At 67.9% G+C, this 110,336-nt stretch carries 120 protein-coding genes, 1 tRNA gene and 1 pseudogene (2 of these 122 only partly in view); 56 read left to right on the top strand and 66 right to left on the bottom strand.

The window, feature by feature from the left end; all coding sequences use genetic code 11:
* Both EGH21_RS02675 and EGH21_RS02670 read right to left on the bottom strand, forming a co-directional pair.
* Positions 1–201: the 5' portion of a hypothetical protein gene (locus EGH21_RS02675; protein ID WP_220616926.1), read on the bottom strand. 450 nt of this gene lie to the left of the window's left edge; the window shows 201 of its 651 coding nt (coding positions 1–201); the start codon lies at positions 199–201; the stop codon falls past the left edge of the window.
* Between the two features lie 37 nt (positions 202–238).
* On the bottom strand, positions 239–475 hold the full coding sequence (locus EGH21_RS02670) for a DUF7576 family protein (protein WP_220616925.1): 237 nt from the start codon (positions 473–475) through the stop codon (positions 239–241).
* 89 nt (positions 476–564) lie between these two features.
* On the opposite strand from EGH21_RS02670, the gene EGH21_RS02665 reads away from it, so the two are divergent.
* Positions 565–843, top strand: a complete 279-nt coding sequence (locus tag EGH21_RS02665; protein ID WP_220616924.1) for a hypothetical protein — start codon at positions 565–567, stop codon at positions 841–843.
* Here the strand turns inward: EGH21_RS02665 and EGH21_RS02660 are convergent.
* Positions 840–1,535, bottom strand: a complete 696-nt coding sequence (locus tag EGH21_RS02660) for an SDR family NAD(P)-dependent oxidoreductase (protein WP_220616923.1) — start codon at positions 1,533–1,535, stop codon at positions 840–842. The two genes, EGH21_RS02665 and EGH21_RS02660, sit on opposite strands and share 4 nt — an antisense overlap.
* Before the next feature lie 78 nt (positions 1,536–1,613).
* On the opposite strand from EGH21_RS02660, the gene EGH21_RS02655 reads away from it, so the two are divergent.
* Positions 1,614–1,853, top strand: a complete 240-nt coding sequence (locus tag EGH21_RS02655; protein WP_220616922.1) for a hypothetical protein — start codon at positions 1,614–1,616, stop codon at positions 1,851–1,853.
* A gap of 57 nt (positions 1,854–1,910) precedes the next feature.
* Positions 1,911–2,039 (top strand): hypothetical protein, encoded by a 129-nt coding sequence (locus EGH21_RS24360; RefSeq protein ID WP_268899043.1) that lies wholly within the window; start codon positions 1,911–1,913, stop codon positions 2,037–2,039.
* Between the two features lie 30 nt (positions 2,040–2,069).
* Here EGH21_RS24360 and EGH21_RS02650 read toward each other — a convergent pair whose 3' ends face one another.
* Positions 2,070–2,765: a phosphoribosyltransferase gene (locus EGH21_RS02650; protein WP_220616921.1), complete on the bottom strand. Its 696-nt coding sequence runs from the start codon at positions 2,763–2,765 to the stop codon at positions 2,070–2,072.
* A 34-nt stretch (positions 2,766–2,799) separates the two neighbouring features.
* On the bottom strand, positions 2,800–3,531 hold the full coding sequence (locus EGH21_RS02645; RefSeq protein ID WP_220616920.1) for a GNAT family N-acetyltransferase: 732 nt from the start codon (positions 3,529–3,531) through the stop codon (positions 2,800–2,802).
* 118 nt (positions 3,532–3,649) lie between these two features.
* Here EGH21_RS02645 and EGH21_RS02640 point away from each other — a divergent pair, with 118 nt between their 5' ends.
* The 5 genes from EGH21_RS02640 (at position 3,650) to EGH21_RS02620 (ending at position 9,717) form a co-directional block, all read left to right on the top strand.
* A complete protein-coding gene (locus EGH21_RS02640; protein WP_220616919.1) occupies positions 3,650–4,555 on the top strand; it encodes a PhzF family phenazine biosynthesis protein in 906 nt (301 codons plus the stop codon).
* Positions 4,556–4,641: 86 nt separating this feature from the next.
* Positions 4,642–6,942, top strand: a complete 2,301-nt coding sequence (gene ppsA, locus EGH21_RS02635) for a phosphoenolpyruvate synthase (RefSeq protein ID WP_220616918.1) — start codon at positions 4,642–4,644, stop codon at positions 6,940–6,942.
* Positions 6,943–6,994: 52 nt separating this feature from the next.
* Positions 6,995–7,900 carry a chemotaxis protein CheY gene (locus EGH21_RS02630; RefSeq protein ID WP_220616917.1) on the top strand — a complete coding sequence of 302 codons (906 nt, stop codon included), beginning with the start codon at positions 6,995–6,997 and terminating at the stop codon, positions 7,898–7,900.
* 72 nt (positions 7,901–7,972) lie between these two features.
* On the top strand, positions 7,973–9,025 hold the full coding sequence (gene mfnA / locus EGH21_RS02625) for a tyrosine decarboxylase MfnA (RefSeq protein WP_220616916.1): 1,053 nt from the start codon (positions 7,973–7,975) through the stop codon (positions 9,023–9,025).
* 110 nt (positions 9,026–9,135) lie between these two features.
* Positions 9,136–9,717: a YqaA family protein gene (locus tag EGH21_RS02620; protein ID WP_220616915.1), complete on the top strand. Its 582-nt coding sequence runs from the start codon at positions 9,136–9,138 to the stop codon at positions 9,715–9,717.
* A gap of 50 nt (positions 9,718–9,767) precedes the next feature.
* Here EGH21_RS02620 and EGH21_RS02615 read toward each other — a convergent pair whose 3' ends face one another.
* A complete protein-coding gene (locus EGH21_RS02615; protein WP_220616914.1) occupies positions 9,768–10,364 on the bottom strand; it encodes an HVO_2922 family protein in 597 nt (198 codons plus the stop codon).
* Positions 10,365–10,503: 139 nt separating this feature from the next.
* Here EGH21_RS02615 and metG point away from each other — a divergent pair, with 139 nt between their 5' ends.
* From metG to EGH21_RS02590, 5 genes are all read left to right on the top strand, one after another.
* The gene (gene metG / locus EGH21_RS02610) at positions 10,504–12,633 is read left to right on the top strand and encodes a methionine--tRNA ligase (protein WP_220616913.1); all 2,130 of its coding nucleotides are present in this window, start codon (positions 10,504–10,506) and stop codon (positions 12,631–12,633) included.
* Positions 12,634–12,675: 42 nt separating this feature from the next.
* Positions 12,676–13,038 carry a DUF7312 domain-containing protein gene (locus tag EGH21_RS02605; RefSeq protein ID WP_220616912.1) on the top strand — a complete coding sequence of 121 codons (363 nt, stop codon included), beginning with the start codon at positions 12,676–12,678 and terminating at the stop codon, positions 13,036–13,038.
* 25 nt (positions 13,039–13,063) lie between these two features.
* Positions 13,064–13,657, top strand: coding sequence for an NfeD family protein (locus tag EGH21_RS02600; protein WP_220616911.1), 594 nt, complete (start codon positions 13,064–13,066; stop codon positions 13,655–13,657).
* A gap of 71 nt (positions 13,658–13,728) precedes the next feature.
* On the top strand, positions 13,729–14,895 hold the full coding sequence (locus EGH21_RS02595; protein ID WP_220616910.1) for an SPFH domain-containing protein: 1,167 nt from the start codon (positions 13,729–13,731) through the stop codon (positions 14,893–14,895).
* A 44-nt stretch (positions 14,896–14,939) separates the two neighbouring features.
* A complete protein-coding gene (locus tag EGH21_RS02590; RefSeq protein ID WP_220616909.1) occupies positions 14,940–15,545 on the top strand; it encodes a winged helix-turn-helix transcriptional regulator in 606 nt (201 codons plus the stop codon).
* A 138-nt stretch (positions 15,546–15,683) separates the two neighbouring features.
* On the opposite strand, the gene EGH21_RS02585 is transcribed toward EGH21_RS02590, so the two are convergent.
* Positions 15,684–15,926 (bottom strand): DUF7123 family protein, encoded by a 243-nt coding sequence (locus EGH21_RS02585; RefSeq protein ID WP_220616908.1) that lies wholly within the window; start codon positions 15,924–15,926, stop codon positions 15,684–15,686.
* A 237-nt stretch (positions 15,927–16,163) separates the two neighbouring features.
* On the opposite strand from EGH21_RS02585, the gene EGH21_RS02580 reads away from it, so the two are divergent.
* Complete coding sequence (locus EGH21_RS02580; RefSeq protein ID WP_220616907.1) at positions 16,164–16,568, top strand: TRAM domain-containing protein; 405 nt, start codon at positions 16,164–16,166, stop codon at positions 16,566–16,568.
* Between the two features lie 47 nt (positions 16,569–16,615).
* Here the strand turns inward: EGH21_RS02580 and EGH21_RS02575 are convergent, their stop codons facing one another.
* The 4 genes from EGH21_RS02575 to EGH21_RS02560 all read right to left on the bottom strand — a co-directional run bounded on the left by EGH21_RS02575 (position 16,616) and on the right by EGH21_RS02560 (position 18,987).
* Entirely contained in the window at positions 16,616–17,305 is a 690-nt protein-coding gene (locus EGH21_RS02575; protein WP_220616906.1) for a YkgJ family cysteine cluster protein, read from the bottom strand.
* Between the two features lie 64 nt (positions 17,306–17,369).
* Complete coding sequence (locus EGH21_RS02570; protein WP_220616905.1) at positions 17,370–17,645, bottom strand: hypothetical protein; 276 nt, start codon at positions 17,643–17,645, stop codon at positions 17,370–17,372.
* A gap of 246 nt (positions 17,646–17,891) precedes the next feature.
* Positions 17,892–18,668, bottom strand: a complete 777-nt coding sequence (locus EGH21_RS02565; RefSeq protein ID WP_220616904.1) for an MBL fold metallo-hydrolase — start codon at positions 18,666–18,668, stop codon at positions 17,892–17,894.
* Between the two features lie 46 nt (positions 18,669–18,714).
* Positions 18,715–18,987, bottom strand: a complete 273-nt coding sequence (locus tag EGH21_RS02560; RefSeq protein WP_220616903.1) for a MarR family transcriptional regulator — start codon at positions 18,985–18,987, stop codon at positions 18,715–18,717.
* A gap of 241 nt (positions 18,988–19,228) precedes the next feature.
* Here EGH21_RS02560 and EGH21_RS02555 point away from each other — a divergent pair, with 241 nt between their 5' ends.
* Both EGH21_RS02555 and EGH21_RS02550 read left to right on the top strand, forming a co-directional pair.
* Entirely contained in the window at positions 19,229–19,933 is a 705-nt protein-coding gene (locus tag EGH21_RS02555; protein ID WP_220616902.1) for a class I SAM-dependent methyltransferase, read from the top strand.
* Between the two features lie 154 nt (positions 19,934–20,087).
* Positions 20,088–20,990: a glycosyltransferase family 2 protein gene (locus EGH21_RS02550; RefSeq protein ID WP_220616901.1), complete on the top strand. Its 903-nt coding sequence runs from the start codon at positions 20,088–20,090 to the stop codon at positions 20,988–20,990.
* Between the two features lie 3 nt (positions 20,991–20,993).
* Here EGH21_RS02550 and EGH21_RS02545 read toward each other — a convergent pair whose 3' ends face one another.
* On the bottom strand, positions 20,994–21,803 hold the full coding sequence (locus EGH21_RS02545) for an amidohydrolase family protein (protein WP_220616900.1): 810 nt from the start codon (positions 21,801–21,803) through the stop codon (positions 20,994–20,996).
* Between the two features lie 198 nt (positions 21,804–22,001).
* Between EGH21_RS02545 and thsA the strand changes: the two genes are divergently transcribed.
* The 3 genes from thsA to EGH21_RS02530 all read left to right on the top strand — a co-directional run bounded on the left by thsA (position 22,002) and on the right by EGH21_RS02530 (position 25,559).
* A complete protein-coding gene (gene thsA, locus EGH21_RS02540; protein ID WP_220617293.1) occupies positions 22,002–23,561 on the top strand; it encodes a thermosome subunit alpha in 1,560 nt (519 codons plus the stop codon).
* Positions 23,562–23,743: 182 nt separating this feature from the next.
* Complete coding sequence (locus tag EGH21_RS02535) at positions 23,744–25,108, top strand: APC family permease (RefSeq protein WP_220617292.1); 1,365 nt, start codon at positions 23,744–23,746, stop codon at positions 25,106–25,108.
* Positions 25,109–25,142: 34 nt separating this feature from the next.
* The gene (locus tag EGH21_RS02530) at positions 25,143–25,559 is read left to right on the top strand and encodes a hypothetical protein (protein WP_220616899.1); all 417 of its coding nucleotides are present in this window, start codon (positions 25,143–25,145) and stop codon (positions 25,557–25,559) included.
* 342 nt (positions 25,560–25,901) lie between these two features.
* On the opposite strand, the pseudogene EGH21_RS24680 reads toward EGH21_RS02530, so the two are convergent.
* From EGH21_RS24680 to EGH21_RS02515, 3 genes and pseudogenes are all read right to left on the bottom strand, one after another.
* A pseudogene (locus tag EGH21_RS24680) lies at positions 25,902–25,964 on the bottom strand (plastocyanin/azurin family copper-binding protein); the annotation flags it as partial.
* A 42-nt stretch (positions 25,965–26,006) separates the two neighbouring features.
* Complete coding sequence (locus EGH21_RS02520) at positions 26,007–26,762, bottom strand: SAM hydrolase/SAM-dependent halogenase family protein (protein ID WP_220616898.1); 756 nt, start codon at positions 26,760–26,762, stop codon at positions 26,007–26,009.
* On the bottom strand, positions 26,759–27,325 hold the full coding sequence (locus EGH21_RS02515; protein WP_220616897.1) for a nicotinamide-nucleotide adenylyltransferase: 567 nt from the start codon (positions 27,323–27,325) through the stop codon (positions 26,759–26,761). The genes EGH21_RS02520 and EGH21_RS02515 overlap by 4 nt, the downstream gene beginning before the upstream one ends.
* Positions 27,326–27,496: 171 nt before the next feature.
* Here EGH21_RS02515 and lonB point away from each other — a divergent pair, with 171 nt between their 5' ends.
* Positions 27,497–29,602, top strand: coding sequence for an ATP-dependent protease LonB (gene lonB / locus EGH21_RS02510; protein WP_220616896.1), 2,106 nt, complete (start codon positions 27,497–27,499; stop codon positions 29,600–29,602).
* Complete coding sequence (locus EGH21_RS02505; RefSeq protein ID WP_220616895.1) at positions 29,603–30,445, top strand: CPBP family intramembrane glutamic endopeptidase; 843 nt, start codon at positions 29,603–29,605, stop codon at positions 30,443–30,445. It abuts the gene before it with no gap.
* 19 nt (positions 30,446–30,464) lie between these two features.
* Here EGH21_RS02505 and EGH21_RS02500 read toward each other — a convergent pair whose 3' ends face one another.
* Positions 30,465–30,935, bottom strand: a complete 471-nt coding sequence (locus EGH21_RS02500) for a methylated-DNA--[protein]-cysteine S-methyltransferase (RefSeq protein ID WP_220616894.1) — start codon at positions 30,933–30,935, stop codon at positions 30,465–30,467.
* A 90-nt stretch (positions 30,936–31,025) separates the two neighbouring features.
* On the opposite strand from EGH21_RS02500, the gene trpC reads away from it, so the two are divergent.
* From trpC to EGH21_RS02480, 4 genes are read left to right on the top strand one after another with little or no spacing between them, the layout of a single operon-like run.
* Positions 31,026–31,817 carry an indole-3-glycerol phosphate synthase gene (gene trpC, locus EGH21_RS02495; protein ID WP_220616893.1) on the top strand — a complete coding sequence of 264 codons (792 nt, stop codon included), beginning with the start codon at positions 31,026–31,028 and terminating at the stop codon, positions 31,815–31,817.
* On the top strand, positions 31,814–33,127 hold the full coding sequence (trpB, locus tag EGH21_RS02490; protein WP_220616892.1) for a tryptophan synthase subunit beta: 1,314 nt from the start codon (positions 31,814–31,816) through the stop codon (positions 33,125–33,127). The genes trpC and trpB overlap by 4 nt, the downstream gene beginning before the upstream one ends.
* On the top strand, positions 33,127–34,005 hold the full coding sequence (gene trpA / locus EGH21_RS02485) for a tryptophan synthase subunit alpha (protein ID WP_220616891.1): 879 nt from the start codon (positions 33,127–33,129) through the stop codon (positions 34,003–34,005). Before trpB ends, trpA begins: the two co-directional genes overlap by 1 nt.
* A 26-nt stretch (positions 34,006–34,031) precedes the next feature.
* Positions 34,032–34,835: a 2-amino-3,7-dideoxy-D-threo-hept-6-ulosonate synthase gene (locus EGH21_RS02480; protein WP_220616890.1), complete on the top strand. Its 804-nt coding sequence runs from the start codon at positions 34,032–34,034 to the stop codon at positions 34,833–34,835.
* On the opposite strand, the gene minD is transcribed toward EGH21_RS02480, so the two are convergent.
* On the bottom strand, positions 34,832–36,172 hold the full coding sequence (minD, locus tag EGH21_RS02475) for a cell division ATPase MinD (protein ID WP_220616889.1): 1,341 nt from the start codon (positions 36,170–36,172) through the stop codon (positions 34,832–34,834). The genes EGH21_RS02480 and minD overlap by 4 nt on opposite strands.
* Positions 36,173–36,371: 199 nt before the next feature.
* Here minD and EGH21_RS02470 point away from each other — a divergent pair, with 199 nt between their 5' ends.
* Positions 36,372–37,538, top strand: coding sequence for a 3-dehydroquinate synthase II (locus EGH21_RS02470; RefSeq protein ID WP_220616888.1), 1,167 nt, complete (start codon positions 36,372–36,374; stop codon positions 37,536–37,538).
* A 61-nt stretch (positions 37,539–37,599) separates the two neighbouring features.
* Here the strand turns inward: EGH21_RS02470 and EGH21_RS02465 are convergent, their stop codons facing one another.
* Complete coding sequence (locus EGH21_RS02465; RefSeq protein ID WP_220616887.1) at positions 37,600–38,829, bottom strand: MFS transporter; 1,230 nt, start codon at positions 38,827–38,829, stop codon at positions 37,600–37,602.
* A gap of 3 nt (positions 38,830–38,832) precedes the next feature.
* Positions 38,833–39,255, bottom strand: coding sequence for a zinc ribbon domain-containing protein (locus EGH21_RS02460; protein ID WP_220616886.1), 423 nt, complete (start codon positions 39,253–39,255; stop codon positions 38,833–38,835).
* Between the two features lie 154 nt (positions 39,256–39,409).
* Here EGH21_RS02460 and EGH21_RS02455 point away from each other — a divergent pair, with 154 nt between their 5' ends.
* Together EGH21_RS02455 and EGH21_RS02450 are read left to right on the top strand one after the other, a co-directional pair.
* Positions 39,410–39,631 carry a hypothetical protein gene (locus EGH21_RS02455; protein WP_220616885.1) on the top strand — a complete coding sequence of 74 codons (222 nt, stop codon included), beginning with the start codon at positions 39,410–39,412 and terminating at the stop codon, positions 39,629–39,631.
* Positions 39,632–39,714: 83 nt separating this feature from the next.
* Complete coding sequence (locus tag EGH21_RS02450; RefSeq protein WP_220616884.1) at positions 39,715–40,056, top strand: cupin domain-containing protein; 342 nt, start codon at positions 39,715–39,717, stop codon at positions 40,054–40,056.
* Here the strand turns inward: EGH21_RS02450 and EGH21_RS02445 are convergent, their stop codons facing one another.
* On the bottom strand, positions 40,057–40,236 hold the full coding sequence (locus EGH21_RS02445; protein WP_220616883.1) for a DUF8107 family protein: 180 nt from the start codon (positions 40,234–40,236) through the stop codon (positions 40,057–40,059).
* A 102-nt stretch (positions 40,237–40,338) separates the two neighbouring features.
* Between EGH21_RS02445 and EGH21_RS02440 the strand changes: the two genes are divergently transcribed.
* The 6 genes from EGH21_RS02440 (at position 40,339) to EGH21_RS02415 (ending at position 44,667) form a co-directional block, all read left to right on the top strand.
* Positions 40,339–40,656 carry a hypothetical protein gene (locus EGH21_RS02440; RefSeq protein ID WP_236035360.1) on the top strand — a complete coding sequence of 106 codons (318 nt, stop codon included), beginning with the start codon at positions 40,339–40,341 and terminating at the stop codon, positions 40,654–40,656.
* 38 nt (positions 40,657–40,694) lie between these two features.
* Complete coding sequence (locus tag EGH21_RS02435) at positions 40,695–41,105, top strand: SRPBCC family protein (protein WP_220616881.1); 411 nt, start codon at positions 40,695–40,697, stop codon at positions 41,103–41,105.
* 80 nt (positions 41,106–41,185) lie between these two features.
* Complete coding sequence (locus tag EGH21_RS02430) at positions 41,186–41,410, top strand: hypothetical protein (protein WP_220616880.1); 225 nt, start codon at positions 41,186–41,188, stop codon at positions 41,408–41,410.
* Between the two features lie 42 nt (positions 41,411–41,452).
* Entirely contained in the window at positions 41,453–41,749 is a 297-nt protein-coding gene (locus EGH21_RS02425; RefSeq protein ID WP_220616879.1) for a DUF7990 family protein, read from the top strand.
* A gap of 1 nt (position 41,750) precedes the next feature.
* On the top strand, positions 41,751–42,722 hold the full coding sequence (locus EGH21_RS02420; RefSeq protein WP_220616878.1) for an ArsA family ATPase: 972 nt from the start codon (positions 41,751–41,753) through the stop codon (positions 42,720–42,722).
* Between the two features lie 124 nt (positions 42,723–42,846).
* Entirely contained in the window at positions 42,847–44,667 is a 1,821-nt protein-coding gene (locus EGH21_RS02415; RefSeq protein WP_220616877.1) for a carbon starvation CstA family protein, read from the top strand.
* 55 nt (positions 44,668–44,722) lie between these two features.
* Here the strand turns inward: EGH21_RS02415 and EGH21_RS02410 are convergent, their stop codons facing one another.
* Genes EGH21_RS02410 through EGH21_RS02400 form a run of 3 tightly spaced genes read right to left on the bottom strand, consistent with a single transcriptional unit; the run spans position 44,723 to position 46,346 of the window.
* On the bottom strand, positions 44,723–45,355 hold the full coding sequence (locus tag EGH21_RS02410) for a DUF6517 family protein (protein ID WP_220616876.1): 633 nt from the start codon (positions 45,353–45,355) through the stop codon (positions 44,723–44,725).
* The gene (locus EGH21_RS02405) at positions 45,352–45,975 is read right to left on the bottom strand and encodes a DUF8052 family protein (RefSeq protein WP_220616875.1); all 624 of its coding nucleotides are present in this window, start codon (positions 45,973–45,975) and stop codon (positions 45,352–45,354) included. The genes EGH21_RS02410 and EGH21_RS02405 overlap by 4 nt, the downstream gene beginning before the upstream one ends.
* A complete protein-coding gene (locus EGH21_RS02400; protein ID WP_220616874.1) occupies positions 45,972–46,346 on the bottom strand; it encodes a cupin domain-containing protein in 375 nt (124 codons plus the stop codon). The genes EGH21_RS02405 and EGH21_RS02400 overlap by 4 nt, the downstream gene beginning before the upstream one ends.
* Before the next feature lie 223 nt (positions 46,347–46,569).
* Here EGH21_RS02400 and EGH21_RS02395 point away from each other — a divergent pair, with 223 nt between their 5' ends.
* Together EGH21_RS02395 and EGH21_RS02390 are read left to right on the top strand one after the other, a co-directional pair.
* Positions 46,570–47,688 (top strand): baeRF10 domain-containing protein, encoded by a 1,119-nt coding sequence (locus tag EGH21_RS02395; RefSeq protein ID WP_220616873.1) that lies wholly within the window; start codon positions 46,570–46,572, stop codon positions 47,686–47,688.
* 93 nt (positions 47,689–47,781) lie between these two features.
* Positions 47,782–47,985, top strand: coding sequence for a DUF8007 family protein (locus tag EGH21_RS02390; protein ID WP_220616872.1), 204 nt, complete (start codon positions 47,782–47,784; stop codon positions 47,983–47,985).
* Between the two features lie 72 nt (positions 47,986–48,057).
* Here the strand turns inward: EGH21_RS02390 and EGH21_RS02385 are convergent, their stop codons facing one another.
* The 5 genes from EGH21_RS02385 to EGH21_RS02365 form a co-directional block, all read right to left on the bottom strand.
* A complete protein-coding gene (locus EGH21_RS02385; protein ID WP_220616871.1) occupies positions 48,058–48,744 on the bottom strand; it encodes a type I 3-dehydroquinate dehydratase in 687 nt (228 codons plus the stop codon).
* A gap of 61 nt (positions 48,745–48,805) precedes the next feature.
* Positions 48,806–50,212: an FAD-dependent oxidoreductase gene (locus EGH21_RS02380; protein ID WP_220616870.1), complete on the bottom strand. Its 1,407-nt coding sequence runs from the start codon at positions 50,210–50,212 to the stop codon at positions 48,806–48,808.
* Positions 50,213–50,314: 102 nt separating this feature from the next.
* A complete protein-coding gene (locus EGH21_RS02375; RefSeq protein ID WP_220616869.1) occupies positions 50,315–51,343 on the bottom strand; it encodes a DNA-methyltransferase in 1,029 nt (342 codons plus the stop codon).
* 37 nt (positions 51,344–51,380) lie between these two features.
* Positions 51,381–52,262, bottom strand: coding sequence for a methyl-accepting chemotaxis protein (locus EGH21_RS02370; protein ID WP_220616868.1), 882 nt, complete (start codon positions 52,260–52,262; stop codon positions 51,381–51,383).
* Between the two features lie 84 nt (positions 52,263–52,346).
* Positions 52,347–53,309 carry a transcription initiation factor IIB gene (locus tag EGH21_RS02365; protein WP_220616867.1) on the bottom strand — a complete coding sequence of 321 codons (963 nt, stop codon included), beginning with the start codon at positions 53,307–53,309 and terminating at the stop codon, positions 52,347–52,349.
* Positions 53,310–53,515: 206 nt separating this feature from the next.
* Here EGH21_RS02365 and yjjX point away from each other — a divergent pair, with 206 nt between their 5' ends.
* Positions 53,516–54,031, top strand: coding sequence for an inosine/xanthosine triphosphatase (yjjX, locus tag EGH21_RS02360; RefSeq protein ID WP_220616866.1), 516 nt, complete (start codon positions 53,516–53,518; stop codon positions 54,029–54,031).
* Between the two features lie 6 nt (positions 54,032–54,037).
* On the opposite strand, the gene EGH21_RS02355 is transcribed toward yjjX, so the two are convergent.
* Together EGH21_RS02355 and EGH21_RS02350 are read right to left on the bottom strand one after the other, a co-directional pair.
* A complete protein-coding gene (locus tag EGH21_RS02355; protein ID WP_220616865.1) occupies positions 54,038–55,861 on the bottom strand; it encodes a flippase-like domain-containing protein in 1,824 nt (607 codons plus the stop codon).
* A gap of 116 nt (positions 55,862–55,977) precedes the next feature.
* Positions 55,978–57,696 carry a radical SAM protein gene (locus tag EGH21_RS02350; RefSeq protein WP_220616864.1) on the bottom strand — a complete coding sequence of 573 codons (1,719 nt, stop codon included), beginning with the start codon at positions 57,694–57,696 and terminating at the stop codon, positions 55,978–55,980.
* 134 nt (positions 57,697–57,830) lie between these two features.
* Between EGH21_RS02350 and EGH21_RS02345 the strand changes: the two genes are divergently transcribed.
* Entirely contained in the window at positions 57,831–59,063 is a 1,233-nt protein-coding gene (locus tag EGH21_RS02345; protein WP_220616863.1) for a glycosyl hydrolase family 18 protein, read from the top strand.
* Positions 59,064–59,095: 32 nt separating this feature from the next.
* Here EGH21_RS02345 and EGH21_RS02340 read toward each other — a convergent pair whose 3' ends face one another.
* The 3 genes from EGH21_RS02340 to EGH21_RS02330 form a co-directional block, all read right to left on the bottom strand.
* Positions 59,096–59,443 carry a DUF4112 domain-containing protein gene (locus tag EGH21_RS02340; protein WP_220616862.1) on the bottom strand — a complete coding sequence of 116 codons (348 nt, stop codon included), beginning with the start codon at positions 59,441–59,443 and terminating at the stop codon, positions 59,096–59,098.
* Between the two features lie 142 nt (positions 59,444–59,585).
* Positions 59,586–61,487, bottom strand: a complete 1,902-nt coding sequence (locus EGH21_RS02335; protein ID WP_220616861.1) for an ABC transporter ATP-binding protein — start codon at positions 61,485–61,487, stop codon at positions 59,586–59,588.
* A gap of 42 nt (positions 61,488–61,529) precedes the next feature.
* Positions 61,530–62,327, bottom strand: coding sequence for a DUF429 domain-containing protein (locus EGH21_RS02330; RefSeq protein WP_220616860.1), 798 nt, complete (start codon positions 62,325–62,327; stop codon positions 61,530–61,532).
* A gap of 99 nt (positions 62,328–62,426) precedes the next feature.
* Between EGH21_RS02330 and EGH21_RS02325 the strand changes: the two genes are divergently transcribed.
* The gene (locus EGH21_RS02325) at positions 62,427–62,585 is read left to right on the top strand and encodes a DUF7559 family protein (protein ID WP_220616859.1); all 159 of its coding nucleotides are present in this window, start codon (positions 62,427–62,429) and stop codon (positions 62,583–62,585) included.
* Complete coding sequence (locus EGH21_RS02320; protein WP_220616858.1) at positions 62,582–63,040, top strand: Hsp20/alpha crystallin family protein; 459 nt, start codon at positions 62,582–62,584, stop codon at positions 63,038–63,040. Before EGH21_RS02325 ends, EGH21_RS02320 begins: the two co-directional genes overlap by 4 nt.
* Before the next feature lie 37 nt (positions 63,041–63,077).
* On the opposite strand, the gene EGH21_RS02315 is transcribed toward EGH21_RS02320, so the two are convergent.
* Genes EGH21_RS02315 through EGH21_RS02295 form a run of 5 tightly spaced genes read right to left on the bottom strand, consistent with a single transcriptional unit; the run spans position 63,078 to position 66,776 of the window.
* The gene (locus tag EGH21_RS02315) at positions 63,078–64,175 is read right to left on the bottom strand and encodes an NAD(P)/FAD-dependent oxidoreductase (RefSeq protein WP_220616857.1); all 1,098 of its coding nucleotides are present in this window, start codon (positions 64,173–64,175) and stop codon (positions 63,078–63,080) included.
* Positions 64,176–64,415: a DUF7388 family protein gene (locus EGH21_RS02310; protein ID WP_220616856.1), complete on the bottom strand. Its 240-nt coding sequence runs from the start codon at positions 64,413–64,415 to the stop codon at positions 64,176–64,178.
* 41 nt (positions 64,416–64,456) lie between these two features.
* Positions 64,457–65,077 (bottom strand): NUDIX hydrolase, encoded by a 621-nt coding sequence (locus EGH21_RS02305; protein ID WP_220616855.1) that lies wholly within the window; start codon positions 65,075–65,077, stop codon positions 64,457–64,459.
* Positions 65,078–65,128: 51 nt separating this feature from the next.
* Entirely contained in the window at positions 65,129–65,599 is a 471-nt protein-coding gene (locus EGH21_RS02300; RefSeq protein ID WP_220616854.1) for a DUF7109 family protein, read from the bottom strand.
* A gap of 40 nt (positions 65,600–65,639) precedes the next feature.
* Positions 65,640–66,776, bottom strand: coding sequence for an MFS transporter (locus EGH21_RS02295; protein WP_220617290.1), 1,137 nt, complete (start codon positions 66,774–66,776; stop codon positions 65,640–65,642).
* A gap of 115 nt (positions 66,777–66,891) precedes the next feature.
* Between EGH21_RS02295 and EGH21_RS02290 the strand changes: the two genes are divergently transcribed.
* The gene (locus EGH21_RS02290; protein ID WP_220616853.1) at positions 66,892–67,062 is read left to right on the top strand and encodes an HVO_0758 family zinc finger protein; all 171 of its coding nucleotides are present in this window, start codon (positions 66,892–66,894) and stop codon (positions 67,060–67,062) included.
* A 39-nt stretch (positions 67,063–67,101) separates the two neighbouring features.
* On the opposite strand, the gene EGH21_RS02285 is transcribed toward EGH21_RS02290, so the two are convergent.
* Genes EGH21_RS02285 through EGH21_RS02230 form a run of 12 tightly spaced genes read right to left on the bottom strand, consistent with a single transcriptional unit; the run spans position 67,102 to position 80,117 of the window.
* Positions 67,102–68,187 carry an aldo/keto reductase gene (locus tag EGH21_RS02285; RefSeq protein ID WP_220616852.1) on the bottom strand — a complete coding sequence of 362 codons (1,086 nt, stop codon included), beginning with the start codon at positions 68,185–68,187 and terminating at the stop codon, positions 67,102–67,104.
* 38 nt (positions 68,188–68,225) lie between these two features.
* Complete coding sequence (locus tag EGH21_RS02280; RefSeq protein ID WP_220616851.1) at positions 68,226–69,425, bottom strand: DHH family phosphoesterase; 1,200 nt, start codon at positions 69,423–69,425, stop codon at positions 68,226–68,228.
* A 43-nt stretch (positions 69,426–69,468) separates the two neighbouring features.
* Positions 69,469–70,359, bottom strand: a complete 891-nt coding sequence (locus EGH21_RS02275; RefSeq protein ID WP_220616850.1) for an SDR family oxidoreductase — start codon at positions 70,357–70,359, stop codon at positions 69,469–69,471.
* On the bottom strand, positions 70,356–70,784 hold the full coding sequence (locus EGH21_RS02270) for a DUF5791 family protein (protein ID WP_220616849.1): 429 nt from the start codon (positions 70,782–70,784) through the stop codon (positions 70,356–70,358). Before EGH21_RS02270 ends, EGH21_RS02275 begins: the two co-directional genes overlap by 4 nt.
* A gap of 24 nt (positions 70,785–70,808) precedes the next feature.
* Complete coding sequence (locus EGH21_RS02265; RefSeq protein ID WP_328765107.1) at positions 70,809–73,838, bottom strand: DUF7286 family protein; 3,030 nt, start codon at positions 73,836–73,838, stop codon at positions 70,809–70,811.
* A complete protein-coding gene (locus EGH21_RS02260) occupies positions 73,835–74,710 on the bottom strand; it encodes a DUF7284 family protein (RefSeq protein ID WP_328765105.1) in 876 nt (291 codons plus the stop codon). Before EGH21_RS02260 ends, EGH21_RS02265 begins: the two co-directional genes overlap by 4 nt.
* On the bottom strand, positions 74,707–75,093 hold the full coding sequence (locus EGH21_RS02255; protein WP_220616847.1) for a DUF7285 family protein: 387 nt from the start codon (positions 75,091–75,093) through the stop codon (positions 74,707–74,709). Before EGH21_RS02255 ends, EGH21_RS02260 begins: the two co-directional genes overlap by 4 nt.
* Positions 75,074–75,535, bottom strand: a complete 462-nt coding sequence (locus tag EGH21_RS02250; protein WP_220616846.1) for a DUF7283 family protein — start codon at positions 75,533–75,535, stop codon at positions 75,074–75,076. Before EGH21_RS02250 ends, EGH21_RS02255 begins: the two co-directional genes overlap by 20 nt.
* Before the next feature lie 39 nt (positions 75,536–75,574).
* A complete protein-coding gene (locus tag EGH21_RS02245; RefSeq protein WP_220616845.1) occupies positions 75,575–77,272 on the bottom strand; it encodes a type II secretion system protein in 1,698 nt (565 codons plus the stop codon).
* Entirely contained in the window at positions 77,269–79,125 is a 1,857-nt protein-coding gene (locus tag EGH21_RS02240; protein WP_220616844.1) for an ATPase, T2SS/T4P/T4SS family, read from the bottom strand. Before EGH21_RS02240 ends, EGH21_RS02245 begins: the two co-directional genes overlap by 4 nt.
* Entirely contained in the window at positions 79,126–79,602 is a 477-nt protein-coding gene (locus tag EGH21_RS02235) for a DUF7311 family protein (protein ID WP_220616843.1), read from the bottom strand. It abuts the gene before it with no gap.
* The gene (locus EGH21_RS02230) at positions 79,599–80,117 is read right to left on the bottom strand and encodes a DUF7310 family coiled-coil domain-containing protein (protein WP_220616842.1); all 519 of its coding nucleotides are present in this window, start codon (positions 80,115–80,117) and stop codon (positions 79,599–79,601) included. The genes EGH21_RS02235 and EGH21_RS02230 overlap by 4 nt, the downstream gene beginning before the upstream one ends.
* A 90-nt stretch (positions 80,118–80,207) precedes the next feature.
* Between EGH21_RS02230 and EGH21_RS02225 the strand changes: the two genes are divergently transcribed.
* Positions 80,208–80,564 (top strand): DUF7966 family protein, encoded by a 357-nt coding sequence (locus tag EGH21_RS02225; protein ID WP_220616841.1) that lies wholly within the window; start codon positions 80,208–80,210, stop codon positions 80,562–80,564.
* 22 nt (positions 80,565–80,586) lie between these two features.
* On the opposite strand, the gene EGH21_RS02220 is transcribed toward EGH21_RS02225, so the two are convergent.
* Positions 80,587–81,774, bottom strand: coding sequence for a M24 family metallopeptidase (locus EGH21_RS02220; RefSeq protein ID WP_220616840.1), 1,188 nt, complete (start codon positions 81,772–81,774; stop codon positions 80,587–80,589).
* A gap of 122 nt (positions 81,775–81,896) precedes the next feature.
* Between EGH21_RS02220 and mre11 the strand changes: the two genes are divergently transcribed.
* Positions 81,897–83,198 (top strand): DNA double-strand break repair protein Mre11, encoded by a 1,302-nt coding sequence (mre11, locus tag EGH21_RS02215; RefSeq protein ID WP_220616839.1) that lies wholly within the window; start codon positions 81,897–81,899, stop codon positions 83,196–83,198.
* A 13-nt stretch (positions 83,199–83,211) separates the two neighbouring features.
* On the top strand, positions 83,212–85,890 hold the full coding sequence (gene rad50, locus EGH21_RS02210; RefSeq protein ID WP_220616838.1) for a DNA double-strand break repair ATPase Rad50: 2,679 nt from the start codon (positions 83,212–83,214) through the stop codon (positions 85,888–85,890).
* On the opposite strand, the gene EGH21_RS02205 is transcribed toward rad50, so the two are convergent.
* Genes EGH21_RS02205 through EGH21_RS02195 form a run of 3 tightly spaced genes read right to left on the bottom strand, consistent with a single transcriptional unit; the run spans position 85,887 to position 86,985 of the window.
* A complete protein-coding gene (locus EGH21_RS02205; RefSeq protein ID WP_220616837.1) occupies positions 85,887–86,312 on the bottom strand; it encodes a DUF7346 family protein in 426 nt (141 codons plus the stop codon). The two genes, rad50 and EGH21_RS02205, sit on opposite strands and share 4 nt — an antisense overlap.
* 24 nt (positions 86,313–86,336) lie before the next feature.
* Complete coding sequence (locus tag EGH21_RS02200; RefSeq protein WP_220616836.1) at positions 86,337–86,753, bottom strand: DUF7322 domain-containing protein; 417 nt, start codon at positions 86,751–86,753, stop codon at positions 86,337–86,339.
* A gap of 40 nt (positions 86,754–86,793) precedes the next feature.
* A complete protein-coding gene (locus EGH21_RS02195) occupies positions 86,794–86,985 on the bottom strand; it encodes a DUF7331 family protein (RefSeq protein ID WP_220616835.1) in 192 nt (63 codons plus the stop codon).
* A 107-nt stretch (positions 86,986–87,092) separates the two neighbouring features.
* Between EGH21_RS02195 and EGH21_RS02190 the strand changes: the two genes are divergently transcribed.
* From EGH21_RS02190 to EGH21_RS02160, 7 genes are all read left to right on the top strand, one after another.
* Positions 87,093–89,897, top strand: coding sequence for a DNA-directed DNA polymerase (locus EGH21_RS02190; RefSeq protein ID WP_220616834.1), 2,805 nt, complete (start codon positions 87,093–87,095; stop codon positions 89,895–89,897).
* Between the two features lie 124 nt (positions 89,898–90,021).
* Positions 90,022–90,951 carry an ABC transporter ATP-binding protein gene (locus EGH21_RS02185; protein ID WP_220616833.1) on the top strand — a complete coding sequence of 310 codons (930 nt, stop codon included), beginning with the start codon at positions 90,022–90,024 and terminating at the stop codon, positions 90,949–90,951.
* Between the two features lie 36 nt (positions 90,952–90,987).
* Positions 90,988–92,418, top strand: a complete 1,431-nt coding sequence (gene sufB, locus EGH21_RS02180; protein ID WP_220616832.1) for a Fe-S cluster assembly protein SufB — start codon at positions 90,988–90,990, stop codon at positions 92,416–92,418.
* A gap of 2 nt (positions 92,419–92,420) precedes the next feature.
* A complete protein-coding gene (gene sufD, locus EGH21_RS02175) occupies positions 92,421–93,632 on the top strand; it encodes a Fe-S cluster assembly protein SufD (protein ID WP_220616831.1) in 1,212 nt (403 codons plus the stop codon).
* 234 nt (positions 93,633–93,866) lie between these two features.
* Positions 93,867–94,349, top strand: coding sequence for a ferritin-like domain-containing protein (locus tag EGH21_RS02170; RefSeq protein ID WP_220616830.1), 483 nt, complete (start codon positions 93,867–93,869; stop codon positions 94,347–94,349).
* Complete coding sequence (locus EGH21_RS02165; RefSeq protein WP_220616829.1) at positions 94,346–94,780, top strand: metal-dependent transcriptional regulator; 435 nt, start codon at positions 94,346–94,348, stop codon at positions 94,778–94,780. Before EGH21_RS02170 ends, EGH21_RS02165 begins: the two co-directional genes overlap by 4 nt.
* Before the next feature lie 83 nt (positions 94,781–94,863).
* Positions 94,864–94,936: transfer RNA gene (locus EGH21_RS02160), tRNA-Gln, on the top strand.
* Between the two features lie 98 nt (positions 94,937–95,034).
* Here EGH21_RS02160 and EGH21_RS02155 read toward each other — a convergent pair.
* The gene (locus EGH21_RS02155; RefSeq protein ID WP_220616828.1) at positions 95,035–96,084 is read right to left on the bottom strand and encodes a TrmB family transcriptional regulator; all 1,050 of its coding nucleotides are present in this window, start codon (positions 96,082–96,084) and stop codon (positions 95,035–95,037) included.
* A 274-nt stretch (positions 96,085–96,358) separates the two neighbouring features.
* Between EGH21_RS02155 and EGH21_RS02150 the strand changes: the two genes are divergently transcribed.
* Positions 96,359–96,568, top strand: a complete 210-nt coding sequence (locus EGH21_RS02150) for a hypothetical protein (RefSeq protein ID WP_220616827.1) — start codon at positions 96,359–96,361, stop codon at positions 96,566–96,568.
* Here EGH21_RS02150 and EGH21_RS02145 read toward each other — a convergent pair.
* Entirely contained in the window at positions 96,565–97,293 is a 729-nt protein-coding gene (locus EGH21_RS02145; protein ID WP_220616826.1) for a GNAT family N-acetyltransferase, read from the bottom strand. The two genes, EGH21_RS02150 and EGH21_RS02145, sit on opposite strands and share 4 nt — an antisense overlap.
* Positions 97,294–97,757: 464 nt before the next feature.
* On the opposite strand from EGH21_RS02145, the gene EGH21_RS02140 reads away from it, so the two are divergent.
* A complete protein-coding gene (locus tag EGH21_RS02140; protein ID WP_220616825.1) occupies positions 97,758–98,474 on the top strand; it encodes an HD domain-containing protein in 717 nt (238 codons plus the stop codon).
* A gap of 3 nt (positions 98,475–98,477) precedes the next feature.
* On the opposite strand, the gene EGH21_RS02135 is transcribed toward EGH21_RS02140, so the two are convergent.
* The 3 genes from EGH21_RS02135 to EGH21_RS02125 form a co-directional block, all read right to left on the bottom strand.
* Positions 98,478–99,251, bottom strand: a complete 774-nt coding sequence (locus tag EGH21_RS02135; protein WP_220616824.1) for a LysE family translocator — start codon at positions 99,249–99,251, stop codon at positions 98,478–98,480.
* Between the two features lie 38 nt (positions 99,252–99,289).
* On the bottom strand, positions 99,290–100,180 hold the full coding sequence (locus tag EGH21_RS02130) for a coiled-coil protein (RefSeq protein WP_220616823.1): 891 nt from the start codon (positions 100,178–100,180) through the stop codon (positions 99,290–99,292).
* A gap of 246 nt (positions 100,181–100,426) precedes the next feature.
* Positions 100,427–102,268: a glycoside hydrolase family 2 protein gene (locus tag EGH21_RS02125; RefSeq protein WP_220616822.1), complete on the bottom strand. Its 1,842-nt coding sequence runs from the start codon at positions 102,266–102,268 to the stop codon at positions 100,427–100,429.
* A gap of 170 nt (positions 102,269–102,438) precedes the next feature.
* On the opposite strand from EGH21_RS02125, the gene EGH21_RS02120 reads away from it, so the two are divergent.
* Together EGH21_RS02120 and EGH21_RS02115 are read left to right on the top strand one after the other, a co-directional pair.
* Complete coding sequence (locus EGH21_RS02120) at positions 102,439–102,612, top strand: hypothetical protein (RefSeq protein WP_220616821.1); 174 nt, start codon at positions 102,439–102,441, stop codon at positions 102,610–102,612.
* A gap of 26 nt (positions 102,613–102,638) precedes the next feature.
* Positions 102,639–103,064 carry a DUF371 domain-containing protein gene (locus EGH21_RS02115; protein WP_220616820.1) on the top strand — a complete coding sequence of 142 codons (426 nt, stop codon included), beginning with the start codon at positions 102,639–102,641 and terminating at the stop codon, positions 103,062–103,064.
* Positions 103,065–103,073: 9 nt separating this feature from the next.
* On the opposite strand, the gene EGH21_RS02110 is transcribed toward EGH21_RS02115, so the two are convergent.
* Positions 103,074–103,919: an SDR family oxidoreductase gene (locus EGH21_RS02110; protein WP_220616819.1), complete on the bottom strand. Its 846-nt coding sequence runs from the start codon at positions 103,917–103,919 to the stop codon at positions 103,074–103,076.
* A 120-nt stretch (positions 103,920–104,039) separates the two neighbouring features.
* Here EGH21_RS02110 and EGH21_RS02105 point away from each other — a divergent pair, with 120 nt between their 5' ends.
* Entirely contained in the window at positions 104,040–104,906 is an 867-nt protein-coding gene (locus EGH21_RS02105) for an endonuclease III domain-containing protein (protein ID WP_220616818.1), read from the top strand.
* Positions 104,907–104,911: 5 nt separating this feature from the next.
* Here the strand turns inward: EGH21_RS02105 and EGH21_RS02100 are convergent, their stop codons facing one another.
* From EGH21_RS02100 to EGH21_RS02075, 6 genes are all read right to left on the bottom strand, one after another.
* Entirely contained in the window at positions 104,912–105,268 is a 357-nt protein-coding gene (locus tag EGH21_RS02100) for a HalOD1 output domain-containing protein (protein WP_220616817.1), read from the bottom strand.
* Positions 105,269–105,343: 75 nt separating this feature from the next.
* Complete coding sequence (locus EGH21_RS02095) at positions 105,344–105,988, bottom strand: helix-turn-helix domain-containing protein (RefSeq protein ID WP_220616816.1); 645 nt, start codon at positions 105,986–105,988, stop codon at positions 105,344–105,346.
* A 65-nt stretch (positions 105,989–106,053) separates the two neighbouring features.
* Positions 106,054–107,085 carry an aldo/keto reductase gene (locus tag EGH21_RS02090; protein ID WP_220616815.1) on the bottom strand — a complete coding sequence of 344 codons (1,032 nt, stop codon included), beginning with the start codon at positions 107,083–107,085 and terminating at the stop codon, positions 106,054–106,056.
* A gap of 57 nt (positions 107,086–107,142) precedes the next feature.
* Entirely contained in the window at positions 107,143–107,568 is a 426-nt protein-coding gene (locus EGH21_RS02085) for a disulfide bond formation protein B (RefSeq protein ID WP_220616814.1), read from the bottom strand.
* 245 nt (positions 107,569–107,813) lie between these two features.
* Positions 107,814–109,718 (bottom strand): beta-CASP ribonuclease aCPSF1, encoded by a 1,905-nt coding sequence (locus EGH21_RS02080; RefSeq protein ID WP_220616813.1) that lies wholly within the window; start codon positions 109,716–109,718, stop codon positions 107,814–107,816.
* Positions 109,719–109,921: 203 nt separating this feature from the next.
* On the bottom strand, positions 109,922–110,336 hold the end of the coding sequence (locus EGH21_RS02075) for a hypothetical protein (RefSeq protein ID WP_220616812.1). 878 nt of this gene lie beyond the right edge of the window; the window shows 415 of its 1,293 coding nt (coding positions 879–1,293); its start codon lies beyond the right edge, outside the window; it ends in the stop codon at positions 109,922–109,924.

Here is a 110,336-nt window from a genome sequence, read left to right as displayed (position 1 = left end):
TTCCTCGGGGTCGTCCGCGTCGCCGGCCAGCGTCGCCTCCACGAGGTCACCGGTCTGCAGCGAGTCGATGCGCGCCTGTCGCTCGCCGTAGCCCGACTGGTACACCGTGTACAGTCGCGTCGCGTCCGTATCGAAGAAGTTGATGTGCGGGACGGACTCGACGACCCGAAAGACCCGGAACCGACCCGTGCGCTGCTCCATGGGGACACTATCGGCCGGGCCGGTAAGACTCCGGGGGTTACGACGTGACCAGTCGGAGCCACGCGGTCAGGCAGTCGTCGCTGCAGTAGTGGTGGGTCTGGCGCCTGCCAGCGGCCGTGTCGCGGACGCGGGCGACGACGTGCCACCGGTCGTCGTAGACGTAGCCCCGACACCCCGCGCAGTCCCGCACCGTCTCGTCGTCGGGCAGACGGCCGACAGAGACGTCGTCGACGTAGTAGTGGCCGCCGATGTGGTACGGCGTCGGGAGTTCCATCTTGGCTCCCCGTCGGGGCTGGACGGGGATGTCCGTTGTGGGGCCCGGCCGGGGAAACACGAAATAGGCGTGGGTGCGAACACTGCCGCATGAGCGAGTCAGCAGGCGTCCCCGAACCGGACTTCGAGGAACTCCGTGCGGCGGTCGAGCGCCTCCTCGACGAGACGGTCGACCGGGAGGACGCGCTGGCGGTGTCAGTCGAGAATCTGGAGGTAGACGTGCCGATACGGTTCGGCGACGACGCGCCGCGCGCCCGGTGGCGGTTCGACGGCGACGTGACCATCACCGTCGACGGTATCCGACAGCCGCTCCGGGAGTGGATAGAACTCCACGAGGAACGCACCGTCGAACCGCCGAGCGACGACTAGAACGACTCGACGTGCGGGCGCAGGTCGAGTTCGAGCGTCCACGCCGAGCGGTCCTGCTCGACCAGATGCCAGTACGACGCCGCTATCTCGTCGGGGTCGAGGTACTCCTCGGCGTCGCGGTCGGCGGCGGGAGCGTCCGGGCCGAGAATCTGGCCGTCGACGACGACGTGTGCGACGTGGATACCCTCTCGTCCGAGTTCCCGGGCCATCGACTCGGCCATCCCGCGGACGGCGAACTTCGCGGCGCTGAAGCCGATAGCGCCCCCACGACCGCGGACCCCGGAGGTCGCGCCGGTGAAGACGACCGTCCCGCCGTCGTTCTCGAGCATGTCCGAGACGACCTCCCGCGAACAGTAGAGGCCGCCCATCGGCCCCACGTCGAGTGCGTGGGCGAACTCGTCGTCGGAGATCTCCCGGACGCCCTTCCACGCGCCGCCGCTGGCGTGGTTGACGAGGACGTCTACGGGGCCGAACGCGTCCCGCACTCGCTCGAACCCCTCGGCGACGGCCTCCGGGTCGGTGACGTCCGTCGGGACGGCGATAGCGTGCTCCCCGAGGTCGTCGGCGAGGTCGGTGACGTACTCCTCCGAACGTGCGAAGAGGCCGACGTTGCAGCCCTCGTCGACGAATCGACGGGCGAGCGATGCTCCGAGTCCGGGGCCGACACCGGCGACGACGGCAGTCCGTGGCATACGGTCCCGGACGCGCCCCGCGTCGAAGAACCTGTTGGACGCGAAACTGTTTCGGTCGTCCCGGCCGAACGGCCGTGTATGTCTCACGACTCCTGTGCGACTGACGACCCGGAGCGGGCGGCCGAACGGTCGGCGACGGTCGGCGGGTTCCTCGGCGCGGTGGTCGGGGCCGGCGCCGGACCGCTGGGGGCCGGTATCGGCGGCCTCGTCGGCGGGTCGACGGGGTACGCCGTCGGCTACGGACTGGCCGAGGCGGCCTGCGAGGCAGACCTCGACTCGGTGAACATCCCCGTCGAGGAGGACGCCGAAGGGGCCTGACGCCTCCCGCCGGCGAACTGTTGGCTCTGGAGAAAGAACTATGTCCGAGGGCGTCGTATGGTAACAGTGACCATGACTCCGACGAAGATACGCGAGCGCCTCGAAGAGTCGGAGGGCCGCGTCGACACCGAGAAACTCGTCTCCGCGCTGGAGTACGTGCGTGACGACGGCCGCCGCCGTCACTGAGAGTCGATTCGCGCCGCAGAACGGCCCGTTCTAGCCGTCGGTCAGTCGCCAGCCGTCGTCGGTAGCGACGGCTACGTCCCGGCGCACCATCTCGGCCATCACCTCGTCGAACCGGTCTGGCTGGGCTATCTCCATCGCCGTGTGACTCACGTCGTGGTACTCCCGGAGGAGCGCACGGACGTCGTCTTCGGTGTGGACCTGCTGGTCGCCCTTCTCCATGACGCCGGCGACGAGTTCTATCATGTCCTCGACGAAGTTCCACGGGTAGACGACCCACGCCCACTCGTCCAACCGCTCGCCGACGAACTCGGGTTCGTGGTCGCTGGTCTGGAGCAACTGGAGCGTGGCGGTGCGGACGCTGTTCGGCTCCCGGTCGCGCACGCACTCGGCGGCCGTCTCGATGGACTGGCCGGTGTCGGCGATGTCGTCGACGACGAGGACGTCTTTCCCCTCGACGGCGCCGTCGGCCAGCGGGTACCGCACCTCCGGTTCGTCGCCCTGCTGGGCGGTGCCGACGTAGTGTTCGACCTTCAGGCTCGCGAGGTCGTCGAGGCCGAGGAAGTCACACAGACAGCGGCCGGCGAACCAGCCGCCGCGCGCGAGCGCGACGACCACGTCGGGTTCGAAGTCGGCGGCCTTCACGTCGTCGGCCACGTCACGGCACAGCCCGTAGATGTACTCCCAGTTGGTGATGGTACACGGGAACTCCTCCGGTAACTCGCCCATACAGAGGTGGCGTGGACGGGCGGCCTTAACGGTTTCAGAACGTGTACGCGAGCATCACCTCGTCGACGCGCTTCTCGCCGAGCAGGTAGTGCTTCTCCCGGACCGCCTCGCGCTCCCAGCCGTGCCGTTCGAGGAACGTGATGGCGTTGCCGTTCGTGCGTGCGAGGCTGTTGTACACCTTCCAGTAGCCGTGGGTCTCCGCCCAGTCCAGCGCCCGGTCCAGCAGGCGCTCGCCGATGCCGTAGCCGCGGTAGTCCCGGCGCACGCCGAGCGTCAGTTCCGCGGTCCCCTGCAGTTTCTCCGTCTGTGGCAGTGTGAGGTGTGACCACCCGACGATGTAGCCGTCGACGGTGGCGACGAAGAACAGGCGCGACCAGACGGTGTTGTGTCGCGTCACGGTGTCCTCGTACTGTAACTCCTCGACGAGGTTCTCACCGATGACGTACGTCTGCCGGTCCGTGACGGTCCGAATCGTGTCGACGAGCGACTCGAAGTCCTCCTCGCGGGCCGGCCGGACGACGTACGTGAAGTCCGGTGTCTCGTACTCCGTCTCGGTCCCGGCGTCCAGTCCGAGTTCCACGGTCCCGTCCTGCCGTTCGACGTACCCGCGGGTCTGGAGATAGTCGAGACGCTCGTCGAACTCGTCGTCGGAGACGTCGACGGCGTCTCGCACCTCGTCTACCGAGGGGGCGCCGTGCCGGTCCACGAACTGGTAGATGCGCCTGTCCGACTCGGTTTCGAACGCGAGCGGTTCCAGTACCGTCATACGTGTTATACTTCGCAGAGGGGGCGCTTAATCGTTCGTCGTTTGTTACCACCTAGCGCGGCTGTAACCGCGCCGGGTAGCACGAACTGTTATCCGCGGGGTGCCACAACACGGTGCCATGGAGACGCGACAGGCCTTGCTCGTCGACGCGTTCGCCGCGGAACCGATGGCGGGCAACCCGGCCGGGGTGGTGCCGGACGCGGACGGACTGACCGACGACCAGATGCAGGCTATCGCCGGCGAACTGGGTGCCAGCGAGACGGCGTTCGTCCTCGACAGCGAGGACGCCGACCGCCGCCTCCGCTACTTCACGCCAGACCAGGAGGTAGACCTCTGTGGACACGCGACTATCGCGGCCCACGCCGCACTCTTCGAACGCGGCACTGTCGAGACGGGCCAGCACACGATGGCGACCGAACGGGGCGTCCTCGACGTGGAGACGAAAGCGGACGGGACGGTGTGGATGGAACAGGGAGAGGCCGACATCCGCGAGGTCGACTGTTCGCTCGACGACGTGGCCGACGCCGTCGGCGTCGACGTGGCGACGCTACAGGACGTGGGTGCCGACCTGCCGCTTGCCGTCGGCGACACCGGGTTCCCGTGGCTACTGGTCCCGGTCAACTACTTCCAGCATCTCAGCGGCGCCGACCCCGACCCGTCGGCCATCGAGTCGCTGTGCGAAGCGGTCGACGCGATGGGGGTGTACGCGTTCACCTTCGACACCATCGACGGCCAGTCGACGCTCCACGGGCGGGCGTTCGCGCCCCGGGCCGGCATCACGGAAGACCCGGTGACCGGCACCGCCGCCGGGGCGTGCGGGGCGTACATCCGTCGCTACGGGGCTCTCGACAGCACCGTCGAACAGATCGTCGTCGAACAGGGCCACTTCCTCGACCGGCCGGGCACGGTACAGGTCGACACCGACGGGACGGCGGTGTGGGTCGGCGGACGGGCCGTCACGACGCTCGACGGGTCGCTCACGGTCCCCGACGCCGACGAGGACGACGAGATTCTCGAAGTGTAGTTCGCTCAGTTCCGAGTGAACGACCCACCGTTGATGCCGCCACCGGAAGGACCATAATAGTCGTTAGTGAATCACTAGGCGAGTCAATGCCTACATTGTGGCTCGACGAGATCGGTGCCGACGACCTAGAGCGGGTCGGCGGCAAGGCGGCGTCTCTCGGAGAACTGACCGCGGCGGGACTGCCTGTCCCGTCGGCGTTCGTCGTCACTGCCGACACGTACCGGTCGTTCATCGAAGCAACCGGTATCGACGACGAACTGTTCTCGGTGGTCGACGTCGACAGTGACGATTCACACGCCCTCGCGGAGGCGGCAGAGCGGGCACAGGAACTCATCCTCGACACCGACGCGCCCGAGTCGGTTCGGGAGGACCTGCTCGCGGCCTACGACGAGATGGGTGACGAAGACGTGGCGGTGCGGTCCTCGGCGACGGCCGAGGACCTGCCCGACGCCTCCTTCGCCGGCCAGCAGGACACCTACCTCAACGTCTCGCGGGCGGACCTCCTCCGGCGAGTCAAGGAGTGCTGGGCGTCGCTGTTCACCCAGCGGGCCATCTACTACCGGAACGAGCAGGGGTTCGACCACGACATGGTGGACATCGCCGTCGTCGTCCAGCAGATGGTCGACGCCGAGAAGTCCGGCGTCATGTTCACCAGCCACCCCTCGACCGGCGCGAACACGGCCATCCTCGAAGCCGCGTGGGGCCTCGGCGAAGCGGTCGTCTCCGGTGCCGTCTCGCCCGACAACTACGTCGTCGACCGCGAGACCGAGGAGATAGAGGAAGTCACCGTCGCCGACAAGAAGGTGATGTGCGTCCGCGGCGAGGACGGCGAGACGGTCGAGCGGTCGGTGCCCGAGGAGAAGCGCACCGAACGCGTCCTCTCCGCCGAGGAGATTCACCGCCTCGTCGAAATCGGCGAACGCGTCGAGGACCACTACGGCACCCCACAGGACGTCGAGTGGGCCATCTACGAGGGCGAGGTGTACGTCCTCCAGTCCCGGCCGATAACGACCATCGACGAGGGCGTCGACGCCGGGGCGTCCGGCGAGAGCGCGGGGAGCGCCGGCGTCGCCGACGGCGGGTCGATGGAGGGCCAGAGCGAGGACGTGCGCCTCTCCGGCATCGGGTCCAGTCCCGGGCGCGTGACCGGCGAGGTCCGCATCGTGACGAAACTGGACAACCTCGACAAGGTCGAGGAGGGCGACGTCATCGTCACGGAGATGACCACGCCCGACATGGTGCCGGCGATGAAACGCGCCGCCGGCATCGTCACGGACCAGGGCGGGATGACGAGTCACGCGGCCATCGTCTCGCGCGAACTCGGCGTGCCCGCCGTCGTCGGGGCCGACGACGCCACCGAACGCCTCCGCGACGGGCAGATAGTCACCATCGACGGGGACATGGGCACCGTCGAACAGGGTACCGAGATAGACGAGGCCGACGACGAGGACCCAGAACCGGCCGCCCCGGACGTCGACCAGCAACACTCGCCGGTCAAGCCGATGACCGGCACCGAGGTGAAGGTCAACGTCTCGATTCCGGAGGCCGCGGAGCGGGCCGCCGCGACTGGCGCCGACGGCGTCGGGTTGCTCCGCATCGAGCACATGATTCTCTCGACGGACAAGACGCCGGCCCGCTACGTCGAGGACCACGGCGAACGGGCCTACATCGAGGAGATAGTCGAGGGCGTCCGGAGCGTCGCCGAGGCGTTCTACCCGCGGCCGGTACGCGTCCGCACCCTCGACGCCCCCTCCGACGAGTTCCGGCAGTTGCAGGGCGGCGAGGACGAACCCAGCGAGCACAACCCGATGCTGGGGTATCGGGGCATCCGGCGCTCGCTGGACCGCCCCGGCGAGTTCAAACTCGAACTCAGGGCGTTCGAGCGCCTCTACGAACTCGGCTACGACAACGTCGAACTGATGCTCCCGCTGGTGACCGACGCCGAGGACGTCCTCCGTGCGAAGTCGCTGATGCGGGAGGTCGGCCTCGACCCCGAGAAGCGCGACTGGGGCGTGATGGTCGAGACGCCGGCCAGCGCGCTGTGCATCGAGGACCTGTGTGAGACCGGACTGGACTTCGTCTCGTTCGGGACGAACGACCTCACCCAGTACACGCTGGCGGTCGACCGCAACAACGGCAACGTCGCCGACCGCTTCGACGAACTCCACCCCGCCGTGCTGGACCTGATGGGACAGGTCATCGGCACCTGCCGCGACTACGACGTGGCCACGAGTATCTGTGGACAGGCCGCCTCGAAACCGGAGATGGTCCAGTTCCTCGTCGACGAGGGCGTCACCTCTATCTCCGCGAACATCGACGCCGTGCGCGACGTCCAGCACGAGGTCAAGCGGGTCGAGCAGCGCCTCCTGCTCGAATCCGTCCGCTGACAGCGACGTCGACGGACGCCAGATTTTTTGCGGTTCCCGTCCTGCGACGGGTATGTCTCGGCCATCGACGGCGGAAGCCAAGAGCATCAGCGAGGGAGTCTCGTACATTCCCTTCGGTATCCCCGGCCTCGACGGGAACGTCCGCGGGATTCCGACGGGCAGTACGGTGTTGCTCGCCGGCGCGGCCGACGCCGGTGGCGACGCGTTCACGTACACGAGTCTGGCGACGCTGATGCTCGCGAAACACGACCCGGACCTCGTCCCGGGCGGTATCGCGCGGCGGCGGGACACGATTCCGGAGTCGGTCACCTACATCACGCTCTCGAACGACCGCGACCACGTCTACAGCGAACTCGACGCCGTCCTCGACGGCTACCAGTTCGACACGCTGACGGACAACCTCACCGTCGCCGACTTCTCTCAGCGGTTCATGGAACTGCTCCCGGTGCCGCCGGCGCTGTTCGACGCACGACGGAGCGACAGCGACGTCGAGGAACCAGCGGGGGACGCCCCTCGCTCCGGAACTGCCGACGACGAGACGTTCGCGGACCTGCTGAACGATATCAGCGAACGCATCACCGACGCCGACGACGACGTCGTCGTCGTCGACTCGCTCACCGACCTCGAACGCGCCCGGCAGTTCGGCCTCTCGCAGGGCCGCGTGACCGCGTTCCTCATCGGTCTGCGAGAGGCCGTGGTCAACTGGGGGAACGTCGCCTACGTCAAGCTCGACCGGCAAGCCAGCGCCGTGCGTGCGGACGAGCAGATACACGGCCTGCTCCACGGCGCGGTGTACTTCTACTCGAACGACAAGGGGTTCGAGACGTACCGGACGATGCGGGTCGGGTCGTTCGGCGGCGCCCTCGACACGGAGCGACAGACCGTCTTCGAGTCACAGGTGGGGCCGACGGGGTTCCGGACCAAAGCGACAAAGAAGATCGGCCCGTCGAACTGGTGAGCCGAGCGACGGCGACGTGACGCTCGGCCGAACAAAACGGCTAAACCGCTCGCACTCGTGCCTCCCGATAGAATGCTTCAGCGGGCCGAGCCACAGGAGTTCGACCGGGTGCTCTCCTCGATGTGTACCGTCCCCCACCCCGCGGCCCGCGACGCGGCCGAACGCTTCCTCGCGACCAACCCCGGCGACCCAGGAACCTACGAGACGGTCGCCGAACTCGAAGCCGAGGCCGTCGACTATCTCGGCGAGGTGACCGGCCTGTCGGACCCGGCGGGCTACGTCGCCTCCGGCGGCACCGAGGCCAACGTACAGGCCGTCCGCATCGCCCGTAACCGCGCCGACACCGACGACCCCAACGTCGTCGCACCGGTCCACGCGCACTTCTCGTTCACCAAAGCCGCGGACGTGCTGGGCGTCGAGTTGCGGACGGCACCGGCCGAGGACTACCGCGTGAACCTCGCGGCGATGGCCGAGCTGATAGACGACGACACCGTCTGCGTCGTCGGCGTCGCCGGGTCGACGGAGTACGGCTACGTCGACCCCATCCCCGACATCGCCGCGCTGGCCCACGAGGCCGACGCGCTCTGTCACGTCGACGCCGCGTGGGGCGGGTTCTACCTCCCCTTCACCGACCACGACTGGCACTTCGGCCACGCCGAGGTGGACACGATGACTATCGACCCGCACAAGGTCGGGCAGGCCGCGGTGCCTGCCGGCGGATTGCTCGCCCGCGATGAGACGCTACTGGACGAACTGGCCGTCGAGACGCCCTACCTCGAATCGACGAGTCAGTTGACGCTGACGGGCACGCGGTCGGGTGCCGGCGTCGCGTCGGCCGTCGCCGCGATGGAGGCGCTGTGGCCCGCCGGCTACCGCGAGCAGTACGAGCGCTCGATGGCGAACGCCGACTGGCTGGCCGACCAGTTGCGCGCCCGCGGGCACGACGTCGTCGACCCCGAACTCCCCCTCGTCGCCGCCGACCTCTCGGTGCCGATGACCGACGAATTGCGTGACCGCGGCTGGCGCGTCTCGAAGACGGGTGCCGGCGAGATGCGCGTCGTCTGTATGCCCCACGTCAACCGGTCGATGCTCCGGTCGTTCGTGGCGGACTTAGACTGGTACTGAGCGCGCGCCCTCCCGAGCCCCCGATTCTGTCAGCCCATCGACGGCTCGCTCCCCACGTCTCCGGAGCGCACATACCAAGCTTTAGGACCCCGTATGGGTAATCGGCGAGTGTGGATTCGGTAGCCCCGCTCCCGGTGTTGATTGCGCTAGTCGGCGAGTGTTCGACAGGGTCAGCCCTCTCACCGTTAGAGGAGGCCGTCTGCACCGCCACCGGACCGACGGGGCTCGCCATCATCGCCGTCTACTCGTTCCTCATCGCCTTCATCCTCCCCCTGCCGAGCGAAGTCGTCCTCGTCCCGGCCGAGACGCTTCGACTCGGCTTCTCGACGACGGGGAACCTCGCGGCCATCATCGTCGTCAGCGCGTTCGGCAAGGCTGTCGGGAGCCTCTTCGCATTCCACATCGGACAGGAGGCCAAGGAGTACGGCCCGCTCGTCCGGTGGATTCAGCGCTCCCGGTTCGACATCATCTCGTGGTCCGAGAAGAAGACCATCAAACTCGCCAAACGGTACGGCTACGTCGGCCTCGCGCTGGCGCTCTGTGTCCCGTTCTTCCCCGACACGCTCTCCATCTACGCGTTCACCGTCTTAGAGGAGGACTACCTCCGCTTCGGGGCGGCCACCTTCGCCGGGAGCGCCGGGCGACTGCTCTTCACGCTCGGACTGGCGAGTGGGACGCTGGCGTTGCTGTGAGACGGCTGGCTGCCGCCGGCGGGGACCCGTCCCGACCCGACGTACCGGCCTCAGTCAGGCCCGTCCGCGCGGACCTCGGCCCCCGGCGCGTTCTCGACGACGCTCCGCATGCCTTTCCGGGCGTTGTGCTTGCGGGTGTACCCCTCGCCGCTGGTAGCGATGACGTTCCCGTTCCGGTGGCGGAGCCGCCAGCGCCACTCGTCGGCCCGGTCCCGGAACAGTTCGAACCGTGCCAGCGACCCCGTCCCGCCGGCGGCACCGACCGCGACGCCGTCCCCGTCCGTGGCGTCCGGCGACTCCGCACGCTCGACCGTGGCTCCGTCAGTTCCCTCGTCGACCGACGCCGCTGACCGTCCGTCGGACGGGGACGCGGCCGTGTCGTCCTCCCCGTCAGCGTCGACGGCGTCACGCGCTCCCGCCGCCGGGTTCGGCCACTCAAGTTCTACCTCCAGGCTCACGCCGTCGTCGTCCATTTCGACCTCCAGTTCGACGGTCAGCTCCGCGGGCGTGTCGACGGTGACTGCCTCCGGTCCGTCGCCCAACCGGACGGTGCCCTCGCGGACTCCGTCGGCGACGCCGGTCAGGAGCGCTGCGGCCTCCGCTCGGGTGGTCGTCAGTTCGACTTCGTACTCGTCGCTCGGTGACATGGCCGGCAGTACAGCCGCGACTGTCGTAAAGGGAGGACCTCCCGGACGGCGCTCGCCGACCTGCTACGTCCGCCGTCGGCCGTCCGACCGCCGCCGGAAACCAACCCCCTTTTGACCCGCCGGCGGTTCACGAACAGGTATGAGCCACGACGAGTTCCCGACAGAGCAGCCAGCGGTGGTGACCTGCGGGTTGCCGTACGCGAACGGCGACCTGCACGTCGGCCACCTGCGGACCTACGTCGACGGGGACGCCCTCTCGCGGGCCCTGCGACGTCTCGGCCAGCAGACCGCCTTCGTCTGCGGGTCCGACATGCACGGCACGCCCGTCGCCGTCAACGCCGCCGAGGCGGGCGTCGAACCGCGCGAGTTCGCCATGCAGTACCACGAGACGTACGCCGAGACGTTCCCGCAGTTCAACGTCGAGTTCGACAACTACGGCCACACCGACGACGAGACCAACACCGAACTCACACAGGAGTTCGTCCGGTCGTGGGTCGACAACGACCACGTCCACGAGAAGGAGATTCAGGTCGCGTGGGACACCGAGGAAGACCAGCCACTCCCCGACCGCTTCGTCGAGGGCACCTGCCCGTACTGCGGCGAACAGGCCCGCGGCGACGAGTGTGACGAGGGCTGTCAGCGCCACCTCGAACCCGGCGAGATAGAGGACCCCGTCAGCACCATCACCGGCAACCCCGCCGAGTACCGGACCCGCGAACACAAGTTCCTCCGTCTGGCGGACTTCCAGGAATACTTACAGGGCTTCCTCGACCGCGTGGAAGGCACCGACAACGCCCAGAACCAGCCCCGCGAGTGGATAGAGGGCGAACTGCAGGACCTCTGTATCACGCGGGACATGGACTGGGGTATCGACTACCCCGGAGAGGAGGGTGAGGCGGAGGACCTCGTCCTGTACGTCTGGGTCGACGCCCCCATCGAGTACGTCGCCTCCACCAAGCAGTACTCCGAACGGGTCGGCACCGACGAGTACGACTGGGAGCAGGTCTGGAAGGTCGACGGCGAGGCCCAGCACGGCACCCAGTGGGACGACGAGTGGAGCGAGGACAGCGGCGAGATAATCCACGTCATCGGCCGCGACATCATCCAGCACCACGCCGTCTTCTGGCCCGCCATGCTCCGCGGCGCGGGCTACAACGAGCCACGGACCATCCTCGCCACCGGGTTCGTCGGTATCGACGGCAACGCCCTCTCGACCTCCCGGAACCGGGCGGTGTGGGCCGACGAGTACTTAGACGCCGGCTTCCACCCCGACCTGTTCCGGTACTACATCGCCACCGGCGCGGGCTTAGAGACGGACGTGGACTTCTCGTGGGACCGCTTCCAGGAGCGCGTCAACGGCGAACTCGTCGGCAACGTCGGCAACTTCATCTACCGCTCGCTGCTGTTCGCCGAGCGCAACTACGACGGCACGCCCGACGCCGACGTGAGCGAGGACGTGCGCGACCGCATCGACGACGCGCTGGACGACTTCGCGGCCGCCGTGCGCGACTACGACGTGCGGACGCTCGCCGACGTCGCCATCGACCTCTCGAACTACGGCAACGAGTACATCCAGCGCAACGAGCCGTGGAACCTCGTCGACGACGACCCCGAGCGAGCGGAGCAGGTCATCCGGGACTGCGTCCAGTTGACGAAGGCCGTCGCCGTCGTCATGCAACCGGTCCTGCCGGGCAAGGCCGAACGGCTCTGGGGGCAGTTGGGCGAGGAGGGCTCCGTCGCGGACGTCTCGCTCGACACCGCGCTGGAAGCACCGCCGAGCGAGTTCGACGACCCCGACGAACTGTTCGAACAGGTCGAAGACGACCACATCGAGGAGTTGAACGCGGAACTGCAGGCACGTATCGAGGAGGCGAACGAGGACGACGAGAGCGACGACGCGGACGAGGGCGACGACGGTGGGGCGGCTGCCGACCTCGAACCGCTCGTCTCCGAGCGCATCGGCTTCGAGGACTTCGAGGGCGTCGATATGCGGGTCGGCGAAATCGTCTCGGCCGACCCGGTCGACGGCGCGGACAAACTCCTCGAACTCCACGTGGACATCGGCCACGAGGTCCGACAGGTCGTCGCCGGCCTCGCCGAACTCCACGACGTCGACGACCTGCCGGGGACGCGGGTCATCCTGCTCGCCAACATGGAGACGGCCGAACTGTTCGGCATCGAGTCCAACGGGATGGTCCTCGCGGCGGGCGACGAGGCGGACCTGCTGACCACCCACGAGGACGCGCCACTCGGGACGCGCGTCCAGTAATCTCCGTCCCTTTTTGTAGCAGACACGCATACGTGGTGGCATATGGCTGCTGACGGGTCTGACGACGACCGGGTCGCCGAGTCGAGCGACGATTTCGTCGAGACGTACGAGTTCGCGACGGAGGCCGACGTCATCGACACGACGGCCGACGCCGACGAGGACACGCAGGAGGGCGCCGTCGCGGGGTCGTTCGCGCCGGACGTCGAAGTGACGCCGGGGACGCCGACGCTGGAGAACACCCTGTTCGTCGCTCTCGGCGTGTACCTCTCGACGCTGGTCCTCGGCCAGATGGTGGCCGGACCGGGCATCTACGCGCCGACGACGCTCGCCACGGTTACCGCCGCCGTCGTGGTGGGGACGGCCGTCTGTTACGCGCTCCTCACTCGGACCGACCCCGACACTTAATCCCGCGCCCGCCCTACACTCGGGTATGGTAGTCCCCCTGGTCTCCCTCTCTCTCGCGCCCGCCCAGGTCGACCCACTGTTCAGTCTGTCGCTCTCGCTGTTGTTGTTCCTCGCCGGGGCCGGCCTCGTCGTCGCGGAGGCCCTCGCACCGGGGACGCACTTCTTCGTCCTCGGCATCGCGCTATTGACCGCCGGCCTCGTCGGTCTGTTCATCCCGGCGAGTCTGGGCATCCTCGCGCCGATTATCCTCGCCGCCGTCGTCCTCGCCACGACGGCGGCGACCCTGTGGGGGTACCGGAAACTCGACTTCGCCGCCCCGGGACGGGGGCAGACGCTCTCGTCGAGTTCCCTGCAGGGGCAGTTCGGTACCGTCACCGAGCGCGTCACGAAGAACTCCGGCGAGGTGAAACTGGAGGACGGCGGCTTCAACCCCTACTATCAGGCCCGGAGCGTCGACGGCGTCATCGAGGAAGGCGCCGAGGTGATGGTCGTCGACCCCGGTGGCGGCAACGTCATCACCGTCGAGGCCGTCGGCGGGACCGACGACGACATCGACCGGGCGCTGGAGCGCGACCGGGAGAGCGAGCCGGAGCGCGACACCGAGTCCGAGCGGGCGTAACTGTGCGAACCGTCAGTATGTGACACAGGCACCGAAGGCTTTTCTTTCAGCGTCCCGGAGTCTCAACCGTTATGTTCCCCGCGCTAGTGCCGCTGCAAATCGGGGGAATCATCGGTTTCGTCACGGTGATTTTCCTCCTCTTGGCCATCGCGCTGGTGTACTCCAGCGTCGTCATCATCCGCCCGTACCAGAAAGGTGCCTACACCGTCCTCGGGACCTATCGTGGCATCCTCGACCAGGGGATTCACTTCATCTACCCCTTCGTCTCGGACGTCACACGGTTCGACATGCGGACCCAGACGCTCGACGTGCCACGGCAGGAGGCCATCACCCGCGACAACTCGCCGGTGACCGCCGACGCCGTCGTCTACATCAAGGTGATGGACCCGAAGAAAGCGTTCCTCGAAGTCGACAACTACGAGCGCGCCGTCTCGAACCTCGCCCAGACCACGCTCCGTGCGGTGCTGGGCGACATGGAACTGGACGACACGCTGAACAAGCGACAGGAGATAAACGCCCGTATCCGGAAGGAACTGGACGAACCCACCGACGAGTGGGGTGTCCGGGTCGAGTCCGTCGAGGTCCGTGAGGTCAACCCCTCGAAGGACGTCCAGCAGGCCATGGAGCAACAGACCTCCGCCGAGCGGAAACGCCGTGCCATGATTCTCGAAGCGCAGGGTGAGCGCCGCTCCGCCATCGAGACGGCGGAAGGTGACAAGCAGTCCAACATCATCCGCGCACAGGGTGAGAAGCAGAGCCAGATTCTGGAGGCACAGGGTGACGCCATCTCGACGGTCCTGCGCGCGAAGTCCGCCGAGTCGATGGGCGAACGCGCCGTCATCGACAAGGGAATGGAGACGCTCGCCGAAATCGGCGGGTCCGAGTCGACGACGTTCATCCTCCCGCAGGAACTCACGTCGCTCGTGGGCCGCTACGGCAAGCACCTGCAGGGGTCGGACGTCAAGGAGAACGGCCACGTCCTCGACGCACTGGACTTCGACGAGGAGACCCGCGAGATGCTCGGACTGGACGACATCGAGGAGATTCTCGGCCAGATAGACGAGGAGGCCGAAGTCGACGTCGAAGCCATGGAGCAGGAAGCCCAGAAGATAAAACACGGCGAGGACTCGGGCGTCGACAGCGCCGACGAAGTCATCGAGCAGATGGACGCCGAAATCGACGGCGAGAAGACCGACGTCGCCGGCGGCCCGGACGACACGACGGGCGAGGAACAATAGGCGTAGCCGAAGACGTTTTGTAGCAGAATCGCTTCTCCCCGTGTATGACACGGGACGGTGGCGTCGACGAGGACAAGCGCGCGACGTTGCGCCGCTTCGCCGCCCTCGGCGCTGCCAGCCCCTTCGTCCGGTTCACCGACGACGGGAGCGACAGCGACGCGCCGGACGCCATCGCCGGCTACGTCTCGGCCCATCCGGGCACTCACTTCTCGAAACTGCGCGACGACCTGCAACTGGGCACCGGCGAGGCCCAGCACCACCTCCACCGCCTCGAGAACGAGGGCGTCGTCGCCTCCCAGAAGGACGGTGACTACCGGCGGTACTTCCCGGCCGACCAGTTCACCGAGTTCGAGCAGACGACACTGGGCTACCTCCGACGGGCGACGCCGCGCGGGATGCTCGTCACCATGCTCCGGGACCCGACGGTGACCGCCTCGGAACTGGCAGCCACGCTCGACGTCTCCCGACCGACCATCAGCAACTACGCCGCCGACCTCGAATCGGCGGGGCTCCTCTCGCGCGAGGACGGCTACGCCGTCACCGAACCGGAGACGATTCTGACGCTGCTCGTTCGGTACGCGGACTCGTTCGGCGGCGACGCGGTCGAACTGGCGAGCGAGGCCGACTCGCTGTTCCGCTACGACCCGTAGCGGTCGCTCGCCGGGTCGAGTGCAGAGAGATGAGGCGAGACACGGTGGTGCAACCGTGACACAGCAGACGGACCGTCGGGGTCGTTCGTCGGCGTTCGGCGACCCCGTGGCGGACGTCCCGAACTACGCGAGGCCGTCTCAGGCCTCGACCATCCACGTCGTCGAGGAGGAGTATCCCCACTTCTCGACGTCGATGTCGTGGTCGCCGCTGGCGATGGCCGTCATGTTCGTCCCGACTTCCTTCGCCGAGAGTCCCAGTTCGTCGCCGATGAGACGGGACTTGAAGTACGTCTGTTCGTCGGCGTTCGACTGGAGGTACTCCAGAATGCGACGCTGTTTGTCCGAGAGTGGGCTGTCGGCCGCCTGTGCAGTCGCGCTCATTGCTATACCCGGTGGTTCGGTAGGTGTACCCTTAGTGGGTTTGGTACAGTCGATTAACGCACCGCTGTCTTGCGGTTTTCGCGCTGAGGTAGGCCCCGGGATGACGGCTAGCGTCCCGATACCGGACGGGTTGGTACGTCGGGGAAACACGCGGCAGCGCCGTCGAACGCTCCGGTCTGACCGTCCGGCAGTTCTTTAATAGTGGGCGGCAAGTATGCCGAACGGAGGTCTATTACATTGGAAATCTCCGACGAACTCCTGTGTCTGTTCAGTGCTGAGGTCAGCGACGACGGCGACCGCTACGTCGTGGAAGTGCCACGCCGAGAAGTCGAGACGGGGGCCGTCGACGCTGGGGGGACGTACCGAGTCGCACTCATCTCCGCGGACGCCGAGAGCGACGAGACTGCCGAGAGTACCGGGACGGAGACGCCGCCGGACCAGCCACAACCGCCGGTCGAACCGGGTGAGACTCGCTACGTCGAGATAGAGGACATCGGCAAGCAGGGCGACGGCATCGCTCGGGTCGAACGCGGCTACGTCATCATCGTCCCGGGGGCAGACATCGGCGAACGGGTGAAGATAGAGGTGACGGAGGTCAAGTCGAACTTCGCGGTCGGCGAGATTCTCGACGAGGACGTGTAGGCCTCGCCTCACGTCGTGGCCGCCACTCACAGCGACTGCGTCGACGCCTACGTCTCGTCGAGTGGCGTCCCGTCGGGTCGTTTCTGTCCCTCCGAGTCGTGGACGACGACGCCCGACACGTCGACGGGTCGGTAGTTCTCGCGGACCCCTACCGCCTCTTCGAGCTCCCTGACGGCACGCTCTTTCAGTGCGGCCGCCAATTCCTCCGCCTCGTCCCGTGCGATGTCCCGGCCGAGTCCCTCACACTCGTGAGCGCGGACCATCCCCTCCGCGTCGACGGCCTCGCCCATCGGTTGACTGGTGCCGCCGAGCGCCACGCTGAACGGGTAGGTCCGGCAGATGAGCGGCCGGTCGTCGTGGACCGTACACGCGCCGACGCCGTCGTCGTCCTCGGCGTAGAACGTACAGTCGCCGCAGTGGTCGGTCTGGAGGGCCCACTCGAACGTCTCGCCCTGTGGGCCGTCCGGCGTCGCCTCGACGCCGTAGGGCATCGGGCGGGCCACGTCACGGAAGTCGTAGTCGCCGGCCGACTGCAACCGACGAATCTCGTCGGGGAACACCGTCGCGGTGTGTGGTTCGGGGTCCGTCTCGTCGGCGTCGTCGCCACAGGCCGTCTCGCCGGCCTTACAGCAGGCCCCACAGCGCGTACACTCGAACCCGATGGTCTCGATGGCGTCGGCCAGCGCTCCCACGTCCAACTCGCGGGCGCGTTCGAGTTCGGCTTCGAGCGACTCCATGGCTACTCGTTGGCGTCGACGGGCAAAAAGGGCGCGTCACGTCGGGCGGTCGAGCGACCGCTGGCTATCGCGGTGAGATGCGGATGCTGACGGTGCCGACGCCCGGCAGTTCGAACCGGCCGATTCGGTCGCCGGCCCGTCGAACGACTGCCGCGAGGCCGAGTTGCGTGGCTTTCGTGAGCGTGCCGACGGCGAGGAGCACCGCCGTGGTCGACACCGGGTAGCTCGCCACGAGGACGAGCGTCACTAGCACGAGTGGGAACGCCAGTGTGGAGCCGAGTGTTCGGTTATCTGTCGTCGATGTACCGTATGCGAGCGACGTGGGTGAGAGTCGTGTCATGGGTGTCTGGGAGGGGGACCGGCCGCAGGGCCGGCGTGGATACACGACGTTACATCCCGGCGCTGAAAAAGTATATGATTTCGGACAAGTAACGGCGCGTGCTACCAGTGGACACGCGGACGAACCCGAGTTAGCGCTCCGAACGTGGGGTGTAACTGTTACCGTGGTACTCGTTACACACCTCTCAGAATGCTTATTCACATGCGAGCCGGAGGTGCCGACCGGGGGCCGCCGACGAGCGTCGCGTCATCGCGGTGGCGTCGCGACACGTCCGTCCCACCGTACCGCGCCCTCGACGGCCAGTTTCTCGAGGTGTGCGACGACGGTGGCCCGCGCGAGGTCACGGACGCCGGTGAGGTCCTTCTCGTAGGCACGGTCGAGCACCTCGTCGACGGTCGTCGCATCAGATTCGACGGCCTCCCGGACCCGTCGCTCGCGGTCCAGACGGTGGCGGAGGAGTCGTGAACAGGCCTCGCGCGGGTCCGTGATGGTGGGGCCGTGACCGGGGTGCAGGCGTGGCGGTGCTTGGGCGTGGAGGCGTCGGAGTGAGGTCAGATACGCCCGCACGTCACCTTCTGGTGCCCCGACGACGACGCTCCCCTCGGCGACGGCGACGTCCCCGCTGACGACGCCCGACTGCGTGGCGAAGCCGACGTGTTCCGGTGCGTGCCCGGGCAAATCGAGGACTGCCACGCCGTCACCCGCCGGTATCGTCGTGCCCTCGGCGAGGGTGTTGTCGGCAGTGACGCCGGTGGCGGACTCGAACGCGTCCGCACGCCCGCGACGCGCCCAGACGGTCGCGTCCGTCTGGCGGGCGTAGTGTGCGACGCCACCGACGTGGTCCGGGTGGTGATGCGTGACGGCGACGTGTCCGACGTCGGCGTCGCTGACGGCGTCGTCTAGCGCGTCGGTCCGGCCGGCGGGGTCGACGAGCAGTGCGTCGGGCCCGTCGCCGAGGTACGCGGCCGTCTGACCGGTCGGAGCGCGGGTCGCCACCGGGACGTCGAACCGTGTCCACGTCATCCAGTAGTGCGTCGCCCCGGGCGAGGAAAACTCCCGTGGGTCGGCGTTACGCGGTGAGGAAGTAGACTTGCTTGCGTGCGTCGGTGAAACTGTACCGGGACTCGACGAGTTCGGACTCCTCGAGTCGGTTCAGCGCGTACCGGACCGTCCGGTCGGGCAGGAGCGACGACTCCGCGAGCTGGCCCTGCGAGAGCGGTGCGTCGTCCTCGAGTACTTTCGCGACGAGTTTCGCACTGGGCGGGAGTTCGCGCAGGCGTTCGCGGAACTCGTCTTCGGTGAACGGGGAAGCAGTTACGTCCTCGGTGGTCGTGGTGCTCATACTGAACGCTGGTCCAACTACACTGGTAAAACTTGGCTATATGTGTGACCAAACAATACGAATTGTGAAATGTGTATAATGTATCCTTATACAGGTTCGCGGTCACTGGGTCTGGTCGGTCGCCGGACTGGCGACCACCCGTGTCGTTCGACGCCGGTCGCCCCCGTTCCACCGGTGATGACGGCCGTACCGAACTACGATTCCAGTATCGTTTTATCCCCCCGGCGGCGACGATTGTAGCGTGAAAGGGCAGGAGTGGTACCAGGCCGACACCGTGGCCGAAGAGTACGAGGCCAAGCGGTTCTCCCGAGGCGGCCGTCTCATCGACCGCCGGGAGAAGCAGGCGGTGCTCGACGCCATCGGCCCGGTCGACGACAAGAAGGTTCTCGAAGTCGCCTGTGGCACTGGTCGGTTCACCGTGATGCTCGCCGAACGCGGGGCGGACATCACCGGTCTCGACATCTCCGGCCCGATGCTCCAGCAGGGCCGTCAGAAAGCGCAGGCCGCCGACGTCGCCGACCACGTCGAGTTCATGCGCGGCGACGCCGCCCGCCTCCCGTTCCCGGACGACTACTTCGATACGGTGCTGGCGATGCGCTTCTTCCATCTGGCCGACACGCCCGCCGCGTTCCTCGCGGAGATGCGCCGGGTCGCCAAAGAACAGGTGTTCTTCGACACGTTCAACCGGTTCTCGACGCGGTCGCTGTACAACTGGGCGCTCCCGATGGGGTCGCGGCTCTACTCCCGGTGGGAGATAGACCGCTTGCTCGACGGCGCGGGACTGGAACTGACCGAGGAGTCCCACGACTGGGTGCTCCCCTACGGCTTCTACCGGAAGATTCCGAACGAACTGGCCGCCTCCTTCCGCTCTATCGACACCGCCATCGGCGGGACGCCCCTCGGGGACAAACTGGCCTCGGTGTCCTACTGGAACACGCACGTCTGACCTCGCTCGGCTTGCACTATCAGGGCCGGTGACGCGTCTTCCCGGTCGATTGCGACACAGTTGCCGACTTATAACCGCTCTGTCACCTGTTTTACGCCCGATGGGCCACCGTGGCCCGCGACTTTTAAGCGCCTCCGGAGAGGAACCGAGGAGTATGGAGCTATCGGTGGTGGTCCCGACGCTGAACGGCCGCGAGGAGCTGGCCGGGTGTCTGGACGCGCTCGCCGAGGAGGTGCCCGACGCCGAGACTATCGTCGTCAACGGCCCCTCGGCCGACGGGACGACGGGCATGGTCCGTGACCGGGACGACGTCGACGTGTTGGTCGAGATAGCGGACCGCTCGGTCAACGTCGCGCGCAACGCGGGGCTGGACCGGGCGACGGGCGACGCCGTCGCGATGGTGAGTCAGGGCCTCTCCGTCGAGTCGGGGTGGGGCGAGGCGGTTCGGTCGGGCGTCGAATCGGGCGTGGCGGTCACCGGGCCGACCCACGAGCAACTCGTCGCGGGGATGACCACCGAGTCGAAGGAGACGCGGACGATAGCCGGCAGAGAAGTGACGTACTTCAACCCCGGGAACGTCGCGTTCCGGCGGACGGCTATCGACGCGCTGGACGGGTTCGACGAGTATCTGGAGATAGGCGGGTCCCGCGACGTGGCCCACCGCCTGGCCGCACGCGGCTACACGGTCGACTGGGACGCCGGGATGTGCGTCAGCCGCGAGTTCGAGGCCGACGGTGGCATCCGCGAGACGGACTGGAACTGGAAGTACCGCTCGCTGGCCTACCGCCTGCTGAAGAACTACGGGGTCAGACCGACCGTCGCCCGCCGGGTTCTCAGTCACGCCGCCCGGGACGGCACCGAGGCGCTGAAAGACGTCGCCCGCGGCGAGACACCCCCGTCGAAGTGGCTCGGCACCGGCCGCGACGTACTCGGGGGACTCGGATTGGGGTGCAAAGACGGGCTGATAGCCCGGTACCGTGACCGGAGCGACGTCAGAAACCCCAACGGGCGCTCCGTCCGTGCCGACCGGGCGGTCGCGGTCTACGACCGCCGGTGACGCTCAGGGCGAGAGTTCGTCGACGACGCGGCCCGGGTTGTTCGAGAACACCTTCTTCATCGCGTCCTCCGGCACGTCGAGCGTGAGAATCTCCATCACCGCGACGTTCGGGTGTGCGCTCGGCGCACCGCTACCGAACAGGACACGGTCGGGGTGTTCCATGATGGCGCGCTCCAGTGGCGTCCGATAGCGCACGACGCTCGTATCCAGATAGAGGTCGTCGTACCGTCCCAGCAGGTCGATGGTCTCGTCCATCAGGTCCCGTCGGAGCGGGTGGGCACCGAAGTGCGAGAGGACGACCGGAAACTCGTAGTCTAGCAGTTCGCGTGCCACGGCGCTCGGCGGGAAGGACTCGCCCCCGTGGACGAGGACCGGGAGGGAGACGTCGGCGAGTTCGGCCAGCACCTCCTCGTCGGGGAGGCCGTCCTCCGGTGGGTGGAGTTTGAACCCGGCGAACCGGTCGTCGTAGGCGTACTTCTCGACGTCTCCCGGCGACGTGTGCTGCTCACCACGACTGCTGGTGAGGTTCCGAAGTGTCGACCCGGGACCGCTGCCGGCGTCGCGGGCGCCGTTCAGTCTGGCGAACGCGACGAGCGGCCGTTCGACGGTCATGCGGGCGACGGCGTTGTTCGCCTTCAGGTACCCGCCGTCGCGGGCGTCCGGGTGGACGACGCTGCGGACCACCCCCGCCTGATGCATCTCCCGTTCGAGCTGTTCGGGGTCGCCCAGTCCGGGCCGGGGCCGGCGCTGTTCGTCCGGTTCGACCCGCGCGTGGACGTCGACGACCCGGAACCCGTGTTCCAACTCCAGCATCTACCCCACTGTGTGCGGAACCCCGTATTAAATCATCGGGCCGGCCGCGGCCGGCAGGACCCGGTCGGAGCGCTGTATCGGTGTCACGTCTGCCGGTCGGGTACGCCGTCGTCGGGGCGCACCTCCAAAAACTTTATATAGAACCGCTTACGATGATTTAGGTGAGGTTACACAGCTATGTCATCTGGCCAGCGACGCATGGGCGGCCAGCCCCTCTTCATTCTCGACGAGGACGCCCAGCGCACACACGGAAAGGACGCACAGTCGTCGAACATCTCCGCCGGAAAGGCCGTCAGCGAATCGGTACGTACCACGCTCGGTCCCCGCGGCATGGACAAGATGCTCGTCTCCGACAGCGGCGACGTCGTCATCACGAACGACGGCGCCACCATCCTCTCGGAGATGGACATCGAGCACCCCGCCGCGCAGATGATCGTCGAGGTCGCCGAGACACAGGAGGACGAGGTCGGCGACGGCACCACCACGGCGTCCGTACTGGCCGGCGAACTGCTCGCGAAGGCCGAGGACCTGCTCGACGACGACGTCCACCCGACGACCATCGTCGAGGGGTACCACGAGGCCTCCCAGTTGGCGCAGGAAGCCATCGACGAGGAAGTGCTCGACGTCGACCTCGACGACGACACGCTCGTCGAAGTCGCCGAGTCCTCGATGACCGGGAAGGGCACCGGTGACGTCGACGCCCACCGCCTCGCCGAAGTCGTCGTCGAGGCCGTCCGCCACGCCAAGACCGACAACGGCGTCGTCCGCGACAACATCGAGATTCACACCCAGACCGGCGCGGCCACGTCCGCGACGGAACTCGTCGAGGGCGTCATCATCGACGACACGCCCGTCCACGACAACATGCCCCGCTCGGTCGAGGACGCCAGCGTGGCCGTCATCGACGCCGAACTCGACGTCCGCGAGAGCAACGTCGACGCGGAGTACAACGTCACCAACGTCGACCAGCTCAACGCCGCGCTCGACGCCGAGGAGGAGGAACTCCGCGGCTACGCGCAGGCCGTCGTCGACTCCGGTGCCGACGTCGTCTTCGTCACGGACGACATCGCGGACCGCGTCGCCTCCCAGCTCGCGAAGGCCGGCGTCCTCGCCGTCGAGAGCGTCAGCTCCTCGACCGCGAAAGACGTCGTCGAGACGACCGGTGCGAAGCGACTCGGCTCCGTGGACGCGCTCACCGAGGACGCACTGGGCCACGCCGACAGCATCAGCGTCCAGAAGCACGGTGACGAGGAAGTCACGTTCATCCAGGGCGGCGCGGCCGCCGAGTCCGTGACGGTCTTCGCCCGCGGCTCGACCGACCACGTCGTCGACGAGATCGAGCGCGCGCTCACCGACGCGCTCGACGTGGTCGTCGCCGCGCTCGACGCCGGCGGCGTCGTCCCCGGTGCCGGCGCGACCGAAATCGCCATCGCGGACCACATCCGTTCGACGGCGGCATCCATCGAGGGCCGCAAACAGCTGGCCGTCGAGGCGTTCGCCGACGCCGTCGACGTCCTGCCCCGCACGCTGGCCGAGAACACGGGCCTCGACGCCATCGACGCACTCGTCGACCTTCGTTCGGAACACGAGAGCGAGGGCATCGCGGGCGTCATCAGCGAGGGCCAGACGGGCGTCGTCGGCGACCCCGTCGAGTACGGCATCTTAGACCCCGCCGCGGTCAAGCGCGAGGCCATCGACTCCGCGACCGAGGCGTCGACGATGATCGTCCGCATCGACGACGTCATCTCGTCGAGCTAAGACGGCCTTCGCCGACCACCTGCCGCGAGCAGTAGCGCCGCAGGCTACCGGCCGTCGCGCGCGGTCGTCCGTGACGACTGCCCGGCCGATTTTCCGGATTCACGTCCGGTGTGACTCGTGCCCGTGACTTGCAGATGCAGGCGTGGAGTATTCCCGAACCGGGCGAGAACGGCCACGACGGAATGAGTGACTCCGACCTCGGCCTGACCGAGGGCGTCTCGATGGCTCTCGGGGGCATGATCGGGGGCGGGATATACGCCGTCCTCGGCGTCGTCGCACAGATTACGATGACGGCGACGTGGGCGGCGTTCGTCCTCGCCGGCGTCGTCGCGATGTGTGCAGGCTACTCCTACAACAGACTCAACGCCAAGAGCGACACCCACGGTGGGTCGGTGTCGTTCGTCCAGCAGTACCTCGGTAACTCGACGGTGGCCGGGATGGTGGGCTGGACGTTGCTCTTCGGCTACGTCGGATCGATGGCGATGTACGCCTTCGCGTTCGCCGAGTTCGCCATCACCTTGGGCCTCCCGCAGTCGGTGGCGGGCTTGCCGATTCGGCCGCTGGTGTCGGTGCTGGCCGTCGCGGGGTTCGTCGGGCTGAACCTGCTGGGCGCCCGCACGACCGGCGTCGCCGAGAACGTCCTCGTGGCGCTGAAAGTCGCCATCCTCGTCGGCTTCGGCGTCCTCGGACTCGTGTACGCCTTCGGGTACAGCGGCCAGCCACTCCGACTCGGTTTCGGCCGACTCACGACCGTGAGCCCCATCGTCGCGGCCGCCATCTCGTTCGTGGCGTTTCAGGGGTGGCAACTGCTGTTCTACGACCAAGAGCGCATCGCGGACCCCGTCGATACCATCCGGAAGGCGGTGTACATCTCCATCCCGGCGGCCGTCGTCGTCTACGTCCTCGTGGGCGTCGTGACCGTGAACCTCGCGCCGCAGGCGCTGACGAGTCACCCGCACGTCGCGCTGAAAGACGCCGCCTCGACGATGCTGTCGCCGTGGGGACTCGGCGCGGCCGGCGCGGTCCTCCTCTCGGTGTCGGCGCTGTTCTCCACCGGGAGCGCAATCAACGCGACGCTGTTCTCGGCGGCGCACTTCGCGAAGGGGATGCTCACCGACGACCTCCTGCCCGACGACCTCGGCGACGCCGACGCGGACGGCGCGCCCGAGCGCACGATGCTGTTCATCGGCGGCGTTACGGCCGCGTTCTCCGCCGTCGGGAGCCTCGGTGCCATCACCTCGTTCGCCTCGCTCTCGTTCATCCTCGTGTTCGGCGGGATGAGCTACATCGCCTTCCGCCAGCGCGAGGACACGGTGAGTACCGTCCTGCCGGCGGTCGGGACCCTCGGCGCGACGGCGTTCTTCCCGTTGATGCTGTACAACCTGTACAACCGGGAGCCCAACACGTTCTACACCGTGCTGGTGGTCGCCGTCGTCGTCTTCGCCGTCGAACTGCTGTACTTCGAGCGCTCGTATCTGGAGCGAGAAGTCGAACAGCTAGACGTGACCGACACCGGCCTCACCGAGACGCTCGGACTCGGAGACTGAACTTTTACTCCGCTCGCGCGTCTCGGTCGGCCCGATGGACGCACGGACTCGTCTGGAATCGAATCTGGCGGCCGAATCGGAGGCGTACGGCTACACACTCTCGATATGGGGCGGTGGGGCCCTGCTCGTCCACACGTTCGGCATCCCCGGCGTCACGTGGGCGATGGCGTACGTGGCCGGTGCGCTAGGCGGGTTCGGGACGCTCGCGGTCCTCGCGTTCCGGGGCGTCTCGGAGACGGCGGCACCACCCGAGTCGCAGTCCCCGCTGGTCGCCTCGACCATCCACGTCGTCGCGACCGGCGGGACGTTGGCGGCGGTGTACCTCCTCGTCACCGTCGCTGGGAACCGACGGCCGGTGGTCGTCTATCTCGTCGCCGGGTTTCTCGCCACCGCGGCGTACAACCTACTCCTGTTGCTCGAGGAACTGGCCGTCGAGGAAGTCGTGGAATGAGTCCCGGGCGTCGGTCGACGCCCGGCGTCGCTGGACCGCGAGTGAAAATGGGACAGACACGAGTCGGAACTCGTGGTGCGGCGACGCCGTCGGTCCGACCGGACCGACGAACCGTGCCCACGGTAGCCGTCGCCGCGGAGGCCGAAGTGTGGGGGAGTCGACGACTTCAGCGAACACCTCCCGTCGCTCGGTCTGGGACCACGTGCTGGCAGGTGGCGACCATCTCGTCGCTCGGGCGGCGGCCGTTCGTCTGCCACCGTGCCGGCAGGTTCACCATGTGTTCGTTTAGGTGGGCCTAAAACACTAAAACGTATCGGTCGTCCGGCGGACCGACACGGCCTCTCACTCCTCGACGACGATGGTCCCCTCCATCCCCGCGGCCGCGTGTGGGATGCAGACGTAGCCGCGTTCGCGGGCCTAAAGCGTGGCGGGCCGGACCGGTTCGCCTCACCAGCGGAGGGCGACGCTGTCGCCGACCGCCACGCCGAAGGCGTCGTCGCCCCGGCCACGGTTGACCGCGAGTTCGACGTTGCCGTGACTCCCGACGGTGACGAGACGGTCGCCGGCGTCGACGGCGGCGTAGGCTCGTCTTACCGGGACGGAGTCGTCGCCGACGGTGACTGTACCGCCGAAGCGGTCCGCGAGGACGTCTCCCGGAACGTTCGTGATAGCGTTCCCGAAGTCGTCGACGACCAGTACCTCACCCGTCGCACGGTCGTCCTCGACGGTCGGGTCCGGGAACCGCAGGTCCACGTACTCGTCGGTCGGCGTGGTCTCGCCGAGCGTTTCGAGCGCGTCGACGCCGGTCTCGTGCACGGCCGCCGCCGCGGGCGCGAACACGTCTCGGCCGTGGAACGTCGTGCTCGCCGGGTCGTCGTAGGCCCACGTGAACACCTCGAACTCGTCGGCCAGTTCGCGGGCCACCGGGAGGAGGACGCCGTTGTCCGGTCCCACGAGTGCGTGCCCGCCCGCGCGGACGACGATAGCGTCACGGTCCGTCCCGACGCCGGGGTCGACGACCACGCAGTGGACCGCCGGCGGGAAGTAGGGGAGCGTCTGGGTCAGCCAGAACGCCGCCGTCCGCACGTCCTGCCGGGGGAAGTCGTGGGCAACGTCCTCGATGCGAGCGTCGCTGTGCTGGCAGATGACGCCCTTCATCGCCGCGGGATAGGGCGACCCGAAGTCGGAACTGAGCGTTATCATCCCTCGTCGCCGATGGCCGGTTCGTCGACGGCCTCGTCCTCGGCGGTGTAGCGTTCGAGCGAGTCCGAATCGGAGACGTGCTGGAGCCGTTTGACGCCGTTTATCTCTTCGATGGTGTCGACGACGGGGTCGGGGACGCGGTCCCGCCACGACTCGTCGGCGACCATCCGCTCGCGTATCTCCGAGCCCTCCAGTCGGTCCCGGTCGAACATGGGCGACTGGCGCACCTCGATGCCGCTCTCCTCGAACAGGCGGACCACCAGCGGGTTGTTCGAGTACGCGACGTCGAAGTCCGGGCACATGCTCTCGACGTGGCTCACCCAGACGGCGTTGCGGTTGATGTCCTCTAACGGGACGACGTAGGTGGTCAGGTCGAAGTCTTTCACGGCCTTCGTTATCATCATGATGCGCTCGCCCGCGGTGAACGGGTCGTGGGTCGTGTGTGAGTCGTCCGCACTGCCGATACCCAGCACCAGTTCGTCCACCTCGTCGGCTATACGGCCGACCATCGCGTGGTGGCCGTCGTGATAGGGCTGGAACCGGCCGATGTAGAACCCTCGCATACTCGAGTGTGTGGTGGGTGGTTTGATAAACCCGACGACGGCACATCCGTCGGGTGTTCGGAACCGCTTAACCCCGCGCCCTCTGTCGGTTACGGGGGTGTGGCAAGGTCGGACGCGGGGAGAAAGTATATCAGTCGACAGTCCTTCCAATCGTGTGTTAGCAACGTTTGTATGAGCGACAACACCGACACTGACGCGGCTCCCGACCCCGACCGGGAGGTGGACGACGGCGGCGAGGACACGACGGCCGACGGTCACGAGACGACCGACGAGCAGCCGTCCGACCCTTCCGTCGACGAGTCATCGAACGGGGACGGAGCAACGTCGGATACGACTCTCGGCAGCGACGTCGAGGTGGAGGGAGAGTCCGGCCTCCAGGACGACGAGGAGAACCTTCTGGGTGGTCTCGATATCGATTCGACCGCCGAGATAGAGGTGCCCGAGCGCCTCGTAGATCAGGTCATCGGACAGGACCACGCACGTGACGTCATCAAGAAAGCGGCCAAACAGCGCCGCCACGTGATGATGATCGGCTCGCCCGGGACGGGCAAGTCGATGCTCGCGAAAGCGATGAGCCAGTTGCTCCCGCGAGAGGAACTGCAGGACGTGCTCGTCTATCACAACCCCGACGACGGCAACGAGCCGAAAGTTCGCACCGTGCCCGGCGGCAAGGGCGAACAGATAGTCGAGGCACACAAGGAAGAGGCCCGCAAGCGCAACCAGATGCGGACCTTCCTGATGTGGATCATCATCGCCATCGTGATGGGCTACTCGCTCATCATCGTCCAGCAGTTGCTGCTGGGCATCCTCGCGGCCGGTGTCATCTATCTCGCCTTCCGCTACGGCTCCCGTGGCAGCGACGCGATGATTCCGAACCTGCTGGTCAACAACGCCAGCCAGAAGACCGCACCCTTCGAGGACGCGACCGGCGCCCACGCCGGTGCGCTGCTGGGCGACGTCCGGCACGACCCGTTCCAGTCCGGTGGGATGGAGACGCCGAGCCACGACCGCGTGGAACCCGGTGCCATCCACAAGGCCAACAAGGGCGTGCTGTTCGTCGACGAGATAAACACGCTGGACATCCGCAGTCAGCAGAAGCTGATGACGGCCATCCAGGAGGGCGAGTTCGGCATCACCGGCCAGTCCGAGCGCTCCTCCGGTGCGATGGTCCAGACCGAACCGGTCCCGTGTGACTTCATCATGATCGCGGCCGGGAACCTCGACGCGATGGAGAACATGCACCCCGCGCTGCGCTCCCGTATCAAGGGGTACGGCTACGAGGTGTACATGGACGACACCATCGAGGACGACCCGGAGATGCGCCGGAAGTACACCCGGTTCGTCGCACAGGAGGTCGAGAACGACGGCCGTCTGCCCCACTTCACCGAGGAGGCTGTCGAAGAGGTCATCCTCGAAGCCCGCCGCCGCGCGGGCCGGAAGGGCCACCTCACCCTGAAGTTCCGTGACCTCGGTGGCCTCGTCCGCGTCGCCGGCGACATCGCCCGCGCCGAGGACAAGGACTTCACCACGCGCGAGGACGTCTTGCAGGCCAAGCGCCGCTCCCGGTCCATCGAGCAACAGCTCGCGGACAACTACATCGAGCGCCGCAAGGACTACGAACTCACGGTCAACGACGGCGACGTCGTCGGCCGCGTCAACGGCCTCGCGGTCATGGGCGAGGACAGCGGCATCGTCCTCCCCGTCATGGCCGAAGTCACGCCCTCGCAGGGCCCCGGTCAGGTCATCGCGACCGGCCAACTGCAGGAGATGGCCGAAGAAGCAGTGCAGAACGTCTCGGCCATCATCAAGAAGTTCAGCGACGAGGACATCTCCGAGAAGGACGTCCACATCCAGTTCGTGCAGGCCGGTGAGGGCGGCGTCGACGGCGACTCCGCCTCTATCACCGTCGCCACCGCGGTCATCAGCGCGCTGGAGAACGTCCCCGTCGAGCAGAACATCGCCATGACCGGGTCGCTGTCGGTGCGGGGCGACGTCCTGCCGGTCGGCGGCGTCACCCACAAGATAGAGGCCGCCGCGAAGGCCGGCCTCGACACGGTCATCATCCCCGAAGCGAACACGCAGGACGTGATGATAGAGGAGGAGTACGAGGACATGATAGAGATCATCCCCGTCTCCCACATCTCCGAAGTGCTGGAGGTCGCCCTCGCCGGCGAACCCGAGAAGGACTCGCTGGTCGACCGCCTCAAGTCCATCACGGGCAAGGCGCTCGAACACGAGGTCGGGCGACAGGGTAGCGGCAGTCCCAGCCCGCAGTAGATGCCCCAGTGGGCCGCCTTCGTCGGCCTGACGGGATTCCTTCTAACGGCGCTACTCGCGCTCGCGCGACTCTCTCAGCGTGCGCTCCCCGGTAGCGACGGCGACGCGGCCGCTCGCACCGACGGTTTCGGCGACGTCGGGGCCGACGGGCCACGGGACCCGACGATTCCTCGCTTCGAGACGGAAGCGGTCGCACGGCGACGCGCACGTCTGGAATCGAAACTCTCCCCCGGCGACGTCTCGCCCGGTGCGTTACTGGCCAACGTCGCGCTCACGCAGGGGCTGTTCGGCGCGCTCCTCGTCGGCGGCGGGTTCTACTTCCAGATTCCGCTCTCGGCGTTCGGCGTCACGGATGCCGCGCTCTCGACGGGCCTCCCCGCACTCGCCATCGGCGTCGCCGCCGGCGTGGGGTTCTGGGTCGGTAACGAACTCGCGGCGGTGGTCGCGGACGGGTTCGGTATCGCCTTCGACGAGTCGCTCCGGGAACTGCTCGCACCCGACTCGGCAGGCGGGTGGGTGGTCTTGCTCGGACTCGTCCTCCCGACCATCGCCGTCGTCGAGGAACTGCTCTTCCGGGCGGCGGCCATCGGCGTCCCCGTCGCCGGACTGGGCGCGCCCGCGTGGGCGATGGTCGTCCTCTCGTCGGCGGCGTTCGCGCTCGGCCACGGCGCACAGGGACGCGCGGGCATCGTCGTCACGGGCGTCCTCGGTGCGGCGCTGGCGGTGCTGTTCGTGGTGACCGACAGCCTCCTCGCCGTCGTCGTCGCCCACTACCTCGTGAACGCCCTGGAACTCGTCGTCCACGAGGGACTGGGCGTCGAACGGCTCACGGCGCTCACCTGAACAGTGCCGACCGCCGCCGTCAGAGTCCCTCGACGGCCCGCAACTTCTGTTCGACCGGGGGTGGCGCCGCGCTGGGACCGTCCCGAACCCGGTGGTCGGGAATCAGCAGTGGGACGGGATTGGCCGCCAGCGCCTCGCGGACCTGCGTCAGGTCGTCCTGTTCGCTCGGGTCGATGTCGGCGGTCATCCGGGCCACCTGTTCGACGGTCGCGTCCTCGCCGTAGGGAATCTCCCGGACGGCTTCGAGGACTTTTCGCTGCCCCGTCGGCACCGTCAGGCCGACGGTCACGTCGGCGAAGTCGTCCTCGGCGCCGTTGAGGTAGTCCTCGATGCGGTCCAGGAGCGCGTGGTCCGCCCGACTGTCAGCCTCGGGTGCCGTCGGGAACGAGAGGGAGATGACCCGGTCGCCCGCCTCGCCGAACTGGACGAACCGGTCGAGGTACGCCGACTCCCGGGCGTAGATGCCTGCATCACTCGTCGGAGTCTCCATAGCGGTGTCGAGGGCCGGTCGGGCCTTCAAGATTGGCACCGGGCGACGACGACAACACTTATGTACACTTCTGTACGTTAATGTTCAGTAATGGAATCCGATGCGGGACTGGCACAGGAAGTCGAGTCGATACTCGCGGCGGCACGCGAGCGAGGGGGTGGGGGCGACCGGGTCGCCGTTGAGGCGCGGTCGCTCACCGACGCCTTCGAAGCGGCGGCGGCCGACGGCTGCGTTCCCATCATCGCGGAGGTCAAGCCCACGAGTCCGACCGCCGACGGCGAGCGAACCGACGACCCCGTCGAACTGGCCGAACAGATGGTCGCTGGGGGCGCGGCGGCACTCTCGGTGTTGACCGAACCCGACCACTTCGGCGGGTCCGCCGAGACGCTGGCACGGGTGCGAGCGGCCGTCGACGTGCCCGTCCTCCGGAAGGACTTCGTGCTCCACGAGGCCCAACTGGACGTGGTCGAGGCGGACGTCGTCCTCCTCATCGTCCGGTTTCTGGACGAGGACGGGACCGACGACCTCGAGACCCTGCTCTCGGCGGCCCGGGAGCGCGGCTTTCAGGTGCTCGTCGAGGCCCACACCGCAGACGAGGTCCGGCGGGCGGTCGACGCGGGCGCCGACGTCGTCGGCGTGAACAACCGCGACCTAGCCAAACTCGAGGTCGACCTCGAGACGTTCCCGCGGGCGGCCGAGGCGGCCCCCGAGAGCGTCACCCTCATTGCGGAAAGCGGCATAGGAACAGCGGACGACGTCGCACGGATGCGCGCGGCCGGCGCCGACGCACTGCTCGTCGGGTCGGCCATCATGGACCACGGCGGCGACTCGGACGTGGCCGAGAACACGCGACGACTGACAGACGCGGAGACACAGACATGAGCACTGACGACGCACACGACCCCAAGTTCGGCGAGTACGGCGGACAGTACGTTCCCGAGGCACTGATGCCGGCTATCGAGGAGTTAGCCGACGCCTACGGACGGTACGTATTGGAGAACGAAGACGGCTTCATGGACGAGTTCCGGGAGCGTCTGGCGGACTTCGGGGGTCGGCCGACCCCGCTCCAGTACGCCGAGCAACTCTCGGCCCGGTACGACACGGACGTCTACCTCAAACGGGAGGACCTGCTCCACGGCGGCGCACACAAACTCAACAACGCGCTCGGGCAGGTCCTGCTGGCGAAGTACATGGGCAAAGAGCGCATCATCGCCGAGACCGGCGCCGGACAGCACGGCACCGCGACGGCGATGGCTGCCGCACATCTCGACATGCCCTGCGAGATTTACATGGGCGAGACGGACATCGCGCGCCAGCGACCCAACGTCTTCCGGATGCGCATCAACGGCGCGGAGGTCAACCCCGTCACGGTCGGGCGCGGGACGCTGAAGGAGGCCATCTCCGAGACGATGCGGGACTGGGCGACTACCGTCGAGAACACCCACTACGTCATCGGGAGCATCGTCGGCCCGCACCCGTTCCCGAAGATGGTCCGGGACTTCCAGGCGGTCATCTCCGAGGAGGCCCGCGAGCAGGCCATCGAGAAGACGGGCGGTCTCCCGGATTCGGTCGTCGCCTGCGCCGGCGGCGGGTCGAACACGATGGGCGCGTTCGCCGAGTTCGTCTCCGACGATGGCGCGGAACGTAGTTCCGCGAAGAACCCGAGCGGCGACGAGCCGCGAGGGCGAGTCGACCTCGTCGCCGTCGAGGCCGGTGGCTCCTCGCTCACCGTCGACGAGGAGAAGGGCGTCGCCCCCAACTCCGCGACCCTCTCGACGGGGGACGAGGGCGTCCTCCACGGCGCGCGGACGAAACTCCTGCAGGATTCGGACGGTCAGATTATGGAGTCTCACTCCGTCTCCGCGGGACTCGACTACGCCGGCGTCGGGCCCGAACTCGCCCACCTCGTCGACGAAGGCCGCGTGACGCCGGTCAACGTCGACGACGACGCGGCGCTCGAAGCTTTCCACCGCCTCTCGCAGGACGAGGGCGTCATCCCGGCGCTCGAGACAGCGCACGCCTTCGGCTACCTCGAAGAAAATCACGACGAACTGGGCGACACCGTCGTCGTGAACGTCTCCGGCCGCGGCGACAAGGACCTCGAAACCGTCATCGAGGAGACGAGCAAGCGTGACCTCGACATCGCGCCCGACATGTCTATCCTGAACCGCGTCGGCGGGGGTGGCATCTGATGGGGCTGGAACGCGCCTTCGCGGACGAACCGGCCTTCGTGCCGTATCTCGCCGCCGGCGACCCGAACTACGAGGACTCGCTCGCCTACGTCGAAGCGCTCGCAGAGGGCGGGGCCGACGTCATCGAACTCGGTCTGCCGTTCTCGGAACCAATCGCCGAGGGCAAGACGATTCAGGACGCCATCGTCCGGTCGCTGGAGTCGGGGATGACCCCCGACCGCTTCTTCGAGTTCGTCGAAGACCTCGACGTGGACGTCCCGCTCGTCTGCATGACCTACTACAACCTCATCTACCAGTACGGGGACAGCGAGTCGCGGAGCGACTCGGGAACGGCGAGCGGTGACACCGCGAGCCAGGAAGGCCCCCGCCCCTTCGTCGAGAAGGCCGCCGAGGTGGGCATCGAGGGGTTCGTCGTCCCGGACCTGCCCGCCGAGGAGGCCGGACCGCTCCGCGAGGCCTGCGACGAGTTCGGACTGGACCTCGTGTTCATCGTCGCGCCGACGACGCGGGGGGACCGCCTCGAACGCATGATGGAACAGGTATCCGGCTACGTCTACGTGCAGGCCCGTCTGGGCGTCACCGGCGCGCGAGACGACGTCGACGACGCCACGGAGGCGTCGCTGGCCCGCCTCTCGGACTGGGACGTGCCCAAGGCCGTCGGGTTCGGCATCAAGACCGGCGAGCACGCCGAGGAGATCGTGGCCGCCGGTGCCGACGGCGTCATCGTCGGGTCCGCGCTGGTCGACATCGTCGCCGAGGGCCACGAGGACGGCGATTCGACCGAGGCGGTCGCCGACCGTCTCGAATCACTCGCTCGCGAACTCAAGCAGGGCGCAGTTCGCGGGGCACAGGAACGGCCGCAACCGGAACGCACATAATCGTTCTTGCCACACTCTCGCATATCATGAACGCAGGGACACGCGCACGACTCGAACGCATCGGGACAGACGGGCAGTACGTCGTCGTCCCGATGGACCACGGTATCACCATGGGCGCCGTAACGGGGCTCAAAGACATCGAATCGACCATCGACGCTATCACGCGCGGCGGCGCCGACGCCGTCCTCACCCAGCGGGGCATCGCCGACCGCGTCCACCCGAACAAGAACGACGCGGGCTACATCGTCCACCTCAACGGGTCGACGACTATCGGCCCGGACGAGAACGACAAGCGCCAGACCGGGACCGTAGAGGACGCCATCCGCGCCGGCGCCGACGCCGTCTCCTTCCACATCAACGTCGGCAGTAAGTACGAGCGCGAGCAGATCGCCGCGCTCTCGGACCTGACCAGCGAGGCCGAACGCTACGGCCTGCCGGTGCTGGCGATGGCCTACGCTCGCGGCCCGGACATCGACCCCGAGGCCGACGACTACAACCAGTACGTCGGCCACGCCGTCCGACTCGCGGAGGAACTCGGGTCCGACGTCGTGAAGACGGGGTACACCGGCGACGCCGAGAGCTTCCAGCACGTCGTCGAGTCCACCTCGCTCCCGGTCGTCATCGCCGGCGGCGCGAAGGGCACCGACGAGGAGACACTCGACATGGTCCGCGGCGCGGTCGACGCCGGCGCCGCCGGCGTCTCGATGGGGCGCTCCATCTTCCAGCACGAGGACCCCGAGAAGATCACGCGGGCCGTCGCCAGCGTCGTCCACGACGACGCCGACGCCGTCGACGCCCTCCACGAGGCCGGCCTCGCCGTCGAGGCCTAGAACCCGAACAGCGACCGTATCTGGGCGCCGAGCGACTTGTCGTCGCTTTCGGTCGTCTCGCTCTCTGCCGCACGCTCTTTCTCGCCAGCCGCTGCCGTCTCTGCACTGGTCGACTGCTCGGCGTGGCTCGACTCGCTGGCAGTCGTCTCGTCGCCGGTCGTCCCGTCAGCAGGGGTGGACTGGCTGGTTTGGTCGCCGGTATCGTCGCTCTCTGACGTTTGCGCCGCCTCGTTCGACGGGGCGGTCGGTGCCCCGCCGTCGGCGGTCGCCTCGTCGCGGGCCGGTTCCTCGGTGTCCGTCGGGCGTGGTGGCTCGGGTTCGTCGGCCACGGCCTCCCCTGCGGACGGTTCGTCGCCCGAGGGTGTGACGCCGTCGTCTCGCTCCGCGTCGCTCGACTGAGAGTCGGGGCCCGCGGCCGCCGACTCGTCTACGGGCGACCGCTGCTGCCCCGATTGCTCGTCCGGGTCCGACTCCGTGGCACCGACCGTCACCGCTCGACCGTACTCCCCGGATACAGCGGCCTGCCCGTCCGGGGCTTCACCGTCGGTCTGGTCGACGTCCCGGGCTTCCTCCCGCTCCGCTGGGTCGGCAGTGCTCGCCGTCGCGTCCGGCGCCGGGGGGTGCTCGACCAGTTGCCTCGATATCTTCCGATAGGCGATAGCCGCGCCGCTCTTCGGCGCGTTCGAGATGACCGGCATCCCTTTGTCCTGCGAGTGGGGGACGGCGTCGTCCTCCGGGACGTGCCCGAGCAACTCGACGTCGAGGAACTCGGCGATTCGGTCGGCACCCGGCGAGGCGCCGGTCCCGGACTTCGTCAGGACGAGGCCACGCACCTCGGTGTCCACGCGGTCGGCCAGTTCCAGCGTGTTCCGGACGTTGCGTATCGACGCCACGCGCGGCGTCGAGACGAGGAGGACGTCGTCGGCCAACTGTATCGGTCGCATCGTCTCTTCGCTCAGGCCCGCCGGGGTGTCGAGGAGGACCACGTCGTGGTGCCACCGGAGCGTCTCGACGACTTCGGGCAGTCGGTCGAGGTCCGTCCCGGCGTAGCCCGCGAGGTCCGTTCCGCTGGGCACCACCGAGAGGCCGGTGTCGGTCTCGTAGATTGCGTCCTCTACGTCGGCGTCGCCGGCGAGGACGTCGTGGAGCGTGGTCGCCTCGGTCACGTCGATGTCTATCTCGAGGAAGTCGACGAGGTTCGCCATCGCGAGGTCCAGTTCGACGGTGACTGTCGAGTAGCCCGACTGAGCCAGTGCCGCCCCCAGATTGATACTGGTCGTCGTCTTCCCCACTCCGCCTTTCGCCCCCGCCACCGTGTAGACGTGATTCGTGACCATTGTTACCAGTTGTTCACTCTTCTGTTACGTTTACAGTCTATCAGTCTCACTGATAACTCTAGGGGCCACAGTTTCACTCCTGAATATTGGGCACCCGCCGTTCGACGACGGCAGTGGCCGTCGGCCGCTTCTGATGGTCGTCGCCGGGTCGCCTGCAGGTTCCGCCACGTTCAAGCCCCACCGTCGCGGACGTGGCGGTATGACACGAAGCGTGTGGCTCAAAGCCGACGACGAGGTCGGCGACTGGGAGACGCGAAAGCGGCGCATCACCGCCGGTCTGGAGGCCGGGGTCGACTGGGTACTGGTCGACGAAGACGACGTGGAACGGGTACAGGACCTCGGCGCCGTCGACGTCGCGGCCTTCACGAACGGGGACGTCCACGTGATGGAGGCCGAGGCCGAGGAGTCGAACGCCGACGCCACCGTCGTGGGCAAGGACGGCGAGGGCGACGGCACCGTCGACCTGCCGTCCGACTTCTCTGGCTCTGCGGACCTCTCTGCGCTCCGCCAGAACGGGGCCGCTCCCGAAGGCGGCTACGTCCGTATCTTCGACGAGGACTACGAAGCGTTCGCCGAGGCCGTCGCGACGGAAGCCGACTACACCATCGTCGTCAGCGAGAACTGGCAGATAATCCCGCTGGAGAACCTCATCGCCCGCGTCGGCGAGGAGACGGACCTCATCGCCGGGGTCACCTCCGCCGAGGACGCCCGCACGGCCTACGAGACGCTCGAACGCGGCGCGGACGGCGTGCTACTCGACACGGACGACGTCGACGAGATTCGAAAGACCGTCGAGGTCCGCGACGAGATGGGCCGCGAGCAACTCGAACTGGAGTACGCCGAGGTCACGGCCATCGAACAGACCGGCTCCGCCGACCGCGTCTGCATCGATACGGGGACGCTGATGGAACACGACGAGGGGATGCTCGTCGGGTCGATGGCGCGTGGACTCTTCTTCGTCCACGCCGAAACCGCCGAGTCGCCCTACGTCGCCTCGAGGCCGTTTCGAGTCAACGCCGGCGCGGTCCACGCCTACGTTCGCACGCCCGACGGTGGGACGAAGTACCTCTCGGAACTGCAGTCGGGCGACGAGGTCCAGATAGTCGACGCACAGGGTCACACCCGCGAGGCCATCGTCGGCCGCGCGAAGATAGAGAAGCGCCCGATGTTCCGGGTGCAGGCCGAGACCGAGGACGGCGACCGCATCGAGACGCTCCTCCAGAACGCCGAGACCATCAAGGTCCACACCCGCGACGGTCGCACCGCGGTCACCGACCTCGAACCGGGCGACGAGATCCTCGTCCACTACGAGGACACGGCGACACACTTCGGCGAGAAGATAGAAGAGAGCATCATCGAGAAGTAACGCTCGTCACGCCGGCGCGACGGACTCGTCACGCCGACACGCGATGGTCCGAGCGAATCTCTCACCCGTCTGCGGTCGTCTCGGTCCGCTTCTCGCTATGTGCACCCGGTCGGAGCGTCAGTGTCGCGACGCCGGCGACCACGAGCAGTCCCGCCCCGATGGCGAACGAGTCGACCCACCCGAGTCGAGCGACCATGACGCCGGCAACCGTCCCGCCGAAGACCCCGCCGGGCACCTTCGACGAGTAGACGAGCGCGTAGTTCTCCGAGGAGCGCGCTCGCCCGTAGTACTCGCCGACGAGCGACGGGACGACGGCGAAGGCCGGACTCCTGAAGAACGCCGTCGCCCCGACCAGTAGCACGAACGCTGGCGCGACGCCGGCGGTGCCGGCCACCACCGCCCCGCCCAGCGAACCGCCACACAGCACCAGCGAGACGCCGACGGTTCGCTCGCCGCCGAACCGGTCGGAGAGGCCGGAAATCACGACGATGCCGCCGGCGTCCGCGAGTGCGACGACGGAGGCGACGGTCGTGGCGGTCGCTTCCGAGAGGCCCAGTCCGGTCGTAAAGCCCACCGACTGCCCGATGAGCATCAGGCCGACGCCGTTGACGACGGTCATCACGCCGAAGAGCACCCAGAACTGCCACGTCCGGACGACGGTCCGCCACCCGACGCCCGTCGTCGAGTCCGGCCCCTCGCTCTGGGTCGCCGGTGCGTTCGCGCTCGTCCCGTCGGGGTCCCGGACGACGAACGCAGCGACGAGACCGACGAGGCCGACGACGGCCCCGAGCGTGAGGAGCGTCCCGGCGTAGGACGCCTCGATACGGCCCCCGACCAGCGGGATGACGACGACGCTGGCCCCGCCGAAGGCCATCGTGACGACACCGGTCGCGAGGCCGCGCCGGTCGTCGAACCACTTCACCGGCGTGTTGACCGCGACGGTGTAGGCACTCCCACAGCCAAGTCCCCCGACGCCGTAGGTGACCGCGGCCACGGCGTAGGACTCCGCCAGCGCCAGTCCGGTGTAGCCGACGAACAACAGGAGCGCGCTCGCGAGGAGTACCGGCCGTGGGCCGGTGCGGTCCCTGACACTCCCGGCGGGAAACTGGACCAGCGTCTGGCCGACGACGTAGGCCGTGAAGACCGTGCCCAGTTGGGCCGGTGACGCCCCGACGCGCGCCCCGACGGCGCCGCTGACCGTCGTCCAGACGAACTGGTACGTGCCGGCCGCACCCATGACGGCCGCGGCGACGCCGACCAACAGCCAGCGGGCGTCTCCGTCCCGAACCACGCGTTACTGTTCGGGGTTCGCCTGCGGCCGTTCGAGTTCGGTCGTACACCAGTGACAGAAGTCGATGTCCTCGTCGAGTTCCTTCCCGCAGTTGGGACACTTCGCCCCCTCGACGACCTCGGCGGCCTCGTTCTCCCGGGTCGCCATCAGGTAGGCGTCGGCCATCGAGAGTGCCCTGATGGCGAGCAGTGCCACCGCCACCTCCACCGGCAGCGCTCTCGAGACGGCGAGGACGCCGTCGACGGTGACTCCGTCCTGAATCGGTGCCACCACCTCGTCACCGATGAGCAACATCGACGTGCTGACGACGAGGCCGAACCAGAGAACCGCACGAAGCCACTCCCGCAGGTAGACGTGTCCCAAACCGGGGTAGAGCAGGGCGAGCGTCGCGGCGAGCCACGGCCGCTTGCGCCCAGTGTCGGTCATATCCGGAACGTCGGACACACATACCCCTATATCTTCCGAACGACTGGGGTTCGCGAGCGGTCTCTCGGCCGATGCCGTCGAGGGCATCGTCCCGCGAGCGGACACCGCGGCACCGATGCGTGCCGTTTAGTGGCTGGCCGACGAGGCTCCGGGTATGACTGGACCGACGTGTCCCGCCTGTGAGACGGAACTGGTGGCCTTCACCGACCTGCCGGCGGACGTCCGCGAACGACTGGAGGCCGACGAGCACCGACAGCGCCAATCCGTGGCCCACCGGCGGGAGAAACACACCGTCTGCCCGTCGTGTACGCTCGAAATACACGGCTGTGGCCAACCGTACGCCATTCCCGACGCGGCACGACCGGACACGCCGTAGCCGCCGGGACGCCGACGGCCCGCCGCCGAGGAACAGACGGCCGCGGGAGACACGGTTATCACCGATGCACCGTACGTCCCTGTATGGAAGTCGTGCCAGAATCTCCCACGGAGACGGTCGAAGTCGAACCGGGCGTCCACCTCGCGCAACTGGCGGCGGGCGAGGAGATGAGCATCCAACACCTTCGCATCGAACCGGGCGGCCGGGTGCCGGAACACAGCCACCACCACGAACAGGTCGGGTTCGTCTATCAGGGCGAACAGACGTTCGTCCTCGAAGACGGCGAGACGGTGACCGTCGAACCGGGCGAGTCCTACTGGCTCCAGAGCCACGAGGTCCACGCCGCCGAGAACCGGGGTGACGTGGACCTCCTCGCCATCGACGTGTTCAGCCCCCCGCGGCCGAACCCGGATTGGCTGGAGTGACTACCGGAGGACGAGGAGGTAGGTCAGCACCGCCAGCGCCAGCGCCGTCGTCGCGACGCTCCGAAGCGTGAACGACGCGAGGCCGAAGAAGCTCAGTCCCCAGACGACGACCGTACTGAACACGAGCGAGAGGAGGAGGTCCAACACCAGTAGTACGCGGATGTCTCCGTCGGATGCCATACCTCTCCGTGGCGGTTTGGGCCGCCTTATTTGTGTGGATTAGTTGTTGATATGTTGTCGGGATAGGTGGGTTCATATTTCGTCTCTCCCAAGAGACAGGTGATGGTTCACAACCGCGACGGCACGCCGGTCGACCCGGTCCCGTTCCTCGTCGTGAGCGGCCTCGGGTTCGCCGTGAGTTTCTCCTTCGGCCCCATCTACGTCATGGCGCTGGGGGCCTCGCTCCCGATGGCGCTGAGCGTCGCGGCGCTCGTGACCGGCCTGACGGCCGCCGTCGCCTACCACCGCTACGTCTGGACCGAGCGCCCCTCCCTCAGGGGGGAGATACCCGCCGAAGCACGGTTCAGACGGCTCCTCTACGGCGTCGTGGCGGGCTTTCTGGCGGTCGCGGCGCTCGCCTTGCCCCTCGTCGCCCAGTAGCCCGTGGAACTATGGCGGGTGACGGTGACAGCACTGCCATGCGCGAGGTCGTCCAGACGCGGTTCGTAGACGCGACGCCGGCCGAACTCGAACGTGCGCTCTCGCCCTCGACCGTCCTCGAAGCGGCGGGCACGTTCACCGTCGTCGAGACAGAGGCAGTCGACGACGGACAGCGAGTCACGGCCCGCGGCGGCGGGATGGAGGCGGTGTTCGAGTTCGAGGACCGTACCGACGGACTCCGCTACCGACAGGTCGGCCAGCAGGGACCGTTCGAGGCGATGGAGACGACGGTGACCTACACCGCGCGTGACCACGGGAGCGAGGTGACCGTCCGGTCGTCGGTCAGTCTCGGACTCCCCCTCGCCTCGCTGACCGACCGGGTCGCCGCGTGGAAACGCCGCGGGGAACTCGACCGGATGCTGGACGGACTGGCCGAGCACGTCTCCTGACGGACGACGGCACGGCGGTTGTGCGCCGGTAGTGCAGTTCTGCAGGAACGTTTATGCCTATTACGAGGGTAATCCGACGCATGAGTATCCTGACGACGGTCAAGGAGGTGTTGCAGGCGTCGACGCAGTCGGCCAATCGGGGTGACGTCACGGAGGAGATGTCGAACGGTGCCTACTGGTGTGACGACTGCGACGAACGGATTCGGGACGTCGACGTCGAGGGTGAGGGGCCCCCGGACTGCCCGACCTGCGGGGACGAGATGCGGTTCGAGCGGTCACAGGGGTCGACTGGGTGTGCATGCTGACCGGCGGAACACGTATCTAGGAAGCGCCGGCTACCAATATCCATGAACGTAGATAAACGAATCCAGGCCTACCTCGATACGTTAGAGGAGTGGTTCCACGGCCTCTATCACGGGATGATAGAACACCCGTCCTTCGAGAAGATAGAGAAGGAAGCCGAGGACACGGCGGACGTGTTCATGTTCGCCTGTTTCGCCGACGCCTTCGGCATCCCGAGTCCCGTCTCCTACTACACGGCCGAACTCCTCCCGTACCTGACCGACGAGTTCGTCCAGTGGGAGCGGCGGATGTGGGACCGCCAGTCGTACATCGAACGCAAGGGCCAGCAGTACCACTTCTGACATGAACAAGTTCGTCTTCTTCGGCGGGAAAGGCGGTGTCGGCAAGACCACCGTCTCCTCTGCCTACGGTCTGAAGTGTGCGCGCGACGGCCTCCGGACCCTGTTGGTCTCGACGGACCCGGCCCACAGCACCTCGGACGTCTTCGACCAGCAGTTCGACGACGACCCGAAACCCGTGGCGGGCCACGAGGACCTCTTCGCCATGGAACTGGACCCCGACGAGGAGGTCCAGCGCCACATGCGGGAGATAAAGTCGACGATGTCCGACCAGGTGAGTCCGGCCATCGTCAACGAGATAGACCGCCAGATAGAGTTGGCCCACCGGACGCCCGGGGCCTACGAGGCGGCGCTGTTCGACCGGTTCATCGACGTGATGCGGAACAGCGACGAGTACGACCGCGTCGTCTTCGACACGTCGCCGACGGGCGGCACGCTCCGACTGCTGGCGCTCCCGGAGTTCCTCGAGTCGTGGATAGAACGGCTCACGGAGAAACGAAAGGAGAGCGTCGACCTCTTCGAGAAGGCCGCCATCGGCGACAAGGAGGCCAGACAGAAACTCAAGGAAGACCCCATCATCCGGCGACTCACCGAACGCAAGGAGATGTTCGAGTTCGCCGGCGAGACGTTGCGCGAACAGTCGGCGTTCTACCTCGTGTTGAACCCCGACGAACTCTCTATCGAGGAGTCTCACCGGGCGGTGTCGGACTTGACCGAGGCCGGCCTGACCGTCGGCGGCCTCGTCGTCAACAAGGTCGCACCTTCCCCCGACGACGACGAGACCGGCAAGGGAGCGATGTATCTGCGGGAACGGCACCGGACCGAACAGGACCGACTCGAACGCATCCACTCGGAGTTCGACCAGCCAGTCGTCGCGGTCATCGAACAGCGCGTCTCCGAGATCAAGGGTGACCTCCTCTCGGAGGTCACCGAGGAACTCGGTATCGAGACAGCGGCGTCCCCACCGCAGGCCTGATAGTTCCGGGCGGTTCGACGGGGACGCAGTAGCCACTGCTCCGTTTCTCTCTGGCGATTCTGACGCGCGATGTCCACAATTATTAAATACTTTTTGCCCACAGATACGGGTGAGGGTCAATAACATGGTACAAGTACTGTGGCTCGTCGTAGCGACGCTGTTGACGTTCAGCGTTGGATACCTCGGGTACTCACGGTATCTGGCGCAGTTCGTGGAGTTGAGTGACCAAAACGAGACACCGGCACACAAGTACGAGGACGGACAGGAGTACGTCCCCTCGAAGAAACCGGTGTTGCTGGGACACCACTACTCCAGCATCGCCGGGGGTGCGCCCATCGTCGGGCCCATCACCGCCGGCGTCGTCTGGGGGTGGGTGCCGGCCCTGCTGTGGATCGCCATCGGCAACCCGCTGATGGGTAGCGTCCACGACTTCGTCTCGCTGTCGGGAAGTCTCCGGCACGAGGGGAAGTCCATCGGCTACATCATCGGCGAGTACGTCGGGGACCGGGGGAAGAAGATGTTGCTGTGGTTCGCGTTCCTGACCATCATCCTCGTGGTGGCAGTGTTCGCGCTCGTCGTCGCCATCGTGTTCAACGCCTACCCACAGGCCGCGACGGCGAGTTTCGTCTACATCGCCCTCGCGCTGGTGTTCGGGGTGTACCTGTACCAGCTGGACCTCCCGTTCATCCCGGGGACGGCGGCGTTCGTCCTCGCGGTGTTCGGCGGGGTCTTCGTCGGTATCGAGTTCCCGCTCGCGCTGTTCCCGGCCGAGGGGCTCCCCGAGGGGACCATCGTCCTGTTCGGCTCGGGGCTGGCGTCGATAGTGCCCGCGGCGGGCACGCTGGGCGCGAACACCGCCGGTTGGATTCCGGTCATCCTGCTGTACGCGGCCATCGCGTCGGTGCTCCCGGTGTGGACGCTGCTCCAGCCGCGTGACTTCCTCTCGTCGTTCCTGCTGTACGCAGGCGTCGGCGGGGCGCTGCTGGCGATTATCGTCGGCACCCTGCTGGGGACGTCCGCGGAACCGCTGGTCATCCAGCTCGAACCGTACTACGGCTTCATGGGGACGGCGGGCCTGCCGCTGTTCCCGCTGCTGTTCGTGACCATCGCCTGTGGGACCATCAGCGGCTTCCACTCGCTGGTGTCCTCGGGGACGACGGCGAAGCAACTGAACAAGGAGACGGACGCCCGCCCCATCGGCTACGGTGGGATGCTCGGCGAAGGCCTGCTCGCGACCGTCGCGCTCGGCACCGTCGCCGTCGCGGGCGTCACGGCCGGTGGCGGTATCGGTCGTGCGCTCCCGAACTTCGCGTCCGGTGGCAGCGTGATGCTGACGAGCTTCGGCATCCCGACGTCCGTCGGTGCGCCGTTCATGGCGCTCGTGCTCGTGAGCTTCCTGCTGACCTCGACCGACACGGCCGTCCGGCTCGGCCGCTACATGGCCGAGGAAATCGTCGGCACGCCCGACGCCAGCAGTTCGGCCATCCGACAGGCCCAGGAGGTCGGCACCAACCGCTACAGTAACGCGGCCATCCAGTGTCTCATCGCCTACGCGCTGGTCGCCAGCGGCTCCTGGGCGAGCCTGTGGCCCCTCTTCGGCGGTGCGAACCAGCTACTGGCCGCGCTGGCGCTGCTGACCGCGACGGTGTGGCTGGCCAACTGGGACGACGACAAACAGCTCATCAGCACCGGCGTCCCGATGGCGCTGATGACCGTCATCACCGTCTGTGCCCTACTGTACCTCTCGCTGTACCAGAACCTCTACCAGCAGTTCATCCAGGGCGGCTTCGCCGAGAGCGCGGGCATCTTCGCTCGCATCTCGGTCGCCGTCCAGATAGTGCTGGCACTGGTGCTGGTCGGCCTCGCGCTCTCGCTGGTCTGGATCGGCTACAAGAACATCCGGACCGTGCGCGAACGGCCCAGCGGCGCGCCGGCCGACGACTGAGCGGACGACCACGGGCATCGGTGCCCGTTCGACGACGATGCTTCGCGGTACTTTTTCAGTGCGTGACGCCGGCGACGACCTGCTGGACTCGCTCGTCGTCGGCCGCCGAGCGCGGCGTGACGCTGACGACGGTGACGAACTCCTCGCCGTCGCGCACCGAGACGACAGTGACGCGGACGGGGACCGTCTCCCCCCCGCGGGTCGCCGTGCCGGTGTAGGTCCGGGCCGCCGTCTCGTTGGCGAGCAACCGGACGGTCGTGTTCTCACCTCGCTCCAGCGACTCGACGGCGTAGGTCGACTGCAGGTAGGTCACGAGGGCGGTCGGCGAGAGGGTCGCGAGGGGGTTCCTGACGACCGGTTGGTTCTCTATCGGGTGGACGGCCGGCGCCGTCGCGACGAGGACCAGCGCCGGGCCGCTGTCGGTCCCGCGGCGGTAGGTCGTGATAGGCGTCGTCGCCGTCACCGGACGCTCGGCGCTCATCTTCACGTCGCCGCTGATGGTCGCGCCGACCGTCGTGTTGAACGTCCTGTTGGCCGTCCCGACGCGCTCGTAGCCGGTCCCGTCGAGGGCCGTCGCGTCCACCGTGGCCGGCGTCCCGGCGGCGACCACGCGCGACGGGCCACCGCTGGAACACCCCGCCAGCGCGACGAACGCGACGAGTGCGACGGCGAGCGCCGGTCGGCTCATCCCAGCCAGGCCCGGAGCCGACCCAGCAGTCCGTCGGGGCCCGCGTCGAGGTCACGCCACAGTTCGAAGGCCGCGGTCACGTCGGCCTCCGAACTCCCCACGGCGTCCTCGCGGTCGGGGGCGACCACGGCGAGGTTCACTTCGTAGGCACCGTAGTAGCCGTACTTCAGTAGGGTCCGGTCGCGGAACCCGTCGACGTACGAGCGCACGTCCTCGGGGATGTCGGGCACCACGAGGACGAACGTGAAGTCGGTCCCCTGGTGTTCCTCGTCGGCCGCTATCCACTCGTCGGCGAGGTCGTGCCCCAACTCGACCAGCGCGTCGAGGTCTGCCCGCGAGACCCCGTCGGCCCGCCGCACGAACAGGTGTTCGACCGTCTCGTAGTTGGCCCAGTTGATAGACTGGTGGAAGAACTGCTTCTGGCTCTCGACGTACAGCCGCCCGTACATCTCGAAGCGCTGGCTCCCGGCCGTGTGGTCCCGTTCGAGGTCGTAGTTGAACTTGAGACGGTCGGCGACGCGCTGGAGGTAGTCGTCGTCCCACGAGGGCAGGTCGGCGTCGGCCTCGGCCGCCGTCTCTGGGGCCTCTGCTGTGCGTCGGGTGTCGTCGGATTCGCTCATTCGTCCGGGTCGTACGGGTGGACGTCGTCGACGGCCGGTGCGCCGACGACGAACGTCTCGGCTGGTTCGGTAGCCGACTCCGGGTTGAACGCTCGCTGTGGGCTGTCGGGCTCGACGACGAACACCTCGTCGGCCCCGACCTCGAACGTCCCCTCGGGTGTCTCGACGTGGAGCGTTCCCGAGAGGACGTAGAAGACCTCCTCCTGGTCGTCGTGGTAGTGGTAGGCCAGCGGAATCTGTTCTCCGGGGGCCACTTCGTAGACGTTCGCAGCCATCTGCTCTAACCCTGCGGCGTCGCCGATGGACCGCTGGACGCACGGTCGGTCTGGTGTGGCGGCGACGTCGTCCGGCGCGATGTGATGATACCCCATATCGCACACTCGTCGGCGACCCACCTAAAACGTCGGTCCCGAGCGGCCGCTCACGTCGGTGTGTGACGGAATAACGTGACAGCGAGTAGACACCACTGCATTTAACACGCTCCCTCCGTCACCCATCCGATGCGACCATCTCGCAGTCCCGGAGACGCCGCTCGCAGTGTCGACGTTCGCACAGGACCCGACGACCAACCGTTGGCGTCCACGACTACACGCAATGACCGACACTACACACGCGGACGACTTCCGAGGACGAATCGAAGCAGTCGACACAGCGACCGCCGACACAGACCGCCTGCTGACGGTCGCTGTCCCCGCCACGGCACCGCTCGGCGAGACGCTGGAACGCATCGAAGCGGACCACGCCGAAGCGAACTACCTCGACACGGACGAGACGACGCAGACCTACGTCGAGGACGCCCTCGAAGAGATACGCCGTATCCTCCACGACTACGAGCGGACGCCGGAGAACGGCCTCGTCGTCTACGCCGGCGTCGTCGACAGCGACCTCCGGACCTACGTCTTCGACGACCTCGCCGAACCGGTGACCGAGTCGGTGTACGAGCGCTCGAACGAGTTCGACACGTCGCCGCTGGACGTGCGCGTCGCCCCGTCGGCCGACGCCCCCACCCACGGACTGCTGATAGTCACCCGCGAATCGGCTGTCCTCGGCCGCTACGACGCCGAGACGGTCGAACTGGTCGACGAGGTGACCAGCGACGTGCCCAGCAAGCAGGCTGCCGAGGGTCGGTCCGAGGACCGCTTCCAGGGGCGGAGCGACGAACGCGCCGACGAGTTCTTCGACGCGGTCGGTACGGCCGCCGAACGGGTGTTCCTCGAGGACGCCGGGACCGGCAGTGACGACCCCGACGCCGGCATCGACCGACTGGTACTCGGCGGGAGCGAAGTGATGGTCGAACGGTTCGAGGACGGTGACCATCTCCCCGACCGCCTCGCCGACCGGGTCGCCGGTCCCTTCGAGGTGGCCTACGCCTCCGAACAGGGACTCCGCGAACTGGTCGAGGCGGCCGAGGCCGCCGACGCACTCGACGTCGGCGAGGCCCGCGAGACGCTCGACACCTTCTTCGCGGACCTCGACGGCGACGACCCGACCGTCTACGGACACGAGGACACCGCCGAGGCCGTCGACAACGGTGCCGCAGAGACGGTGTTGCTGGCCGACTCGCTCGACGCGGCGGACGCCCAGATACTCGCCAGACAGGCGGCAGAGACCGGCGCTGACACCGTCGTCGTCCCGACCGGGTACGACCGCGGTGAGCGGTTCGCCGAGGGGTTCGACGGCGTCGGCGCGATTCTCCGCCACCCCGTCGCCTGACGGGCGCACCGCCCCGCTCTAGTGGCGGTTCCCCACCTGTCGCGCACAGCGGCAAGCTTTATTCGTCTCTCCCGACAACCATCACGGTATATCATGGGCAAGAAGACGGAAACTTGCGGTCGGTGTAGCATGACCACCGTCGTCGACGTCTCGGACGGGGACGGGTCCAGCGCGTTCGGGTCCGAGCGCATCGAGGTGTCCGACGACGAGGCTCGGGCCGTCTCGCCCGGTGCGTGGCTCTCGGGCGTCAAGCGCCGCCTCGACGACGTGGCGACGCGGCTGACCTACGGCCGCTAGCACACCTTCTCCAGTCTCGCCGACGGTCGGACGAGCGGTCCCCAGCGTCGTCTAGTACCGACGCCGCACCGGTCACTCACTCCGTAACTGCTCGACGAGCGAGCGCAGGGTCGCGAGGTCGTACTGCCCCGGAGCCGTCGCCTCGGCGGGGTCGACCGGTGCGTAGCCGATACGCGACCCGTACAGCGGGGCGACGGCCCGCGAGTGCCGGCCGGCCTCGGCCATGCACATCGTCGCCACCCGCTCGCCGGCGGCCGACAGTTCACGGGTCGCACCGAGCATCGCCAGCACGTCGTCGGGCGAGTGGGCGGTCGTGGCCATCTTCCCCACGTCGCCGTGGTCGCAGGCCCGCGCCAGTCGGTCGACGATGGCGTCGCGGTCGGGGGTCGCCTCGAAGTCGTGGGTCGAGACGACGACCGACGCGCCGTGGTCGCGGGCGTGGTCGGCGACCCGAGCGGCGTCGTAGTCACCGTCGCCGTCCAGCGCCGCGAGTTCGAGGTCGACGGCCGTGACGGCGTCGTACTCGACGGCACGCTCCAGCGCGTCGAGTCGTGCCGCGTCGTCGGGCGCCTCTCCCCCCTCCCACGCGACGCGGTTGGTGACGAGGACCGGCAGGTCGCCGTCGTAGGCGTCGATTTGGCCCAGCGGGTCGGCGGCGAAGTCCATCCGGAGTTCGACGCCGTCGGCGTCCTCGCGGGCGGCCGGTTCCATCGAGAGGTCGGAGCCGGCAGCCAGCAGCGTGAACGAGGTGAAGTCCATGCCCGACGTTCGGCGGAGGTGGCGTAAAAAGACGCCGCCTCCGTGGCGGCCCCGCAGGCCGCTACGGGCGTCCCCAGTGCCCGCTCGCGACCGGTCGTTTCGAGAGCGTCTCGACGTCCGACCGGGTCGGTTTGAGGACGCGGTACGCCGTCGTCGGTCGCAACAGCGAACTCGGAGGCGTCTCCATCATGAACACGCGCACCAGCGCCTCGCGTAGACGCCAGTCCGACTGGGCCTGCCGAATCAGTCGCGCGATGTAGCGGTTGAACAGGTCGGTGCCGCGGGGCTTCGGACCGGTCGTCGCCGGGAACTCGAAGTCCCCGCCGACGGCGATGGACCACGGCACGTCGATGATGGGTTCGACCGCCTCGAAGAACGACAGTCCGAACCCGGTGTCCTCCGCCGACGCCAGCGTGTGGTGCAACACGAGCGCTTCGAGGGCCGCGACCGACATCCCCTGCCCGTAGATGGGGTTGAAACTGCACAGCGCGTCGCCGGTGACGACGAGGCCGTCCGGGAACCGGTCGAGGGCCTCGAAGCGGCGGCGTCGGTTAGAGGGGAACGGATAGTGAGCGACGTCCGCCTCGGTCAGCCCCTGCTCGTCGAATATCTCGGCCAGTTCGGGCACGGGGAGGGTAGCGGCGAAGGCACTCAGTTCGGCCGGGTCGGTCGGCGGGTGGTCGCCGTGAACGCCCGCGAGCGTCGCCACCCAGTGCCCGTCCTCGACCGGGAAGACGCCGGCCCCGCGGGTGCGTGGCGGGTCCGGTGGGACGAAGAAGGCCCGGCGGTCGCCGGCCGGTCGCTCGGCGCTGATGGTGCTGTAGGCGATGTCGATGTGGACCTCGTCGACGGGGGGTGACTCGTAGCCGTTGTCACCGAGCCACGTCGCCGTCTGACTCGTCCTGCCGGTCGCGTCGACCACGAGGTCGGCGTCCACCTCGTCGTGGCCGCCGTCGGCTCGCAGTTCGACGCCAGTGACCGCCGTGCCGTCGCTGGTCGTCAGGTAGTCGACTTGCCGGCACTCGGTCCTGAGCGTGACGCAGTCGACGGCGGCGAGACGGCGACGGACCACCTGTTCGAGGAGCGGCCGCGTCGCGGAGTACATCGGCATGCGTGTCGCTCCCTCCGCGAGGAAGCCGCCCTTCTCGTAGTGGCGGAAGTCGCTCATGGTGTCGACGAGCAGGCCGCCGGCCGACAGGAGTTCTTTGCTGTAGCCCGGGAACAGGTCTTCGAGGGTGGCCCGGCCCGCCTCCTGAAGCGCGTGGACGTGGTCGCCCTGTGGCACGCCCCGGCGAGTGGTCGGTTCGTCCGGGAGCGAATCCCGCTCGACGACCGTCACCGACTCGAAGCCGTCCGCTAGCACGCGCCCCGCCAGCAGCCCCGCCATGCTCGCACCGACGACTACCGCGTGGTCTCCGACGGCGTCGACCTCGTCGCGGTCGTATCTGGGTACGGTTGTCAGGGTCATCGCAGGTGTCCCCACCGTCCTGTTCTCACCTCGTCGTGTTAACAATTACCACGACGCTCGTCGTGCCGACGACCAGCCTCTTCTCCCCCGTCACCCACTCGGTCACTCGACCGGGGCGTGCGTCACGCGATAGCCCTCGTCCGTTCGCTCGACGCCGTCGACGGCGTACAGACGGATGCGACGCTCCTGTTTGGTGTTGACGGCGAAGTCGTAGTGTTCGGCCTCGTAGCCCGGTTCGTTCCCCCGGTCCCGGTACTGCTCGACCCACTCGCGGTGGTCGGCCAGTCGCTCGCGCGCCAACCGTTCCGAGCGGTCGGGGAGACGGTCCACTCGCTCGGCGAGCGCTCGGACGAGGTCGGGGTCGCGCTCGACGCCGACGGAGTTCCGAGCGCCGGCCATCGCCGCCAGCGTCGTGGTCCCGGTGCCGAGGAACGGGTCCAGCACGGTGTCGCCGTAGACGGAGAACATCGAGACGAGGCGGTACGGAATCGCCATCGGGAACGCCCCCGACCGGTCGCGCAGGCCGTCGTCGATGTCCTGTGCTTCGCCGGGCAGTTCCCAGAGGTCCGAGAACCACTCGTTGCGCTCCTCCCAGAAGTACGCGCTCTCGTAGCGCCGGTCGGCGCCGGGTTCGAGACGGCGTCGCTCCCCGTTGCGGAACACGAGGACGTGTTCGTGTTCCAGCGTGGGATAGGCGTTGGGCGGGACCATCCCCGACCCCATGAACTTCGCGCCGCTGTTGGTCGGTTTCCTCCAGAGGATGTCCGGGAGCGCCCGCAGGCCGCGGTCGGTGAATCGGTCGGTTATCTCCGCGTGATTCGGGTACGAGCGGAACCCGTCGGCCAGCGACCGCGTGGCGTCGCCGACGTTGATACAGGCGATACCGCCCGGCACGAGGACGCGCTCGATTTCGGCCCACACCGTGTCGAGCACGTCGTGCATCAACTCGAAGGCCCTGTCGCCGTCGTCCTCGTCGAGTGCCGTCCCGACGTCGGGGTCCAACGCGGCGAAGATGTCGTCCCACATCTCTATCATCGGGTACGGCGGCGAGGTGACGACGAGTTCGACGCTGTCGTCTGCCAGTGGCAACTCTCGGGCGTCGCCCGTGACGACCCGGTGGCTCGTCTCCATAGCGAGTTCTGAAGTCGCCGGGACTCGTGTCTTGCGGTTATCGACGGTCGAGGAGTCCCTGAATCTCGGTTATCTTCGCGGTCTGTTGCTCGTTGGCCGCGGCTATCTGTTCGATCTCGTCGGCGACCTCCTCGGCGTTCTCGGCGGTCAGGTCGACCATACTGGCGACTTCCTCGGTGGACGCGGCCTGTTCGTCGGTGGCGGAGGCGACCTCCTCGGCACCTCGGGCGGCCTCCTCGACGGCCTCGTCGATGTCCCGCAGAATCTCGACGGTTCGGCTCACCTGCTCGATGCCTTCCTCGACCTGTTCGTTGGCGTCGTCGATGCTCTCGACGGTGTCCTCCGTGTCGGCCTTGATGTTCGAGACGAGTTGCTCTATCTCGGTGGCGTTCTGCTGGGACTCCTCGGCGAGGCTCTTGACCTCGTTGGCGACGACGGCGAACCCTTCGCCGGCCTCGCCCGCGCGAGCGGCCTCGATGGACGCGTTCAACGCGAGCATGTTGGTCTGGTCGGCGATGTCGTTGATTACCTCGACGATCTCGTCTATCTCGTCGATGCGGTCGCGGAGTCGCTCGACGTCCTCGGAGACCGCCTCGTTGGCCTCGTCGACCGACTCCATCGCGTCGATGGCGTCGTCGGCCACGTCACGCCCCTCGTCGGCGAGTTCTCTGGCACGGTCGCTCACCTGTCGGACCTGACTGGCACTCGACGCGACTTCCTCGACGGTCGCCGAGAGGTTCGACACCTCACCGGCTACCTCGCGCATGTTCTCCGACTGTTCGTTCGCGAGGTCGCTTATCTCCTGTGAGCTGGCGGAGACGCTCTCCGACGTTCGCAACAGCTCGTCGATAGCGGTGCCGAGGTCCCGGTCACTGGACCCGGCGACGCTCGGGGCGACGTCGCCCGAATCTGAAGCCATGTTCTCACCGCACGGGTCCAGCAGATTAAACGTACCTCCGTGGTTATCAGCCCTGATTCTCCCTCGGACGCCGGAGCGCGCCGGCTACGCGACGGGCAGGTCCTGCTCGGCCTCCAGCAGTTCGTGGTAGCGGTTGCGGATGGTGACCTCGGAGATGTCGGCGACCTCGCTGACGGCGGCCTGCGTCGTCTTCTCGTTGGTCAGCAGCGCGGCGGCGTAGACGGCGGCGGCGGCCAGTCCGACGGGCGACTTCCCGGAGTGGACGCCCTGCTCTTTCGCGTTCTGGAGGAGTTGCCGGGCGCGGTGCTCGGCCTCGTCGGAGAGGTCCAGCGAGGAGGCGAAGCGCGGGACGTAGCTCTCGGGGTCGGCGGGTTTCACTTCCAGACCGAGTTCGCGGACGACGTAGCGGTAGGTCCGGGCGATCTCGCTCTTCTCGACCCGGGAGACGTCCGTAATCTCGTCGAGCGAGCGGGGAACGCCGGCCTGTCGCGCGGCGGCGTACACGGAGGCCGTCGAGACGCCCTCGATGGAGCGACCCGGAAGTAGGTCCTCGTCCAGTGCGCGGCGGTAGATGACCGAGGCCGTCTCGCGGACGTTCTCGGGGAGGCCGAGCGCGGAGGCCATCCGGTCTATCTCGCCGAGCGCCTGCTTGAGGTTGCGCTCCTTGGAGTCGCGGGTGCGGAACCGCTCGTTCCACTTGCGCAGGCGCTGCATCTTCTGGCGCTGTTTGCCCGACAGGGAGTTGCCGTAGGCGTCCTTGTCGCGCCAGTCGATGTTGGTCGAGAGGCCCTTGTCGTGCATCATGTTCGTCGTCGGTGCGCCGACACGGGACTTCTCGTCTTTCTCGCTGGAGTCGAAGGCGCGCCACTCGGGACCGCGGTCGATTTCGTCGGACTCGACGACCAGCCCACAGTCCTCACAGACCGTCTCGCCGTGTTCGTCGTCCATCACGAGAGAGCCACTGCACTCGGGGCAGGCGGTCGAAGTCGACGTCGATTCCTCTGTCTGCTCGTCCGTCCGTCGTCGTGTTCGCGTGTGTTCGCTCATTGGTTGCGAAGGCGGGTGCTCACCGGGTGGGACTCGCCGTAGAACCCGGAGGCAATCGGTAATACTGCGTCTGTCCGAAAGAGATTTAAAAATTGTGGTATCGAAACGAGGACGGGCGAGTTACGCCACGAAACACGTGTTTGTGTACGGAACACAAGACCATTCAAATAACAACAATCATGAATCATCCGGCAGTTTCCAGAGATATGGACGTCGCAGTCGGGAGCGAGAATCCGGTCAAGCGGGCCGCTGTCGAGCGTATCCTGCCGGACGCCGTCGTCGTCTCGGTCGGCGTCGACTCCGGCGTGGCCGAACAGCCACGGGGCCGTGCGGAGACGGTCACGGGCGCTGAAAACCGGGCGGCGGCGGCGCTGTCTGCCACCGACGCCGACTTCGGCGTCGGTATCGAGGGCGGCGTCACGGAGCGCGACCGGCCGCCGGGGCTCTGGCTCGTGATGTGGGCCGTCGTCACCGACGGCGACCGGACGGCGTACGGCGAGGGACCGTCCATCCGACTCCCCGAGGCCGTCGCCGGTCGCGTCCGTGACGGCGAGGAACTCGGCCCGGTCCTCGACGACAGACTCGGGCGCGAGGCCGTCGCCGAACGGGAGGGTGCCGTCGGCGTCTACACCGACGGGCGACTCACGCGGACGGACGCGCTGACCGACGCCGTCGCCGGGGCGTTCGGGCCGTTCCTCACCGACCGGTACGATACCCGCTGACCCACCTCAGTCGGTCGCCTCGGGTTCGACGTCGGCGGCGGTCCGGGACTCCTCGACGGCTTTGGTCAGCGAGACGTTGAGCCACGCCATCGAGACGACGCCGCCGACGATGGTGACGGCGTTCTTCACGGCGTGGTCGACGATGGCCACCGACAGCGCCGTCGCGACGCCGATGCCCGCGGGGGTCAGCGGCACGACGATGACGGTGAACGCGCCCTCGTAGAGGCCGACGCCGCCGGGCGTGAGCGGGAGCACCTTCGCGAGGTTCCCGACGCTGACGGCGAAGAAGCCGACGGCGACGAGCGACGGCGTGAGCGCGTAGCCGAAGGCGGCGAAGACGAGCAGTGCCGTCACCACGTCCAGCGCCCAGATGGCGAGGCTCGCGAGGCCGACACGGGCGAACGAGCGGCCGTCGCCGGCCACCGTCTGCACGTCGCCGACGAACCGTTCGACGACGCCCGCGACGTAGTCGGCGTAGGAGTCGTCGCTCAGGCGGCCCACCGTCCGGCGGACGAGGTTCCGGTCGGTCCGGGCGCTGGCGACGATGGCGACGACGGCGCCGATAGCGGCCAACCCGACGAACGCGGCGACGGCGATGGCCGTCTGCCCGCTCGCGGCGGCGTCACCGCCGGCCACGTCGCCGGTGACCGCGCCGATCAGCGTGTCGGCCGATCCCGTCGCCGCCAGTCCCATCATCACGACGCCGGCCAGTAGCGTGATGGTCAGCAGGTCGAAGACACGCTCGACGGCCAGCGACGCGAACCCGGATGGGTACGGGATGGAGCGCCGGGCCTTCACGACGTAGGCGCGCACGGCGTCGCCCGCCCGCGCGGGGAACACGAGGTTCCCGGTCTGGCTGATGAACACCGCGCCCGTGAGGAAGTCCCACCGCTCGCGGAATCCCATCGACTCGAGGATGTCCCGATAGCGTGCGCCACGCAGCGGCCACGAGAGCGCGTAGACGACGGCGCTGGCGCCGACCAGCGCGGGGTCTGCGCCGGCCATCTCGTTCAGGACCGTCTGGGGGTTCAGATACTGGGTCATCAACAGGAGCGCCACCGCGACCAGCGCCGTCCCGGCACCCAGCGACACGCGGCGGGTGATGCGGGGACTGACGGAGAGTTCCCACCACGTCCGGAGAATCTGGCTCCCCATCCCGAACACGTCCCGGACGATGTCGACCTTCGAGTCGCCTTTCGGTTCCCAGTCGACGGGGAACTCCTTGACGCGGAACCCGCGGCGCTGGGCCTTCACGAGCAGTTCGGTGTCCCAGAACCAGTGTTCGTCCTCGACGGCCGGACCGAGCACCTCGAAGGCCTGCCGGTCGAACGCCTTGAACCCGCACTGGTGGTCTCTGAGGTCCGAGCGCAGGATGGTGCGGACGAGCGTGTTGTAGCCGATGCTCGGGACGCCGCGTTTGGCCGGCCGGTCCGCCCGGTTCTCGGGCATCCAGCGCGACCCGGTGGCCACGTCGTACTCGCCCGAGCGGACGCTCTCGACGAGTTCTTCGAGGTGGGACATGTCCGTCGCGAGGTCGGTGTCGAAGTACACCAGCGTGTCGCCCTCGGCCCGTTCGAAGGCGTACTCCAGTGCGCCCCCGCGGCCGAGGCGTCTGTCGGAGTGGATGTGTCGGACGCGGTCGTCCTCGGCGGCGAGGCGGGTCGCTATCTCGGGTGTGCGGTCGTCACAGCCGTCCTCGGCGACGATGACTTCGAACGCGTCGTCGGGGAGGAAGTCGGCGAGCGTCTCCAGCGTGACCGAGACGGTCCGCTCGATGGTGTCTGCCTCGTTGTAGGCGGGCAGGACGACGCTCACCTCGACGTCGGTCATTGGTGTCCACTGCGCGAGGGAGCCAAAAGTACCTTCTGTTCGTTCGGAGACGCACTGACCCACCAACAGCGCGTTAATCGTCTAAACAGGTGCTAAGACAGCGTCGGCACGTCCCCTCAGTCCGCGTCGCCCGGCGACCGGGCCGTGACGAACCGCGAGAGGTCCTCGCCGACCTCCGTCTCGGACTCGTAAGGTCGGCCTACGACGATGTCGCCGGCGCGACTCCGCCCGACGCCGGGAATCGTCGTCAGTTCGTCCATCGAGGCGCTGTTGACGTCCAGCGGGTAGGGGACGCCGGTCACCGACCGGTAGCCGTGGCCGGTGATGGCGACGTCTATCGTCCGCCCGAGTTCGCGTTCGCCGGGCAACCCGACGAGCAACGGGTAGGTCCCGAGTTGGCGGCCGAACGTCTTGCCGTCCTGGTGGTACTCCAGATGCACGTCCGGCAGCACGGTCCCCGGGGGCGCGACGCGCTTGAGCATCGGGTTGTCTATCTCCTCGCGGACCTCCTGCTTGTACTGTTTGAACAGTTGCTTGTGGTCTTTCGCGATGTCCGCGCCGGTGTCGGCCATGTCCGTCCCCTCGAAGGCCATCACCTGCCGGATGTTCACGCGGCGGAGCATCAGGCCCTCGTCGTAGACGCGCTGGAGGAACCGCTTGTTGTGTTCGAACGTCTCCCGCGTCTCGCCTTTCAGGCCGTGGACGAGGTTGATGCCCGGCAGGAGTTTCGGCAGGCGTCGTGCGGCGTCGTCGCCGAAGTTCGGGGCCGAGTCCCGGTCACCGCCCGGACGGAACCCGGCCACCTCGTTGACGACCTTCACGGCTTCGAAGCACTCGTCGGCGGTGACGTTGAGGTTGTTGTCGCTCTGGACGGCGGGGTCCGCCGACTCCAGGCCGAACGCGGCGGTGTCGCCGGGCGTGTTGTGCTCGGCGATGATGCGTATCCCCTCGCGGGCCTTCTCTGGCCACTTGACGATGGTGATGGGGTTCATGTTGTCGAGGTGGAGCGTCTCCAGGTCGGGCGCTACCTCGCGGATGCCGCCGTAGAGGCGACGGAGTGCGTCGGGGTTCGGGGCCTCGCCGTCGCCGCCGTAGGCGAGGATGTCGGCCTGCCGGCCCAGACGGAAGTGCTTGACACCGCGGTCCGAGAGCGCGTCCACCTCGTCGACGACGCTCTCGGGCGGCCGGAAGTCCGGATTGCCGTACATCGGTTCCGTACAGAACGAACAGCGGTACGGACACCCCCGGGAGGTCTCCATCTCGCAGATGAGGTACTCCGGGTGGTTCGGGTGTTGTTCGACGACGAACGCGCCCGCCCGGGCCCACTGGGTCTCCTCCTCGACGGAGCGGTAGCGGTTCTCGAACCCTTCGAGGCCGGAGTCGACGAGGTCGTAGACGGCCGCCTCTACGTCGGCCATCGCGAGGAAATCGAAGTCCAGGTCGTCGCGGGCCGTCTCGCTTGCCCCCTCGTTGGCCTCGCCCACGCCGAAGCGGACGGGGCCGCCGATGACGGAGGTGCCATCGGCCGTCCACGCCAGTTTCCGCACCTCGTCGGGTTCCGCTGGTGTCCCGCCGACGTACTTCCCGGGGACGGTCATCCCGCCGACGTACACCATGAGGTCGGCCTCTTCGACGTCGCGCCAGCGGTTGGTGTCCTCGCGGAGTTCGTCGATAGTCAGGTAGGTTATCTGCTCACTGGGGACGCCGGCGTCGACCATCGCACCGGCCGCGTACCGAGGGTACGTCGAGATGTAGGGTGGCACCCCGAAGTGTGCGGGTTCGTCGACGTAGCCGTCGACGATGGTCACGTCGAGCGTCTCGGGGTCTACGGTCATGGGCGCGGTTTGACGTTCGACGCCTAAAACGGTGTCTGGTCGGCCACGTCGTGCCGGCGAAAGTTGACATGATTACACGAAATCGATCAGTCACAACAAATATATATTAGATTTGCGTATATATTACTACGATTATGAAGCCCACTTTGTCACGCAGAAACTTCTTGGGGGCGCTCGGTGCGACGGCCGCGGTCGGTCTGGCCGGGGGGGCACGCGGCGCACGCAGTGGTTCGATTCACGCGGCACTCGGCGCCAAGAACACCCCGCCGCCGGGGACGTCCGTCGTCGGCATCTACCCGGCGTGGTCGCGCTACGAACGCGACTACATGCCGGGCGAGGTGCCGCTGGACCAGATTACCCACCTCCAGTACGCCTACCTCTCCGTCGAGGAAGACGGGAGCGTGGGCTACGCCGACCAGTTCGCCGACACGCGTAACCTCGCGGCGTTCCAGGCACGCAAGAAGAACCACCCCGACACGAAGATGATTCTCTCTATCGGGGGGTTCTTCGCGTCTCGGTACTACTCGAGGGTGACGGTCGACAGCGCTCGTCGCGCCCGGTTCGCCCGGACCGCCGTCGAGATTATGCGCGAGTACGACTTCGACGGCCTCGACCTCGACTGGCGCTACCCCAGCGGTGAGGACGCCGACCAGTACACGCGCGACGGGGACATCCGCCAGTTCACGCTCCTGATTCAGGAGGTCCGCCGGCAACTCGACGCCGCCGGCGAGGAGGACGACAAGGACTACGAACTCAGCCTCTCGGCCGCCATCAACCCGAACTTCGCCGAGGAACTGGTCGTCGCGGAGTTGGCCGACGCCGTCGACCGGGTCAACGTCGTCTGCTACGACTTCGCCGGGCCGTGGGACGAGTACACCGGGTTCGGCGCGCCGCTGTACAACCCCTACCCGGACAGCGTGCCGGACTTCCAGTACTACACCGCGAACGCGATGGACGCGTGGAAGGCCCGCCCTATCGACCCGGCCAAACTGAACCTGACCTTCGCGACGTTCGGTCGCGGCTACACCGGCGTCGACCCCGCGAACCGCGGGTTCGACCAGCCCTTCGAGGGCGTCCCGGACGGCACCTTCCCCGCCGAGGAGCAGGGGACCTACGACTTCTGGGACATCGAGTACAACGTCAACGCCGACAACGACTACGAGTACTACTGGCACGACGACGCGGCCGCGCCGTACCTCTACTCCGAGAACGACCGCGAGTTCGTCAGCTACGACAACATGCGTTCGGTGGCGCTGAAAGCCGAGTACGTCCTCGACAACGACTTCGGCGGCATGACGATGTGGGACTTCCACGGCGACAAGTACGGGGCGTTGCTGTACACCGTCAACGAGGCGCTGGCCCAGTAGTCGAGCGCTCGTCCGCCGACGGTTTCGGGCCGCTATCCCTGCCGTTCGAGGTCGGCCACCGCGAGGTCGACGTTCCTGACGTTCGCTTTCCAGAGGGCGTCGAAGAGGTCTCCCACGACCGGAACCACGCCGATGCCCACGTCTAACGCGACGTTCAGGAGCATCCGGGCCAGCGTTCGTCGGGAGACGCCGAGTCTGCCCGCTTCGAGGACGATGTACAGCGAGCAGAGCCCGGTCACGACGTCTCCGGCGACCAGGAGCAGGCCCAGCAACGGGTCGAGACCGACGCGGATGCCGATGCCCGGAACCCGGACGCTCTCGTCGAGGGCCCGAGCGATGCGCTCTAGCCGCCTGACCGTCCGGTTCGAGGAGGTGTGCATGGTTCCCAGAGGGCGAGCGTACGGAAAAAGCCGCCTCCCGTGGCGGCACTGGATACGCACGTCCGGAGTCACCTGTCGGCGCGCCGTCGCGGCCGTCGGCGAGGACGGCGTTACTCGGGAGGCCGTCCCGCTCTACCGGGCATCAGTCGTCGGCACTGACGGGGTGCTCGTCGGCCTGTGCGTACCACAGGTCGGCGTAGTCACCCTCCGCCGAGAGCAGGTCGTCGTGGCTCCCGCGCTCGACGATTTCCCCGTCGTCCATCACGACGATGCGGTCGGCGTCCTGTATCGTCGAGAGGCGGTGCGCGATGACGAAGGCGGTGCGGTCCTCCACGAGTCGCTCGATACTCGCCTGGATGCGCTCTTCGGTCTCCGTGTCGACGTCGCTGGTCGCCTCGTCGAAGATGATTATCTCGGGGTCGTTCAGCAGGGCGCGGGCGATGGCGACGCGCTGACGCTGGCCGCCGGAGAGTTTGATGCCGCGCTCGCCGATCTGCGTGTCGTACCCTTCCGGGAGGTCGCTGACGAACTCGTGGGCCTGTGCGGCGCGGGCGGCCTCCCGGACCCGTTCGCGGGCGGCCTCGCTCCCCTCGCTCTCCCCGTCCAGCACCTCTCGGTCGCCGTAGGCGACGTTCTCCGCGACGGTGCCCGAGAAGAGGTACGGTTGCTGTTCGACGACGGCGACGTCGTCGCGCAGCGACTGGAGGCCGTACTCGCGCACGTCGACGCCGTCGACCTGTACGGCACCCGAATCCACGTCGTGGAACCGCGGGACGAGTTTCAGGAGCGTCGACTTCCCGGCACCCGTCGGGCCGGCCAGTCCGACTGTCGCGCCCGCCGGGACGTCCAGCGAGACGTCTCGGACCACCGGCCGGTCGGGTTCGTAGCCGAAGGTCACGTCGTCGAAGGTGACGCGCCCGTCGAGACTGTCGGGTTCGTAGGGGTCCTCGGGGTCGGTGATAGCCGGGGACTGCCCCAGCAGACCGAACACTCGCTCGGCGCTCGACTTCGCGAGTTGGTACTTGTTCGCGGACTTCCCGACCCGCCGCATCGGGGAGTAGAGGCGGCGCAGGTAGAGGAAGAACAGCGCGAACGTCCCCGCCTGCAGGGCGGCCTCGCCGTCGGCGCTCGTCACGAAGTCCATCCCGGCGACGTAGAGGATACCGACGAAGACGACGCCGGTCAGCAGTCTGAGACCGGCGAAGAACGCCCGCCGGATGCGGAGCGCGCCGACCTTCTCGTCGTGGTAGGTCTGGCTCTGGTCGCGGACTCGCTCGTTCTCGAACTCGTAGCGGTCGAAGGCCTTGATGACCGGCGCGCCGCTCAGGTTGTTCTCCAGCCGGGTGTTGAGCCGGGAGACGGTGCGCCGAATCGACCGGTAGCGCGGCTCTATCCACGTCAGGAAGTAACCGCTCGCGACGCCGATGATTGGCACGGGCGCGAGGGCGATGAGCGCCAGCGTCGGCGAGTGCCACCACAGCACGACGGCGATGCCGCCGACGGTGGCGACGACCCGAATCAGTTGGCGGAACTCGGTGTTCAGGAACGACTCCAGCCGGTTGATGTCGCTGTTGAGGATGGACATCATCCCGCCGGTCTGGTGGTTCGCGAAGAAGTCCATCGAGAGGTGCTGGAGGTGGTCGTACGTGTCGTTCCGCAGGTCGCGCTGTATCTTCTGGGCCGTCGACTGGAGGAGATACCGGGAGGCGAAGCGTGTCGCCGACCGGAGCAGATACGCGACGGCGGCGATGGCGACGAGCCGCTGGAGGAACGCGACTTTCGCCGCGTCACTCGCGATACTGCCGGCCGGGAGCAGTCCGGCGGCCGTCAGCAGGCCGGGTTCGCCCCGGTTGAGAATCACGCGGTCGATGGCGGCGGCGACCACGATAGGCGGAACGAGGCGGGCGAAGCGAGTACAGAAGGCCGAGAGCACGCCGACGACGAGACGCGCCCAGTACGGCGTCGCGTAGGCGACGAGGTTCACCATCGGGTGTCCGTCCACGTTCTCGCGGACCCCCTCGAACCCACCGTGTTCGTCGGTCATAGACGGTCTATCGGGTCCGGACTGAAATATGACCGGCTTGGGCTACACGTAGATAGCGCCTTCCTCGACGGTGCCGACCGGCGTCGGCCGAGCGCCGTCGGCGACGCGGCCGGCGGAGACGGCGGCGGCCAGCGAGTCGAGTGCGTCGTGGTTCCGGTGGTACGTCTCGCGGTGGTCGTCCAGCGCGACGCCACACGCCTCGACGGCCTCGACGTTTGTCTCGCGCCGGGCGCGCGCCCCGTCGGTGGTCTTGTACCCCTCGCGGTAACAGCCGAGCCACCCGAAGGTGGCCGCGGGGTACACCTCACAGACCACCGTCTCGGCGTCGTGGCCCTGCATCGGCGCGACGGCGGTGCCGGGGTCGTCGGCGAGGCGGCCGAGGACGTTCCGGGCGCCGTGGTAGGTCATGCTCCGGACCCGGTTCGTGTACGGACAGAGCGCCGCGCGCCGGGCGTCTGTCTCTCGGCGAACGTCTCGCTTGCCGACGGCCATCTCGGCGGTGTGGCGACACACCTCGGAGAACGCGTCGGGGCTGGCCGGACCGCCGTCGCTCGCGACCCACTCGAGAAACCCGTACCAAGTGCCGCTACACTGTGCGTCGAGCAACGACTGGGGGAGACTGAACGGGAAGTCCAGTCCGACCGCGCCGACGTCGTCCGCCCGAACCCGTTCGACGAGGCCGGCGTGTGCGCTCTCGCGGTCACGGCCCCACTCGTCTGTCGCTCGATAGCACGCGTCGATGCGCATCCCCGCCGAAGTCGGCGTGGCTTCAGTCACCCACAGCGCGTCCCCGGCCGCGTTCGCGCCGCTGAAGTCCACACCCAGAACACCGGAACCCATGCCTGTCCCCTCTCCACGGGCGCTAATCAATGTTCGGACGGTTACGACGGCGGTTCCGCCTCCGAAAGCGGTTTGAGCCTCACGGACCAACCAGCGACCATGCCAGCCACTCTGGAAGTCGTCTGCACCGACGACGACTGCACGCTCGACATGTTCGAGCTCCACTACACCTACGACATGCCCGACGACACCGGCGTCGAAGACTTCACCTGTCCGTACTGCGGTGAGGCCGACACGCTGGAGGCCGTCGAGCTATGATTCGCGGCATCGGGGAGTCTATCGGCAACGCTATCTTCGAGAACATCGGCCGGGCCGCCGGCCGGGTTCAGGAGAACAAGCCGCTGCCGGCGGACCTACTGGAGTCCGAAGACGCCTACCTCGTCGTCTTCGACGCCCCCGGTGCAACCGCGAGCGACGTGCAGGTCAGGTACGTCGAGGACCGCGTCGAGGTCCGAATCGACCGTTTCCGAGACTTCCACGACGGCTTCGATATGCGGTACCCCGGCCGCGGACTGGCGCTCGACGGCTCGGTGACGCTCCCCGAGGACGCCGTCGTCGACGCCGAGACCGCGTCCGCGACGCTCAAACAGGACGGCACGCTGCAGGTCCGCATCCCGAAGTCCGAGACGGCCGAGGACGAGGCGTCCGACGAACCCGTCTCCGACGACACCGACGCCCACGACGTCTCGGCCTCCGACGACGCCGAGGAGTAACGAGGTTCCCTGTTTACGCTGTTCTACGACGCAGACGCTACCAGTCAGCCGTCGGATCGCCCAGCGGGTCGAACGACTCGTCCCCGTCGAACCGCGTCGGGTCGACTCGCGGTCCGAGCGCCACGTCGAGTGTCGGGTCCGTGCCTACCACTCGCTCGGCGAGGTACTCGCCCAGCGACGGCGCTCGCATCAGCCCGTGACCCTGCCAGCCAGTGGCGACCCAGAGCCCGTCGGCGACTCGCCCGAGTAGCGGGTCCCGGTCCGGCGTCGCCGTACAGAGGCCGGCCCACGAGCGACGGACCGACGGCGAGAGCGTGGTCGCGGCCCCGAACTTCGTCAGCACCGCGTCGACGAACGCGGGGTCTGCGTCGCGGTTCCAGTCGTCCTGGTCGGCCGCGTGCGCCCCGTCGCCGACGAGGACGCCGTCGTCCTTCGGCCGCCAGTAGAACTCCTCGGTCGCGTCGTAGAACGACGGGAGCGTCGTGTCGACGGCGTCGGTGACGAGTGCCTGCGCCCGGTAGGTCGCCAGCGCGAGCGAGACGCCCACGTCGGCCACCAGTGGGTCCGTCGCCGGGCCGGCCGCGACGACCACGGCGTCGAACGTCTCTGTCCCGGCGGGCGTCTCGACGGTCGTCGGACCGTCGAGGGCGACCGGCGTCTCGGTCTGCACGGTCGCGCCCGCAGACCGGGCGCGCGTCGCCAGTGCGCTCACGACGGCGTCCGGGTCCAGCGTCCCGGCCGAGTGGGCGATGCCGGCGGCGACGACACCGTCGGTGTCGAGGTGGGGGTACCGCCTTTCCAGTGCGTCGGGCGACAGTTCGCTCACGTCCCGACCGCGGGCCTGCATCTCCCGGACCTGCTGGCGAATCGCCGTCCCGTCGCCGTCGTCGCGGGCGGCCCAGACGTACGGGCACGGCGTCAGCAGGTCCCACTCGCGGTAGCGTTCGAGCGCGCGGGCCGCGACGGCGGCGTCCACCTGTCCGGCGAAAGCGTCGTAGCAGATGCCCGCCGCGCGACCGGTCGCGCCGCTCCCGAGGTCGGCCCGTTCGTAGAGGGTTACGGAGGCTCCGCGCGTCGCGATGTCACCGGCGGCGACGAGTCCGACACAGCCACCGCCGACGACGCCGACCCGCATCTATCCGAGGAGCGGCCCGGGGCCGCGGGCCGGGTAGCCGACGACGGTGTCGGCGCCCGCGTCCGGCAACTGGTCGGTCCAGTCGGCCACCGTCTCCGGGCGGCCGACGAGCGCGTAGTCGCGGACGACCCGTTCGAGGGCCTCCGCGTGGTCGGCCAGTGTCCCCAGCGCCTCCCGGTCGGGGACGTGCTCACGGCCCTCGTGGTCGACCGCCAGCGCCCCGGTCGCGAGTACCGTCATTCGTCTGTCCGTTCGTCTCGGCGCGCAAAGCCCTGTCGCTCTCAGCGTATCTGGTCCCGCACCGACTCCGGGAACTCGTCGTCCGGGCCGGCGTAGCGGTCGGGTTCGGCCGGCATCTCCCAGTCGGTCGCCAGTTCCAGCAACTGCACGAGCATCCGCGCCGTCGCCCCCCAGACGGTGTAGCCGTCGACGTAGAAGAAGTGCAGGCGTATCTCGCCGTAGTAGGGGTGGTCGCGGTGTTCGGACTCGTAGTTGTCGAGGTCGGTGAGTTCGGCGACGGGGAGGACGACCACTTCGGCGACCTCCTCGTCGTTCGGAATATACTCTCGGTCGGGGATGCGCGCGACGAACGGGCGCACCGAGTAGTTCGTGATGGTCCGGATGTCGTCGAGGCGGCCGACGACGTGTGCGGCCTGCGGGTCCAGCCCTATCTCCTCGTTGGCCTCCCTGAGCGCCGTCCGCAGCAGGTCGTCGTCCACCGGTTCGTAGCCGCCACCGGGGAACGACATCTGGCCGGGGTGGTCGGTCAGGTGGTCGGCCCGCTTCGTGAAGAGGATGGCCTCACCTTCGGGTCGGGTGACGACCGGCACGACGACTGCCGCTTCGCGCTCCTCGTCGTCGACGACGACGGGGTCGTGTGCCGCCAACCGGTCGAAGTCCATACGTCAATCGAAGCAGTGTACGTCCTTAACTCGGTCGGGTGTCGCCGTCGGTCAGGCGTCGTCCAGCCTGTCCCGTGCCGTCCCCAGTTCCACCGGCCCCCACGCTTCGAGGTCGTAGCTCACGTCCAGTAGTGACGCGATACGGTCCTCGTCGCCCGCCTGCACGGCGAGGACGGCGTCCTCACGGAACCGTTCCTCGGCGGCGCGGGCGACCGTCTCCTCGTCCAGCGTGCGCGCCGGCACGTCCATGATGTGTGGGAGGTCGCCGGCCCCGTCCGGCAGCGACGGGAACGCCGCCGGGCCGACGACGAGGAGTGCCTCGTCGGTGTCCTCGTCGTGGTCGGCGACCGAGAGCAGGTGGTACGACGTGAGCGCGTCCTCGACGTCCTCGGCGAACGCGTCGGTCGCGACGTCCTCGCCACGTTTGAACGCCAGTTCGGAACACGCCCGCCCGAGTTCGGCACGGGTGAGCGCACCGAAGACGTCGACGACGCCGGCGATGTCGTCGGCTGTCAGGTCCATACCGGGTGCGCGACCCCCAGCGGCTTCAGCGTTTCCGGACTCAGGCGGCGGCCGTCCTCGGCAACCGACCGCTGAAGTGGAGCGCCAGCAGTGCGAGCAAGAGCACGACGAGTCCGGCCCCCATCCACTCGAAGATGGTCGGGAAGGCCACGCCGGCGTCCAGCAACACGCCGAAGACGACGCTCCCGGGGGCCTGAATCACCATCATCCCGGCGCCGTACGTCGCGTACGCGCTGGCGCGGTGGCGGTCCGGCAGCGACCCGAGCAGGTACGTATCGACCGCCGGGAAGCTACTGTGGATGACGTAGCCCGTGACGGCGCTGAACGCCACCAGCGGCCAGAACCCCCTGACTATCGGGAGGACGAGGATGCACCCGGTGAAGGCCGCGACGATGACGAGGATGTACGGGAGCGTCGGCAGGCGGTCGGCCAGCCGTCCGCTCACGTAGAACGCCGGCACGCCGGCGCCGAACGCGACCTGCAGGAGCGTCCGCCCCGTCGCCTTCGTGAGGCCGATGCTGTCGACGTACGTGACGTAGAAGTTGAACAGTCCGTTCCACACCATCGTCGTAAAGCCCAGCGTCGCCACCGCGGTGACGATGATGGGCCACTGCGCCAGTACCGCCCCAAGGACGTCCCTGTCCTCGTGGCCGGCCTCGGGGAACGCCGTCCGACGGGCGACCAGCGTGAACACGACGGTCATCACCGCCGCGCCGACGGCTATCGCCTGCAGCGCCACCCGCCAGTTCCCGACGAGGAGCGCCGCGGAGACGAGCGCCGGCGCGCCGACCGCGGCGAGTTGGCTGGCGACGCCGTGCTGGCCGAGGACGCGACCCGGCGCGTCGGGGTACAGTTCGCTGATGAGCGTGTTCGCGGCGACGATGTAGACGCCGCTGGAGAGCCCCATCGTGAACGCACCGGCGAGTAACAGCGTCGGGTCCGATGTCAGCGCGGTGAACGTCGCCCCCACGGTCAACACGACGCCGGAGCCGAAGACCGCCTGTGCGCGGGTCACCCGCGTCAACAGGAAGCCGGTCGGCAGTCGCGTCACCGCGCTCCCGGCCCAGACGAGCGTCGCCAGGAGCCCCAGCGTCGCACTGCTCGCGCCCGTCGCGACCCGGATGGGTTCGAGCAACGGGGCGAACACCACACGCGCAAGGTTGATGAGGAAGACCAACCCGAGCAGCGAGCCGAACACTGACCGTCGAGACACACCGGACAGTCGTCGCTCGCCCCGAAGATTGTTCCGAATCGCCACGGTCTTTTTACCCACGGCTGTCGCAGCTAGCGCTATGGACTCGGTCAGGAAGGCCCTGCGTGCGGGTGACGTCGAGAAAGACGGCTACGGTCGACTCTCGTGTACGGCGTGTGACGAGCCACTGTCGACGGACAACGACCCGGACCAGGTCGGCAAGGTTCGGGTCTGTCCCGAGTGCGGTACGGAGTGGAAAGAACTCGGGTGACACCCCAGCGGTGGGCTACCGGACCGACTCGTCTGGCTCTCACTCGAACACCGCGTCGAACGCCTCCGCACCCAGCGGTTCGTACCGTCCGGCGTCGACGTTCTCGCGGGCGTGTTCTGCGGACCCCGTCCCGACGAGCGAACAGGTCACGCCCGGGGCGCTCCGCGCGAAGTTGAGCGCTCGCTGGGCGCGTGTCTCGCCGTCGAGTCGCGCCTCGACGCTGTCGGGCATCTCCTCGGCCAGCCGACCCTGCATGATAGAGGCGCTCGTGAACACGTCGAGGCCCGCCTCGTGGGCGAACCACAGCGCCGACTGGGGACCGTCGGCGCCGTCGTGGGCGGCGACGGAGAACGCGTCAGCCATGAACACGTTGAACGGTAGCTGGATGGCCCGGAAGTGCGTCGCCGTGTTCCCAGCCGCCTTCGCGGCCGACCGTGCCCGCTCGACGACTTCCGGCAGCGAGAGATAGCTGTCGTGACTCTCGGGGACTCGGAACGCCTCCCACGTCGCCACGCCGTAGTGTTTCAGGTCGCCGGCCGCCGCGCGCTCCTCCAGTCGCTCGAAAGCGGCCTCTAGCCGGTCGTACACCTCGTCTCGGCCGTGCTCGGCGAGTTGCGTCTCGGGATTGTGGACGTAGTAGAGGTCGACGGTGTCCAGTCCGAGGTTGTCGAGCGAGCGGTCCAACTGGTCGTCGAGGTACTCCGGCGCGATGCAGTGCTGGCCGCTGACGAGGTCATCGGCGTCGACGATACCCGTGTCGACGTACTCCGACTGGACGTACGCACCCGGGTTCTCGGGTCGCTCCCCGTCGAAGGGGACGAATCCACCCTTCGTCGCCACGACGACGGCCTCGCGGTCGACGTCCGCGTCGGCCAGCGCCCGGCCGACGACGCGTTCGGAGCGCTGGTGGCGGTAGTTGATGGCCGTATCCAGGACGTTGATACCGCCTTCGAGTGCCGTGACGATGGCGTCGTGGTACGCGTCGTCGCGTTCGTCGGTCGGGTCGCCGAGATACGTGCCGACGCCGATGCTGGAGACGACGCCGTCGCCGAACCGGCGGTAGAAGGTGCGCGCGAAGTCGTCGTGGTCGTCCCGGTACGCCCAGGTCGCCTCCCGTGTTGCCATACCACCGCTTCGGCCCGACCGGACAAAAGGACCGAGATTCAGCGCTCGCCGGCCATCGCGTCGAACACCTGCTGGCGCAGGTCCTCGCGGCTGATGCCGTCGCTCGGACCGATGCCGGCCATGTACTCGACGGGAATCTGCCCGCCGCCCATCCGGGCGTGGCCCCCGCCCTCGCCCATCGGAATCGACTCGACGACGGCTTCGATGGCCCGACCGATGTGGACTCGGTCGTCGCGGGAGCGCCCGGCGATGCGGAGGGTCCCGTCGCACTCGCCGACGACGACGACGGCCGAGATACCCTCTAACGTCTCCAGTTCGTCGGCGGCCTGCGGGATGGCGTCCGTGTTCGACACCTCGCCGACGTCGCTGTACGCGAACGGCGGGTTCACGACGCGCTCGGTGATGGCGCGGGCCTTCACGTCTAGCACCTCCGCGTCTATCTGCGGGTTGGCGATGCGGTTGAGCAGGTCGCCGTCGATGCCCTCGTAGAGGTACGCTGCCGCGGCGAAGTCGTCCGACGAGCACCCGTTGGTCAGCGACCGCGTGTCCGACTGGATGCCGTAGATGAGGCCGGTCGCGACGTGACTCGGCAGCGCGTCTTCTGGGACTGTCCCCGTTTCGACGCCGCCGTCGGTCAGTGCCGTGTCGACGTCGTAGAACTCCCAGTCGCGCGACTGGAAGTACTCGGCGAAGATGGTCGCACACGCTCCGGTGTCGGTTCTGACGTCCGTGAACTGCCGCCCGGTGCCGCCGCCCGGATGGTGGTCGACGACGGCGACGGGGTCGACGTCACCCGCACCCGGGAACCCCCGCGCCTCGTTGTGGTCGACCAGCACGACCTGGTCCGCGGCGATGTCGCCGGCCGTCTCGATGCGGTCGAAGTCGAGGTCCAGTACCGTCTCGAAGGCACGGTTCTCTGGCCGGCGAATCTCACCGGGGTAGTAGAGTGTGGAGTCGGTGTCGACGGCCGCCGCCAACTGGTCGACGGCGAGTGCCGAGGACATCGCGTCGGGGTCCGGGTTCGGATGCATCAACACCGCGACCTCGTCGTAACGACCGAGCACCGACACGAGGCGGTCGGCGGGTGTGCGTGTGAGATAGCGATAGAGGGAGACGGCGAGGCCGAACGCGAGGAGCAGGACGAGGAGCGCGGCGACGGCTACCGCCGGGTTCTCGATGGCGAAGGCGGCGACCCGTTCGGCCTGCGTCGCCAGGTCCCCCGAAGCCACCTGTGACATAGGCGTAGATGCTGCCGGATACGATAAGAAGGTTCCCCCGTGATTAATGCGTCGTAAACTCCCGTATAGCGTCCACATAACCCTCTCGAAACGTCGGATACGCGAACTCGTAGCCGAGCGACCGGAGCAGGTCGTTGGAACAGCGCTTGCTCGTGCGGATGCGCCGCTTCGCCGTCGAGGAGAGGTCGGCGTCGTCGAGTCGCTCGTCCTTGGTCTGTTTCGGCGGGAACGGGACGTCGCACTGCTCGGCTAGCCAGTCCGCGAACGCCCACTTCTCGACGGGTTCGTCGTCGACGACGAGGACGACCTCCTCGCGGTGGTCCTCCTCCAACAGGCACCGGACGGCGCCCGCCGCGTCGTCGCGGTGGACCATGTTGAGATAACCCGCCGTTACCGGCCCCTCCAGATACCGTTCGAGCCGATAGCGGCCGGGGCCGTAGAGGCCGGCGAAGCGGGCCACGGTGCCGTGGCCGCCGTACTCGGCCGGTCGCTCGCGGGCGATGCGCTCGGCCTCGGCGAGCACCTCGGTCTTCTCCGTCTGCGGGTCCAGCGGCGTCTCCTCGTCCACCCAGTCGCCGTCGTGGTCGCCGTAGACGCCGGTACTGGACGTGTAGACGAGACGTTCCGGCGCATCGTCGCGGCCCCAGAAGTGGTCCACGGCCGTTCGGAGGCCGTGGACGTACACCTCGCGGGCCGCCTCGGCCCCGCGGCCGCCGGAACTGGCCGCGAACACGACCCAGTCGACGTCCGGGACGGCCGAGAGCGCGTCGGCGTCGGTCACGTCGGCCTGGACGGCCTCGAACCCCGCGTCTTCGATGGCGGCCACGCCGTCGTCGGACCGACGGACGCCGACTACCTCGTGGTCGTCCCGTAGCTGTCGCCCGAGTTCGAGGCCGACGTACCCACACCCGAGTATCGCGACGCGTGCGGTCATCGCTGCTCGCTCTCGATGTAGCTGTGGAGGACGGCGTACTCGGCCAGCGTGACCGGGTAGCGGCCCTCTATCTTCTGTTGTATCTCCTTCGGCTCCATCTCGTCGTCGATGCCCGACGCCAGCGTCTCGACGTCCATCACGGCCGTCGTCATCCCCATCAGGAGGATGTCCTGTGCCTCCGCCCGAATCGCGTCGGCGTCGGGCCGCTCCGGATCGGTCGCGAGGACGGCCGCCGCGTCCGAGAGTGTGAGATCGGCCGCGTCGCCGGCGGCGGCCGCTTCGACCGTCTCCCGGTCGAGGCCGGTCGCTTCGACGACGGCGTCGGTGCCGACCGTCTCGACCGTCTCGGCCAGGACCGATTCGTAGGCAGCCAGCAGCGCCTCGGGTGACTGCGTTCCTGCGTCGGGGAACTCCGCTCTGAGCATGGGCACCGGTACGCACGGGGGGTATTAGTCGCTGTCACTCTCCGTCGCGCCGGCGTGGGGCCACCCGGCCGACGTCTCGACGGCGACGCCGTCCTTGTCGCCGACACCGCGGGGTTTCGGCGGTACCACGACCACGACGCCAGTCTGCGCCCGTACGGAGAGTCGCGTACTCCGCCCGAGCAGTTCCGCCTCGGCGTCCCCGTCCACGTCGAGATGGACCTGCTCGCCGTCCCGAGCGTACGTCGTCGTCGCGCCCGGCGTCGTCGGCGGGCCGTGGCTCGCGGTCACCGCGAACCGGGCGTACTCCCCCTCGACCGTGACCCACCAGACGTTCGTCGTCGCGTACCACGGGCCCAGCGGCGGCGCCACCGGGAGCCCCGACGGGAGGGTCTTCGTCCCCAGACGGCGCTTCGTCATCTGCTCTGCCCGGCGCCGGCCGGCGTCGGCGAGTCGCCGTCGCAACTGGTCCCGTGCGACGGTCCGGACTGTCGAGGCAGTCCGGTCGACGACGGGCGTCTTGGGCCGGGCTACCGGCCGAGCGAGGGCGTCGCTGGCCGCGTCTCGTAGCCGCAGTCGGAGCCAGTCGTGCTCGACGAGTGAGAGGCCCCGCCGGTCGGCGGCGACGTTCGCGACGGCGGAGGCCGCCGACCCGTCCGCGAGCGCCTGTCCGCGGGCGGCGGGCGTCTCCCAACGTCGGAGCGCGTCTTCGACGATGGCTCGACTCGCCGACGCGTCGGCGTCGGTCTCCTCGCCGACAGTGGCGGCGAGTTCGGCGGCGACGTGGTCGTTCGCCCGTCCCACGCGATGCCGTAATCGGCGACGGCGGCGGTCGAGCGTGGTGTTCGACGACGCGTCGGCCGTCGCGTCCGCCGCGGCCAGCGTCGTCGCCGCCGTCGTGAGGCGCGCTCTGTCGACCGAGGCAGTCACGCCGTCCGTCACCGCACTGGCCGCGTCGCCGTACGGGACGGTGAACACGTTGACGTTTCGGGCGACCAGCGGGTGTTCGCGCCCATCGACCGCGGGGTGAGACGACTCCGACACCGAGGCCAGCGTGAGGTACTGCGGCCGCGCGTCGACGCGGGTCCGAACCGGACCGGCCACCCCGGTCGGTACCGGCCGCGAGCGCGGTTTCTGTGTGTCGCGGGCGGTCAGACCCTTCCGGAGGTCGCGCAGTGACCCGTTCGTCCGGTCCCGGAGTCGGTCGTCCACGCGTCGGCCGGCCGAATCCCGTCGCCGTGCCCGGGCAGCGAGACGTGCGTCTACCGCGTCGAGGTAGGCGATACGGGCCGCTACTCGCGCTTTCTGTGCGGCGCTGTCGTAGGTGTCGGGCGCGTCAACGAGTTCCGTGCGACGGTCGGCGAGTTTCGCCCGGAGTTCGCGTGCCGGGTTCGTCTCGAACGTGCCGACGGCACCGCGCTCGACAGTCACGTTCACCGCCGCGACCTGCTCTCGGACCCGTCTGAGGTCCCGGTACACCCACGCTCCGAGCGCGTCCGGCCGTGCCCCAGTGACGTCCACGGTCGGGGTCCGAAGGCGACCTTCGGCGGCGCGTTCCGCGACGGCGTCGGGACCGCCAGCCCGTCCGACCAGCCCTCGTTCGGCCCGTCGTTCGACGTCGGCCAGATTCGGCCCGCCGACCGGACTTTCCGCGCTGTCGTGAGCCGTCCGGATTCGCTCTGCCGGTGCGACGGAGTCGCTCCGGTGCTGCCCGACGACCGTGACCGTCACCCGACGGCGCTCGGACCGACGCGACGCGGTCGACCGTCGCTCCGTCCCGTTCTCCCAGAGCGCTACGCGCGTGTACTCGACCTCGACGGCCCGGCCGAAACTATCGAGTTCGTGCCAGCCGTCCGGCACGGTCGGGTTCGGGGTGACCGGGCCGACCGCGTCGGCGGTGTCGGTCGTCCGCTCGCCGACGAGGGTCCAGTTCTCGCCCGGCGACGGCGGCCGCGACGGTCGACCGCCGCTCACTCGCCGACTGTCGGCGACGAGCCGCACGTCGACGGTGTAGGCCTCCGCCGTCGTCTGTCCGAGTGCGTCGGGTGCCGCGACCGACTGGAAGGCGTCGTCGGCCGTCCCGTCGATTCCGACACGCATCGTCTCGTTCGCACGCGGGTGGTCGCCGGCGGTCCCGCCGGTGCTGATGTCGTCACTCGCTGGCCGGTAGGACGCCTGCCCGAGCACTTCCTGTGCGAGTGCGGTGTCGTTACTGCCCGCTATCACGTCCTCGACGCCGACCATCGCGGTCGCCTCCGTGAGCGACCGTCGGCCGTCCGGGTCGCTCCGGCCGAACGTCGACCGCTGGACGCCCAGTAGCGCGCCGTTGGTGGCGAGGCCGACGTGCCGGTTCGCGAGGACGTTCTCTATCGGGACGCCCCCGTACTGGGCGTACCCACGCGCCCAGACGATGGGGTAGAGCCGAGCGGTCAACCGCCGACTCAGTCCCGGCTTTCCCAACCCGCTGTTCACGCGCCGCTCGTAGGTCTGGACCTGTGCGTGGAGTGCGAGGACCGGTGTCGCGACGACGACGGTGGGCGAGATGTCACGCCGGGTGACCACCCGGCCGCCGCGCCGCACCGTCAGCGTCACGTTCTCGACAGTCGCTCGGAGTGCGGTCTCGTTCGGGCCCGCCCGTGCGATGGCGACGCGCGCTATCGCGGCCCGGTAGTCGGCGGTCGTCTCGACGGCCGGGAGGTTCGCCGTCGCCTCGACCCCTTCGCTCGTCGCACCGACACGACGGAGTCGGTCACGGAGTTGCAGATATATCCGTAGCCGGAGCGCGTCCCGGAACGGCCGGGATTCGGCCAGCGCGCGGCCGACGGAGGTGTTCGCCGGTTCCAATACCGGGTTCGCCGCCGCTCGCCGTCCGGCCCGCGAGACGGCGTCGCGCACCGCCGTCTGGGTCTCCGCCGTCGCTCGGTCCAGCGTGCGCTCGACGGCCGTGTCGGTCGGTGCGGGCGCCGGCCGCAGCGTCGGCGCGAGCGTCAGACTACTCACCAGCAGGAGGACGCCCAGCAGTGCGAACGGCACCCGGCCGCGCGTGTCGCTCGTCACGGTGACCACGTCCTGACGGTGATGTGTACGCGTTCGGTCTGGACTGCTCGGGCCGCGGCGACCGGGGAGTCGAACCGCCCTCGCATGTCGGCGGCCAGACCGTCGGCGAGGTGCACCGTCAGTCGAGCGTTCAGGTCCGCCACAGACCGCGAACCGAGCGGCAACCTGCCCGCGTCGGTGAGACGCCCCATTCGACGGTATCGCGTCGCCATCAACCGTTCACCCGGGTAGTCGCCGCGGAGTGCCAACCGGGTCTGCGATGGCGGAAAGAGACCGTCCACGACGGCCGACGCGACCACTATCGCGACCCCTCGGTAACCGGCCTCACGGGCGCCCCGACGTGCTCCGCTGGTCGCGTTCGGCATCGGACTCGCCACGCCGAGCGTCGCCGTCCGCACGTCGGCCGAGGGTGGCGGTCGCTCACCGACGCGGGCCGTCGCACGGACCGGCGCTCCGGGGTACGGTTCCCAGCGAACCCGAACCGACGTCTGTCGACCCGAACCGGCGAGGCGCTCCCGGGTCGTCGCCTCGACCGCTCGCTCGAACCCGATGCCGGCCGTCGACAGTCGCTTCCCGTGTACGGTGACGCCGCTCATCGCCGCCTCCCCGAGCAGTTCTGCGACAGTACCGTGCGCCGTCCGCTGGTGACTCGCGGTGGCGTTGGCGGTCCACTCGGGCGGTCGGCCGGGCGGGTCGAGTGCGTACTCGACGCTCGCGGTACTCGTCGCGAGTAACTCGGCGGTGTCGGCCGCTGGGTTCGCCGTCTCCGGCGTGTCCACGGCGACGGCGCCGACGACGGCCGTGGCGGCGGCCCCGATCAGCAACAGGAACACCGTCACGTCGACGACGGTGCTGGTGGCCCGGGGCGTCACCAGACGGTCACCCGGAGCGTCCCACGTTTGACCGTCGCCGGTGCGACCCGGACACTGACCGTCCGGCGAGTACGCGCCGCGTCGGGGGGCGGTGACGGGCCGGCGCTCCACCGCCTGCCGGCACGGACCGTCACGTTCCCGTCGTAGCCGGTCGGGACGGCGTCGAGCGCGTTCGCCGTTCGGTTCGGCGAGACCACGCCGGCGGTACTCAGTCGCCGCTCAACCGAATCGGCGGTCGGCGTCGCGACGTTCCGATCACCGGTCGCGGACGCCAGCGCCCCGTCGAGGACGCCCGCGTACAGCGCCAGTCCGGCCGAGACGGCGAAGACGGCCACGAGCGCCGCGAGCGGTTCGGTCGCCCCTCTATCCGGCGAGGACGACATCGACACCTCCCCAGCGGACGTGCCGGACCCTGAGTCGCTCCGGTGCCGGTCGCCATTCCGCGTCGGCAGTACGTGCTCGTTCGGCGGCCCGTCCGAGGGCCGCTGGTGACCGGAAGTACCGTCTCGGCGGCGCGCCAGCGAGTACGGCCGCGAGGCGACCCCCGAGTGCGGGGACGTACGGGTCGAGGACCGTCGCGTGGGCGACGCCGCCGTCGGCACGGAGTCCGATTGCCCGCCCCGACAGTGTCCACTCCTCGGCGTCCAGTTCGTGGGTGGCGACCGACCCGGGTGGGCTGGTCGCCACTTCGTCGACCGTCGTAGCGGCGGTCGTCGCGTCCGGCGGCGCAGACGCGGGCAGCGAGGCGACGACGCCGAAGACGGCGACGCTCACGGCCCCGAGCGCCACCCAGACGTACAGCGTGTCGACGTGTGTGTCGAACATAACGTGGCCTGCCCTCGGCTTCCGATTTAAACGCTGGCGTCAGACCAGCAGGCCCGTCCCCACGACGGCCGCGAGGTACGTCGCCGTCGCAGAGCAGAGCGCCAGCCCAACGCGGTAGCCGACGAGCGCTCGGTCCAGCCCTCGACGGAGTCCCGTCGAGAGGGCCGTCAACACGGCCGCGAGGACGAGACAGTACCAGCCGACGACGGGGCCGAGGACCGCCGCCGACACGGCCTCGATGGGGCCGCCGCTCCCCATCGTCCCGGCGAGTGCGACGGTGGCGCCGCCGACGAGCGGTCCGAACAGCGCGGCGGTGTTCGAGAGCGTCCCGGTGACCTGCGCGAGGTCACAACGCGTCTCCCGTTCGACCGCCGAGAGGTCGGCCAGATGCTCCCCCATCGTGGTGATCGTCTCGCCGGCCGGCGGGCCGACGTCGGCGGCCGCGTCCAGCAGCACCGCCGCACGCCGGAGGCGCGGACTCGGGACGGTACGGAGCGTCCCGTACTCGCCACAGAACGCCTCCTCGATACCGACGCAGAGGGTCTGCTGGCGGTCGAGCGTCTCGGCCAAGCGGTCACAGAGCGGCGCCGGCGTCACGTCGACTGCCGCTGCGAGCGCCGCTTCGACCGACTGCCCTCGGTCGACGCGTCGGCCGATAGCCGTCAGCACGTCCGGCACGTCGGCCTCGATATCTGTGACGTACCCCCTCACGTCGCGAACCGGTCGATAGTGAATCACGAGCGCGGTACCGGTCCCGACCCCGAGCGCGGCGAGTGGCGGCCCCCAGCCCGGTGCGACGAAGGTACCGGCGACCCAGCCACCGGCAGCGGCGGCCACGCCACCAGCGACGGCAGGGGCCGGCGTGGACGGTACGTCCGGGTGGCTCCGCGGCACTACCGCCGGCGGGAACGCGACCGGTCGCTGCGCGAGGAGCCACGCACTCGCGACGACGAGGACCGACGGGAGCACTAGCCCGTAGGTGACGACGAGCAGTGACGGTGTGACTGGGACGCCCGCTGCTGTGGCCGCTGGCAACAGCGACACCAGCGCCAGCGGGAGCAAGACGCCGAAGGCGTACAGTCCGGTCGCGGGCGCACGTAGGTCGGCGGCGAACGCCGCCATCTCGTCCCGTGTCCCGTCGAGAACCCGCCGCCGTGCCGTTTCGAGGGCGGTTGCTCGCTCGTCGGGCGGCGCGACGGCCGCTCGCTGGACGTGGTGTATCGCCGCCGCCAGTGCGGGCAACTCGTCGCTCCACTGCTCGGCGAACCGCCCGAGACCGTCCCGCGGCGTGCCGCACGCTCGTCGTCGCTGTGCGTCGAGACGCTCGGCGAGGAGGCCGTCGTCGGCCGCCGCTGCGAACGCCGTCGCTCGCTCGGTACTCGGCCACAGCGTCAGCCCGAGGACGAGCGTCGCGACGAGCGAGGGGGCCGCCCCCAATGCACGTATCCGACGTGCCTGTGCGGCCAGAGGGACACCGTAGCGACCGGCGAGCACCGCCCCGACCGCGACGAGGAGGCAGGCGGTGCCGACGACGACGGCGACCGCACCGGTCCAGATAGAGAGGGCCGCTAGACCGAGGAGCCAGCAGCAGCCCGCGACGGCGTAACTCGCGGCGAGGAGCCGTTCGGCACGCCACCCGAGAGTAAGGACGCGAGTCGCTCTCTCGTACCCGTCCGGGACGCCGATGCAGTCGGTCACCCGTTCGACGAGTTCGTTCGGCGCCGGTCTCCCGGTCACGTCTCGCTCCCCCCGGCTGTCGCCATCGACGGTCGTCGGGCCCGTTCGGCCATCTCGTCGGTCCTGTCCTCGATGGCATCGAGTACGCTCGCGTAGGATTCGCCGGCGTGCGACAGCGTTTCGAGCAAGTGACTGTTCCCCCTGTCCAGTCGACCGGTGGCCGTCGCGCGCTCGCCGTCACGTTCGAACAGCGGCGCGAACCCCACGCCGTCGCCGTGGTCCCGTACCTCCTCGACGGCGGCTACTCCCCGGCCGGCCTCGGCGGTCGGTGGGGCGAGCGTCACGAGCAGGTCCGTCGTGGCGAACGCGCTCTCCGGGACGCCGAGGTCCGAGACGAGTCGCTCGCGGACGCTCTCCCCGCCAGCGCCGTGAATCGTCCCCAACACCGCGCTGTCGCCGTCGCCGACCCGCATCGCTTCGTACAGGACGCCCGCCTCCTCGCCGCGGACCTCGCCGACGACGAGAGCCCCCTCGCCCAGTCGGAGTGCGGTCCGCAGGGCCTCGCTCGCGTCGACCGACGGCCCCTCGCCGCTCGCCGTCCGCAACGGCTGGACGTCCCGTCCGTCGGCTTGGAGGTCCGTCACCGGGAGTTCTGGTGTGTCCTCGATGACGACGGTCCGGACCGACCGCGGGAGTTCCCAGAGGAGCGCGCCCAGCGTGGTCGTCTTGCCCGCGCCGCGGGGACCGGCGACGAGGCACGCCGCCCCGCGCTCGACTGCGACCGACAGCATCCCGGCGATACGCGCCGGTACGGTCCCGTTCGCGACGAGGTCGGACAGTCGCCAGTGGCCCTCGCCGTGGGCGCGAAAGGCGAACGCGAGGCCGTCGCTCACCGGTTCGGTGACGCCGGCGACCCGGACCTTCCGGTCGGCGACGGTGGCCGTCGTGTCGAGCGTCGGACTCGCCCGGGAGAAGGCCCGGCCGCTCGTCCGGCGAAACGTGGAGGCGAGCGTTCGCGCGCCTGCGGTGGTCAACCGGACGTTCGTCACCATCGTCTCGCCGTCGACCCGGACCCGCAGTCGCGTCTCGCCGACCGGCGCCGTCGCGAACACGTCGGAGACGCGCGGGTCGGCGAACAGGTCTTCGAGGACTCCCAGCCCCTGCGTGTGCTTCCGGAGGACGGCACCGAGTGCGGCCGCCGTCCCGCCGTCGTCCGTGACCGCCGAGGCGGCCCGATACGGCGTCTCGCGCTCGTCCACCGGCGCTGTCGCCAGTCGTTCGACGGCCGACGCGAGCGTGGCCGTCGTCGCGGGGTCGAACTCGTGTTCCCGGGGCCGCACGTGGTAGCAGTCGAGCGACGACGCCGGCGTGGCGTACCGCCGTACCACCGCGTCGGTCTCGACGGTCCGACGGTCCCGGAGCGTCGCGTCGGCCGGCGGACTCGCGGCGATGCGCGCGTCGCTGACCGCCGGGCCGACGTACGGTTCGAGTGCGGACTCTGCACTCGCACGCTCGGCGGCCAGCGCGAATCCGGTCTTCGCGGCGAGGTCGGCCACCTGTCCGGTACGTCCGGTGGCCTCCGTCGCGGCCGCCAGTGGCTCACGACGCGCCCGGTCGGCCAGTCGCCGGTCGAGTGGTTCGACCCGTGTGGCGAACCGTCCCGCGGCGACGAGCAGTGCGGCCGCGTCGTCGAGGTAGGCGCGCTCGACGCCGTCGCTCCTCGTCACGACGGCGTCGACGGCCGTCGTCCCAAGCGCGTCGACCACCGTCGCGCGACAGTCCGCCGACTCGCTCAGCCGTCCGCTCTCCGGACAGTCGTCCGCCGCCACGCCGAGCGTCTCGCCCTCGAACGAGGCGCGACAGCGGCAGGCACCATCGTCTGTGCCGTCGCCTCTCGTGAACCAGCGCCGCATCTATCGGTCCTCCCGGTGGCTGTCGGCGGCGCCGGCCAGTCGTCGCACCGTCACGACCGTCCGGCCGTCCCGGGTCCGCAGTCCGAACGCGAGACGGTGGACGCCGGGTTCACGGAGCGTGAGCGACCCGCCGGCGGGTCGTATCGGCACGCCGACCAGCCGACTACTGGCCGCGCTCGCGTCGCCGGCCCGCCAACTGGCGACGCCCACGCCCTCGCGACTGTGGAACCGGAGCGAACCGACGCCGGCGCTCGTCAGCGTCCGTTCGGGGAGCCGAACCTCTGCGATTCGGCGTGCACCCCGGTCGTGCGTGGCGTCGTCGGTGGCGACCATCGTCTGCAGTCGCTCAGCGAGCGTCGTCAGCCGTCGCTCGACGGCGGCGTCGGTGGCGTCGGCCTGTGCGGCCGAGAGCGCGGGCGCGGTTACCCCGAGTAACGCGGCGGTGAGTACCGCACCGAGGACCACTCGGAGTATCACAGGAGCGCCCGTATCCGTTCGAGGACGCCGTCGTCGGGCGTCGTCGGTTGGTCACCCTCTCCGCCGTCCGCGACCGGGGTCGTCCGACCGTCGGCCGGCCGGGTTGGCGGGTCGCCGCTGGGCCCGTCGACTGTCGTCTCGGGGGCCTGCTGATGGTCGCCGGCGCGGTCTGTCGTCGGTCGCCGCGGTTCGGTCGGGTGTGACGACGGCCGCTCGTCGTCCAGCGCGTCGTCGAGACGGCGTTCGAGACGGTCGGTCGCGGCGAGTGCCGCGTCGGCGCGCTGTTCGACGTCCTCGTTGACCGACCGGACGTTACCGACGTACCCCCGGAGGGCCTGCGTCGCCGCTTCGAGGTCCGCGGTGCGTTCGTCCAGTCGGTCGACGCGGTCTTCGACGGCGGTCAGGCGTGCGTCTAGCTCCGCTCGGTCCTCGACCGCCGGCACGTCGTGGTCGCCGTCGGTGACGGCACGCTCGACGGTCCGAACCCGCTCTTCGAGTGTCTCCACGTCGGTCATGGTCGGCCGTGCTACCGGCTTCGTACTTGAACGCTCGCACCACCCCGGCCGAGACGAACCTTCTTGAGGGATGGCGAGGCCAGACCGCCCGTGACCGACAGTGACTCGGTGAAGACGGCGCTCGCAGCGCTCGCCGACGGGGACGGTGAGACACAGGACCGGGCCCGTGGAGGCGACTGGACGGGGGGTACGCGAACGGCGCGGCAAAGTTCCGAGACACGGCGTGATTCGACCGGTTATCGGGCCGTCGTCGAGCGGGCGATACGGGCGACCGACGACCTCGAGGCGGCGGCGACGTTCGCCGAGTCGACGGGCGTCGACGCGCTCGCACGCGCCGTCGAACGTGCCGAACGCGAGGTGAGCGGTCTGGCCGACGAGGGACGTTTGGCGCTCACGGCCTTCGAGGAGTTCCGGGCGGCCGCCGCCGACGGCGGCCCGGACGAGTGACTCGGGGCGTGACTGGGACGGACTACACGCGAATCGTGTTGGCCTCGACGTCCCGGGGGAAGAACGTGAGCCACTCGACGCCGTCCTCGGTGACGGCGATGGTGTCGGAGTGACGGTACCCGAACTCGTCGGTGTAGACGCCCGGTTCGATAGTGTACACCTGCCCCGGCCGAATCACCGTGTCGTCCGCTTCGACGTGGTCGTACTCGCTCCACCCGCGGTCGAGGTAGGGCGGTTCGTGGGCGCTCAGCCCGATGTTGTGGCCGACGTGGTGCTGTGCGAGGTCGGCGACGCCCTGTTCGACGAAGAAGTCGTGGACGGCCTCGTCGACGTAGGCCACCTCGACGCCGGGTCCGAGCGCGTCGACGGCGATATCCTGTGCCTCCTTCATCAGCGCGAAGTAGTGTCGCTGGTCGTCGTCCGGTTCGCCGACGAACATGGTCCGTTCGAGTTCGGAGTGGTAGCCGTCAACGTTGGCCGAGGCGCCGGTGACGAGGACGTCCCCCTCCGAGAGCCGTTCGTTGGGCGTGTGACCGTGCGGGAGCGCCGTCTCCTCGCCGGAGATGTAGCCGGCGTGGACCGGCCCGCTCCCCCGGACGCGCTCGACGTAGCGGTCCCCGAGCGTGTCCAGCATCGCGCGGGAGGCCTCCATCGACGCCCGCTGGGACACCGTCGCGGGGTGTGCGCCGACCTCGGTGTAGTCGGCGAGATACCGGTGGCCGAGGTTGGCCCACTTCGCAGACTCCCGGACGAGGTCGATTTCGGCGTCGGTCTTCTCCCAGCGCATCCGGTCGACCCACGACTGGGTCTCGACGTCGACGAACTCCGAGAGTGCGGGGCCCTCGTACCCCATCACGCCCGGCGCGCCGTCGGCGTCGGCGGCGACGCTCTCTGCGCCGAGGCCGTCGAGCATCTCTACCGCCGTCTCGATGGGGCGGCCCTGCGGGTAGTCGAAGTAGTGGTGGACGGTGTCGATACGTTCGTTGGGGTCGACTCGCTCGACTTCCAGTCGGGGCACCGTAATCTCGATGCGGTCCCGTGTCAGCGCGAGGACGACCGGCCGCTCGGTCTGGATGTGGGCGAAGCCGGTGACGTACTCGATGGCCGTCGCGCCGAACCAGACGGCGGCGTCCGCGTCCGTCTCGGCCAGTTCCTGTCGGACGGCCTCGATTCGGTCGCGGAACGCCGACGCTGGGAGTGCTGTCGCCATGCCCCTGCCTTCGCCGCGAGCGACAAAAGACCGGGGCCGAGCACGACCGATTCGCACGCCGCCGACCACTTTCACCGTGGTCGCGACACCTCTTTAGGAGACGCTGGCATACGACCCGACAGATGACACGGGTGATACACACCGGCGACACGCACATCGGGTACCAGCAGTACCACGTGCCCGAGCGCCGGCAGGACTTCCTCGACGCCTTCCGCCGCGTCGTCCACGACGCCATCGAGGACGACGTGGCGGCCGTCGTCCACGCGGGGGACCTGTTCCACGACCGGCGGCCGACGCTCTCGGACATCATGGGGACGCTGGACGTACTGGAGGACCTCGCAGAGGCCGACATCCCGTTTCTCGCCGTCGTGGGCAATCACGAGGCCAAGCGGGACGCACAGTGGCTCGACCTCTACGCGTCGCTGGGCCTGGCGACGCGGCTGGACGACGCCCCGACCGTCGTCGGCGACACCGCCTTCTACGGGCTGGACTTCGTCCCACGGTCGAAGCGCGACGCGCTGGCGTACGACTTCGCGCCCCACGACGCCGACCACGCGGCGCTGGTGACCCACGGCCTGTTCCAGCCGTTCGACTACGGCGACTGGGACGCCGCCGAGGTGCTCGCTGAGTCCTCGGTCGACTTCGACGCCCTGCTGCTCGGTGACAACCACAAGCCCGGGAAACAGGAGGTCGAGGGCGCGTGGGTTACCTACTGCGGGTCCACCGAGCGCGCGAGCGCCAGCGAACGCGAGGACCGCGGCTACAACATCGTCACCTTCGACGGCGAGACGCGCATCACCCGGCGCGGGCTCGACACCCGCGACTTCGTCTTCGTCGACGTGGAACTGGGCCCCGAGGAGGGCGTCGAACGGGTCCGCAGTCGCGTCGGCCAACACGACTTAGCGGACGCCGTCGTCATCGTCTCTATCGACGGTGACGGCGAACCTATCGCCCCGGCCAGCGTCGAGGAGTTCGCGCTGGACGAGGGGGCACTCGTCGCACGCGTCACCGACCACCGGGAACTCGCGGCCGACGAACGCGAGACGAGCGTGAGTTTCGCCGACCCCGACGACGCCGTCGTGGAACGCGTCCGAGAGCTGGGCCTGAGCGAGGCCGCCCGGGACATCGACGAGACGGTCCGCGCCTCGAAAGTCGCCGACGCCAACGTCGCCGACACCGTCGAGAGCCGGGTCCGCGAACTCGTCGACGAGAACCCCGACTCGCTGACCGGTGCACCCGACGCCGCGGACACCGCAGACGCGGCGGAGAGCACCGCCGACGACGCGGCCGAGACTGCGGCGACGGCCGAGGCGGACGGCGGTGAGGCGGACGCCGTGGCGTCGAGCGAGACGGCCGAGACCACCGAGCCGGACCCGGACCCCTCGGACGGCGAGGACCAGTCCAGCATGGGGGAGTTCCTGTGAGGGGGACCTACTGATGCGGTTCCAGCGGGTCCGTCTGGAGAACTTCAAGTGCTACGACGACGCCGACCTCACGCTGGACCGCGGCGTCACCGTCATCCACGGCCTCAACGGGAGCGGGAAGTCCTCCCTGCTGGAGGCCTGCTTCTTCGCCCTCTACGGCTCGAAAGCCATCGACGAGAACTTAGACGAGGTGGTCACCATCGGGGCCGACGACTGCACCGTCGAACTGTGGTTCAGCCACGCCGGCGGCGACTATCACCTCACCCGCCGCGTGCGCAACACTGGCGAGCGAGCGACCACGGCGAAGTGCGTGCTGGAGACGCCCGACGACACGTTCGAGGGTGCCCGTGCCGTCCGCCGTCGCGTCACCGAACTCCTGCGGATGGACAGCGAGGCGTTCGTCAACTGCGCCTACGTCCGACAGGGCGAGGTGAACAAACTCATCAACGCCTCGCCGAGCGACCGGCAGGATATGCTGGACGACCTCCTGCAACTGGGCAAACTGGAGGAGTACCGCGAACGGGCCAGCGACGCCCGCGTGGGCGTCAAGCGGGTGCGCGACGACAAACAGAGCCGCGTCTCGCAACTCGACGAGCAAATCGAGGCCAAGGAGGACCGGGACCTCCACGAACGGTTGAACGCGCTGGAGACGGACCTCTCGGAGACCCAAGACGAAATCGAGCGCATCGAGGACCAGCGAGAGACGGCCGCGGAGACGCTGGAGCAGGCCCAGTCCGTCCTCGACGAGTACGAGGACCGCCGGGAGACACTGGACGAACTGACCGCCGACATCGAGGACTTGGAGGCCGAGATTACCGAGACCGAGACCGAGCGCGAGCGCCTCAACCAGCGCATCGCTGACCTGAAGGAGGAGCGCGAGTCGCTCGAATCGGACCTCGACGAGACGCTCGGCGAGACGGACCTCGACGCCGCGGACGAGGAGGCCGTCGAATCGCGACTCGACGAACTGGAAGCGCGCGCCGACGACCTCCGCTCGCGAATCGAGGAACAGCGAGTCGAGGCCCAGAAACACAGCGGCGAGGCGGACTCGCTCGAATCGCAGGCCGAGGACCTCCAGTCCCGTGCCGACGCGAAGCGCGAGGAGGCCAGCGACCTCGAAGCCGACCTCGCGGGCGCCCGCGAGAGCGTCGCCGACCGACGCGAGAGACTCGACGACATCGACGACGACATCGCGACGCTAGAGGCGCGGTTCGACGAGGCCGACGTGGACCGCGACGAGGCGGCGAGCCACCGGGACGCCGTCACCGAGGAGTTGGAGGAGGCCCGCCAGCGCGTGACGGAACTGGAGACCAAACTCCAGAGCGAGCGCGAGGCACTGGCCGAAGCCGAGGAACTGCTCGACGCCGGCAAGTGTCCCGAGTGCGGGCAGGACGTCGAGGACTCGCCACACGTCGAGTCCATCGAGGACGACCGGGAACGCGTGGCAGCACTGGAGTCGACGCTGGCTGACGCTCGCGAACGGGTCGAGACGCTCGAAGCGGACCGCGAACGCGCGGAGTCGCTGGCCGACGCCGCCGACCGGCTGGCGACGCTCGAAGACAATCGCTCGACGGTCGTCCAACTCATCGAGGAGAAGGAGTCGGGCCTCGAAGCCGACGAACGGCGCGTCGAAGAACTGCGCGAGGCGGCCGACGAACTCGAAGCCGAGGCCGACGAGAAGCGCGAGGCCGCCGAGGCGGCCGAACGGCAGGCCGCCGAGTGCCGGTCGGTCATCGGCGAGTGCAACCAGGAGCATCAGGAGGTCAAGCAGGCCGTCCAGCGGCTGGAGCGGGTGTCGGACCTGCTGGACGACTTAGAGGAGTGCGAGACCGAAATCGAACAACTCCGTCAGCAACGGTCCCAGCAGGCCGAGACGAACGACCAGCGCCGGGACCGCCTCGCCGAGAAGCGCGAGCGCAAGCAGGAGTTGGCCGAGAAGGTCGACGAGTCGCGCGTCGAGGAGGCCCGGAACGAGAGCCAGCGCGCCGAGCGCTACATCGAGAAGGCCGACGCCAAACTCGACGAACTGCGCGACCAGCGAGACGAGACACAGAGCGCCATCGGCGCCGTCGAGAACGAGATTGCGGAACTGGAGGACCTGCGCGACCAGCGGGAAGAACTGGCCGACGACCTCTCGAAACTCGACGGCCTCTACGAGGAGGCCGAACAGCTACAGGGGATGTACGGCACGCTCCGGGCGGAACTGCGCCAGCGGAACGTCGAGACGCTCGAACGCATGCTCAACCAGACGTTCTCGCTGGTCTACCAGAACGACTCGTACTCCCACATCGAACTCGACGGCGAGTACCAGTTGACGGTGTTCCAGAAGGACGGCGAACCGCTGGAACCCGAGCAGTTGTCGGGCGGCGAGCGGGCGCTGTTCAACCTCAGCCTGCGCTGTGCCATCTACCGACTGCTCGCGGAGGGCATCGAGGGGTCGGCGCCGATGCCGCCGCTCATCCTCGACGAACCGACGGTCTTCCTCGACTCCGGCCACGTCACGCAACTGCTGGACCTCGTCGAGTACATGCGCGACGAGGTGGGCGTCGAACAGATTCTGGTCGTCAGCCACGACGAGGAACTCGTCGGGGCGGCCGACGACCTCGTCCGTGTCGAGAAGGACGCCACCTCGAACCGCTCACACGTCGACCGGGTCGAGCGCATCGAGGAGTCGGTCGCGGAACTGGCCTAACGGTCCGTGAGTGCCGCGACGGCGGCGCTGGCCGTCTCGGTCACGTCGTAACCACGTTGGCCCATCACTTCGATCTCTTCGAGCAGTCCCGCCGCGCGGAACTCCCCGAGCAGGCCGTGCAGGTCGCTCTCACAGAGGTCGTAGCTGTCGAGGAGTTGGTGGACCGAGAGGGGGCCGCGGGCGTCCAGTTCGACGAGGAGGCCCAGCGACCGGTCGTCGTGAGCGGCCGAGACGACCGTCCGAACGGCTTCCGGCACCGCGTCTGCGGCCGTCACGAGCGGTGACTCCCCATCGACGGGTTCGAGGTCCTCGTTGGGGACGTGTCGCTCGGCACCGGTCGCCGGGTCGCGGACGAGACTCGCGTCGCTGGACTCTTTCAGCAGGATGTAGTGTGTCCCCGACGTGTCGCGGACGGTGCGCATACCGGCGGTAGCCGACGCGCGTGGTTAGCCGTTGTGGTCGGCGGCGTCCGAGTCGTCGGTCCGTCGGTCGTCGGCCGTCTCGGCGTCCGGGGCGCCGCCGTCGTCTTCACGGTCTCGTCTGAACTTGTAGTACCGAAAGGTCCCGTAGCCGAAGGCGAGGAGGCCGACGAGGAACACCCGGACGCCGAGGTCGACGCGCCCCTCGAAGTAGGCGAGCATCGGGCCGACCGAGAGCCCCAGTAGTGCGACGTTGAACACGAGGACGAGTTTCCAGAACAGTGCGGCGACGTCGCTGTCGCCGCTGCCGTCCGGCGGCCTGGGCGCTTTCGGGACGTCGGGCCCCAGACTGTCGGGGTCGAACTCGTCGGGTTCGTAGGGGCTCTTCTCCGAGAGGACGCCGGGGTCCCCGTCGGGGTCCCGTTCGTCGGGGCCGTCTAGCACGACCGTAGATGGGGCCGCGGCCACCAAAAGGGCTTCTCAGTCAGGCCGCGTCCTGTAGTTCGAGCGTGGTGTCCGTCTGAATCCACGCCAGCGGATGCTGGGCGTCGTAGAACACTGTCCCCTCGTCGGTCTCGTACGTCTCGGTGGTCTGTACGGCGTCCGGGAGCGCCGGCTCGGACCGAATATCGTCCGCCCTGTCCGACTGACCGTCGGGAGATGCGTGGTGCGACATGGGGACGTCGTGCGATGGTATGACATTGCTTACCATATATCTTCTGTCTGTGTCAAACACCGCCGACCACCGACGTTTTTATCGGTCGTCTCGAAGGGTCGGCAAGCATGAGTGACGAAGGCCAGAGCGCCCTCGGGGACTTCGGGGGAGGCGAGGGCGGTGACGACCGGCCGGCCGAGGAGGCAGCGGCCGTCGCCGGCAACGGGGGGAGCGGGACGACCGTCGTCGACATCGACGAACGCCAGTTCCCCGAGGTCGAAGAGACAGTCGAGTTCGTGGTCACGCAGGTCGACTACACGGTGGAGGGACAGGGCGACGACGAGTACCCCGTCGTCCACGTCTTCGGCCGGACCGACGACGAAGACCCGGTCCACGCACGCGTCTACGAGTTCGAACCCTACTTCTACGTGCCGGCGGACAGCGTCACGGAGGACCGACTGCGACAGTACGACCGCATCGTCGACTGGCGCTACGAGGACGAACAGGGGGAGCCCTTCGAGTCGATTCGGGGCGAGCGACTGCTGAAGATTATCGGGCAGACGCCGCGCGACGTCGGCCAGATGCGGGACGACTTCGACCACTACGAGGCGGACATCCTCTTCCCGAACCGCCTGCTCATCGACAAGGACATCACCAGCGGGGTCCGGGTGCCGGCCCGCGAACTCGACGACGGGAGCTACAAGGTCCACCACGAGGAGGTCCGGCCGGTCGAGGCCAGCGCCGACCCGCGCGTGAACACGTTCGACATCGAGGTGGACGACCGCCACGGCTTCCCGGAAGACGGCGAGCAGACCATCGTCTGTCTCACCTCCCACGACTCCTACACGGACGAGTACGTCGTCTGGCTGTACGAGTCCCCGGACGGCATCGAGGGACCAGAAGCCCTCGCGAAGTACGACCCCATCCGCGAGGACGCCGACTTCGAGGCCGACGTCCGAATCTTCGAGGAGGAGGAGGCGATGCTCGACGCCTTCGTCTCCTACGTCGAGGACACCGACCCCGACGTGCTCACGGGGTGGAACTTCGACGACTTCGACGCGCCCTACCTGCTGGACCGCATCGAGACCCTCCAGAGCTACGACCACGACTACGACCTCGATATCGACCGCCTCTCGCGGGTCGACGAGGTGTGGCGCAGCGACTGGCAGGGGCCGGACATCAAGGGTCGGGTCGTCTTCGACCTGCTGTACGCGTACAAACGCACGCAGTTCACCGAACTGGAGTCCTACCGGCTCGACGCCGTCGGCGAACAGGAACTCGGCGTCGGTAAGGAACGCTACACCGGCGACATCGGCGACCTCTGGGAAGACGACCCCGAGCGCCTGCTGGAGTACAACCTCCGGGACGTCGAACTCTGTGTGGAACTGGACCGCGAACAGGACATCGTCGACTTCTGGGACGAGGTCCGCACGTTCGTCGGGTGTAAACTCGAAGACGCGACGACGCCCGGCGACGCCGTCGACATGTACGTCCTGCACAAACTGTACGGCGAGTACGCGCTCCCCTCGAAGGGGCAACAGGAGAGCGAGGACTACGAGGGCGGCGCCGTCTTCGACCCCATCACCGGCGTCCGCGAGAACGTCACGGTGCTTGACCTGAAGTCGCTCTATCCGATGTGCATGGTGACGACGAACGCGAGTCCCGAGACGAAGGTAGACCCCGAGGCCTACGACGGCGACACCTACCGCGCGCCCAACGGGACCCACTTCCGGAAGGAACCGGACGGCGTCATCCGGGAGATGGTCGACGAACTCCTCAGCGAGCGCGAGGAGAAGAAGGAACTGCGCAACAGCCACGACCCGGACGACCCCGACTACGAGCGCTACGACCGCCAGCAGGCCGCGGTGAAGGTCATCATGAACTCGCTGTACGGCGTGCTGGGGTGGGACCGGTTCCGCCTCTACGACAAGGAGATGGGCGCGGCGGTGACGGCGACAGGCCGGGAGGTCATCGACTACACCGACGAAGTCGTCGCCGAGGAGGGGTACGAAGTCGTCTACGGCGACACGGACTCGGTGATGTTACAGGTCGGCGACGTCGGTCCGGACGACGTCGACAGCGACGTGACGGTCACCGACGAGATGCGCGAGAAGTACCCCGCGATGGACGACGACGAACTGCTGACCATCGCCGCGACCATCGAGAAGGGGTTCGAACTGGAGGACGTCATCAACGCCTCCTACGACGAGTTCGCCAGCGAGCGACTCAACGCCGACGAGCACCGCTTCCAGATAGAGTTCGAGAAACTGTACCGGCGGTTCTTCCAGGCGGGCAAGAAGAAACGCTACGCCGGCCACATCGTCTGGAAGGAGGGCAAACAGGTCGACGACATCGACATCACCGGCTTCGAGTACCAGCGCTCGGACATCGCGCCCATCACAAAGCGGGTCCAGAAGGAGGTCATCGACCGCATCGTCCACGGAGAGGACGCCGAGCATATCAAGGACTACGTCGGCGAGGTCATCGAGGACTATCAGGACGGCAACGTCGACTACGACGACGTCGGCATCCCCGGCGGCATCGGGAAGAAACTGGACAACTACGACACCGACACCGCGCAGGTCCGCGGCGCGAAGTACGCGAACCTCCTGCTCGGCACGAACTTCCAGAGCGGGTCGAAACCCAAACGCCTGTACCTCGACAGGGTCCACGCGGACTTCTTCGAACGGGTCGAGGACGAACTCGGCCTCGACCCCAAACGAGACCCGCTGTACGGGGAGTTCCGCCGGGACCCGGACGTCATCTGCTTCGAGTACGCCGACCAGATTCCGCCGGAGTTCGAGGTAGACTGGGACAAGATGCTCGACAAGACACTGAAAGGTCCTATCGCCAGAATCCTGGAGGCGCTGGACATCTCCTGGGACGAGGTCAAGTCCGGACAGGAACAGACTGGACTCGAGAGCTTCATGTAACGCCCGCACGGGGGATTTTTCGCCTCGGAGAAATATTGTTTCTAGATACCGAAGTCGAGTACGTCGCAATGCGAAAGCTTGATGGGTGAAACGTACCTCCTTTCGGTTGACCTAAGAGACTACTATGGCTGTACTCGAAATCAACAATCTCCACGCCGAAGTCGCAGAAGAGGACGGTGAGACCATCCTTCGCGGTGTCGACCTCGAAGTCAACTCGGGCGAAATCCACGCGCTGATGGGCCCGAACGGCTCGGGGAAGTCCACGACAGCGAAGATTATCGCCGGGCACCCCGCCTACGAGGTCACCGACGGCGAAGTCCTCATCCACCTCGAGGACGACGAGTTCGGCGAGGACTTCGAGATTCCGGAGGACATGCGCACCTGGAACCTTCTCGACCTGGAACCGAACGAGCGCGCCGCGCTCGGCATCTTCCTCGGCTTCCAGTACCCCGCCGAAATCGAAGGGGTCACGATGGTGAACTTCCTCCGCACCGCGCTCAACGCCAAACTCGAGGAGCGCGAGGAACTCTTCGAGGAAGAGGACGAGGAGGCAGAAGCCGACGGCGAGGACACCAAAGAGGACGCCGCTGGCTACGACACCTCCCCGATGGAGGGCAACGTCGAAGAGGGCGAAATCGGCGTCGCCGAGTTCCAGGAGATTCTCCAGGAGAAGATGGAGCAACTGGACATGGACGAGAAGTTCGCCTCCCGCTACCTCAACGCCGGTTTCTCCGGCGGTGAGAAGAAGCAGAACGAGGTCCTGCAGGCCGCTATCCTCGAGCCGTCCATCGCCGTGCTGGACGAGATCGACTCCGGTCTGGACATCGACCGCCTGCAGGACGTCTCGAACGGCATCAACGCGCTCCGCGACGAACAGGGCGCCGGCATCCTCCAGATCACCCACTACCAGCGCATCCTCGACTACGTCGAACCCGACCACGTCCACGTGATGCTCGACGGCCAGATCGCCAAGTCCGGCGGTCCGGAACTCGCAGAGCAACTCGAGGACGAGGGGTACGACTGGGTCCGAGAGGAAGCCTACGAGGCCGCGTAACACCCTTCCCTTCACAGCCACAACACCTACACAACAATGAGCTCAGACCAAGACCACCTCAAAGAGACCGACACCGAGGCTCGCTTCGAATTCAAGAAGGAGGAGAACTCCGCCTTCGAGACCGAGAAGGGCCTCACCGAGGAGACCGTCCGGGTCATCTCGGAAGACAAGGACGAACCAGAGTGGATGCTCCAGCGCCGTCTGCGCGCACTGGAGCAGTTCCAGCAGATGCCGATGCCCGAGGGCTGGCCGGGTGCGCCCGACCTCTCGGAAGTCGACATCGAACAGATCGTTCCGTACATCCGCCCCGACATCGAGACGCGCGGCGGCGCCGAATCGTGGGAGGACCTCCCCGAGGAGATTCAGGACACGTTCGACAAACTGGGTATCCCGGAAGCCGAGAAGAACGCCCTCTCGGGCGTCGGCGCCCAGTACGAGTCCGAAATCGTCTACCAGAACATGCAGGAGCGCTGGGAGGAGAAGGGCGTCATCTTCTGTGACATGGACAAGGCCGTCCAGGAGCACGAAGAACTCGTCAAAGAGCACTTCATGACGAAGTGCGTCCCCCCGAGCGACAACAAGTTCGCCGCGCTCCACGGCGCGGTGTGGTCCGGCGGGTCGTTCGTCTACATCCCGGAGGACACCACCGTCGAGATGCCCGTGCAGGCGTACTTCCGCATGAACTCGGAAGGGATGGGCCAGTTCGAGCACACGCTCATCATCGCCGAGGAGAACTCCGAGGTCCACTACATCGAGGGCTGCTCGGCCCCGAAGTACTCGGCGTTCAACCTCCACTCCGGCGGCGTCGAAGTGTTCGTCGGCGAGAACGCCCACGTCCAGTACTCCACGGTCCAGAACTGGTCGAAGAACACGTACAACCTCAACACCAAGCGCGCCATCTGTGAGGCCGACGGCACGATGGAGTGGGTCTCCGGCAGCATGGGCTCGAAAGCCACGATGCTGTACCCCTCCACCGTCCTCAAGGGCCCCGGCGCGACGGACAACCACATCACCATCGCCATGGCCGGCGAGGGACAGGACATCGACACCGGCGCGAAGGTCTACCACAACGCGCCCGACACCAAGTCCACCATCGAGTCCAAGTCCATCGCGAAGGACGGCGGCCGCACGAACTACCGCGGCCTCGTCCACATCGCCGACGGCGCCGAGAACTCCTCGACGTCCGTCGAGTGTGACGCGCTGATGTTCGACAACGAGTCCACGTCGGACACGATGCCGTACATGGAGATTCAGGAGTCGAAGGTCGACGTCGCCCACGAGGCGACCGTCGGCAAGATCGGCGACGAGGACGTCTTCTACCTCCAGTCGCGCGGACTGGACGACGACGACGCGAAACAGATGATCGTCGCCGGGTTCATCGAACCCATCACGGAAGAACTGCCCATCGAGTACGCTGTCGAGCTCAACCGCCTCATCGAACTCGAGATGGAGGGCTCGCTCGGATAATCATGAGTACGCAGGTACACGCCACACTCTCCGAAGACCAGGTCGAACAGATTTCGTCGGACCTCGACGAGCCGGAGTGGCTCCTCGAGACCCGACTGGAGGCGTTCGCGGCGCTCGAAGACCTCGAGATGCCCGACGTCATCCAGACGCCCGGCCGCAAGTGGACCAACCTCGACGCGCTCGACTACGAGTCGCTGGTCGACCCGCTCGACTACGCCCAAGAGAAAGACCGCATCGACGCCGAGGGCGTCGACGTGCTCTCGTGGAGCGAGGCGCTCGACGAACACGGCGACTTAATCGAGGACCACTTCGGCTCGGTCGTCGACCCCCAGCGGGACTACCTCACCGCGCTCTCGACGGCGCTGTTCTCGGCCGGGACCGTCGTCTACGTCCCCGAGGGCGTCGACGCCGAGGACGTGAAGATTCGGACGACGATGAACAGCCAGTCGCTGTTCAACTACACGCTCGTCGTCGCCGAGGAGTCCGCCTCGGTCACCATCCTCGAACGCCAGACCACCGGCGACGACGTCGAGGGGTCGCGGTACTACTCCGGCGTCGTCGAGGCCGTCGCGGGCGAGAACGCCTACGTCCAGTACGGCACGCTCCAGAACCTCTCCGAGGAGAGCTACAACTATCAGGTCAAGCGCGGCCACGCCGACACCTACGGCACCGTCGACTGGATAGAGGGCAACATCGGCTCCCGTCTCACGAAGACCAACGTCGAGACGCGCCTGCTCGGTGACTCCAGCGAATCCCAGATCGTCGGCGCGTTCTTCGGCCACGAGGACCAGCACTTCGACATCGCGGCCCGTGTCTGGCACGAGGCCGAGCACACGGTCGCCGACCTCGTCACCCGCGGCGTCTTAGACGACGAGGCCCGCTCGGTCTACGAAGGCGTCCAGGACGTCGGCCGCGAGGCGTGGGACACGTCCTCGTACCAGCGTGAGAACACGCTGATGCTTTCGGACGAGTCCGAGGCCGACGCGTCGCCGAAGCTCATCATCAACAACCACGACACCGAGGCCTCCCACTCCGCGACGGTCGGGCAGGTCGACGCAGAGGACATGTTCTACATGACCTCCCGCGGTGTCGACCCCGACCGCGCGAAGAACATGCTCGTCGAGGGCTTCTTCGTCCCCGTCCTCGAAGAGGTCGCGGTCGACGAACTCCGCGAGGACTTAGACGACCTCATCTACGAGCGTCTGCGCGAATAAGCGGCCCCTCGCCTTCTGTTCTCGTTCTCTCCTCTCGCGCTCGAACATCCAGCCCCGGCTACGCCGACCGCGTCTCGGTACCGGTCGAGGTGTCCCGTCGTGGACTCGCTCGGGTCGCATCTGTAACCGCCACGCCACGACCGGTGTCTGAGTGCGCTGTGACAGGGAACGGCTTAAGTTACGCCCTCCCCGACGTTCTTGCATGATTAGCTCGCCACGGCCGGGGGGGTCGGCATGAGTCTGACACAGCCCGTCGGGTCGGACCACCAACTCGCCCGACTCCTCCAGATCGGCATCGTCCTCGAGGAAGTCGTCGAGGCGCGAGCGGCGAAACACGCCGAGGAGACCGACGCGTCGCTCGACCCGGCGTTGCGGGACCTGCTCGACCACGCCGCCGCCGAATCGGCCGACCACCGGCGTCGGCTCGAAGGACTGGTCGCCGACCTCGAAGCCGAGACGGTCCCCTTCGAGGAGATACAGATGCTCGTCGAGGCACAGTACGAGGCGGACGAGGACTTCGACGGCGTCCTCTACGACCAGTTGTGTAACGAGGAGACCGCCTACAAGTTCTACGACGACCTCATCGCCTCTATCGAGGCCTCCGACACGGCGTTCGGGGTCGACCGGGAGCGGTTGCTGGACGTCCTCCGGACGATTCGCGAGGAGGAGGCCGACGGCGTCGAGGAAGTGACCGACCTCATGGAGGAGCGACAATGAACACGCAGGCACAGTACCTGAAGGCTATCTACCTCACACAGGAACAGGAGGACGGCCCGGCCTCGACCGGCGACATCGCCGAACTGCTCGACGTCAGTCCCGCCAGCGCCAACGAGATGATCGGCAAACTGGAGGACCGCGGCTTGCTCGACCACGAGAAGTACAAGGGCGTCGACCTGACGGACGAGGGCATCCAGCAGGCACGGGACGCGCTCCAGAACTACTGCATCATCGAGCGCTTCCTCGTCGAGGTGCTCGAAGTCGAGGACTTCCGGACCGAGGCCAAGCAACTCGAGGGCGTCATCGACGAGACGGTCGCCGAGCGACTCGACACCATCATCGACCGGGAACCGCAGTGTCCGGACTGCTTCAACGCGGAGGAGGACGTCTGCGGGTTGCTCGAACTCGAGGCCGAGGTTTCGAGCGACTGATTCTCGAAGCGTTCAAGTGCGTTCCGGCGATTCGTTCTGATACAGTCCGGTCGCGGACGGCCCGCGATGGACGACCGGCGCGAAGTCCCGTGGTGTAGTGGCCAATCATAAGGGCCTTTGGAGCCCTTGACGGCGGTTCGAATCCGCCCGGGACTACTACTTCTGTGACGGACCGAACTGGGAGCGGTAAATCCGTGACCAGCGGGGCGGTTCGGGGCGGCACTACGCCACCACGAGAGTCGACCGAGCGACGGCTACCCCAGATTGGATATCTCGATACCGTGCGCGGCCACGTCTTCGATGGTCGCGTCCCAGCCACCGACCGAGACGTGGCCGGTGTCGGTCGCCAGTTCGAGGCCGGCGATTCGCGGGACGTACCCGGCTTGTTCGCTCGTTATCGGCGGGTCGCACACGGCGTCGACGATTCGCCCCTCCCAGGTGTCGAACCGGCCGGTCGCCGTCTCGTGGCCCTCGACGACGGCGGTGTGTCCGACTGTCGAGTCCGACGTGGTCTGGATGACTTGCCACGGGTTCAGGAACCGCCGTGGGGGCGACGAGTCCGTCTGGACGACGTGGGCGGCCAACCAGAACTGCTCGCTGTACCGGTGGAACATCTCGACGATGTTCTCGTCGCTCGTCACGAGGCCCGGCCGCGTCACCGAGGGCGACCCGAGAGCACGGAAGACGCCGTACGCCCGGTCGGCGGCGACGAGGGTGTCGGCACCGGGGCGACGCCGGACGGCGACTGCCGTCGGGAACGTCCTCGCCGCCACGGCGTCCTCGTCGTCGGAGACGAGGAGGAGGCGGACGGTCACGCCGCGGTCGACTGCCGCACGGATGTCGTCTTCGAGGTCACGGTACCACGCCAGCGGAACCGAGAGGAAGAGCCACCACTCCGCGGCGTCTATCGCCCTCTGGACGTGGCGTCGGATGGCCTGCGCCCGGTTGACGAGCGTGACGAACCCGGTGGCCGTCTCGACTTCGCTGAACAGGCGGTTCAGGTCGTCTGTCGCCGAGTCGAAGTCGGACTCCACCTCGGCGAGTTGGCGCTCTTTCAGGTCGGTCATCGCGACGTCGGGTGGGACGGGGACGGCCTGCTTCGCCCGCCCGCCCTCGTGTACCTCGACGAGGCCGAGCGATTCGAGGTCCTCGACCACGTCGTAGATGCGCTGTTGCGGGACGTCCGCCTCGTCCGCTAGCGTCGGCAGTTGCGTGGCGCCGATACGCACGGCGGCGACGTACGCCCGCGATTGGTACTCGTTGAGGCCGATACGCTGGAGCGTATCGACGAGGTCGTCCGCCATTCACACCTCGCCGGTTGCCCCGGTCCCGTCCGGTCTCGTTCCAACGGCACTCATGCGTACTCTCGGTCGCTCTCGGTATTATGCGCTTCGCCCGCACTACCGCGGTGAGAGGCCCGAGAGCGTGCTGAGAGCCGTCACAGCCACGCTTCGGGACTGTCGGCGTGACTCGTCCCGGTCGTATCGGCACCGTGAGAGCCGACCGTCGCGACGCACCGTTCCCACGGAGAGAGAACGACCGTACGCCGTTTTATCAGTAGCGAACGATACTCCAGACATGGTCGCGGCACTCCCCTCACTCGTCGGCAGTGGTACGGTCCTCGTACTCCTCGCGACCGGGTCGGTAGCGCGTGACGTCCTCGTCGGAGTCGGCATCGCCATCGTGTTGTTCGTCCTGTACTACGTGCTCGTACTCAGGCCGGCCCGTCGCCCCCCACCGCGTCGGGAGTCGAACGAAGCGCCGCCACGGAACGACACCGGGAACTAGAGGTAGGCGGCGTCCCAGCGGAGCGGCTTGCGGACGTTCCCGCAGGAGTCACACTCGATACGCCCCATCGAGTCCATCGCGTTGGCGAGCGTGTTGCAGTTGCTACAGAAGTAGCCGTATCGGTCGTCGCCCCCTTCGTCGACGTGGACGATGTGGAACGGCGCGATAGAGCCGCGTTCGTGGTTGTCGTGGTCGACGTACACCGTCCGGCCGTCCTCCGTCTCGACTGGTTCCCGGCCCCACTGCTCCGACTCGCTGTACAGGTTCTCGACGTACGTGCGGCCGTCGATGTCCACCTCCTCGGTCCCGACCTTGTCGAATCCGCGGGCCTCGTAGAAGGTGTTCCCCTCGACGTTGTCCGCGAGGACGCGGCCCAGTAGATGTGTCGCACCGAGGTCCGCGAGGTGTTCACGGGTCGCCTCGAACAGGGCCGACGCGACGCCCTCGCCGCGGTGCGCGGGGTCGACGTGTAGCCAGAGCAGCGTCCCGGTGTTGTCTGCCGCGGTGACACTCTCGGAGAACCCGACGACTTGGCCCGCTTTCTCGGCGACGAGCAACAGTCGTTCCTCGTCCTCGAACGTGGCTTCGAGGCGGTCCTCGTCGTACCACTCCTCGATGGCGCTGTTTATCGCCTGCGGGCCGAGCGAGTACGACGCCTGCAGTGACCGGCGTGCGACGTCCCTGATTGCCGGCCTGTCGGCTGGTTCTGCTGGTCGAAGTTCCATGTCTCCAATCTGGTCGTGAACTGGCATAAACGTACAGCCCAGTCGTGACGACCGGGGCACTGTGACGAGCCGATCGCTCGACGGGAGATAATCGAGAAAAGACTTATATTTGTGGGCGCTTGTGTTGTATATGTGGAGTGTGATTGGTGAAAACGTGTGAAAACGGCTAAAAACTGTCTGAACGTGGTTATCGGCCGGTCGCACTGTCCGTACCGGCCGTCTGCCGGGGTGTCCTTGAAGTGCACGGCGACTCGACGGGTCGCTCGTACCGCCCGCGCTGTCGTCCCGCGCTCGCTCAACCATCGGGACTCCCCCTCGGCAACTCGATATTGTGTCGTCGTACGGTGATTTCTCTGGACGTATCCACACGAGAGACAGCGTTCGCCTTGTCGTAACGCTAAAGAGTCGAACGTACCTTCTTGTCTGTAAGATGAATATCGGAACCTGTCGCCGGAGGTGGTGGTGTGGGCGTCGAGATTAGGGAGTCACCAGTCTCGGACGAGGAGTTCGAAGCGATGCAGGAGTTCGTCCACGACTACCTCGCCGCCAGCGTCGAGAACGAGGACGAAGGCGGCCGGATGCGGTGGTACCCGTGGCACTCCGCGGAGTACCGCTTCAACCACATCCTCAACGTCGTCGACATCGCGACGAAGATCGCCCGGAAAGAGGGCGCGAACGTCGACGTGACCCGGGTGGCTGCTCTCTTCCACGACATCGCGAAACTGGAGGCCGAGCAAGACGTCCACGCCGAGGCCGGTGCCCGCATCGCTCGCGAGTACCTCACCGCACACGGTGACTACCCCGAATCGTTCGTCGAACAGGTGTGTCGCGCCGTCGAGGACCACTCCTACCAGGGGGACCTCTCGAACCTCTCGCTGGAGACGCGCTGTCTCATCGAGGCCGACATCCTCGACAAGATCGGTGCCAACGGGACGGCACTCATGCTCCTGCGGATGGGCTACGAGTCCCGGACGCACATGGACGCCGCCGAGATGGTCGACCGCGTCATCGAACGCGGCGAAGACGCCAAAGACCGCGTCGAGAGCGACACGGCCGAGTCTATCGTCCACCAGCGACTCAAGCGCACGCGCTGGTTCCAGGAGTGGCTCGAGGCCGAAGTGGCCGAGATGGACACCGAGGAGCGACTCGACGACGTCGCGACCGGGATGGGCGACTCGTAGCGGCTACCCGAGCGCCCCGACGACATCGACGAGGACACGCTGGACCCGTCCCAGCAGCGGCCCAGCGACTCGCCCGAGGAAGAGTACACCAGAGCCCGCCAGGACGGCGGCGCTGACCCACGCGACCACCGGTGCCAGCCGTTCGACGCGCTGGCGGGCGGCGACGATAGCCGCCGGGAACCCCGTTATCCAGACGACGATGCCGCCGAACAGCCCCGCGAGCAGTACCGGGTGGCCGGTCTGGACCACCAACAGGCCCGCCGCCTCGGCACCGACGGCCGGGAGATACGAGAGTACGTCGAGCGTCCCGGGTTGGAGGAGGCCGACGCCGACGGTGAGCCAGAACACGACCTGGTACGGGTTCGTGAGCGCCAGTACCAGCGCCTTCCGGAAGCCGCGGCTCTCCTCGGTCGCGGCCGCCTCGACGTCGACCGACGAGAGCGCGTTCGCGTCCTGGACGGCGCCGTAGGCGAACCACAGCATCAGGAGCCCACCGACGGCGACCATCGCGTCCCGGAGGCCCGGCGTCTCGGTCACCACCGCTGCGGCACCGACCAGCGAGAGGACGAAGAAGCAGGCGTCGGCGGTCATCGCACCGAGGCCCGCCAGCAACCCGGCCCGCCAGCCACGTAGCGCGCTCTCCTCGGCGATGACGGCGTTCATCGGTCCCGGCGGGGCCGCGAGCGCGAGGCCGAAGACGACGCCACCGACGGCTGTAGGGAGGAGTGCGAGTGGCCCGACCTGATTCGTCAGCAGTGTGGTGACCCAGTGATGCATCTACAGTACTGGAGAACAGAGAGAAAATATCGGCGCGTCTAGAGCTTGCCGGCCTTCTGGAGCTTCATCAGGTCCTCGGTGTCGAGGGTCTCGCCTTCCTTGAACTTCTGGTAGATCTCTTCGGCCTCTTCGCGAGCGGCTTCCTGCTTCTCCTCGCGCTGGGACCGTTCTTCCTTCTCCTCTTTCTTGTCCAGTTCGCGCAGGCGCTTCTGGACGCGGACGAAGTCCTCGTGGTGCTGGTCGGCGGCTTCCTGAGCCTCGACGAACTCCTCGTGCTTCTCGTCGGCCTCGTCACGAATCTCGTCGGCCTCGCGGTAGGCCTCTATCATCTGGTTGTGATGTTTCTGGGCCTCGTCGGCGAGTTCCGTGACCTTCTGGTGGTGCTTCGAGGCTTCTGACCGGACCTCTTCGGCCTCCTCCTTGAGCCCTTCGAGGTCACCGCTCTGGTCGAGCTTCTCCTGTTTCTGCTGGAGTTTCTCGCGCTTGTCCTCTATCTTCTCGATGAGCTCTTTCTCGTCTTCCGAGGAGAGGACCTCGGTCTGCTGTTTGAACTCGAGGTCTTCGATCTCGTCCTTGAGTTCGTCGACGGACTTGCCCTCGTCGAGTTCGAGGTCGTTCTTGACGTTGTCGACCTTGTCGAACAGCTCGTTGGCCTCGGCGTTGAGCTCGTTGCGCTTGTCCTTGTGCTCCTGGACCTGCTCGTTGAGCTCGTCGCGCTTCTCGCGGTGTTCCTGGGCCTCGTCGACCTTCTCGCGCGTCTTCGCGTTCAGGTCGTCGCGGTCAGAGGCCCGCTCGGAGGCCATCTGGTTCAGCTCGTTCCGTCGGTCACGGAGCTGGCCGGCGAGTTTGATGAGCTCGCCCTTCGATTTGTTTTCGAGATCCTCTTCTGTTACTGTAACGTTCTTTGATTCGTCTATCGAGTCTGCCATTGTTGAAACCTCTATGCCATCACCGCTCTCGCACAGACAGGCGCTCCGCTATCGAGGGGCTGGCACCAATAACAAGGGTTCCCTCTCATGTTGGGCGCGACGCGATACTGCCTGAACGCGTGAGCGTTCTGGTATCTGCTAGTACCGGGGGATATTGTTTAAATATTCCGGTGCACTGAATACCGTGGCGACGCCTCACACACCCGAATACGGGGGCGTGAAGGATTCACACACTTTCGAGATAGCTTATATACTGTCGTTTATCTCGTACTCGTTCGTCACCACGTTCTCACCGACGGCGACGGCGAGCGTCAGTTCGTCGCCCGCCGCGAGCGTCAGCGACCCGACGGTGACGCGGCCGAACGGCCCGACGGTGTGTTCTTCCTGCTGTCGCTCCCCGTTGTGGTCCCACTCGACGGTGACCGTCGCCGTCTCGGGTCGGTCGTGGCAGACGACGACGTCGCTCTCGCCGGGCGTCGGGTCCGAGAGCAGGACCTGCGTCGGTTCGTAGCTGTCGGTCAGCACGTCGTACGCGGGTTTCGGCGTGCCGTCCTCGCGCAGGACGCCCATCCCCGCGTCCCCGACGTCACGGAGGCTGTCGAGGACCGCCACCTCGCTGGCCTGTCGGCGGAGGTGTTCGGTGACCGTGTGGACGACCCGTGCCTGATAGGCCTGCGAGTCGGTGGCACCGCCGTCGACGCGAGTGTCGTGGGCGGTGCGGTCGAACCCCGTCTCGTCGGCGGGGTCGTCGCTCCCGAGCGACCCCGCACCGAACCCGCCGACGACGTCGCCGACGCCGTAGTGGTCACAGAGCCACGCGAGGTCGCCGACGGTGCCGTACTGCCAGCCCGGGTACAGCGTGACCGCGTCGGGGTCGACGCCCGGCGGGCCCACGACCGGAAACGTCGGGACGGCGTCGACGGCGTCGGCGACGGCGTTCGCGGGGCCAGCGTCGTACGCTGCTCGCCACGCCCGAAAGCGGAAGCGCAGGCGGTCGAGGAACCCGGAGCCGAGGCCGTCCGCGTACGGCCTGACGGGGTCGTCGTGGACGCCGATGGCCGCGAGGCTCGGGTGCCGGCCGTAGCTCCGCATCAGTTCGTCGGCCAACGTACGCCCTCGGTCGGGGTCGAACGCACCCGGGCCGGTCAGCGGCAGGTCCTGCCAGAGGAGGAGGCCGTGATCGTCACACGCTTCCGCGACCGCCGGTGGGGCCGCCTGCGCACGCACGCGGACGAGGTTCGCGTTCGCGTCCGCGGCTCGTTCGACGTCGGCGGGGGTCGGGTCGAGGAGCGTCACGCCGCGTGCGGGGACACGCTCGCCGTTCACCCGGAGTCCGTCGTCGTAGCTGACCGTCCGTAGTCCCGTCGTGACCTCGTCGGCGGCGTCGTCGAGTTTCGCCCGGACGACGTACCGTGGCTGGTCACCCCGGTCGTGTGGCCACCACAGCGACGGGTCGCGCACGTCGATGGTGTGCTGGACCGTGGTGTGACCCGACCCGGTCGCGACCCGCGAGCGGTCCATCATCCCGCCGCCACGGACGTTCCCCTCCGGCCGGATAGAGAAGGTGAGGCGGTCGTCGATGGCCTCGGTCGTCACGACGTCGGCGGTCACGTCCACGGCGGCCCCCTCCTCGGTCAGGCGCGGGCGTGCCCGTATCGCGCTCACGTACGGGTCCGGGTACGTCTCTAGCCGTGCCTCCCACCAGATGCCCGGGACACACCGGTCGTCGGGGAGGGCGTCGGTGGCGTGGAGGCCGCCGAAGCGGTCCGCCGGGGTGCGACACTCGACGACGACGCGGTACTCGTCGGCGTCGGGCAGCCGGACCCGGAGCGGGGCGAAGTACGTGTCGTGTGTCGCGACCTGTTCGCCGTTACACCAGACGCGCGTCTGCGCGTACGTTCCTCGGAGGAGTAGCGCGGCGTGCGCCTCGTCCTCGCTCCGCGGGTCCGAGAACGTCGTCTCGTAGGCCACGGCCTCGGCACCGGCGAAGGCCGTCGGCCGGCCCGGGACGGACACCGAGTCCCACTCGTCCGGCGTCGGCATCTCGTCGTCCGGCGCTACCGCCGCGCCCCGCCACTCCAGCGACATACCTTGTGGCCCGTTCGCTGGGGGCATATCCTTTACCCCCACGGCGGCGGAGTCGGCGACGGCTGACGTCTGTCCGACGGAACACGCCCCGACGACCGTGCCGGCCGTCACTTTCACTTTCACTCCGGGGACGGCTCGGATTAAGGTGGCTTCGGTCCCTCCGGTGGCGTATGTTGAACGACCTGCGCGAGACGACGGAGCCGACCTGCGACGCGAGCGATTGCGACCGAACGCTCGGCGACCCGGCACTGGCGTTCGAGACGGACTGGGGCCGGCGCGAGGCCTACGAGTGTGCGTGCGGTGCGGTGACGGTCACCGTCGCCCGGCCCGAGTCGTCCCGTTGAAATACGCCCGCGGGCTACGGCGGCGTATGTCACTCGAAGCCGTCGTCACCGCACACGGCCACGAACACGTCAGCGGTGAGCACGCGAGTACGCTGGAGGTAACGAGCGACGACTTCCTCACGCCCGCTGGCGACTGTATCCTCGGTATCGAGGCCGATACGGTGCCCGCCGACTTCGACGACGCGTTCGCCGAAGCGTGTCGGGACGCCGACGCGACCATCACCGCGACCATCGAGGCCGACGGCCACATGGTCACCGTGGAGGGGTCGGGCCACCCGGACCTCACGTTCGAGAGCGACCGGAGCCACGTCCTGCGGACGAGCGACTACGTCGACGACCGTACCGTGATGGTCGGCGCCGACGCGGCCGCCGGCGACGTGGACCGCGCTCTCGTCACGGCACTCGCCGACGGCGCGACCCTGACGCTGACGCTGACCGTCGACCCGGCCTGACAGGGTCGATCAGTCTTGCCCGAGTTCGCCGGCGTAGTCCTCGAAGAACGTCCGGACGTCCCGCGGGTCGCGGCCGAGGACGCGCCCCACGTCGTCCGTCACCCGGCCCGCGAGGCCGAGGCGCGCCGTCGTGTAGAGACCGCTCATCACCAGTGCGTATCCGAGGGGGCGGCCGTGGCGGAGTTCTCCGACGACGAACCGCGGGAGCGACGGGTCCGTGTACTCGACGGGGTATCCGAGCACGTCGCTGGCGACGGCCGCCACCTCGCTGTAGGTCAGCGCCTCGGGGCCGGTGAGGTCGCAGGCCGTCCCGGCGTGGCCGGGGTCGGTGAGCGTGCGTGCGGCGACGGCCCCGACGTCGCGGGCGTCGACGAAACTCGTCTCCCCGTCGCCGGCGGGGACCGCAATCTCGCCGGCGCGGAGTGACTCGCCGTGGACTTCCGTGAGGTTCTGGGTGAAGAACGAGGGGCGCAGGAACGTCCAGTCGAGGCCCGAGGCCGCGACGTGACGCTCCACCCGTCGGTGCGGGAGCAGTGGGTTGCGGTCGGCCCCGAGGACGGAGAGCACGGTACAGCGCTCGACGCCCACGCGGGCCGCGGCGTCGACGAACTCGCGTAGACGTCCGACTCGCGAGGCCTCGGGCGGCCGCAACAGGAACAGCGCGTCGACGGCCGCCAGTGCCGCGCCCCACGTCTCCGGTTTCTCGAAGTCGAACGTGACCCACTCGTCGGCGGGGCCGTCACCCGGTGGGGACTGGGCCGTGGCACGGACGACGGCGTCGTAGTCGACCAGTTCCGCCCGGAGCGCCGACCCGACGGTTCCGGTGGCGCCGGTCACGAGGACTGTCTCGGTCATACCTCAGAGAGGTCCGGGGACGACATAGGCGCTCGCTACGACCCTTCGAAGCGACTTTCCAGACCCGTACCGACCGTGTTTGGTGAAGGGGTTTTGCCGCTCGGGGCCCACCGGACAGACATGGCAGACCCGGAACCGGAGGAGAACATCAGCGGGGGCGAGTCGGGCGGAGGTCGGGCGGCGACGTTCGACCCATCGACGGCAGGGACGCGGGCAGAGGCCGTCGTCGACCGCCTCGGCGAGATGTACTGGACGAAGACCTACGGCGGCCGGCCGGCATTCGAGTGTCTCGTGCGCACGATTCTCAGCCAGAACACGTCGGACAAGGCCAGCCAACCCGCCCACGACTCGTTGATGGAACGGTACGGGGGGAGTGAGGCGGGAAGCGCCTCGGACGGTCCGAGCGGGGAGAGCACCGACCCGCGAGGGGACGACGGTGACCTCGCGGCGACGCTCGCCGAGGCCGACCAGCAGACGTTAGCCGAGACCATCTCGTCGGCGGGCCTGTACAACCAGAAGTCCGAGCGGATAATCGCTATCGCCCAGCGCATCTGCGAGGCGTACGGCGGTGCCGACGAGTTCGACGAGTTCGTCCGCGAGGCGGACCCCGACGAGGTTCGGGACCGCTTGCTGGAGCTAAACGGCGTCGGGCCGAAGACGGCCGACTGTGTCCTCCTGTTCGCCGGCGGGCGCGGCGGTGTCTTCCCCGTCGACACGCACGTCCACCGCATCGCCCGGCGGATGGGGCTGGCACCCGCCGACGCCGACCACGAGACGGTTCGGGAGTACGTCGAACGCGACGTGCCAGCAGAGAAGTGCGGCTTCGGGCATACGGCGATGATACAGTTCGGCCGGGAGTACTGCACGGCGCGCAAGCCGGCGTGTCTGGACGACCCGGAGGCCTGTCCGCTCGCGGACCAGTGTGCACAGGTCGGCGTCTATCCGGCGACGGGCGACGTGGTAGACCCCGCCGAAGCGCCGGAGTGAGCGGACTACTCGGCCGGTGACACGGACACCGCGCCGTCGCGCACCGTCACCCTGTACCCGGCGTAGTCGAAGGTCACCGAGAGGTTGCAGTTCGCTCCCCGGTCGTCGGCGAACAGCTCGTCTAGCGCCTCGGGATTGACGCTCTCGTACAGCGACGGCAACGAACAGGGGTCTATGCCCTCGAGCCGGCCCACGAGTTCGGGGACCGCGAGACTCGCGAGGCTCGTGGTTCCGTCGAACTCCGCACGGGTCTCGTGTGTCTGAGTGTGGGTCGATACGTCTGTGAAATCACACGCCGTGCCGTCTGCGACGGCGTCGTGCCCCGACTGCTCGCGGACAGTCGATGGCGTGGGGTCGGTCATCGAGTCGAAAGAGCCACGACAGCAGTAAAGCAGAGCGGGTTGACTATGTAATCTCTTGATACTGTTCGTGGCGGGTCAGGTCTCGAGGACGTGCGACTCGACGAGCGTCCGGTAGCCTCGGCGGAGTCGATTCGACAGCGCCTGCCGAGAGATGCCGAGTTCGGTCGCTATCTCCTCTAACGTGGTGGTCCGGGGTTCGCTGAAGTACCCGCGTTCGTAGGCGAGCGTCAGCGCCTCGCGCTGTCTGTCGGTCAGTTCGGGGGCCCCCTCGATGGCCGCCGACCCCGCGTCGGTCAACTCCGACAGCGTCGGGACGATACCGGCGTCTCGGCAGGCGCGGTCGAACGCCGTAATCGCGTGCTGTTCGTCGCCGCGGACGTCGACGCGCCACCCCACCTCGGTCCCGACCGCGGACAGCATCGTCACGTCGCTGTCCACGATGGCTCCGAGTAGCCCCTCGTGGGTCCCCACGCACTTGCTCCGGAGGAGCGACCGTCCGCAGACGCTGTCGACCACCGTGACCGTCTCGAACTCCGCGACGGTCGAGAGGAACCCACGGACCGTCTCGCCGTCGACACCCTCTATCCAGAAGTACGGCATCACGGTCGACCCGGTCGGGACGACGCGCTCTATCTCGACGACTGCGTCCGGGTACGACTCGAAGACCGCTCCCAGCAGGAACGTCTCCGGCGGCATCCTGAACTCTGCGACGGTCGCCATCGTCGGCTATCTGTCGTCCAACAGCAAAAGGATATGCCTGTACACCCGTGCGGTCGCGGACCCACTCAGCGCCGGTGGCCCCACCGCTCGCCGTCCTCGGCGTAGCGCGCGGAGACGATGCGGTTGAACTGCTCGTCCGACAGCGAGATGTCCGTCGCCCCGACGTTCTCGTCGAGTTGGTCGACGGTGCGGGCGCCGACGATTGGGACGCAGGTGAAGTCCGGTTGCTCGATGTTCCAGCGGAGCGCGACCTGTGCCGGCGTCGCGTCGAGTTCGTCCGCGACGGCGCGAATCTCGTCCAGGACGTGCCAGCCGCGTTCCGAGAGGTAGTAGTCCTCGAACCGGTCGTCGAGCGAGCCACGGGCGCCCTCCGGCCCCTCGAAGGCCGTCGGGTCCTCGTCGTCCGTGCGCTCGTACTTGCCGGTGAGGAATCCGCCCGCGAGCGGCGAGTACGGACAGACCGCCATATCCTGGTCCGCACACACGTCGAGGTAGTCCTTCACGTCGTCACGGTAGCCCGCGTGGAACAGCGGTTGGGTGACTTCGAACCGTTCGAGGCCCTCGACGTCCGACTTCCAGAGGGCTTTCGTCAGTTGCCACGCGGCCATCGTCGACGCGCCGAGGTAGTGGACTTTCCCCTCGCGGACGAGGTCGTTCAGCGTCCGCAGCGTCTCCTCGATGTCGCTCTCCTCGTCCCAGCGGTGGATGTAGTAGAGGTCCAGATAGTCCGTATCGAGACGGTCGAGGGTCCCCTCTATCTGTGCGCGGATGTGCTTGCGGCCGAGACCCGAGTCGTTCGGGCCGGGGTCGCCCCACCCGTCGAAGGGGAAGTACACCTTCGAGGCCAGCACGACGTCCTCGCGGTCGTAGTCCGCTAGCCAGTCGCCGATGAACTCCTCGCTCTTCCCGTTCGGCGTGCCGTAGACGTTGGCCGTGTCGATGAAGTTGATGCCGCGTTCCCACGCCGCGTCCAGCAGTTCGTGGGCTTCTTCGCGGTCCGTCTCGACGACGTCGCCCGTCTGGCGGCCGAAGCGCCACGTCCCGAAACAGAGCTGTGAGACCGTCGTCCCTGTCGAACCGAGTCTGGTATACTCCATAGCCGGTCCAACGTGGCCGACCACAAAAACACTGGGGCGCCCGGCAACCCGTGCGGGTCACCCGCGTCGCCACGCCACCGCGACGGCGACGCCCACGAGGCAGAACGCGAGCAAGGAGAGGTTCGGAACCGTCAGCCCGAGCACGCGGTACTGGATCTGCGCGCAACTTATCGCGCCGATGCCACAGGTGGTCTGGGTCACCTGCAACCACGAGTGGTACGCCGCGAGGGCGCCGCCGAGGCCGACGAGCGGCAGGGCCGTGCGGGCGACGGCAGGCCGTCGCTCGACGGCGGCGACGCCCAGCACGACCACCTGCGGGTACATGAGGATGCGCTGGTACCAGCAGAGCCGACAGGGGGTCAGCCCGAGACCCAGCGAGAGGTAGAGGCTCCCGGCGGTAGCGACCAGCGCGACCAGCGTCGCGACGGCGAGGAGCGACCGGCTATCGAGGGGAACCCCACCGCCACTGTTTCGCCCGTACACGAGTGTGAGGGCGTGCGCCGTCGGAAAAAGCGTTACGTGCGGGTGTCGTCGACGGGGTGGCCGGCGATGGCCTCGCCAGCGCTCCGTCGCTGGCGAGCGGGGGAGGGTAGGCAGTGACGAGCATCCGGCGGCAGAGCCGCCGGTTCACCGGAATCGAGGTCGAAGACCGAGATTCCGGCCGTTTTTCCCCATGTTTTTGCAAGCGGGGGTTCGCTACGCGAACCCCCCGCAGTAAAAAGTGGTCTTCAGACGAACCGGAACGTCTCGAGGTTCTCCGGCGTGAAGGTCCGCACGTTGTAGTCGTGATACAGCCCCGAGGAGAGGTCCTGTGTGGCGGACTCGTCGCCGTCGACACAGAGCACCTTCTCGGGCCGGGGGTGCATCGTCTTCACGAAGTTCTCCAGTCCCTGCCGGTCGGCGTGGCCGGAGAAGCCGTCGACCGTCTCGACGCGCATGTTCACCGGCACGCTGTCGCCGTCGATGCGCACCTCGTCTGCTCCCTTCTGGATGCGCTTGCCGAGCGTCCCGCGGGCCTGATAGTCGACGAAGGCCAGCGTCGAGTCGGCGTCGGGTGCGAGGTGTCCGAGCCACGTCCGGGCGGGGCCGTCGGTGAGCATACTCGGCGGCGCGAGGACCACGCTCGCCTCGTCACGGTCGGCGATGGCCTCGCGGTCGTCGCCGTCCTCGACGGGCGTGAACTGGTCGGCGAGGAACGGGTTACTGTCGGCGTCGTGGATGCGGTCCTTGACCTCGTTGCGGAGGTAGTCGGGATAGGTGGTGTGGACCGCCGTGGCCTCCCAGATCATCCCGTCGAGGTAGACCGGCATCTCGGGGACGTCGCCCTCGCGCATCGCCTCTTCGAGGACGACCATCAGTTCCTGTGCGCGGCCGACGGCGTGGACCGGGACGAAGACGGTCCCGTCGCGGTCGGCGGCCTCGCTGACGAGGCGCTTGAGCTTTCGCTCGGAGTCGTCCTGGTCGGTCTGGTAGTCGTTGCGGCCGCCGTAGGTGGACTCGAGGACGAGCGTCTCGACGCGGGGGAACTCGTTGACCGCGCCGTCGAACAGGCGTGTGCTGTCGTAGTGGATGTCCCCGGAGAAGGCGACGTTGTAGAGGCCGTCGCCGATGTGGAAGTGGACGACGGAACTCCCGAGGATGTGGCCGGCGTTGTGGAGCGTGAGTTTCACGTCGGGCGCGATGTCGGTGACGTCGCCGTACTCCAGCGGGATGCAGTGTTTGACCGCCTCGCGGACCATCTCGGTCTCGTAGGGGCGCTTGCGGCCGGCGGCGTCGGCGCGGCCGATGTAGTCCAGCGTCATCAGGCCCAGCAGGTCCCGCGTGGGTTCCGTACAGTAGATGGGGCCGTCGTAGCCGTGTTCGAACAGCAGGGGGACCAGCGCCGCGTGGTCTAGATGGGCGTGGGTCAGGACGACGGCGTCCAGCGAGGACGCCCCGGACCCGATGGCCTCGGGCACGTCGAGATACGGCTGTTCGGTCCGCTCGCCGGGTTTGTCCCCGCAGTCGACGAGGATGCGCGTGTCGGCCGTCGAGATGATGTACGCCGCACGTCCGACCTCTCGGCACCCGCCGAGGGTGGTCACCCGGACCCACTCCTCGCTGGACATCGGGTCGCGGTGAATCTGCCGACCGACGCGTTCGAGGATGTCCCGCCGGTCGTCCCGTTCCTGCGTGAGGAAGTCCCGGACGTTCGAGACGGTCGGCGACTCGATGGGCGGCGTGCGCACCACGTCGGGCGTCCAGCCGACCGCTTTGGTTATCTCCCGGAGCGTCTCGCCGCGCCGGCCGATGACGCGGCCGGGTTTCTCGGCCTCGATGAGCACCTCGCCGGTGTCGGCGAGGAACTGGAGGCCGCTGACGCCGGCGTCGTCGGGGATAATCTCTCGAATCCGCTCCTCGGCGGTCTCCGGCCGCGTCAGCACGTCCGGGTCGGGTCGGACGGTGATGCGCTTGCGGAGTTTCGACGCCAGACGGCGGACGAGGTCGCCGTCGGCGGCGAACTCCTTCGGGTCACGGGTGTAGATGACCAGTTCCGGGCCCTCGTAGGTGACGTCGGAGATGGAGATGTGGTTGGGAACCTCTTCGTCTATCGTTGCTCGTACCTCTTCGAGTTGCTTGTCTACCGTGCTCATAGTGTAGAACGGGCGGGCGGCCTGCCGGTGGCGTGTACTCCGTCGCGGGTCGGTCTGGACCGAGTGTCTCGTACGGTCATACAGTTGTCCGTTGTTCGGTGAACGACCTCCAGGCGGAGAACTGCCCGGAAAACCGATTGTACACGTCAGTACCCCGCTCGAATTATTAAAGACTTCGCACTCCGGACCGGGTCGGCGGTCGTCTATGCGGACGCGAGCGTGTCTGCGGTCCGTCGACTGGCCGTCGGTGCGGCCCGTGCGAGCGCCGTCGCGACGACGTACGACGCGACGGGGTCGGACAACTGTTCGGGCGTGGTCTCGCCGCGGGCCCGACTCAGCTCCCAGTCTGCGCTCCAGACTCGGCCGGCGGCGTCGGTGAGGATGGTTCTGGCGAGTCCGGGTGCGGGGCTGTCCGCGAGTGCCGACGCCAGCGCGTCGAGTGCCGTCTCCCTGTACTGGTGGACGTCGGCGGCGCTCTCGACACGGAACCGGTCGCCGGACTCGACGCGGTCCTGCACGCGGTCCAGTGCGTCGAAGTGAGCCAGTCGTCCGGTGGCGTCGACGACGGCAGTGGCCGGTCCGGGAGCCTCGGCGACGCGCGCGAGTCCGTCCTCGGCC

The organism is Haloarcula rubra, assembly GCF_019599465.1.
GTDB classification, from domain to species: Archaea; Halobacteriota; Halobacteria; order Halobacteriales; family Haloarculaceae; genus Haloarcula; species Haloarcula rubra.
Note: the sequence above shows the minus strand (reverse complement) of the source record. Positions and strands in the feature narration are given on the sequence as shown.

Coding starts and splice junctions, on each gene's coding strand:
- EGH21_RS02670 (WP_220616925.1), bottom strand. CDS start 475: ATGGAACTCCCGACGCCGTACCACATCGGCGGCCACTACTACGTCGAC.
- EGH21_RS02665 (WP_220616924.1), top strand. CDS start 565: ATGAGCGAGTCAGCAGGCGTCCCCGAACCGGACTTCGAGGAACTCCGT.
- EGH21_RS02660 (WP_220616923.1), bottom strand. CDS start 1,535: ATGCCACGGACTGCCGTCGTCGCCGGTGTCGGCCCCGGACTCGGAGCA.
- EGH21_RS02655 (WP_220616922.1), top strand. CDS start 1,614: ATGTCTCACGACTCCTGTGCGACTGACGACCCGGAGCGGGCGGCCGAA.
- EGH21_RS24360 (WP_268899043.1), top strand. CDS start 1,911: ATGGTAACAGTGACCATGACTCCGACGAAGATACGCGAGCGCCTCGAA.
- EGH21_RS02650 (WP_220616921.1), bottom strand. CDS start 2,765: ATGGGCGAGTTACCGGAGGAGTTCCCGTGTACCATCACCAACTGGGAG.
- EGH21_RS02645 (WP_220616920.1), bottom strand. CDS start 3,531: ATGACGGTACTGGAACCGCTCGCGTTCGAAACCGAGTCGGACAGGCGC.
- EGH21_RS02640 (WP_220616919.1), top strand. CDS start 3,650: ATGGAGACGCGACAGGCCTTGCTCGTCGACGCGTTCGCCGCGGAACCG.
- ppsA (WP_220616918.1), top strand. CDS start 4,642: ATGCCTACATTGTGGCTCGACGAGATCGGTGCCGACGACCTAGAGCGG.
- EGH21_RS02630 (WP_220616917.1), top strand. CDS start 6,995: ATGTCTCGGCCATCGACGGCGGAAGCCAAGAGCATCAGCGAGGGAGTC.
- mfnA (WP_220616916.1), top strand. CDS start 7,973: ATGCTTCAGCGGGCCGAGCCACAGGAGTTCGACCGGGTGCTCTCCTCG.
- EGH21_RS02615 (WP_220616914.1), bottom strand. CDS start 10,364: ATGTCACCGAGCGACGAGTACGAAGTCGAACTGACGACCACCCGAGCG.
- metG (WP_220616913.1), top strand. CDS start 10,504: ATGAGCCACGACGAGTTCCCGACAGAGCAGCCAGCGGTGGTGACCTGC.
- EGH21_RS02605 (WP_220616912.1), top strand. CDS start 12,676: ATGGCTGCTGACGGGTCTGACGACGACCGGGTCGCCGAGTCGAGCGAC.
- EGH21_RS02600 (WP_220616911.1), top strand. CDS start 13,064: ATGGTAGTCCCCCTGGTCTCCCTCTCTCTCGCGCCCGCCCAGGTCGAC.
- EGH21_RS02595 (WP_220616910.1), top strand. CDS start 13,729: ATGTTCCCCGCGCTAGTGCCGCTGCAAATCGGGGGAATCATCGGTTTC.
- EGH21_RS02590 (WP_220616909.1), top strand. CDS start 14,940: ATGACACGGGACGGTGGCGTCGACGAGGACAAGCGCGCGACGTTGCGC.
- EGH21_RS02585 (WP_220616908.1), bottom strand. CDS start 15,926: ATGAGCGCGACTGCACAGGCGGCCGACAGCCCACTCTCGGACAAACAG.
- EGH21_RS02575 (WP_220616906.1), bottom strand. CDS start 17,305: ATGGAGTCGCTCGAAGCCGAACTCGAACGCGCCCGCGAGTTGGACGTG.
- EGH21_RS02570 (WP_220616905.1), bottom strand. CDS start 17,645: ATGACACGACTCTCACCCACGTCGCTCGCATACGGTACATCGACGACA.
- EGH21_RS02565 (WP_220616904.1), bottom strand. CDS start 18,668: ATGACGTGGACACGGTTCGACGTCCCGGTGGCGACCCGCGCTCCGACC.
- EGH21_RS02560 (WP_220616903.1), bottom strand. CDS start 18,987: ATGAGCACCACGACCACCGAGGACGTAACTGCTTCCCCGTTCACCGAA.
- EGH21_RS02550 (WP_220616901.1), top strand. CDS start 20,088: ATGGAGCTATCGGTGGTGGTCCCGACGCTGAACGGCCGCGAGGAGCTG.
- EGH21_RS02545 (WP_220616900.1), bottom strand. CDS start 21,803: ATGCTGGAGTTGGAACACGGGTTCCGGGTCGTCGACGTCCACGCGCGG.
- thsA (WP_220617293.1), top strand. CDS start 22,002: ATGGGCGGCCAGCCCCTCTTCATTCTCGACGAGGACGCCCAGCGCACA.
- EGH21_RS02535 (WP_220617292.1), top strand. CDS start 23,744: ATGAGTGACTCCGACCTCGGCCTGACCGAGGGCGTCTCGATGGCTCTC.
- EGH21_RS02530 (WP_220616899.1), top strand. CDS start 25,143: ATGGACGCACGGACTCGTCTGGAATCGAATCTGGCGGCCGAATCGGAG.
- EGH21_RS02520 (WP_220616898.1), bottom strand. CDS start 26,762: ATGATAACGCTCAGTTCCGACTTCGGGTCGCCCTATCCCGCGGCGATG.
- EGH21_RS02515 (WP_220616897.1), bottom strand. CDS start 27,325: ATGCGAGGGTTCTACATCGGCCGGTTCCAGCCCTATCACGACGGCCAC.
- lonB (WP_220616896.1), top strand. CDS start 27,497: ATGAGCGACAACACCGACACTGACGCGGCTCCCGACCCCGACCGGGAG.
- EGH21_RS02505 (WP_220616895.1), top strand. CDS start 29,603: ATGCCCCAGTGGGCCGCCTTCGTCGGCCTGACGGGATTCCTTCTAACG.
- EGH21_RS02500 (WP_220616894.1), bottom strand. CDS start 30,935: ATGGAGACTCCGACGAGTGATGCAGGCATCTACGCCCGGGAGTCGGCG.
- trpC (WP_220616893.1), top strand. CDS start 31,026: ATGGAATCCGATGCGGGACTGGCACAGGAAGTCGAGTCGATACTCGCG.
- trpB (WP_220616892.1), top strand. CDS start 31,814: ATGAGCACTGACGACGCACACGACCCCAAGTTCGGCGAGTACGGCGGA.
- trpA (WP_220616891.1), top strand. CDS start 33,127: ATGGGGCTGGAACGCGCCTTCGCGGACGAACCGGCCTTCGTGCCGTAT.
- EGH21_RS02480 (WP_220616890.1), top strand. CDS start 34,032: ATGAACGCAGGGACACGCGCACGACTCGAACGCATCGGGACAGACGGG.
- minD (WP_220616889.1), bottom strand. CDS start 36,172: ATGGTCACGAATCACGTCTACACGGTGGCGGGGGCGAAAGGCGGAGTG.
- EGH21_RS02470 (WP_220616888.1), top strand. CDS start 36,372: ATGACACGAAGCGTGTGGCTCAAAGCCGACGACGAGGTCGGCGACTGG.
- EGH21_RS02460 (WP_220616886.1), bottom strand. CDS start 39,255: ATGACCGACACTGGGCGCAAGCGGCCGTGGCTCGCCGCGACGCTCGCC.
- EGH21_RS02455 (WP_220616885.1), top strand. CDS start 39,410: ATGACTGGACCGACGTGTCCCGCCTGTGAGACGGAACTGGTGGCCTTC.
- EGH21_RS02450 (WP_220616884.1), top strand. CDS start 39,715: ATGGAAGTCGTGCCAGAATCTCCCACGGAGACGGTCGAAGTCGAACCG.
- EGH21_RS02445 (WP_220616883.1), bottom strand. CDS start 40,236: ATGGCATCCGACGGAGACATCCGCGTACTACTGGTGTTGGACCTCCTC.
- EGH21_RS02440 (WP_236035360.1), top strand. CDS start 40,339: ATGGTTCACAACCGCGACGGCACGCCGGTCGACCCGGTCCCGTTCCTC.
- EGH21_RS02435 (WP_220616881.1), top strand. CDS start 40,695: ATGCGCGAGGTCGTCCAGACGCGGTTCGTAGACGCGACGCCGGCCGAA.
- EGH21_RS02430 (WP_220616880.1), top strand. CDS start 41,186: ATGAGTATCCTGACGACGGTCAAGGAGGTGTTGCAGGCGTCGACGCAG.
- EGH21_RS02425 (WP_220616879.1), top strand. CDS start 41,453: ATGAACGTAGATAAACGAATCCAGGCCTACCTCGATACGTTAGAGGAG.
- EGH21_RS02420 (WP_220616878.1), top strand. CDS start 41,751: ATGAACAAGTTCGTCTTCTTCGGCGGGAAAGGCGGTGTCGGCAAGACC.
- EGH21_RS02415 (WP_220616877.1), top strand. CDS start 42,847: ATGGTACAAGTACTGTGGCTCGTCGTAGCGACGCTGTTGACGTTCAGC.
- EGH21_RS02410 (WP_220616876.1), bottom strand. CDS start 45,355: ATGAGCCGACCGGCGCTCGCCGTCGCACTCGTCGCGTTCGTCGCGCTG.
- EGH21_RS02405 (WP_220616875.1), bottom strand. CDS start 45,975: ATGAGCGAATCCGACGACACCCGACGCACAGCAGAGGCCCCAGAGACG.
- EGH21_RS02400 (WP_220616874.1), bottom strand. CDS start 46,346: ATGGGGTATCATCACATCGCGCCGGACGACGTCGCCGCCACACCAGAC.
- EGH21_RS02395 (WP_220616873.1), top strand. CDS start 46,570: ATGACCGACACTACACACGCGGACGACTTCCGAGGACGAATCGAAGCA.
- EGH21_RS02390 (WP_220616872.1), top strand. CDS start 47,782: ATGGGCAAGAAGACGGAAACTTGCGGTCGGTGTAGCATGACCACCGTC.
- EGH21_RS02385 (WP_220616871.1), bottom strand. CDS start 48,744: ATGGACTTCACCTCGTTCACGCTGCTGGCTGCCGGCTCCGACCTCTCG.
- EGH21_RS02380 (WP_220616870.1), bottom strand. CDS start 50,212: ATGACCCTGACAACCGTACCCAGATACGACCGCGACGAGGTCGACGCC.
- EGH21_RS02375 (WP_220616869.1), bottom strand. CDS start 51,343: ATGGAGACGAGCCACCGGGTCGTCACGGGCGACGCCCGAGAGTTGCCA.
- EGH21_RS02370 (WP_220616868.1), bottom strand. CDS start 52,262: ATGGCTTCAGATTCGGGCGACGTCGCCCCGAGCGTCGCCGGGTCCAGT.
- EGH21_RS02365 (WP_220616867.1), bottom strand. CDS start 53,309: ATGAGCGAACACACGCGAACACGACGACGGACGGACGAGCAGACAGAG.
- yjjX (WP_220616866.1), top strand. CDS start 53,516: ATGGACGTCGCAGTCGGGAGCGAGAATCCGGTCAAGCGGGCCGCTGTC.
- EGH21_RS02355 (WP_220616865.1), bottom strand. CDS start 55,861: ATGACCGACGTCGAGGTGAGCGTCGTCCTGCCCGCCTACAACGAGGCA.
- EGH21_RS02350 (WP_220616864.1), bottom strand. CDS start 57,696: ATGACCGTAGACCCCGAGACGCTCGACGTGACCATCGTCGACGGCTAC.
- EGH21_RS02345 (WP_220616863.1), top strand. CDS start 57,831: ATGAAGCCCACTTTGTCACGCAGAAACTTCTTGGGGGCGCTCGGTGCG.
- EGH21_RS02340 (WP_220616862.1), bottom strand. CDS start 59,443: ATGCACACCTCCTCGAACCGGACGGTCAGGCGGCTAGAGCGCATCGCT.
- EGH21_RS02335 (WP_220616861.1), bottom strand. CDS start 61,487: ATGACCGACGAACACGGTGGGTTCGAGGGGGTCCGCGAGAACGTGGAC.
- EGH21_RS02330 (WP_220616860.1), bottom strand. CDS start 62,327: ATGGGTTCCGGTGTTCTGGGTGTGGACTTCAGCGGCGCGAACGCGGCC.
- EGH21_RS02325 (WP_220616859.1), top strand. CDS start 62,427: ATGCCAGCCACTCTGGAAGTCGTCTGCACCGACGACGACTGCACGCTC.
- EGH21_RS02320 (WP_220616858.1), top strand. CDS start 62,582: ATGATTCGCGGCATCGGGGAGTCTATCGGCAACGCTATCTTCGAGAAC.
- EGH21_RS02315 (WP_220616857.1), bottom strand. CDS start 64,175: ATGCGGGTCGGCGTCGTCGGCGGTGGCTGTGTCGGACTCGTCGCCGCC.
- EGH21_RS02310 (WP_220616856.1), bottom strand. CDS start 64,415: ATGACGGTACTCGCGACCGGGGCGCTGGCGGTCGACCACGAGGGCCGT.
- EGH21_RS02305 (WP_220616855.1), bottom strand. CDS start 65,077: ATGGACTTCGACCGGTTGGCGGCACACGACCCCGTCGTCGTCGACGAC.
- EGH21_RS02300 (WP_220616854.1), bottom strand. CDS start 65,599: ATGGACCTGACAGCCGACGACATCGCCGGCGTCGTCGACGTCTTCGGT.
- EGH21_RS02290 (WP_220616853.1), top strand. CDS start 66,892: ATGGACTCGGTCAGGAAGGCCCTGCGTGCGGGTGACGTCGAGAAAGAC.
- EGH21_RS02285 (WP_220616852.1), bottom strand. CDS start 68,187: ATGGCAACACGGGAGGCGACCTGGGCGTACCGGGACGACCACGACGAC.
- EGH21_RS02280 (WP_220616851.1), bottom strand. CDS start 69,425: ATGTCACAGGTGGCTTCGGGGGACCTGGCGACGCAGGCCGAACGGGTC.
- EGH21_RS02275 (WP_220616850.1), bottom strand. CDS start 70,359: ATGACCGCACGCGTCGCGATACTCGGGTGTGGGTACGTCGGCCTCGAA.
- EGH21_RS02270 (WP_220616849.1), bottom strand. CDS start 70,784: ATGCTCAGAGCGGAGTTCCCCGACGCAGGAACGCAGTCACCCGAGGCG.
- EGH21_RS02255 (WP_220616847.1), bottom strand. CDS start 75,093: ATGTCGTCCTCGCCGGATAGAGGGGCGACCGAACCGCTCGCGGCGCTC.
- EGH21_RS02250 (WP_220616846.1), bottom strand. CDS start 75,535: ATGTTCGACACACACGTCGACACGCTGTACGTCTGGGTGGCGCTCGGG.
- EGH21_RS02240 (WP_220616844.1), bottom strand. CDS start 79,125: ATGCGGCGCTGGTTCACGAGAGGCGACGGCACAGACGATGGTGCCTGC.
- EGH21_RS02230 (WP_220616842.1), bottom strand. CDS start 80,117: ATGACCGACGTGGAGACACTCGAAGAGCGGGTTCGGACCGTCGAGCGT.
- EGH21_RS02220 (WP_220616840.1), bottom strand. CDS start 81,774: ATGGCGACAGCACTCCCAGCGTCGGCGTTCCGCGACCGAATCGAGGCC.
- mre11 (WP_220616839.1), top strand. CDS start 81,897: ATGACACGGGTGATACACACCGGCGACACGCACATCGGGTACCAGCAG.
- rad50 (WP_220616838.1), top strand. CDS start 83,212: ATGCGGTTCCAGCGGGTCCGTCTGGAGAACTTCAAGTGCTACGACGAC.
- EGH21_RS02205 (WP_220616837.1), bottom strand. CDS start 86,312: ATGCGCACCGTCCGCGACACGTCGGGGACACACTACATCCTGCTGAAA.
- EGH21_RS02195 (WP_220616835.1), bottom strand. CDS start 86,985: ATGTCGCACCACGCATCTCCCGACGGTCAGTCGGACAGGGCGGACGAT.
- EGH21_RS02190 (WP_220616834.1), top strand. CDS start 87,093: ATGAGTGACGAAGGCCAGAGCGCCCTCGGGGACTTCGGGGGAGGCGAG.
- EGH21_RS02185 (WP_220616833.1), top strand. CDS start 90,022: ATGGCTGTACTCGAAATCAACAATCTCCACGCCGAAGTCGCAGAAGAG.
- sufB (WP_220616832.1), top strand. CDS start 90,988: ATGAGCTCAGACCAAGACCACCTCAAAGAGACCGACACCGAGGCTCGC.
- sufD (WP_220616831.1), top strand. CDS start 92,421: ATGAGTACGCAGGTACACGCCACACTCTCCGAAGACCAGGTCGAACAG.
- EGH21_RS02170 (WP_220616830.1), top strand. CDS start 93,867: ATGAGTCTGACACAGCCCGTCGGGTCGGACCACCAACTCGCCCGACTC.
- EGH21_RS02165 (WP_220616829.1), top strand. CDS start 94,346: ATGAACACGCAGGCACAGTACCTGAAGGCTATCTACCTCACACAGGAA.
- EGH21_RS02155 (WP_220616828.1), bottom strand. CDS start 96,084: ATGGCGGACGACCTCGTCGATACGCTCCAGCGTATCGGCCTCAACGAG.
- EGH21_RS02150 (WP_220616827.1), top strand. CDS start 96,359: ATGGTCGCGGCACTCCCCTCACTCGTCGGCAGTGGTACGGTCCTCGTA.
- EGH21_RS02145 (WP_220616826.1), bottom strand. CDS start 97,293: ATGGAACTTCGACCAGCAGAACCAGCCGACAGGCCGGCAATCAGGGAC.
- EGH21_RS02135 (WP_220616824.1), bottom strand. CDS start 99,251: ATGCATCACTGGGTCACCACACTGCTGACGAATCAGGTCGGGCCACTC.
- EGH21_RS02130 (WP_220616823.1), bottom strand. CDS start 100,180: ATGGCAGACTCGATAGACGAATCAAAGAACGTTACAGTAACAGAAGAG.
- EGH21_RS02125 (WP_220616822.1), bottom strand. CDS start 102,268: ATGTCGCTGGAGTGGCGGGGCGCGGCGGTAGCGCCGGACGACGAGATG.
- EGH21_RS02120 (WP_220616821.1), top strand. CDS start 102,439: ATGTTGAACGACCTGCGCGAGACGACGGAGCCGACCTGCGACGCGAGC.
- EGH21_RS02115 (WP_220616820.1), top strand. CDS start 102,639: ATGTCACTCGAAGCCGTCGTCACCGCACACGGCCACGAACACGTCAGC.
- EGH21_RS02110 (WP_220616819.1), bottom strand. CDS start 103,919: ATGACCGAGACAGTCCTCGTGACCGGCGCCACCGGAACCGTCGGGTCG.
- EGH21_RS02105 (WP_220616818.1), top strand. CDS start 104,040: ATGGCAGACCCGGAACCGGAGGAGAACATCAGCGGGGGCGAGTCGGGC.
- EGH21_RS02100 (WP_220616817.1), bottom strand. CDS start 105,268: ATGACCGACCCCACGCCATCGACTGTCCGCGAGCAGTCGGGGCACGAC.
- EGH21_RS02095 (WP_220616816.1), bottom strand. CDS start 105,988: ATGGCGACCGTCGCAGAGTTCAGGATGCCGCCGGAGACGTTCCTGCTG.
- EGH21_RS02090 (WP_220616815.1), bottom strand. CDS start 107,085: ATGGAGTATACCAGACTCGGTTCGACAGGGACGACGGTCTCACAGCTC.
- EGH21_RS02080 (WP_220616813.1), bottom strand. CDS start 109,718: ATGAGCACGGTAGACAAGCAACTCGAAGAGGTACGAGCAACGATAGAC.